Source organism: Aeromicrobium sp. Leaf289 (genome assembly GCF_001423335.1).
Taxonomy (GTDB): domain Bacteria; phylum Actinomycetota; class Actinomycetes; order Propionibacteriales; family Nocardioidaceae; genus Aeromicrobium.
Map to the genome: position 1 here is coordinate 167,425 of NZ_LMNK01000001.1, position 113,945 is coordinate 281,369.

Consider the following 113,945-nt stretch of genomic DNA (forward strand, 5'->3'; position numbering starts at 1 on the left):
CCACACGTCCGTGCCGATCACCGAGGTCCATCGCTCCATCCTAGGGTTCGCAGCCCAGCCCTGCCGGTGGGCGTTCGGTCCGCCCGGCTAGGTTCGGGTCGTGCGGTTCCTGCTCACACCCCGATGGATCGGGTTCTTCCTCGCCGTGCTGGCTCTCGCGGTCGTCTGCGTGCTCATGGGCGACTGGCAGTGGCACAAGCGCGAGGTGCGCCACGCCTCCAACGAGCTCGTCGAGAAGCACCTCGCGATCGACCCCGTCCCGCTCGACGAGGTGGTCCCGGCCGGTGGGAAGGTCGCGAAGGACCAGGAGTGGACCCGGGTCCTCGTGGAGGGCCGGTACGACCCGACGTCCCAGGTCACGGTGAAGTTCCGCACCCGTGACGGCCGGCCCGGTGCCGAGGTCGTCACGCCGCTCCTGCTCGACGACGGGACGGCCGTCCTGGTCGACCGCGGCTGGGTGCCGACCGCGAACACCTCGGCCGCCCCCGAGGACGTCCCTGCGCCCCCCACGGGCCGGGTGGAGGTCGAGGGCTGGCTGCGTCCGGACAACGGCGCCGGCGACGAGGCCGTGGTGCCCGTGGACGGACAGGTCCGGTCGATCTCGAGCGTCGGCGTGGGCAGCACGCTGCCGTACCCGGTCCGCTCGGGCTACCTGAACCTGCGCGGCCAGACCGGTGGGACCGGGGGCCTGGAGCTGGAGCCGGAGCCCGATCTCGGCGGCGGGCCGCACTTCTTCTACGGCCTGCAGTGGTGGTTCTTCGCCGCACTGGCGATCGGCGGCTTCGGCTGGTTCGCCCGCGCCGAGTGGCTCGAACGGCGCCGGCCCGATGCCAGGACCGACGATCAGGCCAGGGACACGAGCTCGGCGTAGCCGTCGTTCCAGAGGTCCTCGTCGCCGTCGGGCAGCAGCAGCACCCGGTCGGGATCGAGCGCGCGGACGGCACCCTCGTCGTGCGACACGAGGACGATCGCGCCCTCGTAGCGGCGGATTGCGTCGAGCACCTCCTCGCGGGACGCGGGGTCGAGGTTGTTCGTCGGCTCGTCCAGCAGCAGCACGTTGGCGCTCGAGACGATGAGGCCGGCGAGGGCCAGTCGCGTCCGCTCGCCACCGGACAGGACCCGGGCGGGCTTCGCGGTGTCGTCGCCGGAGAACAGGAAGGCGCCCAGCACGCTGCGTGCCTGGGTGTCGGTCAGCTCCGGAGCCGTCCGCTGCATGTTCTCGAGGACCGTGCGGTCCATGTCGAGCGTCTCGTGCTCCTGCGCGAAGTACCCGATCTTCAGTCCGTGGCCCGGCAGGATCTTGCCGGTGTCGGACTCCAGGGTCCCGGCGAGCATGCGCAGCAGCGTGGTCTTGCCGGCACCGTTGAGGCCGAGCACGACGACGCGGCTGCCCTTGTCGATCGCCAGGTCGACGCCGGCGAAGATCTCGAGCGCGCCGTAGGACTTGCTGAGCCCCTCGGCCATGAGCGGGGTCTTGCCGCACGCGGCCGGCTTCGGGAAGTCGATCTTGGCGACCTTGTCGGCCTGGCGCACGTCGTCGAGGCCCGACATCATCTGCTCGGCGCGGCGCAGCATCTGCTGGGCCGCGGTGGCCTTGCTGGCCTTGGCCCGCATCCGGTTGCCCTGGGCGACGAGTCGCTCGGCGGTCTTGGTGGTGATCTCGCGCTCCCGCTTGCGACGGGCCTCGTCGGCCTCGCGCTGGCGCAGGTAGTGCTTCCACCCGGTGTTGTAGATGTCGATCGTGGCGCGGTTCGCGTCGAGGTAGAACACCTTGTTCACGGTCTCCTCGACCAGCTCGACGTCGTGGCTGATGATGACCAGCCCGCCGGAGAACGTCTTGAGGAAGCCGCGCAGCCACGTGACGGAGTCCGCGTCGAGGTGGTTGGTCGGCTCGTCCAGCAGCAGGGTGTCGGCGTCGCTGAACAGGATCCGCGCGAGCTCGATGCGTCGACGCTGACCGCCCGACAAGGTCTGGAGCTGCTGGTCCAGGACGCGGTCGGGAAGGCCGAGCGCGTTCGAGATGGTCGCAGCCTCCGCCTCGGCCGCGTAGCCGCCTCCGGCGGAGAACACGTCCTGCGCACGGCCGTAGAGCTTCATGGCGCGCTCGGCGACGTCGGGATCGGCCGAACCCATGTCCAGCTCGGCCTTGCGCATCGTCGAGAGCGCCTCGTCGAGACCACGGGCACCCAGGATGCGGTCACGTGCGGTGATCGACAGGTCGCCGGACTTCGGGTCCTGCGGCAGGTAGCCGATCTTCCCGGAGCTGGTGATGGAGCCCTCGGCGGGCTGGCCGTCACCCGAGAGCATCCGCGTGAGGGTGGTCTTGCCGGCGCCGTTGCGCCCGACCAGACCGACCTTGTCGCCCTTGTCGACACGGAAGGAGACGTTCTGCATAAGGACGCGGGCGCCGAAGCGCAGCGTCACGTCGTGGACGGTGATCATGGGGAGCCTTACAGGTCAGAGGGAGTGCGAGAACGCCGGACGTGGTCCGGTCGTCACTCCCGCTGGTAGTAGCTCACCCGAGGAGTCTACGGGACCGGGTCCGCCGTCCCTGCACTCCACCGACGAGATCTACGTCATCAGGATGTCGAACGGCTCGCAGCCATCGGGGAGCTCGTCGGCGTAGTGCACGTGGTCCCCCTCCCGTCGCTCCAGCACGGCAGCCCGGATCGTCAGGCGGTCCCCCAGCCCGTAGGTGCGACCTTCCCAGGAGACGACGAACGGCTCGGTCCGTACTTCGGTCGACTCGGGCCAGAACACGAGTCGATGTCGCTCGGTACCACCGTCGCGCGACGCCAGTCCCAGGCATCCGCCCACGTCGACGAGCACGCCGGTCACCGGATCGATGATCTCAGGGGCTCTGGTGCCCGGTTCCAGCACCACCGTGGGATGGCCCGAGCCCTCGACGAGGTCGACGAGTGGCGGTTCAGGGGCCGTCAGCACCGGGATGCCGTACGCGAGTGCGCCCAGCGTGATGGAAGCGAGCAGGAGTGCTGCTCCGCGACGGACCGCGGGCAGGTGCCGCCCGGAGGACGCGAGCGCCGTCCCCAGAGCGACCCCGAGCAGGTGCATGACCGCCGGGTACGCGAGCAGCAGCGTGCAGGACGCCAGAGCAGTCGTCGCGGCGACCGTCACGAGGGTGAGGCGCGCCCCGAAGGCCGCCGTCTGCAGCGCTCCGACGAGCAGACCAGCGACGATCGGCGCCACGATCGCCGCGCGGGTGAAGAGGTCGTCCAGGAAGAAGATGGAGCCCCAGGGCGAGGTCAGCACGGCGAGTGCCGTCGCGGTGCTGGACGCGACGATCAGGGCGACCGACGCGGGCCTGCTCAGCGGCAGGTCGGACGGCGCGTCCTCGGCGTGCCCCGGCTCCTGCATCCGACGAGGATACGGAGTGTTCTGGGGCAAGGGACGTGCATCCGGAACCTGCTGGTGCCGGGCGCACACCGGTCCGGGCCGCCGCGACGGGGCACGGCGCCCCTCGTCCGCGCTTCACACGGACCAGGGGGCGACCGGGAGGGTGCTGGTGCTCAGCCGACGTTGAAGCCGAGCGCGCGGAGCATCTCGCGGCCGTCGTCGGTGATCTTGTCCGGACCCCACGGCGGCATCCAGACCCACTCGATGCGGAAGTCGTTGACGATCCCGTCGAGGGCGGCGCGCGTCTGGTCCTCGATCACGTCGGTCAGCGGGCAGGCGGCCGAGGTGAGCGTCATGGAGAGCACGGTGTTGCTGTGCTCGTCGACGTCGGCGCCGTAGACGAGGCCGAGGTCGACCACGTTGATGCCGAGCTCGGGGTCGACGACGTCCTTCATGGCCTCCAGCACGTCCTCGGCCGTGGTGGCACCGGCCGGCGCGGACACGTCGGGCAGGTCGGAGTGGTCAGGGGTGGTGACGGGGTCGCTCATGCGTCCTCCTGCGTGATGAGAGCTTGGCTGGTGGCGTCCTTGAACGCCATCCACGAGAGCAGCGCGCACTTGACGCGTGCCGGGAACTGGGCGACACCGGCGAAGGCGATGCCGTCCTCGAGCACGTCCTCGTCGGGCTCGACGGCACCCTTGCCCTGCATGAGGGCCTGGAACGCGTCGAGCACGGCGAGGGCGTCGTCGACGGGCTTGCCGACCACGAGGTCGTTCATCACCGAGGCCGAGGCCTGGCTGATGGAGCAGCCGACGGCGTCGTACGACACGTCGGTGACGGTGCTGCCGTCGAGGTGGACCCGCAGCGTGACCTCGTCACCGCAGGTGGGGTTGACGTGGTGCACCTGGGACTCGAACGGGTCACGAAGTCCTGCGCCGTGCTTCTGCTTGTAGTGGTCGAGGATGATCTCCTGGTACAGCGAGTCGACCTGTGTGGCGTCGCTCATGGGTCACCGCCCTCCGAAGTAGCGCTGGGTGTGCCGGACCGCGTCGACGAGCGCGTCGACCTCGGCCTCGGTCGTGTACAGGTAGAACGACGCGCGGGTCGTCGACTGGACACCGAACCTCTGGTGCGCCGGCTTGGCGCAGTGGTGCCCGGCGCGCACCGCCACGCCACGGGAGTCGAGCAGCTGGGCGACGTCGTGGGGATGCACGTCGTCGAGGGTGAAGCTGATCGCTCCCCCACGCTGCACGGCCTCGGTGGGACCGACGACGGTGAGGCCGTCGACCTCCTGCAGCCGCTGCAGCGCGTACGCCGTGATCGCCTGCTCGTGCGCAGCCACGTTCTCCATGCCGAGGGACGACAGGTAGTCGACCGCGGCACCGAGGCCGACCGCCTGGGCGATCGGCGGCGTGCCGGCCTCGAAGCGGTGCGGCGGAGCGGCGAACGTCGAGCCGGCCATCGTGACCGTCTCGATCATCTCGCCGCCGCCGAGGAACGGGGGAAGCGAGGCGAGCAGGTCGTAGCGGCCCCACAGCACGCCGATGCCGGTGGGCCCGACCATCTTGTGGCCGGTGAAGACCACGAGGTCGGCCCCGAGCGCGGCGACGTCGACCGGCATCTGCGGCACCGCCTGCGAGGCGTCGACCACGACGAGGGCACCCACCTCGTGGGCGCGGGCGACGACGCGCTCGACGGGGTTGATGGTGCCGAGCATGTTCGAGACCCACGTGAGCGAGACGACCTTGGTGCGCTCGGTGACGAGCGACTCGAGGTCGTCGAGGTCGAGGCGACCCTCGTCGGTGACGCCGAACCAGCGCAGCGTGGCGCCGGTGCGCTGGGTGAGCTGCTGCCACGGAACGATGTTGGAGTGGTGCTCCATCTCGGTGATGACGACCTCGTCGCCCTCCCCGACACCGTGCTCGTGGCCCGGACCGGCGTCGCCGAGCACGCGCGCCACCAGGTTGAGGGCCTCGGACGCGTTCTTGGTGAACACGACCTCCTCGCGGCGGGGCGCACCGATGAAGTCGGCCACCTTCGTGCGGCCGAGCTCGAACGCCTCGCTCGCCTCGGCACCCAGCTGGTGCATGGCGCGGGCGACGTTGGCGTTGTGCTGCAGGTAGTGCTGCTCGATGGCGTCGACGACCTGGCGCGGCTTCTGCGACGTGTTGGCGCTGTCGAGGTACACCAGCGGAAGTCCGCCGGCGAGGGTGCGCTCGAGGATCGGGAAGTCCTTGCGGACCGCCTCGACGTCGTAGCCCGCACCGTTCGCCACCGAGGACACGGCAGTGCTCACCGTCATGCTCAGACCGCCGCGGCCTTCACGTACTTGTCGTAGCCCTCGGCCTCGAGCTGGTCGGCCAGCTCGCGGCCGCCGGACTCGGCCAGGCGGCCGGCGACGAAGACGTGCACGTGGTCGGGCTTGATGTACTGCAGGATGCGCGTGTAGTGCGTGATGAGCAGCAGCCCGCGGTCGCCCTGGCCGGTGTACCGGTTGACGCCGTCGGAGACGACCCGCAGGGCGTCGATGTCGAGTCCGGAGTCGGTCTCGTCGAGCACGGCGAACTTCGGGTTGAGCAGCTCCAGCTGGGCGATCTCGTGGCGCTTCTTCTCACCACCGGAGAAGCCCTCGTTGACGCTGCGCTGCGCGAACGTCGGGTCGAGCGTGACGCGCTCCAGGGCGGCGTTGACGTCCTTGACCCACGTGCGCAGCTTGGGAGCCTCGCCGTCGATGGCGGTCTTGGCGGTACGCAGGAAGTTCGCGACCGACACGCCCGGGACCTCCACGGGGTACTGCATGGCCAGGAAGAGCCCGGCCCGCGCACGCTCGTCGACGCTGAGCTCGAGGATGTTCTCGCCGTCGAGCAGCACCTCGCCCTCGGTGACGGTGTACTTGGGGTGACCGGCGATCGAGTAGGCCAGCGTGGACTTGCCCGAGCCGTTCGGGCCCATGATGGCGTGGACCTCGCCGCTGTTGATCGTGAGGTCGACGCCGCGGAGGATCTCCTTGTCGCCCTCCTCGGTCTTGACGGTGACGTGCAGGTTCTTGATCTCGAGGGTGCTCATGTGGTTCAGCTCCTGGTGGGGGCGGAGACGTCGACGAGGACGCGTCCGTCGGTGATGGTCGTGGGGTAGGTGGGCACGGCCTCGGTGGCCGGCAGGTTCAGGGGCGAGCCGGTGCGCACGTCGAACCGCGACCCGTGCAGCCAGCACTCGATCTCACAGCCCTCCACCTCCCCCTCGGAGAGAGGGATGGCGGCGTGCGAGCACTCGTCGCGGATGGCGTAGACGTCGTCGCCGTCGCGCACGAGGGCGATGTCGACGCCGTCGACGGTCACCGGGGTCGCCGTCCCCTCGACGAGGACGTCGAGGGGTGCGGCGAACCGCGGTCCGCCGACCTGCTGGTCGGTCTGCTGCTCGCTCATCGGCTCAGGCACCTGCCTCGGTCGGGGCCTCCGGGCGGCGGTCCAGCTTCGACAGGTCCGCACCGGACAGCTCGTCCTCGATGGCCGCGACGAGCCGCTCCTGCAGCTCGGGCACACCGATCCGACGGATGATGTCGTTGAAGAACCCGTGGACGACGAGACGACGGGCCTCGGACTCCTCGATCCCCCGGCTCTGCAGGTAGAACAGGTGGTTGTCGTCGAAGCGACCCGTGGTGCTGGCGTGACCGGCACCGGCGATGTCACCGGTCTCGATCTCCAGGTTCGGCACGGAGTCGGCCTTGGCGCCGTCGGTCAGGACGAGGTTGTCGTTCTGCTCGAAGGTGTCGATGCCCTCGGCGACCTTGCGGATCAGCACGTTGCCGACCCACACCGTGTGGGCGTCCTGGCCCTGCAGCGCGCCCTTGTACTCGACGTTGCTGCGCGTGCGGGGCGCCGTGTGGTCGATGAACTGGCGGTGCTCGATGTGCTGGCCGGCGTCGGCGAAGTACACGCCGAGCAGCTCGGCGCTGCCGCCGGGACCGGCGTAGTCGACGTTGACGTTGGTGCGCACGAGGTCTCCGCCGAGGGAGATCTCGAAGGCGCGCACCGAGGCGTCGCGCCCGACCCGCACGTTGTACTGGCCGGCGTGGACGGCGTCGTCGGCCCAGTCGTTGACCGTGACGAGGTCGAGCGACCCGCCGTCGGCGACCACGACCTGCGTGAACGCGTCGTACGTGGCGCTGCCGGCGTGGTCCATGACGACCGTGGCCCTGGCGTGCGCGCCGACCCGGACCACGACGTGGCCCCACACCGTGGACTCGACCGAGTCACCGGTGAGCCGCAGACGCACCGGCTCGCTGAGCTCGGTGTCGGCGGGGACGTCGAGCAGCACCGCTCCCCCGGCGTTGGCCACGGCCAGCGCACCCAGACGGTCGAACGGGGCGTTCACGGCGAGCGCCTGCGCCTCCTGCGTGCTGATGCGGGTGAGCGTGACGCCCTCGGGCAGCTGCTCGTCCCACGTGAGCGACGCGTCGGACGGCGAGCCCTCGAGCAGACCGCGCAGCCGCTTGAGCGGCGTGAAGCGCCAGATCTCCTCGAGACCCGTCGGCACCGGGTGCGTGGCGACGTCGTAGGACGGGACAGGGTGCAGGTGAGACTGGACGTGGTCGAGCTCCAGCGCCTGCTCGATGTTCTCGACCGTGCGGTCGGTGTCGGTGAGGGTCATCCGACGGCTCCCTCCATCTGCAGCTCGATGAGACGGTTCAGCTCGAGCGCGTACTCCATGGGGAGCTCGCGCGCGATGGGCTCGACGAAGCCGCGGACGATCATCGCCATGGCCTCGTCCTCCTCCATGCCACGCTGCATGAAGTAGAAGAGCTGGTCGTCGCTGACCTTCGAGACGGTGGCCTCGTGCCCGAGCGTCACGTCGTCCTCGCGGACGTCGACGTACGGGTAGGTGTCGGAACGGCTGATCTGGTCGACCAGCAGCGCGTCGCACTTGACGGTGCTGGCCGAGCCGTGCGCGCCCTCCATGACCTGCAGCAGGCCGCGGTAGGAGGTGCGACCGCCACCGCGTGCCACCGACTTGCTCAGGATCGAGCTCGACGTGTGCGGCGCGGCGTGCACCATCTTGGCGCCGGCGTCCTGGTGCTGACCCTCGCCGGCGAAGGCGATGGACAGCGTCTCGCCGCGGGCGTGCTCGCCCATCAGGTAGACGGCCGGGTACTTCATGGTGACCTTGGAGCCGATGTTGCCGTCGACCCACTCCATCGTGGCGCCGGCCTCGCAGACCGCGCGCTTGGTGACCAGGTTGTACACGTTGTTCGACCAGTTCTGGATCGTCGTGTACCGGACGCGGGCGCCCTTCTTGACGACGATCTCCACGACGGCCGAGTGCAGCGAGTCGCTGGAGTAGATCGGCGCGGTGCAGCCCTCGACGTAGTGGACGTAGGAGTCCTCGTCGGCGATGATCAGCGTCCGCTCGAACTGGCCCATGTTCTCGGTGTTGATCCGGAAGTAGGCCTGCAGCGGGATGTCGACGTGGACGCCCTTGGGCACGTAGATGAACGAGCCGCCGGACCACACGGCCGTGTTGAGCGCCGAGAACTTGTTGTCACCGACGGGGATGACGGTGCCGAAGTACTCCTCGAAGAGCTCGGGGTGCTCCTTCAGCGCGGTGTCGGTGTCGAGGAAGAGGACGCCCTTCTCCTCGAGGTCCTCGCGGATCGAGTGGTAGACGACCTCGGACTCGTACTGCGCGGCGACGCCGGAGACGAGACGCTGCTTCTCGGCCTCGGGGATGCCGAGCCGGTCGTACGTGTTCTTGATGTCCTCGGGCAGGTCGTCCCAGGTGGCGGCCTGCTTCTCCGTGGACCGCACGAAGTACTTGATGTTGTCGAAGTCGATGCCGTCGAGCTCGGCGCCCCAGACGGGCATGGGCTTGCGGCCGAACAGGCGCAGGCCCTTGAGTCGCTGCGCGAGCATCCACTCGGGCTCGTCCTTGAGGCCGGAGATGTTGCGCACGACCTCCTCGGACAGACCGCGCTGGACGTTCGCGCCCTTGTCGTCGGCGTCGGACCAGCCGAACTCGTAACGTCCGACGTCCTTGAGCCCGGGGTTGAGCTCTTCGATCGAGTTGGTCGTCATGACGACACCCTCTCTGTGGTGGGACCAGTGGCTTGGGAAGGGGGATGGGGCAGGTGGGTCGTGCACACGCCGTCGCCGTGGGCGATGGTGGCGAGCCGCTGCACGTGCGAGCCGAGCAGCTCGGCGAACATCGCCGTCTCGGCCTCGCACAGCTGGGGGAACTCCGCGGCCACGTGCGCGACCGGGCAGTGGTGCTGGCAGATCTGGGCGCCGGCCGGCGTGGTGCCGGCCGACGCGGCGAAGCCGTGGGCGCTGAGCGCCTCGGCCAGCACGCGGGGGCGCTCGTCGACCGGTGCGGCGTCGACGAGGGGGCGGTACTTCTCGGTGAGACCACGCAGACGTCGTGCGGCGAACTCGACGACCGCGCCATCTCCGGCGGTCTCGGCGAGGAAGCCGAGGGCGTCGACCGCGAGGTCGTCGTAGGCGTGCGCGAACGTGTCGCGGCCGGCATCGGTGATCATGAAGACCTTGGCCGGACGACCTCGCCCACGGCCCGTGGTGGCACGGGGCTGGCGCTGGGCGACGACCCCGTCGGCCAGGAGGAGGTCGAGGTGGCGACGCACGGCTGCGGGCGTGAGCCCGAGGCGCCGTGCGAGGTCCGCAGCGGTCGACGGACCGTGCTCCAGGATCGACGTCGCCACGCGTTCGCGCGTGGGGGCGTCATCGACGACTGCCGACATCTCCTCCGCACGCATGTATTTCACAACACCAGTGTGCCGTTAATGATTCCCCTACTTCTAGCAAGGTCTACCTCACTTCCGCGCATCCGTGACGTTCCAGCCCTAGGCTGGCCGGCATGGCAGCGAAGGCCACGGCCGTGATGGTCGACGCGGACGGACGAGAGGTACGCGTCTCGAGCGCGGAGCGCGTGATCTTCCCCGCCTCCGACCACGGACCGGAGATCACCAAGCGCGAGGTCGTCGAGTACTACGTCGCGGTCGCCGACGGCATCGTACGAGCACTGCGGGACCGTCCGACGGCGCTCGAGCGCTGGCCCAAGGGCGTGCTGCCCGGCATGACGCTCACCGCGCGCGACGCCACCCACGGTCGTGGGCCGCAGGGTGATGCGTTCTACCAGAAGCGCCTCATGCGCGGCATGCCCGAGTGGGCCCGCTCGGTCCGGGTGCACTTCCCGTCCGGCCGGGTCGCCGACGAGCTGTGCCCGGACCATGTCGCGGTGGTCGCCTGGGCCGCACAGATGGGCACGGTCACGTTCCACCCCTGGCCCGTGCGTCGTGCCGACGTCGACCGGCCCGACGAGCTGCGCATCGACCTCGACCCGCACGGCGCCACCGGTTTCGCCGACGCCGTCCGCGAGGCCGAGCAGGTGCGGGCCCTGCTGGAGGAGCTGGGCCTGCGCGGATACCCCAAGACCAGCGGGAAGAACGGCGTGCACGTGTACCTGCGCATCGAGCCGCGCTGGACCTTCACCGACGTGCGCCACGCGGCGATCGCGCTGGGCCGCGAGCTCGAGCGCCGCAGCGATCGGCTCACCACCGCCTGGTGGAAGGAGGAGCGCGGCGACCGCATCTTCGTCGACGTCAACCAGAACGCCCGCGACCGCACGATCGCCTCGGCGTACAGCCTGCGCCCGAAGCAGGGCGCACCCGTCTCCTTCCCCCTCTCGTGGGACGGACTCGCCGCGGTGGACGACCCGATGGCCTTCACGCTCCGGACCGTCCCCGACCTGCTGGCGTCCCAGGGCGGCGACGCCTGGGCCGACCTCGACGCCCAGCCGCACTCCCTCGAGCCCCTGCTCGACCTCTGGCGCGCCGACCTCGAGCGCGGGCTCGGCGACATGCCCTACCCGCCGGAGTACCCCAAGATGCCGGGCGAGCCCAAGCGCGTGCAGCCGAGCAAGGACAGGCGGAACAAGCAGGGCTGACGACTCCCCTGCAGCCACCGCTGCGCTGCTCCGGCTGGTGCTGGAGGCGGCCCGGGTGGGGCCTCGACGGGTCGGACGCGCCGTGGCCGAGCCGCGCTGCCGACATCGGTGGATCCTCAACGTCAGGAGCGGGCCTGCGGTTGAGATTCCACCGATGCGTCGAGCCCGGCGGGGCATCGGTGGATCCTCAACCTCAGAGGCAGGCCTGCGGTTGAGATTCCACCGATGGGCCGAGCCGGCCGGGGCATCGGTGGATCCTCAACCTCAGGAGCCGACGTGCGGTTGAGATTCCACCGATGGGGGGCCCGGGCGGTGCGTTCTCCACCGAATCCAGCGCCACACGGTGGAGAACGCACCGCACCGTGGCCCATCCTGTGGAGGATCCACCGCCCGGACCGGAGTCGGCGTGCTCGGCCGCCGGCGATGCCCGCTGCTCCGTCGAGGCCCTCTCGGAGACCACGCCCGGACCCAGCCGAGGCAGCGCAGCAGCGAGGGAGCATGGAAGCAAGGAAAGCGAGCGGAGCACGACGCCCACCCGACCCGCAGGACCTCAGCGGTCCGGCCGCTCCCCCGCGACGCACTGCGCCACCAGCTTCTCGATGCGCGAGAGCCGTGTCTCCTCGCGCTTGGCGGTGGCCACCTGCGTGAGGGCGTAGAGCCTCGCGCTGCGGGGCAAGGCGTCCCAGAAGGTCCGGGCCGCGGGGTCGGCGTCCAGACCCCGACGCAGGGCGTCGGGCTCCACACCGTTCTCCGGACCGACGAGGACCGTCCACGAGCCGTCGCCCCGTGCTCCGTCGACCAGCGCCCGCCCCGGGGGTCTCATCCGGCCCTCCGCCTCGAGCCGCTCCACGCGCGCCCGGTTCGACGCCGCCCACGGACTGCCCGGCCGACGCGGCGAGAACCAGATGACCGAGCCGCCGACGCCACCGCCGGAACGGGCCTGACCGTCGATCCAGCCCCAGCACAGCGCCTCGCAGACCGCGTTCTCGTAGGACAGGGCGTCGTCACCGTCGGCGAGCCGGTCCGGCACCGCGAGCCAGACCCCGCGCGTGTCGGCGTGGTGGTCGGCCAGCCAGGCACCCCAGCGTGACCTCGACCCCGGTGCGAGACGCTCGGCGTCGTCCATGACTCCCACGACTCACAGGTTAGCCACGGAGCCCGACGAGGTCGTGGACGTACGCTGACCGGGTGGAGCTGAGCAGCCGAGCCACCCTGCCCCTGGACGACGACGTCCTGCACGTCGGCGACCCGAAGCTCCTCCGCCAGGACTTCAGCCGCTTCATGCTCCGCCACCGCTTCGGCATGGAGGAGGTCGTCACCAAGCTGACGATCCTGCGCGACGAGTTCGACCTGATGCACGACACGAACCCGATCGAGCACATCGCCTCGCGGCTGAAGTCGCCCGACAGCCTGGCCGAGAAGATGCGGCGGAAGGGCACCCGCCCCACCTACGCCTCGATCCGCGAGACCATCACCGACATCGCCGGCGTCCGCGTCACCTGCAGCTTCGTCTCCGACGTGTACCGCGTCCACGACCTGCTCACCTCCCAGGACGACCTCACGGTGCTCGACGTCCGCGACTACATCGCCGCCCCGAAGAAGAACGGCTACCGAAGCCTGCACACGCTCCTGGAGGTCCCGGTCTACCTGTCCGACGGCCCGGTGCCGGTGACGGTGGAGGTGCAGCTGCGCACCATCGCGATGGACTTCTGGGCCAGCCTCGAGCACAAGATCCACTACAAGTACCGCGGCGCCGTGCCCGACGACCTGGCCGAGCGACTGTGCGACGCCGCCGACTCCGCGCACGCGCTCGACGCACGCATGGAGGCACTCCACGACGAGGTGCGCCACCTGGGCGAGGACGGGGTGGAGACGCTCCCCCGTCAGGTGCGCGAGGACCTGCTGACCGGCGACGAGCTCGTCCCGTCGGAGGCGCTGCTCGAGCAGCTGCGCCGTCTGGCCGCGGACTGATCCGGTCGGGCCCGGCACCGGGACCACGGCAGCCGACCTCGGCTACGTCAGGACGTCACCGAGGTCGTAGGCCACGACCTCCTCGAGCTGCTCGTAGGTGCACGAGCCGGGCTCGCGGTCGGGGCGCCACCGCTTGAACTGCGCGGTGTGCCGGAAGCGACCCTGCTCGCCCCGACCCTCCATGTGCTCGTACCCGACCTCGACGACCCGCTCGGGCCGCAACGGCACGAACGACAGGTCCTTGGTGCCCGTCCAGCGGCTCTGGCCACCGGGCAGCCGTCCGTCGGCGTGCGCCTCCTCGCTCTGCCAGGCACCCCAGGGGTGCTGGTCGAGGTCCGCACGCAACGGGTCCAGCTCGTCGACGAGCTCGGCCCTGCGGGCGGCCGAGAAGGAGGCGCAGACACCCACGTGCTGGAGGCGGCCTTCCTCGGTGAACAGGCCCAGCAGCATCGAGCCGAGCAGCGGCTGCTCGGGCGTGGAGGTCTTGTGCAACCGGTATCCCGCGACCACCACGTCCGCCGTCCGGGCGTGCTTGATCTTCAGCATCGATCGACCGTTGGGCACGTACGGGCCGTCGAGGCGCTTGGCCATGACCCCGTCGAGGCCCGCCCCCTCGAACTGGTGGAACCAGCGGGTGGCCTCGGCCGTCTCCCCCGTGGTGCGGGTGAGGTGGACGGGAGCGGAGACGTCGGAGAGTGCGCGTTCCAGGGCCGCCCGACGCTCGCCGAGCGGCGTGTCGACGAACGACGTGTCGTCCAGGGCCAGCAGGTCGAAGACCACCAGGCTGGCCGGCGTCTCGCGGGCGAGCATGTCGACCCGCGACGCCGCGGGGTGGATGCGCTGCGACAGCGTGTCGAAGTCGAGCCGGTCACCGACGGCCGTGACGATCTCGCCGTCGACGACGCACCGGTCGGGAAGCTGCTCCAGGACGGCCGCCACGACGTCGGGGAAGTAGCGCGTCAGCGACTTGGTCGAACGGCTCGCGATCTCGACCTCGTCGCCGTCGCGGAAGACGATGGCCCGGAAGCCGTCCCACTTGGGCTCGAAGAGGTAGTCCCCGACCGCCGACGGCACGGCCGCCACGGACTTGGCGAGCATCGGTCGCAGCGGCGGCATGACGGGCAGGTCCACGGGCCCACCCTAGGCCGGGTCGGGGCCGCCTGCGTGGCACGCGATCACTAGACTGTCCTGGTGAACCAGCCCGCCGTCGCCGTCACCGACCTGGTGGTCCGCTACGGCGACGTCACCGCGGTCGACGGCCTCTCGCTCGAGGTCGAGGCCGGGACGGTCACGTCGATCCTCGGTCCCAACGGCGCCGGCAAGACCAGCACCGTCGAGACCTGCGAGGGCTTCCGACGACCCACCTCGGGGCGCGTCAGCGTGCTCGGCCTGGACCCGGTGCGCGACGCGGTGCGCCTGCGCCCGCGCGTCGGCGTCATGCTCCAGGCCGGTGGCGCCTGGTCGGGCGTGCGGGCCGACGAGATGCTGCGTCACATGGCGTCGCTGCACGCCCACCCCCTCGACGTCGACGCCCTCAGCGAGCGGCTCGGCCTGGGCTCGTGCGGTCGCACCGCCTACCGCCGGTTGTCGGGTGGGCAGCAGCAGCGGCTCGGGCTGGCCATGGCCGTGGTCGGACGCCCTGAGCTGGTGTTCCTCGACGAGCCCACCGCCGGCCTGGACCCGCAGGCCCGGCGCGCGACGTGGGACCTGATCGACGAGCTGCGTTCCGGCGGTGTCACGACGGTGCTCACCACCCACTTCATGGACGAGGCCGAGGCCTTGAGCGACGTCGTCCACATCGTCGACGCCGGCCGGGTCATCGCGAGCGGCACCCCCGCCGACCTGTCACGGTCCGGGGCGGAGAACACGGTGCGGTTCACCGCACGGCCGGCGCTCGACGTCGACGCCCTCATGTCGGCCCTACCGCCGGAGAGCAAGGTGCACGAGCAGGCTCCGGGCCAGTACGTCGTCGTCGGCGCCGTCGACCCGGCGCTGCTCGCCACGCTCACCGCCTGGTTCGCCGGGCAGGGCGTCCTCGCGGAGTCCGTGCTCGTCGAGCGCCAGACGCTCGAGGACCGGTTCCTCGACCTGACGGGACGGGCCCTGCGATGAGCCTCGACCTCTCCCCGCGTCCCGGCGCGGCCTCGACCTCGGCCATGGTGGCCGCGCAGACCCGGATGGAGCTGCGCCTGCTGGCCCGCAACGGCGAGCAGCTGCTGATCACGCTGGTCATCCCGCTGCTCCTGCTCGTCGCCGGCACCCGGTCGGGGCGCGTGGTCGACCTCGGCGCAGGACGCCCCATCGACATGGTCACCCCCGGCGTCCTCGGCCTCGCGGTGCTCTCGACGTCGTTCACCTCCGTCGCGATCGCCACGGGCTTCGAACGCCGCTACGGCGTGCTCAAGCGGCTCGGCGCCTCTCCGCTGCCCCGGTGGGGACTGCTCGCCGGCAAGTCGGCGGCCGTCGTGGTCGTCGAGCTCGTCCAGCTGCTCGTGCTCGCGTGCGTCGCCCTGCTGCTCGGGTGGGACCCGGCCGGTGGCGTCGCCCCGTGGGCGTGGCTCGTCCTGCTGGCGGTGCTGGGCACCGCCGCCTTCGGCTCGCTCGGTCTCCTCATCGCGGGAACGCTGCGCGCCGAGGCCACGCTCGCCGTGGCCAACCTGGTGTACGTGCTCCTCCTCGTCGGCGGGGGCCTGCTGGTCCCCCTGTCCCGCTACCCCGACGGCGCGCAGGGCCTGCTCGCCCTGCTTCCCTCGGGCGCCCTCGGCGAGGGCATGCGCTCGGCCTTCGAGGGCGGCACGGTCGACCTGCTCCCCCTCGCGGTGCTCGCGGCGTGGGCCGCCGTGGGCACCGCCCTCACTGCTAGGACCTTCAGATGGGAATGACCTCCACGCCGTCCGGCTACCCGACCCTGGGCCTGCGCCATCCCGACCGTGCCGTCGTGCAGCGGTGGGCCTGGGCGAGCCTCGTCGCGAACACGGTCATCATCCTGACGGGGGGCCTCGTCCGGCTCACCGCGTCGGGGCTCGGCTGCCCGACCTGGCCGCGGTGCACCGAGGAGTCCTTCGTGCCGCACAGCGAGCTGGGCCTGCACGGTCTCATCGAGTTCGGCAACCGGCTGCTGACGTACGTGCTCATCGCGATCGCGATCGGGACCCTCGTGGCCGTCTGGCGCTGGAGCGAGGGTCGCCGCCTCCGCAGGCACGCGGTCGTGCTGGCCGCCGGTGTCCCGTTCCAGGGCGTCATCGGTGGCATCACCGTGCTCACCGACCTCAACCCGTGGGTCGTCGCGCTGCACCTCGTGCTCTCGCTGTTCCTCGTCGCGGGGTCCACCTGGCTGCTCCTGCGCGTGCGTGCCGAGGCCGCCTCCACCTCCTCGGTGCTGGTCCGGCGGCTGGTGCTGGCGGTCTACGCGACGCTCTGGGTGGTGGTCTACCTCGGCACCGTCGTCACCGGCAGCGGCCCGCACGCCGGTGACCTCGACGTGCCGCGCAACGGCCTCGACCCCCAGCTGTGGAGCCACGTGCACGCCTGGGCCGTCTACCTGCTCGTCGGGCTGACGGTGGCGACGATCGTCCTCGTGCGTCGAGACCGAGACACGACGTCCCGGACGCCGGCGCTGCAGGCCGCCGTCTGGCTGCTCGTCGCCGAGCTCGGGCAGGGTGTGATCGGGTTCGTGCAGTACTTCACCGACCTGCCGGTCGCCCTGGTGGCGGTGCACCTCGTCGGTGCGGCGGTGCTGGTGGCCGTGGCCACCAGGCTCGTCGTGACCGTCCACCCGTCCCCCTCCGCGCCGCGGCCGCTCGAGCACGAGGCGGTCGTCGGCCGCTCGGCCTGAGGGACGCAGGCCCGGACGGAACCGTTGACGGTGCGGTGCGTCGACCCTAGGTTGTCCGCGTGTCCCCGACCCCCGCTCCGACCGACGACGTCATGGCCCCGGACGCCGCGGCCCTGCGTGGCCTCCTGCTCGTCCACGCAGCTCTGCTCGTCGGGGGCGGCGTGGCCCTCTCGCTCCCCGTCCCCGCGCAGGGGTGGGGCATCCTGGTCGTCGTCGTGGCGTACGCGGTGGCTCTCCCGCTGGTCTGCCGGGCGGTCGGCCGGGGCGACTGGGCGGCGCTGGCGATCTTCCTGGTGCCGGTCTCCGTCTTCCAGGTCCTGCCCGACTGGGTGCTCGCGGACCTCGTGGGGACGCTCGCGTTCCCCGATCGCGGTGGCCCGCGGGTCGACGACGTCATCCCGCTCGCGATGGCGGCGATGTGGATCGCCCCGTTGTTCCTCGCCGTGGTCCTGGCACGCCTGAGGCCCGGACGATCGGCACTGGCGGCGCTCGCGGTGTTCGCCGGCGCCGAGCTCCTCGCTCCGGTGGTCGGCCTGTGGGAACCGACGGGTGCGACCACGCGCGTCCTCGGCGTCGCGCTCTACGTCCTGCCCGCCGAGGCGGCGCTCGGCTGGGCCACCGCCACGGCCTTCCTGCTCACCCGCGGACGCCCTCTCGCGCACCGGGTCGCGGGCGCCCTGGCGGTCTCGACCTTCTACCTCGGGGCGCTCGTTCTCGCCCACTTCCTGATCGACGTCGCGGGCTGGCGACTGACCGCCTGACCGCCTGACCGCGGTCCCGCCGGGCTCCGCAGCTCAGGCGCGGCCGGGCGACGGCGCGTAGGTCATCGCCAGGCAGCCCTCGGCGTCGGCGTCGGCGGTCACCAGGTGGAAGCCGCAGCGCTCGTAGAACCGCACGCCGGGGCCGTTGTCGGCCATCACCCGCAGGTGCACCGGCACGTCCGGCGGCGCGAGCGCCAGCACGGCTTCCACCAGCGACCACCCGACCCCCGTGCCCCGCACCGCGGGGTCCACCCACATGCCGATCAGCTGCCCGGACCGGTCGAACCCTGCGGTGCCGACGTCCACCCCGGACCGCGTGGCCACGAGCGTCACGACGTCGGCGAGGCGCGCCCGCCAGTGCTGCTCGACGTCGAGCTCGTCGAGCCAGCGGTGCGCGGAGGCCGCGAACGCGGAGGGGTCGCCGCGCAGCGAGGCCTGCCGCACGGTCCGGAACCGTGCCCAGTCGTCGGGACCGAGCCGCTCGACGGTCGTGGTCACCGGAGTCGCAGCCGGTCGGTCGGGAGCGCGACCTCCCGGCGGCCACGCTCGTCGGCAGGCGCACCGACCACGAGCGCCGAGCCGGCATCGGCCACCACGGCCCGGGCCGCGTCGACCTCCACGAGCACCACCCGTCGCTGCGTGCCGTCGTCGTCGAGCAGCAACCAGGTCTCGGCGAGGTAGGACAGCCCGACGTCCTGGAGGACCCTCTCCGCGTCGTCGCGCTCGAGCGGTCCCGCCAGGTCGGTCCCGAGCAGGGTGCAGGGCACCACCAGGTCGCCGGCGGGGCGCAGGTAGCCGACGTGCTCGCCGTCGTCCGGGCGATGGTACGGCTCCCAGGCCGCCGGGATCATCGCAGGAACGGGTCGGCCGCGGCGGCGACGAACAGCAGGGCGAGGTACGCGTTGGAGAAGTGGAAGAGCCGCATGGGCTTGATCACCGAGAGCTCCTCGGACTCCTTGGCACGCGAGCGGAGGTCGTAGGCCTCGACGAGGAAGACGATGCCGAGCACGATCGCCGCACCCGGGTAGAACCAGCCCATGCCGGCGACCGGCCACAGGGCCAGCGAGGTCGCGACCATCACCCACGAGTAGGCGACGATCTGCCGGGAGACCACGGCGGCGCTGGCGACCGACGGCAGCATCGGCACGCCTGCGGCGGCGTAGTCGTCGCGGTAGCGCAGCCCGAGCGACCAGAAGTGCGGCGGCGTCCAGAAGAAGACCACCAGGAACAGCACGACCGGGGGCCACGCGAGCTCGTTCGTGACGGCGGTCCAGCCGATCAGGGCCGGGAAGCACCCGGCCGCCCCGCCCCACACGATGTTCTGCGGCGTGCGGCGCTTGAGGATCATGGTGTAGCCCACGACGTAGAACACGTTCGCGGCCAGTGCCAGCCAGGCCGACAGCCAGTTCACCAGCAGGCCGAGGCCCAGCGTGGAGACCACGGCGAGCGCGAGACCGAACCACAGCGCCCCGGCGGTCGACACGCCGTGCCGCGGGAGCGGACGTCGCGCGGTGCGGCGCATCTTCTGGTCGATGTCGGCGTCGAAGACGTTGTTGAGCGCGTTGGCGCTCCCGGCCGAGAGCGTGCCACCCACCACGGTGGCCACGATCAGCCAGAAGGAGGGGACGTCGCGTGCGGCGAGGAACATCACCGGGACGGTCGTGAGCAGCAGCAGCTCGATGATCCGCGGCTTCATGAGCGCGACGTACGCGTTGACCACGTCGACCGGACCGGACCGGGTCACCTGGGCCGACGTCACCATCCGGGGGCCCTGGCCGAGAGCGGGTCCGGCGTCGGCCGGACCGTCGTCGGAGGGGGCTCCGGAGGGAGGGGTGGCCGAGGACATGTCGCGTCGTCTCAACCTCGGGGCACTCACGTAGCAGAGTCTAGTCGCACGCGAGTAGGGTCGAACCGAGGGCTCCACAGGGCCCCGACAGCCTGATCCGAACCCGATCGCAGGAGCGCCAGACACCGTGACCAGCACCTCCACCACCCTGGACTGGACCGAGCTCGACGCCAAGGCGGTGGACACCGCCCGACTCCTCGCGGCGGACGCCGTCGAGAAGGTCGGCAACGGCCACCCCGGCACCGCCATGAGCCTGGCCCCGGCGGCCTACCTGCTGTACCAGAAGCTGATGCGCCACGACCCCACGGACCCGCAGTGGGTCGGTCGCGACCGGTTCGTGCTCTCGTGCGGCCACTCGAGCCTGACGCAGTACATCCAGCTCTACCTCGCCGGCTACCCGATGACGCTCGACGACCTCAAGAGCCTGCGCACGTGGGGAAGCCAGACACCGGGCCACCCGGAGTACCGCCACACCCCGGGCATCGAGGTCACGACCGGCCCGCTGGGCCAGGGCATCGCCAACGCCGTGGGCATGGCCATGGCCGCCCGCCGCGAGCGTGGGCTGCTCGACCCCGACACCGCCGCCGGCGAGAGCCCCTTCGACCACCAGGTCTACGTGATCGCGTCCGACGGCGACGTGCAGGAGGGTGTCTCCGCCGAGGCCTCCTCCCTCGCCGGGCACCAGAAGCTCGGCAACCTGACCGTGCTCTACGACGCGAACAAGATCTCGATCGAGGACGACACGGACGTGGCGTTCACCGAGGACGTCGCCGCGCGCTACGCCGCCTACGGCTGGCACGTGCAGACGGTCGACTGGACCAACGGCGGCACGGGCTACGAGGAGGACCTGCAGGCGCTCTGGGACGCCTACCAGGCCGCCGAGGCGGTCACCGACAAGCCGTCCTTCATCCAGCTGCACACGATCATCGCGTGGCCGGCCCCGTCGGCGCAGAACACCGGTGCCTCGCACGGGTCCGCCCTCGGCGCCGACGAGATCAAGGCCACGAAGGAGCTGCTGGGCTTCGATCCCGAGCAGTCCTTCGCGGTCGCCGACGACGTCATCGCCCACACGCACGCCGTGCGCGACCGCGGCGCCACGGCGCGCGAGGAGTGGCAGAAGTCGTTCGACGCCTGGGCCACGTCCAACCCCGACGGCGCCGCCCTGCTGCAGCGCCTCGCCGACCGGGTCCTGCCCGACGGCTGGGAGTCGGCCCTGCCGACGTTCGAGGCCAGCGAGAAGGGCGTGGCCACCCGCGCGGCGTCCGGCGACGTGCTCACGGCCATCGCGCCCGAGCTCCCCGAGCTGTGGGGCGGGTCCGCCGACCTCGCCGGCTCGAACAACACCACCCCCAAGGGCGAGCCGTCGTTCCTGCCCCCTGAGTGGTCCACCGAGAAGTTCCAGGGCGGCTGGTACGGCCGCGTGCTGCACTTCGGCATCCGTGAGCACGCGATGGGCGCCATCATGAACGGGATGGTCCAGCACGGGCTCACCCGCCCGTACGGCGGCACGTTCCTCGTGTTCAGCGACTACATGCGTCCCGCGGTCCGCCTGGCGGCCCTGCAGGAGCTCCCGGTCACCTACGTCTGGACGCACGACTCCATCGGCCTCGGCGAGGACGGTCCCACCCACCAGCCGATCGAGCACCTGGCAGCCCTGCGCGCCATCCCCGGCCTCGACGTCGTGCGACCCGCCGACGCCAACGAGGTCGCGGTGGCGTGGCGCACGCTCATGGGCATCACCAACCGGCCGGTCGCCCTCGCGCTGAGCCGCCAGAACGTGCCGACCTTCCCCCGCGGCACCGAGGGGTACGCAGCCGCCGACGGGGCCGCCCGTGGCGCCTACGTGCTGCTCGACACCGACGGTGAGCCCGACGTCGTCCTCGTCGGTACCGGCTCTGAGGTCCAGCTCGCCGTTCGGGCCCGCGACCTCCTGGCCGCCGAGGGCATCCAGGCGCGCGTGGTCTCGATGCCGTCGCGCGAGTGGTTCGAGCAGCAGGACTCGGGGTACCGCGACAGCGTGCTCCCCCCGCACCTGCGTGCCCGTGTCGCCGTCGAGGCCGGCGTGTCCTTCGGCTGGCGCGACGTCCTCGGCGACGCCGGCCGGTTCGTCGGCATCGAGCACTTCGGTGCCTCGGCCGACGCCGGGACCCTGTACGAGAAGTTCGGCATCACCGCCGAGGCCGTCGTGGCCTCGGCCAAGGAGTCCATCGAGGCGTCGCAGCAGACCGGCGGCGTCCCGTTCTTCGCCCGCCCCTCCGGACCGGTGGGACCGGGCGACAACCAGGACGCACCCGGTGGCGGCAGCCACCGCGAGTCCTGAGCACGTCACGAGACCTCAACCCCGATCGGGAGACGACCATGAACGAGCGACTGCAGAACCTCAGCGACGCCGGAGTGTCCATCTGGCTGGACGACCTGTCCCGCGAGCGGATCGAGAGCGGCAACCTCGCCGAGCTGATCCGTGACCAGAACGTCGTCGGTGTCACCACGAACCCGACCATCTTCGCCTCGGCGTTGTCGAAGGGCGAGAAGTATGCCGAGCAGGTCAAGGAGCTGAAGGCCGCCGGTGCCGACGTCGACGAGGCGGTCTTCGAGATCACCACCGCCGACGTGCAGCAGGCGTGCGACATCTTCACGGGCGTCTACGACGCGACGGGCGGCGTCGACGGACGGGTCTCGATCGAGGTCGAGCCGGGTCTGGCCCGTGACAGCGACGCGACGGCCGCCATGGCGCGCAAGCTCTGGGACCGCGTCGACCGCCCCAACACGCTGATCAAGATCCCCGCCACGCTCGAGGGCCTGCCCGCGATCGCCAAGACCATCGGCCAGGGCATCAGCGTCAACGTCACACTGATCTTCTCGCTCGAGCGGTACCGCGGGGTCATGGACGCCTACCTCGAGGGTCTCGAGACGGCAGCGGCCGAGGGCCGCGACCTGTCGGCCATCCACTCCGTCGCGTCGTTCTTCATCAGCCGCGTCGACTCCGAGGTCGACAAGCAGCTCGGCGAGGGACACGAGCTGCGCGGCAAGGCCGCCCTGGCCAACGCGCGTCTGGCGTTCGAGGCGTACGAGGAGGTCTTCGGCGGCGAGCGCTTCGCGGCACTGCGCGCCAAGGGCGCCAACCCGCAGCGGCCGCTGTGGGCCTCCACCGGAGTCAAGGACCCCGCCCTGCCCGACACGCTCTACGTGAGCGAGCTGGTCGTCGACGGCACGGTGAACACCATGCCGGAGAAGACGCTCCAGGCGTTCGGCGACCACGGCGAGGTCTCCGGCGACACGGTGCACGGAACCTACGACGACTCGCGGGCGGTCATTGCCGCGCTCGAGGAGGCGGGCGTCTCCTACGACCAGGTGGTCAAGGTCCTCGAGGACGAGGGTCTGGAGAAGTTCGACGCGTCCTGGGCCGAGCTGCTCGAGACCGTCACCGCCGAGCTCGAGAAGGCCTGAGCCGTGTCCCGACCCGACGTCACCCTGACGGTCGGCGACGAGGGGGACCTCGAGGCTGCGCTCGGCGACCTGGTCACCGATCGCTTCGCCTCCCGCCTGCTCGCCGGCGATGCCACCCTGTGGGGCCCGGACGCCGAGTCCGAGGCCTCGAAGCGACTGTCGTGGACGTCGCTGGCCCAGACGTCGCGGCCCCTTGTCGGGCAGATCGAGGCCCTGCGCTCCGAGCTGCACGCGCGCGGGCTCGACCACGTCGTGCTCTGTGGCATGGGTGGGTCGTCGCTGGCGCCCGAGGTCATCTGCGCCGCCGCAGGCGTGGAGCTGACCGTGCTCGACTCCTCCCAGCCCGACATGGTGCGGTCCGCGCTCGCGGACCGTCTGGAGCGCACGGTCGTGGTCGTCTCCAGCAAGTCCGGCGGGACCGTGGAGACCGACAGCCAGCGTCGTGCCTACGAGCAGGCCTTCGACGACGCGGGTCTCTCCCCCGCCGACCATCTCGTGGTGGTCACCGACCCGGGCTCGCCGCTCGACGAGCAGGCCACCGCCGCGGGGTACCGCGTCTTCCACGCCGACCCCGAGGTCGGCGGCCGCTACTCGGCGCTCACTGCGTTCGGGCTGGTGCCCAGCGGCCTCGCCGGCGCCGACGTCGGCGCCCTGCTCGACGAGGCCGAGTCGGCCGGACCGGAGCTGTTCGCCGACGACGCCGCCAACCCCGCGCTGCGCCTCGGTGCGGCACTGGGCGTCGCCAACCGGGCCGCGGTCGACAAGCTCGTCCTGCTCGACCACGACGCCGGCACCTCCGGGGCGTGGGGCGTGGGCGACTGGATCGAGCAGCTGGTGGCCGAGTCGACGGGCAAGCAGGGTCGCGGGATCCTGCCCGTCGTCGTGCCCAGCACGCACGCCGTCAACGTCGACCCCAGCACGCCCGACTCGTTCCTGGTCGTCACGGGCTCCGCCCAGCCCCCCACGAGCACCTCGGGCTGGTCCGCCGGCGTGACCGGTGGCCTCGGCGGCCAGATGCTGCTCTGGGAGGTCGCGGTCAGCGTGGCCGGTGCCCTCATCGGCATCAACCCCTTCGACCAGCCCGACGTCGAGAGCGCCAAGCAGGCCGCGCGCGACAAGCTCAGCGGCGGCTCGGACGACGAGGTCGCGGCCGACGTCACGGACGGACCGGTCAGCGCCTTCGGCACGAGTGCCGACTCTCTGACCGACGCGGTCCAGGGACTCCTCGACGAGCTGGACCCCGAGCACGGCTACGTCGCCGTGCACGCCTACCTCGACCGCTGGGAGCTCAGCGCGTACGCAGGTCTGCGCGAGCTGCTGGCCCGCCGCACGGGACGCCCCGTCACGTTCGGCTGGGGGCCGCGGTTCCTGCACTCCACCGGGCAGTACCACAAGGGTGGCCCGGCCACCGGGGTCTACCTGCAGCTCACGAGCGACGCCGCGCAGGACCTCGCCGTGCCCGGTCGCGACTTCACCTTCGGTGAGTTCATCGCGTCCCAGGCCGCCGGCGACGCGCAGGTGCTCCAGGACCACGGCAGACCTGTGCTCCGGCTCCACCTCGCCGACCCCGAGGCTGCCGCCGCCACCGTGCGCGACCTGCTCGCATGACCGACACGAGCACCGGTTCCAACCCCCTGCGGGACCCGCGCGACCGTCGGCTCCCGAGGATCGCCGGGCCCTGCAGCGTCGTCATGTTCGGCGTCACGGGCGACCTCGCCCGCAAGAAGCTGATCCCGGCGATCTACGACCTCGCGAACCGCGGTCTCCTGCCGCCGGGGTTCGCGCTCGTCGGCTTCGCCCGCCACGACTTCGGCACCCAGCAGTTCGCCGACATGCTCAAGGACTCGGCGAAGGCGGGCGCCCGCACACCCTGGCGCGACACGGTCTGGGCGCAGCTGGAGGCGGGCATCCGCTTCGTGCCCGGTGAGTTCGACGACGACGCCGCCTGGCTCCAGCTGGCCGCCACCATGGCCGAGCTCGACGAGCAGCAGGGCACCGGCGGGAACCACGCCTTCTACCTCTCGATCCCCCCGGGCCTCTTCCCGGTGGTCGTCGGCAAGATCAAGCAGCACGGTCTGGCCGACCAGTCGGGTGGGTGGCGTCGGGTCGTCATCGAGAAGCCGTTCGGCCACGACCTCGAGTCGGCGCGGACGCTCAACTCGCTCGTCTCCGAGGTGTTCCCCCGCGAGAGCGTGTTCCGCATCGACCACTACCTCGGCAAGGAGACGGTGCAGAACATCCTGGCGCTGCGCTTCGCGAACGGGATGTTCGAGCCGCTGTGGAACAGCCACTACGTCGACCACGTGCAGATCACGATGGCCGAGGACATCGGCATCGGCACGCGCGCGGGCTACTACGACGGCATCGGCGCCGCGCGTGACGTGATCCAGAACCACCTGCTCCAGCTCATGGCCCTCATCGCGATGGAGGAGCCCGTCTCCTTCAACGCCGAGAGCCTGCGGATCGAGAAGCAGAAGATCCTGGCCAACGCCCGCCCGGCCACGCCGATGGCCGACCACACGGCCCAGGCCCAGTACACCGCCGGCTGGGCCGGCGGCGAGCACGTCGTCGGCTACCTCGAGGAGCAGGGCATCCCGCAGGAGTCCCGCACGGAGACCTACGCGGCCGTGCGCGTCGACGTGGCCACCCGCCGCTGGGCAGGGGTCCCGTTCTACCTGCGCACGGGCAAGCGGCTCGGTCGTCGGGTCACCGAGGTGGCCGTGGTGTTCAAGGCGGCACCGCACCAGCCGTTCAGCAAGAACGACATCGAGGAGCTCGGCAAGAACGCCCTCGTCATGCGCATCCAGCCCGACGAGGGCGTCACGCTGCGCTTCGGTGCGAAGGTGCCCGGCACCACGATGGAGATCCGTGACGTGCTCATGGACTTCGCCTACGGCGGCGCGTTCGTCGAGAGCAGCCCGGAGGCCTACGAGCGCCTCATCCTCGACGTGCTGCTCGGTGATCCGCCGCTGTTCCCGCAGCAGGAGGAGGTCGAGCTGTCCTGGAAGATCCTCGACCCCGTCATCGAGCACTGGACGCGGCAGCGCTCCATCGACACCTACACGTCGGGGACGTGGGGACCACCGACCGCCGACGCCATGATGGAACGTGACGGCCGCGTCTGGAGGCGACCCTGATGCAGATCAACCTCGACGACACGACCTCACCGGAGATCGCGCGTGCCATGGTGCGCGCGCGAGTCGACTCCGGCAGCCCGGCCATGGACATGGTGCTCACGGCCCTGGTCGTGACCGACGACGAGACCGTGGGCGACGCGCTGCGCACGGCCGCGGTGCTCTCGCGCGAGCACCCGTCACGCGTCATCGGCATCGTCCTGGGCGACGGGCGCGGACACCCGCGGGTCGACGCCACCGTCCGGGTGGGCGAGAACGCCGCCGGCGAGTCGATCCTGCTGCGCCTGTCGGGGCCGCTCACCCGGCACGCCGAGTCCGTGGTGCTGCCGCTGCTGCTCCCCGACTCCCCCGTCGTGGTGTGGTGGCCGGGAAAGCCGCCGGCCTGCCCGTCGCAGGACCCGATCGGTCAGCTGGCCCAGCGCCGACTGACCGATGCCGAGGCGACCGACTCCCCGGTGCGCACGCTCAAGAGCACCGCCCGGAACTACGCCCCGGGCGACACCGACCTGAGCTGGACGCGACTCACGCCCTGGCGCGCCCTGCTGGCCGCCGCCCTCGACCAGGCCACCGGCACCGTGGAGCGTGGTGTCGTCGAGGCCGGGTCCGGCAATCCTGCCGCCACGCTGCTCACCGCCTGGCTGCAGAGCAGGCTCGGCGTCCCGATCACGCAGCGACGCAGCGACACCGAGCAGATCGCGCGGGTCGTGCTCGAGACGGCCACGGGCGACGTGACCATCGAGCGGATCGACGCAGAGTCCTGCCTGTTCTCCATCCCGGGATCGGCACCCCGTCACGTGCCTCTCGGTGCCCGCTCGCTCGCCGAGCTCCTCGCCGAGGACCTGCGGCGGCTCGACGCCGACGACGTGTACCACGAGACGATCACCCACCTGCTGGAGTCCTGATGAGCCCCACGGCACCCGAGCCCGTCACCCACGTCCACCCCGACGCCGCGACCCTCGCCGAGGCGGTGGCGACCCGGCTGGCCGAGCGGGTGGCCGCGGCCCAGGCGGAGGGACGGGTCCCGCACGTGGTGCTCACCGGGGGCACCATCGCCATCGAGATCTACGAGCGGCTCGACGTCGACGCCGCACGCTGGGCCGACGTCGTCTACTGGTTCGGTGACGAGCGGTTCGTCCCGCAGGGGCACGAGGACCGCAACGACCGGCAGGCGCGCGACAGCTTCCTCGACCGGTGCGGCGTCCCGGCCGAGAACGTGCGGTCGATGCCGGCGCACGGCTGCTCCACGTCCATGGCCGAGGCGGCCGACGCCTACGGCGCCACGCTGCCCGACGAGCCGTTCGACGTCGTGCTCCTCGGTCTCGGACCGGACGGGCACGTGGCCTCGCTGTTCCCGGGGTTCACGCAGCTGCACGAGCGGGAGCGCCGGTGCGTCGAGGTGTTCGGGTCACCGAAGCCGCCCCCGGAGCGCATCAGCCTCACCTTCGGCGCCCTCAACCACACCCGGGCCACGTGGTTCCTCGTCTCCGGCGAGGGCAAGGCCGATGCCGTGGCCCGCGCCCGGGCCGGCGAGGGATCGATCGACGAGACTCCCGCACGCGGGGCCCACGGACAGGACGAGACGCTCTGGTTCCTCGACGAGGCTGCGGCGAGCGCTCTGCGATAGCTCGAGCCCGGAACGCGACGACGCCCCCGTCCGGTGGGACGAGGGCGTCGAGGCCGGACCGTGCCGGAGGCAGGTCAGAAGATGACGTCGCCGGACTTGCGGCGTGCGCGCAGGGAGTCGAGGGCCTCGGTGAGGATCACCTGGGCCTCGTCCTCGCTGCGACGTTCCTTCACGTAGGCCAGGTGCGTCTTGTAGGGCTCCGTCTTGGGCGCCGTCGGACGGTTGTCGGAGTCGGCGCTCGCCGGCATGCCGCACCGCGGGCAGTCCCAGGACTCCGGCGGCTCGGCCTCGAGGGCGAAGTGCAGCAGCGTCTGGTGGTCGTTGATGCAGAAGTACGTGACGGCCTTGCGAGGCGCGGCCTCACCACGCTCCGCCTCCCCCATGGGCCCCGAACCGATGCGGCTGCCGCGGATGGCTCCTGCCGCCATGTCAGTTGCTCACCTTCAGCAGCAGCCCGAGGGCGATGATCGAGATCGCCCAGATGACGGCGATGCCGACGGTGATGCGGTCGAGGTTGCGCTCGGCGACCGAGGAGCCTCCGAGCGAGCTCGAGATGCCGCCGCCGAACATGTCGGACAAGCCGCCGCCGCGCCCCTTGTGCATGAGGATCAGCACGATCATGAGCAGGCTCGCGATCGTCAGCACGGACGAGAACAGGATGATCACAGTGTGGGTCTTCCGTCAGGAGGGCAGGGCCGGCATGTCGTAGAACCGGGCGACGGCGGCGAACTCCTCCGCCTGGAGGCTTGCACCGCCGACCAGGGCGCCGTCCACGTCGGACTTCGCCATGATCGCGGCGATGTTGGCCGCCTTGACCGATCCGCCGTACAGGATACGCACTGCGTCAGCAGCCTCCGACGAGCAGGTCTCCGCCACGCGGGCACGGATGGCCGCGCACACCTCCTGGGCGTCCTCGGGCGTGGCGACCTCGCCGGTGCCGATGGCCCACACGGGCTCGTACGCGACGACCAGCCCGGCGACCTGCTCCGGGGTGAGGCCCGCCAGCGAGCCGTCGACCTGCGCGAGCGTGTGGGCGACGTGCTCACCGGCCTGCCGGACCTCGAGTCCCTCGCCGACGCAGACGATCGGGGTGATGTCGGCGGCGAGCGCGCGCTTGGCCTTGGCGTTCACGACGGCGTCGGTCTCGTGGTGGTACTCGCGACGCTCGGAGTGTCCGACGACCACGTAGGAGCAGCCGAGCTTCGCCAGCATGGCCGCCGTGATCTCACCGGTGTACGCACCGCCGTCGTGCTCGGAGACGTCCTGCGCCCCGTAGCGCAGGGACAGTCGGTCCCCGTCGACGAGTGTCTGGACGCTGCGGATGTCGGTGAACGGCGGGATCACCACGACCTCGGAGCGCGTGCCGTCGTGCTTCTTGTCCTGCAGGGTCCACGCCAGCTTCTGCACCAGGACGACGGCCTCCTGGTGGTTGAGGTTGGACTTCCAGTTGCCCGCCATGAGCGGTGTGCGTGCCATCAGCTGTCGCCTTCCAGGATCTGCAGGCCGGGGAGCGTCTTGCCCTCCAGGTACTCCAGGCTCGCTCCACCCCCGGTGGAGATGTGACCGAACTGGTCGTCGGAGAAGCCGAGGCGGCGCACGGCGGCGGCGGAGTCGCCACCGCCGACGACCGACAGGCCGTCCACCTCGGTGAGGGCCTGCGCGACGGCCTTCGTGCCGGCGGCGAACGCGTCGAACTCGAACACTCCCATCGGGCCGTTCCAGAACACCGTGTGCGCACCCCGCACGACCTCGGCGAAGCGGGCCGCGCTGTCGGGACCGATGTCGAGACCCATCTGGTCGGAGGGGATCGCGTCGGCGGCGACGACGGTGGCCGGCGCGTCGGCGGAGAACTCCGGCGCCACGACCACGTCGGTCGGCAGCACGAGCTCGACACCCTTCGCCTCGGCGCGCTCCACGTACTCACGGGCGACGTCGAGCTGGTCGGCCTCGAGCAGCGAGGAGCCGACGTCGTGGCCGGCGGCCTTGAGGAACGTGAAGACCATGCCACCACCGATGAGCAGGCTGTCGGCCTTGTCGATGAGGTTGTCGATCACACCCAGCTTGTCGGACACCTTGGACCCGCCGAGCACGACCACGTAGGGCCGCTCGGGGGTCTCGGTCAGCCGCTGCAGGACCTCGACCTCGGCCTGCACCAGCCCGCCCACCACGGCGGGGAGCCGCGTGGCGACGTCGTAGACGCTGGCCTGCTTGCGGTGCACGACACCGAAGCCGTCGGAGACGAACACGTCGGCCAGCGCCGCGAGCTGGTCCGCGAAGGCGCCACGAACCGCGTCGTCCTTGCTCGTCTCGCCCTCGTTGAACCGGACGTTCTCGAGCACGGCGACCTGACCGTCCTGCAGCGCCGCGGAGATCCGCTGCGCCTCGACGTCGACGGTGTCGTTGGCGAACAGCACCGGGCTGCCGAGCAGCTCGGCCAGCCGCTCGGCCACCGGGGCCAGGGAGTACGCCGGGTCCGGCGCACCCTTGGGACGACCCAGGTGGGCCATCACGAGCACGCGCGCGCCGGCCTCGGCCAGACGGCGGATGGTGGGCATGCTGGCGCGCACCCGGCCGTCGTCGGTGATGGTGCTGCCGTCGAGCGGGACGTTCAGGTCGCTGCGCACCAGCACCCGCGTGCCGGAGAGGTCCCCGCCGCGCTCGTCGAGCAGGCCGTCGATCGTCTGGGCCGCCACGTCAGAGAGAGGCGCCGACGTGCTTGACGAGGTCGACGAGACGGTTGGAGTAGCCCCACTCGTTGTCGTACCAGCCGACGACCTTGACCTGGTCGCCGATGACCTTCGTCAGGCCCGAGTCGAAGATGCACGACGAGGGGTCGGTGACGATGTCGGTGGAGACGATCGGGTCCTCGGTGTACGTCAGGAAGCCCTTGAGGGGCCCCTCGGCGGCGTCCTTGAGGATCTGGTTGACCTCCTCGACCGACGTCTCGCGCGAGGCGGTGAACGTGAGGTCGGTGGCCGAGCCGGTCGGCACGGGGACGCGCAGCGCGTAGCCGTCGAGCTTGCCCTTGAGCTCGGGGAGCACGAGGCTCACGGCCTTGGCGGCACCCGTCGACGTGGGGACGATGTTCAGCGCGGCGGCGCGCGCGCGGCGCAGGTCGCTGTGCGGTGCGTCCTGGAGGTTCTGGTCCTGCGTGTACGCGTGGATCGTGGTCATCAGGCCACGCTCGATGCCGAGCGCGTCGTTGAGGGCCTTGGCCATGGGCGCGAGGCAGTTGGTGGTGCAGGAGGCGTTGGAGATGACCGTGTGCGCGTCGGCGTCGTAGGTCTCGTGGTTGACGCCCATGACGATCGTGGCGTCCTCGTTCTTCGCGGGCGCCGAGATGATGACCTTCTTCGCACCGCCGTCGACGTGGGCCTTGGCCTTGGTGGCGTCGGTGAAGAAGCCGGTGGACTCCACGACGACGTCGACGCCCACGGAGGCCCAGTCCAGCTTCGCGGGGTCGCGCTCGGCGAAGGCGGCGATCTTCTGGTCGCCGACGGTGATCGAGGTGTCGTCGAAGGACACGTCGGCGTCGAGGCGGCCCAGGATCGAGTCGTACTTGAGGAGCGTCGCGAGCGTCCTGTTGTCGGTCAGGTCGTTGACGGCGACGATCTCGATGTCGGCGCCGGCGGCACGGGCCGCCCGGAAGAAGTTGCGGCCGATGCGGCCGAAGCCGTTGATGCCCACGCGAACGGTCACGATGAAACCTGCTCCTACTGGGGTCGAGGTGATGATCGTCTGCAGCCTATCGAGTCGCCGTGGCTACCGGCGAGTCGCCCGCACGGCGGTGGCCCCGATCTCGTCGTCGGTCACGACCTCGACGGTCCACCGGTCCGGGTCGAAGGCCCCGGCGGTGCTCGGGGCCTGGCGCTCGGAGGTCTCGACGAGGACCGTCCCACCGCGTGCCACCCACTCCCCTGCCCGGTCGGCCACGCGGCGGTGCAGGTCGACGCCGTCGGCTCCTCCGTCGAGCGCGACGCGCGGCTCGTGGTCGCGCGCCTCACGCGGCAGGTGCGCCACCTCGGCGCTCGGCACGTAGGGAGCGTTCACGAGCAGGAGGTCCACCCGCCCGCGCAGGTCGACCGGCAGGGCGTCGAACAGGTCGCCGCGATGCACCTCGCCGATGCCGCGCAGGTTCTCGGACGCACACCCGCACGCCACCTCGTCCAGGTCGGCCGCGTGGAGCTCGACGTCGGGTCGGGCGCGCGCCAGGGCCAGTCCCAGGGCTCCGGACCCGCAGCAGAGGTCGACCACCACGGCGGCGTCGAGGCTCAGCGCGCCCAGCCCCTGCGCGACGAGCAGCGACGACCGCCGACGTGGCACGAACACGCCCGGCCGGAGGCTCACGCGCACCCCGGCGAGCTCGGCCCAGCCCAGCAGCACCTCGAGCGGGGCGCCCTCAGCGCGTCGATTCACCATCTCGTCGCGCAGGGCCTCGTCGTCGGTGGCCTGCAGGATCAGGTGTGCCTCGTCCTCGGCGAAGACACAGCCCGCGGCTCGCAGCCGTGCGGCGAGAGCCTCGACCGTGGGTCCGGTCCCGGACTCAGGCCTCAGGGAGGGAGTCCTCGTTGACGCTGGCCTCGGTGTCGGGGATGCCGAGGTCGGACGCACGCTTGTCGGCCATGGCGAGGAGGCGGCGGATCCGACCGGCGATCGCGTCCTTCGTGAGCGGCGGCACGTGCAGCTGGCCGAGCTCCTCGAGGCTGGCCTGACGGTGCTCCACGCGCAGGTCGCCGGCCATCTTGAGGTGGTCGGGCACGTCCTCGGCCAGGATCTCGAGCGCGCGCTGGGCGCGTGCGCCGGCGGCGACCGCGGCACGTGCGGAGCGGCGCAGGTTGGCGTCGTCGAAGTTGGCGAGCCGGTTGGCCGTGGCGCGCACCTCGCGCCGCATGCGGCGCTCCTCCCACGCGAGCAGCGTCTCGTGGGCACCGAGGCGGGTGAGCAGGGCGCCGATCGCCTCACCGTCGCGGATGACGACCCGGTCGCCGCCACGCACCTCACGCGCCTTGGCGCTGATGCCGAGACGTCGGGCTGCACCCACCAGGGCGAGGGCGGCCTCGGGTCCGGGGCAGCTCACCTCGAGGGCGGACGACCGACCAGGCTCGGTGAGGGACCCGTGGGCGAGGAACGTGCCGCGCCAGGCCGCCACGGAGTCGCACGACGCACCGGAGACGACCTGCGGCGGCAGACCCCGGACGGGGCGCCCGCTGGCGTCGACCAGACCGGTCTGACGCGCCAGCGCCTCGCCGTCCTTGGCCACCCGCACCACGTAGTGGGTGCCCTTGCGCAGGTTGGTCCCCTGGACGACCAGCACCTCGCTGTCGTGTCCGTAGACCTCCTGGATGTCACGACGCAGCCGACGTGCCACCGCCCCGGTGTCGAGCTCGGCCTCGACGACGATCCGTCCTGCGACGATGTGAAGGCCGCCGGCGAACCGCAGCATCGAGGCCACCTCGGCCTTGCGGCAGCACGCCTTCGAGATCGTCGTGCTCGCGAGCTCCGACTTCACCTGGGCCGTCATCGCCATCCGGGCGTCCTCCAACGTCGTCGCGGGCAGTCAGCCCTCACTGTATGCCCGGGTGCAAGAACCCTTCGAAGGCCTCCGCCAGCCGGCCCGGGTCGTGCTGGTCGGCGCCGGGTCGGGCGGCCACCTCCGCGGCCACCACGCGGGCCCCGAGGGCGCGCGCCGCACGCTCCAGCACACCGTCGTCGTCGACCAGCGAGTGGTCGGCGAGCACCACGTCGATGCGCAGGTCGGGCGCGTGGGCGGCGAGGACGTCGAGGTGGTCGGTGGGCGACAGCCCCTCGGTCTCGCCCTCCTGCTCCTGCAGGTTGAGCACCAGCGCACGGCGTGCCGAGGTGCGTTCGAGGGCGTCGCGGAGCTGCGGGACGAGCAGGTTCGGCATCACGCTGGTGAACCAGGAGCCAGGGCCCACCACGACCCAGTCGGCGTCCTCGACGGCGCGCACCGCCTCCGGGCACGCCGGCGGGTCCTGCGGATCGAGCCGCACTGCCAGGACCTGCCCGTCGACCGAGGCGACCTGCGTCTGGCCCCGCACGACCGTGACGTGGTCCGGGGAGGCGTGCAGGCGCACGTCGGCCTCGATGTCGAGGGGGACGGCCGCCATGGGCAGCACCCGACCCCGTGCCCCGAGCAGGTCTCCGACCAGGTCGAGGCCGGCCACGTGGTCGTCGAGGATGTCCCAGATGGCGGCGATCAGCAGGTTGCCGACGGCGTGCTCGTTCAGGGCGCCGCCGCTCTGGAACCGGTGCTGCAGCACCGTGGCCCACTGACGCCCCCACTGGTCGTCGGCGCAGAGGGCCGCCAGGGCCATGCGCAGGTCACCGGGAGGAAGCACGCCGAGCTCCTCGCGGAGCCGACCGGACGAACCGCCGTTGTCGGCCACGGTGACGATGCCGGTCAGCCGGGTGTGCAGCAGCCGGAGGGCCGACAGGCTGGCCGCCAGCCCGTGACCGCCCCCGAGGGCGACGACCCTCACGCCGCCGTTCGGGGCGGTCGGTGACGTGGGTGCGGCCGACCCGCTCACTCGCGCCCCAGGTCGCGGTGCACCACGAGGGTCCGGACCCCGTGGGACCTCAAGCGCTCCGCGAACGCCTCCGACATGGCCACGCTGCGGTGCCGCCCGCCGGTGCAGCCGATCGCGATCGTGAGGAACCGCTTGTCCTCGTGGAGGAAGCCGTCCGTCAGCATGTCCACGAGGTTCTCGTAGGCGGCGAGGAACTCCGGGGCCTTCGGCTGGCTGAGCACGTAGTCGCTCACCGGCGCGTCGAGCCCGCTCAGCGGTCGCAGCTCGTCGACCCAGTAGGGGTTCGGCAGGAAGCGCATGTCGGCGACCATGTCGGCGTCGATGGGGATGCCGTACTTGAAGCCGAACGACATGACGGACGCACGCAGACCCGTGGCCCCCGGCTCCTCGAAGGCGGCCTGCACCCGGCGGGCGAGCTGGTGGACGTTGAGGTTCGAGGTGTCGACGACGATGTCGGCCCGGCCACGGACGGCACGCAGCAGCTCGCGCTCGCGGTCGAAGCCGTCGAGCAGGCGGCCCTCCATGCTGAGCGGGTGCGGCCGGCGCGCAGCCTCCTGGCGTCGGACGAGGACCTCGTCGGCCGCCTCGAGGTAGAGCACCCGGGCGCGGATGCCACGCTCGCGCAGCGACTCGAGCGCGTCGACCAGCCCGGAGTAGAACGCCCCGGAGCGGGAGTCCACGACCACGGCCAGCCGGGCGACGTCGGCGCCCTCCGCAGCGTCGACGGCGCCCTCGATCATCCTGGCCGGGAGGTTGTCGATGACGTAGTAGCCGAGCTTCTCGAGCGCCTTGGCGGCCGTGCCGCGCCCGGCGCCGGTCATGCCGGTCACGAGCACGAACGTGGTCAACGGCGTCATCGGTCCTCCACGATCTCGCCCGTCGCCATGTCGACGGCGGGCCCTGGGGCGTCGGCGGCGAGCGCCGCCACGACGGATTCTGCCGTAGCCCGGCCGAACCCGGGCACCGCGGCCACCTCGTCGACCGTGGCGGCCCGGATCTTCCGGACGGAGCCGAACGCGGCCATCAGCGCCTTGCGCCGCGTGGGGCCGAGGCCCGGCACGTCGTCGAGGGCGCTGCCCGTCATGGCCTTGGCCCGACGCTGTCGGTGGTGGGCGATGGCGAAGCGGTGGGCCTCGTCGCGCACGCGCTGCAGCAGGTACAGCGCCTCGCTCGTGCGCGGGAAGATGACCGGATCGACGTCGTGCGGCACCCAGATCTCCTCGAGCCGCTTGGCGAGTCCGCAGAGTGCCACGTCGGTGATGCCGAGCTCGTCGAGCGCGGCCTGGGCGGCCGCCACCTGCGGCGGACCGCCGTCGACGACCACCAGGCCCGGTGCGTACGCGAACTTGCGCGGCAGACCGGTCTCGGGATCGATGCCCGGGATCTCGTCACCCTCCTTGCGGGCCTTGAGCAGCCGCTGGAAGCGTCGGGTGATGACCTCGTGCATGGCGGCGACGTCGCTCTGGCCCTCGTGGCGGATGGTGAAGCGGCGGTACTCGGCCTTGCGGGGAAGGCCGTCCTCGAACACGACCATCGAGGCGACGATCTCGGTGCCCTGGAGGTTGGAGATGTCGTAGCACTCGATGCGCAGCGGAGCCGTGGGCAGCTCGAGGTACTCCTGGATCTCCTCGAGCGCCTTGCTCCGGGCCGTGAGGTCGCCGGCACGCTTGAGCTTGTGGCGCGCCATGACCTGCTGGGCGTTCTGCTCCACCGTCTCGAGCAGCCGCTTCTTGTCGCCCCGCTGCGGCACGCGGATGCGGACCGGTCCCCCACGCAGCTCGGTGAGCAGCTCGGTGACCGCCTCGACGTCGGCCGGCAGCCGCGGCACGAGCACCTGGCGCGGGATCGCCTCGGCGGCGGTGTTCTCGTACAGGGTCATGACGGCACGCTGGACGAGCTCGGGGAAGCCCGCCTCGTCGGCCTTGTCGGCCACCCAGCCACGCTGGCCGCGGATGCGCCCGCCGCGGACCGAGAAGATCTGCACGGCGACCTCGAGCGGGTCGTCGACGAAGCCGAGGACGTCGGCGTCTGTGCCGTCGCCGAGCACGACCGTCTGCTTCTCGAGGGCGCGGCTCAGGGCACCGAGGTCGTCGCGGAACTTCGCGGCGAGCTCGTACTCCTGGTTGGCCGCAGCCTCCTTCATGCGCTGCTCGATGGAGCGGGTGAACCCAGCGGTCTGCCCGCCCATGAACGCCATGAAGTCGTCGACGATGCCGCGGTGCTCCTCGGGCGTGACCCGCCCGACGCACGGTGCCGCGCACTTGCCGATGTCGCCGAGCAGGCACGGCCGACCGATGCCCTGGGCGCGACGGTAGACGCCGGCCGAGCACGAGCGCATGGGGAAGACCCGCAGCAGCGTGTCGACCGTGTCGCGGATGGCCCACGCGTGGCCGTAGGGACCGAAGTAGCGCACGCCCTTGCGCTGTGCACCGCGCATCACCTGGACTCGCGGCACCTCCTCGCCGACCGTGACCGCGAGCCAGGGGTAGCTCTTGTCGTCCCGGTACTTGACGTTGAAGCGTGGGTCGAACTCCTTGATCCACGTGTACTCGAGCTGGAGCGCCTCGACCTCGGTGGTGACCACCGTCCAGTCGACCGACGCGGCCGTGGTGACCATGCGCGCCGTGCGCTCGTGCAGCCCCGCGACGTCCTGGAAGTAGCTGGTGAGCCGCGCCCGCAACGACTTGGCCTTCCCGACGTAGATGACCCGACCCTGCGCGTCGCGGAAGCGGTAGACCCCCGGCTCGACCGGTATCTCCCCCGGCGCCGGCCGGTAGGTCGCTGGATCCGCCACGCCCCCACCCTACGAGCCCCCACCGACACACCCGTCCCGGAGATTCCCAGGTCGACCTGGGAATCTGCCGGACTGCACGGTTTCCCTGCGTCTGCACGGGTTGCAACCCGTGCAGACGTAGGGAAGCCGTGCATCCGCCGGCGTCGTCCACATGCCCCCGGAGGCCGCGTCGCGTCGTCCACAGAATGTGTCGCACCCCTCCCGCCCCTGTCTCGAGCGCATCACCGTGGAGGGATGGACGATCTGGAGCTGGCAATCGCGGCCCGCGGCGGCTTCGTGTTCAGAAGCGACCTGCTGGGCCTGGGGTGGACGGATCGCGCCATCGGTCAGGCTCGTCGGGCGAAGATGCTCGTCCGACTCCGCGTGGGCACCTACACGACCCCGGCCGTCCTGGCCTCGTCGAGTCCCGAGGACAGGCACCTCCTGCTCGCAAGGTCGGTCCTGGCCAAGTTCCCCGAAGGAAGCGTCGCTCTGTCGCACCACAGCGCAGCGATCGCCCACGGACTTGCGACCTGGGCGGTCGATCTGACGACGGTGCACGTCGTTCGTCTCGATCCAGGGTCGGGGCGCGCAGAGTCGGCTGTTCACCACCACCGGAACATCGCCGGGCTCGGTTTCGTCGAGACGCCCTCAGGCCTGTTGGCGGTCGAACCGGCTCACGCGACGTTCCAGGTGGCGTGTGCCGGTGATGTCCGAGGCGCCCTCGTGGTGCTGGACTCGGCGCTGAACCGGGAGCTCGCCGTGCGCGAGGAGCTGGCGGACATCTCAGGCAGGTTCAGAGGTTGGACCGGGTCGCGGCAGGCGCGGTTCGTGCTGCGTCGTGCCGACCCCGGCGCACAGACTGCGGCAGAGTCGTTGCTGCGCCAGACGTGCTTCGAGGCATCCATGCCGGTCCCGGTCACGCAGTTCCCGATCGTCGAGGACGGCGAGGTGTTCGCGTGGACCGACGTGGCCTGGCCCGAGCATCGGCACATCGGAGAAGTGGACGGTCAGAGGAAGTACTGGCGCGACCTGCGACCGGGTGAGGACGCCAGCGACGTCGTGGTGCGTGAGAAGCACCGCGAGGACCGGATCCGCGGACTGAGCTTCGGAGTGTCCAGGGCGACAGCCCACGAGGTGCGACCAGGCCAGTCGCACGACACCGGTCTCCGGTGGTCGTACGAGCTCGCTCGGTCGCGTCAGCTCCATGAGCGGGCACGGCGGCACCTGGTGTGAGCAATGCCCGATTTCTCTGCAGGAGCACGGGAAGCAACCCGTGCTCCTGCGCGGTTCTCGTGCAAACCGGAAGAATCCCAGGTCGACCTGGGAATCTGCGTTACTGCAGGAGGGGGGCGAGGAACTGGCCGGTGTGGCTGGCCTTCACCGTGGCGACGTGCTCGGGGGTGCCCTCGGCGATGAGGGTGCCGCCGCCGGAGCCGCCCTCGGGACCCATGTCGACGAGCCAGTCGGCCGTCTTGATGACGTCGAGGTTGTGCTCGATGACGACGACGGAGTTGCCGGCGTCGACGAGGCGGCCGAGGACCAGGAGCAGCTTGCGGATGTCCTCGAAGTGCAGGCCGGTGGTGGGCTCGTCGAGGACGTACATGGTGCGGCCGGTGGACCGCTTCTGCAGCTCCGAGGCCAGCTTGACGCGCTGGGCCTCGCCGCCCGACAGGGTCGGGGCGCTCTGACCGAGTCGCACGTAGCCCAGTCCGACGTCGACGAGCGTCCGCAGGTGGCGGGCGATCGCAGGGATGGCCTCGAAGAACTCGACGGCCACCTCGATCGGCATGTCGAGGACCTCGGCGATGGTGCTGCCCTTGTAGCGGACCTCGAGCGTCTCGCGGTTGTACCGCGCTCCGTGGCAGACCTCGCACGGGACGTAGACGTCGGGCAGGAAGTTCATCTCGATCTTGATCGTGCCGTCGCCGGAGCACGCCTCGCAGCGACCACCCTTGATGTTGAACGAGAAGCGACCCTGCTGGTAGCCGCGCATCTTGGCCTCGGGCGTCTGCGCGAACAGCTTGCGCACGTGGTCGAACACGCCGGTGTACGTGGCGGGGTTCGATCGCGGTGTGCGACCGATGGGCGACTGGTCGACGTGGATGATCTTGTCGATCTGCTCGGCGCCGCTGATGGAGCGGTGACGGCCCGGGATGGTGCGCGCGCCGTAGATCTGGCGAGCCAGCGAGGTGTAGAGGATGTCGTTGACGAGCGTCGACTTGCCCGAGCCCGAGACGCCCGTGACCGCGACGAGCTGGCCGAGCGGGAACGTGACGTCGATGTCCTTGAGGTTGTGCTCGCGAGCACCGTGGATCGTGATCTCGCGATCCTTCTGACGCGGCCGACGGACCTCGGGGAGCGGGATCTTCTCCCGTCCGGAGAGGTACTTGCCGGTGATCGAGTCCTTGCTCTTGTAGAGGTCCTTGACGGGCCCGGACACGATGACCTGACCGCCGTGCTCGCCCGCGCCCGGTCCGATGTCGACGGCCCAGTCGGCGGCCCGGATGGTGTCCTCGTCGTGCTCGACGACGATGAGCGTGTTGCCCATGTCGCGCAGGCGCACGAGCGTCTCGATGAGCCGGTGGTTGTCGCGCTGGTGCAGGCCGATGGACGGCTCGTCGAGGACGTACAGGACGCCGACCAGGCCCGCACCGATCTGCGTGGCGAGGCGGATGCGCTGGGCCTCGCCGCCGGACAGCGACCCGGCGGCGCGGTCGAGGCTGAGGTAGTCGAGGCCGACGTCGAGCAGGAAGCGAAGGCGCTCGTGGATCTCCTTGAGCACCCGTTCGCCGATCTGGCGCTCGCGGTCGGTCATCTCGAGGCCGGAGAGGTACTCGGCGGCCTCGGCGATGGACAGGTTGCTGACCTCGGCGATGTTCTTGGGCCCGAGCTCGGGGTGGTTGATAAGCACGGCCCGGATGACGGGCTTGAGCCGGCTACCGCCGCACTCGCCGCACGCCACCTCGCGCATGAAGCCCTCGAGCCGCTCGCGGTTGGTCTCGGACTCGGTCTCGGCGTAGCGACGCTCGATGAACGCGATCGCGCCCTCGAAGGCCGTGTAGTAGGACCGCTGACGTCCGTAGCGGTTCTTGTAGGTGACGTGCACCTTGTCGGGGTGGCCGTGCATCAGCACGTCCTGGACCTTCTGCGGCAGGTCACCGTAGGGGGTGGAGGTGGAGAACCCCATCTCCTCGGCCAGCGCCTGGGTGATCCGCAGGAAGTACTCGGAGACCTGGTTGTAGCTCCACGGTGCGATGGCGCCGTCGGCCACGGACGCCGACGGGTCGGGGACGACGAGCTCGGGGTCGACCTCCATGCGGGTGCCCAGGCCGTGGCACTCGGGGCACGCGCCGAACGGGGCGTTGAACGAGAACGACCGCGGCTCGAGCTCGTCGACCGCGAGAGGGTGGTCGTTGGGGCACGCCAGCTTCTCGGAGAACCGGCGGATGCGGTGCGGATCATCCTCGGGCAGGTCCACGAAGTCGGCCAGGACCAGCCCGTCGGCGATGCCGAGGGCGGTCTCGACGGACTCGGTGAGCCGCTGCTTCATCGAGTCCTTGACCTGCAGGCGGTCGACGACGACGTCGATCGTGTGCTTCTTCTGCTTGGCCAGCTTGGGCGGCTCGTCGGCGAGGTTGTGCACCTCGCCGTCGACGAGCGCGCGGCTGAAGCCCTGCTGCTGCAGCTGCTTGAACAGCTCGAGGTACTCCCCCTTCCGGCCCCGGATGACGGGGGCCAGCACCTGGAACCGGCTGCCTTCCTCGAGGGCGAGGATGCGGTCGACGATCTGCTGCGGCGTCTGGCGCGAGATGGGCTCGCCGCAGTCGGGGCAGTGCGCGCGCCCGGCGCGGGCGTAGAGCAGGCGCAGGTAGTCGTAGACCTCGGTGATGGTGCCGACCGTGGACCGCGGGTTCTTCGACGTGGACTTCTGGTCGATCGAGACGGCCGGGCTCAGGCCCTCGATGAAGTCGACGTCGGGCTTGTCCATCTGGCCGAGGAACTGGCGCGCGTAGGCCGACAGCGACTCCACGTACCGTCGCTGGCCCTCGGCGAAGATCGTGTCGAAGGCGAGCGACGACTTGCCCGACCCCGACAGGCCGGTGAAGACGATGAGCGAGTCACGTGGAAGGTCGAGCGAGACGTCCTTGAGGTTGTTCTCGCGCGCGCCGCGCACGACGATGCGGTCCGACGTCACGGACATCCCTCCGAGGTTCCGGCAGCAGGTGTAGGCATACGTGTCGAGCCTAGTGGCGACCGCCGACAGAAACACCTCGAGCGACGGTGACCTCACCCACGGGGGTCAGACCTGGTTCACCTGACCGGCCTGCGCGAGCACTCCCAGCACCACGAGCACCAGCAGGACGACGCCCGCGACGAGCAGCTTGCCGCCCTTCTGCCCGGCCGAGGCCGTCTTGCGACGTCGCGCGACGACGATCATCGCGATCGGGATGGTCAGGACGAGCACGAGCCCGATCAGTCGCCCTGCCAGCTCTGCGCCGTCCACGTGTCCCCCTCGTGCCGCGGGCGGGCGAGCCCCGTCCGCCTAGGATCACAGCATGACGTACACGGGTGAGGTCGAGGTCGGCGGTCCGGCCGACGTCCAGCACGCAGGTGACCTGCGGATCACGAAGCTCGCGGTGGGCGAGATGAGCAACAACGCCTACCTCCTGCGGTGCGAGCTGACCGGCGAGCAGGTGCTCGTCGACGCCGCCGCCGAGCCGGATCGGCTCCTCGAGCTGGTCGGTGAGGACGGCCTGGCCCGCATCGTGACGACCCACCGCCACGGCGACCACTGGCAGGCGCTCGCCGCCGTCGTCGAGGCCACCGGAGCCGAGACCGTGGCGGGCGAGAACGACGCCGAGGGCATCGACGTGCCCACCGACCGGCTGGTCTCGACCGGCGCGCGCGTCCGCGTCGGCTCCTGCGAGCTGGAGGTCACCGAGGTCGTGGGCCACACGCCCGGCTCGATCGTGCTCGCCTACGACGACCCCGACGGGGTCGTGCACCTCTTCGTCGGCGACGACCTCTTCCCCGGTGGTGTGGGCAAGACCTGGTCGCCCGAGGACTTCACCACGCTGATCGACGAGGTGGAGACCAAGATCTTCGGCCGCCACCCCGACGACACGCACGTCTACCCCGGCCACGGGAACGACACGACCCTCGGCGCGGAGCGCCCCCACCTGCCGGAGTGGCGCGAGCGCGGCTGGTAGCCGTCCGACGACACGACGCGGGCCACCGACTCGCTCGACGCGACGGGGCGCACGACCGACCCGGTCGCCCCGGCTCCCCTGCGGGAACGCGCCCGGCTGCCTACGCTCGTCCGATGAGGTCGATCGCCGCCGCGTCCATGGTCCTGGTGCTCGCGAGCGCGTGCTCGATCGGTGGTGGGTCCGACGAGCCCGACGCCTCCCAGCAGGCCTTCGACCGGACGTGCTCGCTCGTGCGCTCGGGCGTGGCGGCGTTCAACGAGAACGACTACGCCGAGACGGTCGAACGGTTCGAGGCGGCGCTGGAGCCCGCCCGGGACCTCGCAGAGGTCAGTGACGACGAACGTGCCGACGAGCTGCTCGAGGCCGTCGAGTACTACGCGACACTGCCGGCGAAGGACTACCGCAAGGCGTTCGAGAGCTCCCCGGAGTTCAAGCGCCACCAGGCGACGACGCTCGGCCAGTGCGGCGACGCGCAGCCGGAGGACTCCCCCGGCCAGGAGTCCGAGGCCTGACGTCGGACCGGAGGTCGCTCAGAAGGTGACCGGCAGCTCGTCGACGCCGTAGACGAACGACAGCTGCCGGAACGACAGGTCCGACTCCGGCACCGCGAGGGCGAGGTCGGGGAAGCGACGCAGCAGACGAGGGAACACCGTCCGCAGCTCGATGCGCGCCAGCTCGGCGCCGATGCAGCGGTGGATGCCGTGCCCGAAGGCGAGATGAGCGCTGCGCGGCACGCGGAAGGGGTCGAACTCCTCCGGTTCGTCACCGGCGCCGGCCGGGTCGCGGTTCGCCGCACTGAGCGACGCGAGCAGCACGTCGCCCTTGCGAATCCGCCGACCGAAGAGCGTCATGTCCTCCTTGGCGAAGCGCGGGAACGCGACCTGCACGACGGCGAGGTAGCGCAGCAGCTCCTCCACCACCTTCTCGACGTCCTGCGACGTGCCGTTGCGCACCAGAGCCGCGTGCTTCTCGTCGCGCATCAGCACGATGGTGCCGAGCGCGATCATGCCGGCGGTGGTCTCGAAGCCACCGGTGAACACGCCGTCGGCGAGCCCGGCGAGATCGACGTCGCTGATCGCGTCGCCCTCGGAGCGGATGATCTGGCCGATCAGGCCGGGGCCGGGCTCCAGCCGCTGTCGGGCGACGGCCTCGAAGAGGAACTCCCGCTGCGCCGACACCGCGCCGAAGGCGGCAGCCGCTCCGTTCGTCGCGTCGAAGCGCGCGCTGCCCAGCGCGGCGAAGGCCTCGCGGTCCTCGTAGTCGAGACCGAGCAGGGCACAGATCGTCTGGAAGGGCACCGGGAAGGCGAGGTGCTTCGCCAGGTCGCCGGGTGAGCCGGAGGCCTCGAAGGAGTCGAGCGCGTCGTCGACGATGTTCTCGATGACCGGACCCAGCCGGGAGAGCCGACGCATCGTGAACTCGGGCGTGACGATCTTGCGCAACCGGGTGTGCAGCGGCGGATCGGTGAAGCCCAGCCCGCCGATGTCGTCGGACGTGGCCGGGCCGTCGCCGTGGAACAGGTGCCGGATGTCGTTGGAGTAGGCCCCGCGGTCGGTGAGCACGGTGCGCGTCTCGTCGTACCCCGACACGAGGTAGGCGTTGAAGGAGAACGGCAGGGCCAGCTTGTGCAGGCGCTCCTGGCCGCGGATCTCGGCCAGCCGCGGCAGCGGGTCGGTGCCGTCGCGCTGGAGGGGGACCTTGGTCTCCTCGGGGATGAAGGACATGCGTGAGAGGTCGATGCCCTTGCGCCGGATGCGGCGGACGACGACGCTCCCCAACCAGGAGCTGAGCCGTGCGCGTACGTCCATCACCCCACAGAACCTACTACTGGTGTTGCGCTGGAGGCGGAGCCGGAGGAAGGTGTCCTCCAAACTCTGCTTCGGGGCGCAGTGCTCCGGGGGTGACGACGCGAGGAGCCACATGAGCACCGACACCGCTGGGGTCCAGGAACCGACCGAGCTCCGCCGGGTCATGGGACCCAAGCTGCTGCTGCTCTTCATCGTCGGCGACATCCTGGGTGCGGGCATCTACGCGGTGACCGGACAGATGGCCGGCAAGGTCGGCGGCCTCGTCTGGCTGCCGTTCCTCCTGGCCTTCGTCGTGGCCTCCATGACGGCCCTCTCCTACCTCGAGCTGGTCACGAAGTACCCACAGGCCGCGGGCGCCGCGCTGTACGCGCACAAGGCCTTCGGGATCCACTTCGTGACGTTCCTCATCGCCTTCGCGGTCGTCTGCTCGGGCATCACCAGCGCCTCGACGTCGGCGAAGACACTGGCCGACAACTTCACCGGCGGCCTCGAGGTCAACGGCTGGATCGACGGCACGCCCAGCAGCGGGGTCATCGTCGCGATCGCCATGGGCTTCATGATCCTCCTGGCGATCATCAACCTGCGTGGCGTGGGCGAGAGCGTGAAGTTCAACGTCGTCCTCACCATCGTCGAGCTCGCCGCGCTCTCGATCGTCATCGGCGTGGGCTTCTACGCCATGACCCGCAACGGCGCCGACCTGAGCGAGATCGTGACCTTCCGCGACTACGAGGATCGTGGACTCTTCCTCGCGGTGACCGCCGCCACCTCCATCGCGTTCTTCGCCATGGTCGGCTTCGAGGACGCGGTCAACATGGTCGAGGAGGTCAAGGAGCCGAACAAGATCTTCCCCCGCACCATGCTCACCGGTCTGGGCATCGCCGTCATCCTCTACATGCTGGTCGCCGTCTCGGTCGTGGCGGTGCTCACCGCCCCCGAGCTGAAGAACATCGCCGACTCCGAGGGGCGCGCACTGCTCGAGGTGGTGTCGAAGGGTGCACCCGACTTCCCGATCGACCGGGTGTTCCCGTTCCTGGCCGTGTTCGCCGTGGCCAACACCGCGCTCATCAACATGCTCATGGCGAGCCGGCTCCTCTACGGCATGGCCAAGCAAGGGGTGCTCCCCCGCCAGCTCGGAGCGGTGCTGCCCGGACGACGCACCCCGTGGGTCGCCGTCGGGTTCTCCACGGTCCTGGCGCTGGGCCTGATCTTCTACGTCACCCGCGACGCCGACAGCAACGTGGTCGCCAACCTCTCGAACGTGACCGCGTTCCTGCTCCTGTGCGTGTTCGCGATCGTCAACGTCGCGTGCCTCATCCTGCGGCGCGACACCACCGGCGCCGAGCGGAACCACTTCATGTCGCCAGGGGTCCTGCCCGCCGTGGCCGCCTTCCTGTGCCTCTTCCTCGCCGGACCGTGGGTCGATCGCGACCCCGAGGTCTACAAGATCGCCGGGGCGCTCATGCTCATCGGCGTCGCCCTGTGGGTCGTCACGTACTTCATCAACAAGGCCACCGGCACGGCCGACAGCTCGTTCGAGGACGTCGAGGGCCTGGGTGGCTGACGGCTCCACCACCCTCGTCGTCGCCGGCTGGCTCCGTGTCGACGCCGCCCACCGCGACGCGTACGTGGACGCGTGCCGTCACGCCGTCGAGCTCGCCCGGCGTGCACCCGGGTGCGTGGCCTTCGCCGTCGCGGCCGACAGCGTCGACCCCGGTCTCGTCGTGGTGCACGAGCAGTGGACCGACGAGTCCTCGCTGATGGCGTTCCGCGCGCTCCCCGACGACGGCGGGACCGCCCTCCCCGACGTGCAGGACGCCCACGTGCGGCGCTACCACGTGAGCGGGGAGGGCCCGGCCTAGCCGGACCCTCCCCGCGACGTGCTGCGTGCCGCTACTGGTCGCCGCGCCGGGCGTCCTTCTCCGGCGTCTCGTCGACGTCGGGCGTGGCCTGCTCGTGCGCCTCGTGGCCGTCGGCCTTGGGAGCCGCGTGGTCCTTGACGCGCTCCGGGTACTTGTTGGCGTACCAGAGGCTGGCCACCGCGGTGGTGCCGAGGATGACGATGATCGCACCGAGGCTCGCGAGCGTCGGGATCTCCGGGACGGGGACGTGCTCGCCGCCGTTGATGAAGGGCAGCTCGTTCTCGTGCAGGGCGTGCAGCAGCAGCTTCACGCCGATGAAGGCCAGCAGCACCGACAGGCCCTGCGACAGGAACACGAGACGCTTGAGCAGGTCGCCCAGCAGGAAGTAGAGCTGGCGCAGGCCCATCAGGGCGAAGACGTTGGCCGTGAACACGAGGTACGGCTCACGGGTCAGGCCGTAGATCGCCGGGATCGAGTCCAGCGCGAACAGCAGGTCCGTGGTGCCGAGGGCGATGATCACGAGGGCCATCGGCGTGAGGGCGCGCCGGCCGTTCTCCTTCACGACCAGCTTGAGGCCGTCCCAGCGGTCCGTCAGGTTGAAGCGGCGGCGGGCCAGCCGGACGACGGCGTTCTCGGCGTCGTCGTCGTGGTCGGTGTCGCGGATCAGCTGGATGGCCGTGTAGATGAGGAACGCGCCGAACAGGTAGAAGACCCACGAGAAGTTGTTGATCGCCACGGCACCGACGGCGATGAAGATCGCCCGGAAGACCAGGGCGATGATGATGCCCACCATCAGCGCTTCCTGCTGGTACTTCCGCGGCACGTTGAAGCTCGCCATGATGATGATGAAGATGAACAGGTTGTCGATCGACAGGCTGTACTCGGTCAACCAGCCCGCGAAGAACTCCACGCCGTACTGGGACCCGTGGTACGTGAACGTCCAGATGCCGAAGGCGACCGCCAGGCCGACGTAGATGCTCAGGTAGGTGGCGCACTCCTTCATCGACGGCTCGTGCGGCTTGCGCGCCACGACGAACACGTCGAAGAGGATGATGGCGATGGTCACACCGACGGTGATGGACCACTCCATGGTCGAGACGTTCACTCAGGTTCCTCCGGTCGACAGACGTGTACCGGAGGTCTCTTCCACCCCGGGAACGGTCCCCCGGAGCCCACAGCACCGGACGGTCGGAAGACCACCGTGATGACGACACTGCAGCGAAGGAATACTCCCCTCCGCCGGACATTCTTGCAGGAGCGCGCGACGGGGCGCACGTCGAGGCGGTGTGACGTGGTGCGGTCCTGTCAGCTCACGCTCGTGCAGGTCGCGTCGCCGAACCCGGAGTAGTCCGACCGGCTCCCCCGTTGCACGGCGGCCCCCCACTGGCTCAGCGCGGTCGGGACACCGGCTGTGGCGTCATCGATGGCCCCGGTGAACGCCACGTAGGTCGCCCACGGGTCCTCACCGTCCGCGGACGTCGCTCGCAGCACCTCGCCGGCTGCGTGGTCGGGCGTGCCACCACCGCCGGCGGCCATGGTGCCCGCGATGCGGTCGACCAGGGCGGGCTGGGCCTGATCCATCCATGCCTTCACGTCGTCGGCCTCCGCGAGACCCTTCAGCCGCAGGACGTCACGCGCGAAGCGTCGGCCGTCGCCGTCGGTGTTGAACCAGTCGGCAGCGACGACGAGGGCGTCGGACCGGATGGTCGCGAGGTCCTCGGCGTCGAGGCCGAGCACGAGGTTGACCGAGCCCGAGACCTCGGCCGGGCGGCCGGCGAAGGACTGGTTGTACGTCGAGGCGACGGCCGAGCTCACGTCGCGCACGCGAATGGCGGCCTCAATGCCGCGGGCCCGCCCGTCGGCTCCGAACACCTCGCCGAAGCGGAGCCGTCCCTGGCGGGAGTCGGTCGAGCGGGTGAGGGTGACTGCGCCGTCACCGTCCTCGCGAACCGTCCGCTCGACCCCCGCGGCGAAGAACGAGGGTGGGACGTCGAGGCGGCCGGAGTCGAGCGTCCGTGCGCGCGCGGTGGCGGGCGCACCACCGGTGACCAGCGACGTCGCGCGCACGGCCTTCGACGCCTCGGCCGGCAGCTCGCCGTCGAGCAGCGCCGCGTACGCCTCCCGCCCGGGGTCGCCGGAGAGGTCGAGGACGACCTGGCGCAGGGCGAACGTGGGCAGGTCCTCGTCGGGCGCGACCTCGGCGTGCGCATCGGTGACAGCAGGCCACAGCACGGTGGTCCGCTCGACGGCGGCCGCGGTCCCGATCGTCACGACGACGTCGTCGGAGCCGATCGGCGTGATCGCTGCGGCCACCTCGTCGCCCCCGCCGCCCGGCAGGTCCTCGGCGAGCCCGCGCAGGGCCGCCTCGTCGCCGGCCGCCTCGAACGCGTCGGCCTCGAGGACCAGCGAGCCGCCCGGCGGGATCTGCGCCGGGTCCTCGGCCCCCGGCAGGCCGGAGGACGGCGGGTCGTCGTCCACGTAGCCGGCCGGCACGACCAGTCGAAGGTTCTTCGTGAGTCCCGCCGTGCCGTCGACCAGGTCGTAGCTCAGGGAGGTCCAGGCCACGCCGCGGGAGTCCTTGGCGGCGGCACCGACGTCCACCGACGTGGCCTCGCCCGAGTCGTCGGGCGTGCTCCGGTCCCATCGCCAGCGACCGTCCACCCGCTGCGGCCAGCCGGAGAAGAGGTCGTCCCCGGCGGTCGGGAACGCCTGGACGACCGCCGCCTCGAGCGGTGTGCTCAGGCCGATCTCCTGCGGGTCGACCCGCAGGCAGACGGGCGAGCGTTCCTTCGTCTCGACGACCGGCTCGGCTGCGGCGGACACCGACGACCGCTCCCCGACCGTGCCCGTCCCCACCAGGGTCGCGCCGACCAGACCCCCCAGGACGATGCCGCCGGCGATCATGCGGCTCACGGACTCGAACGTCAGCGCGTCGAGCTCGTCACGCCACCTCATGGGCACATCCTGCCCCCTGCCACCGCGGCGCGCGCGGGGACCCGAGAAAGACGTTCAGGACCGGTCGCCCAGCTCGACCGCGACACGGCGTCGGAACTCGTCGGCGTCGACCGTGTTCCCGGGGTCCCACTTGCCGGCGGTGCTGGTCTCGGAGTGGTAGCGCACGTGGTCGGCGCCGGTGCCGAACCGGGCCACGATCACCGCCGCGGCGCGCACCGCCACCTCACCCTGCCGCGCCGTGGGTCGCTGGCCGTACGGCTCCTGGGGCGCGTAGTCGATCTCGATGCCGACGTAGGACGCGTTGCCGTCCCCGGCGGGCATGGGGCCGCTGGAGCGCGCCTCGCCCGCGTGGTTGGCCCGCCCTGCTGCGATCACGTGGCACACGGCGTCGCGGTCGATGAGCAGGTGGCACAGGGGGCCGCGCAGTCCGGTCCTGCCGTCGACCACGGTGTCCAGCGCGGGGTGCGGGTCGGCGGTGGTGGCACGGAACGCCGTGTGGTGCACGAGCACGCCCGACGGGTCGAACGCCCACGGGCGGCCGCGGTCCGCCCAGCCCTCGGTGGCCTCGACCTGCAGCCCGGCGTCACGCAGTGCGGTGGGCAGCCACGTGAGCTGGACCTTGCGGCGGCCGGGGATCGGCAGGTCGCGGACGTAGGGCATGCGGTCCAGGAGGGCGAGACCCCCGATGGTGGCGGTCGCCGCCAGCGCGCCACCGAGCAGCACCCGCCGACTGGTGCCCCCCGAGCCGGGCTCGAGCCGGGGCCGGGGCGTGTCGTCCGTCTGCTGCATGGCGGCTCCCTGGGCTCGTGTCCCTCGCCCGGGACCATCCGACGCCTCGACGCTACGGGGCTGCGGCAACACCTGCAGAACGACCCGCCGCGCCGTGCTGCTCGACGTCGAGGGTGAAGGTGATCGACGTCGCGTCCAGCCACCGGTGCCACGACGGGTGGGCGAAGGCGTCGGGCGGGGCGGTCTGCGGCTCGATGCAGACGGCGTGCTCGGGTCGGGTGTAGACGACCCACCACGGTGCGTCGCTGCTGAGCCGCAGGGTGAGCGTGTCGCCCCAGCGGATCGACGGCGGCCGCTGCAGCGCGAAGCAGTCGTCCCACGGCTCGGCCACCGGCTCGACGAACCGGCCCGTGGGGAGCATCGCGTCGCCGCGTTCGACCATGCGCTCGGGAGCGACGTCGTGGACCGCCTCGGAGCCGTCGGCGAGCCTGCGGCGGAACCAGGGGTGGAACCCGAGCGAGGCCCCGGGGCCTGCGCCGTCCCACCCGAGGGTGCAGGTGAGTCGCGAGGCGGTGAGGGCGTAGCGGAGGGTCGCCGTGCCCGCGGCCGGCCACGGATCACCGAGCTCGGCCTCGAAGGCGAGGTCGTCGACCTGCGTCCAGACGGCGTCGCGTCCGAGACCGTGCAGCGCGTTGCCGTCGTCGGCCGTCGGCAACCGGTGCCGGACGCCCCCGTGCTCCACGACGCCGTGGCCGATCCGGCCCGCCCACGGGACCATGGGATAGCTGCCCCGGGTGATGGTGTCGGGCACTCCGGGCACCGGCTGCGTCGCGATGAGCTCCAGCCCGGCCACCGTGAACGAGACGAGCCGCGCCCCGTGGTCGGGATCGATCTCGACCGCGAGCGGCCCCTCGACGGCCCGCACCGTCACGCGTGCGCCTCGAGCATGCCGCGCAGCTCCTTCTTGAGCTCGCCGATCTCGTCGCGCAGACGGGCCGCGACCTCGAACTGCAGGTCGGCCGCGGCGGCGTGCATCTGCTCGCTGAGCTGCTCGATGAGGGCGGCGAGGTCGGCCGACGGCAGGTCCGCCAGCCCGGCGGTGTGCTGTCCGAGCGGCACGGGCGCACCGCGTCGCTTGTGGTCACCCGTGGCCGCGAGCAGGGTGGCGGTGTCCGCGTCCTCGCGCGCGAGCATGTCGGTGATGTCGCCGATCTTCTTGCGCAGCGGCTGCGGATCGACCCCGCGCTCGAGGTTGTAGGCGACCTGCTTCTCACGACGTCGGTTGGTCTCGTCGATCGCCAGCGCCATGGAGTCCGTGATCCGGTCGGCGTACATGATGACCTGGCCGGAGACGTTGCGCGCGGCTCGACCGATCGTCTGGATCAGGGACCGCCCCGACCGCAGGAAGCCCTCCTTGTCCGCGTCGAGGATGGCCACCAGGCTCACCTCGGGCAGGTCGAGTCCCTCGCGCAGGAGGTTGATCCCCACCAGCACGTCGTACTCCCCCATGCGCAGCTCGCGGAGCAGCTCGACGCGACGCAGCGTGTCGACCTCGCTGTGCAGGTAGCGGGTGCGGATGCCGGCCTCGAGGAGGTAGTCGGTGAGGTCCTCGGACATCTTCTTGGTGAGCGTGGTGACGAGGACGCGCTCGTTCTTCTCGACCCGGTCGCGGATCTGCGCGATGAGGTCGTCGATCTGGCCCCGGGTCGGCTTGACGATCACCTCGGGATCCACCAGGCCCGTGGGACGGATGATCTGCTCGACGACCTCGCCGCCGGTCTTCTCCATCTCGTAGGTGCCGGGCGTGGCCGAGAGGTAGACGGTCTGCCCGATGCGCTCCAGGAACTCGCCCCACGTGAGGGGCCGGTTGTCCATGGCACTGGGCAGGCGGAACCCGTGCTCGACGAGCGTGCGCTTGCGCGACATGTCGCCCTCGTACATCGCGCCGATCTGCGGCACGGTCACGTGGGACTCGTCCAGGACCAGGAGGAAGTCCTCGGGGAAGTAGTCGAGCAGGCAGTTCGGCGCCGTACCCGGAGCACGCCCGTCCATGTGGCGCGAGTAGTTCTCGATGCCGGCACACGTACCGACCTGCTGCATCATCTCGATGTCGTAGGTGGTGCGCATGCGCAGCCGCTGCGCCTCCAGCAGGCTGCCCTGGCCCTCGAGCTCGGCCAGCCGCTCGGCCAGCTCGACCTCGATGCTCTCGATCGCCCGCGTCATGACGTCGGGGCCCACGGTGTAGTGCGTCGCGGCCCCGACGTAGAGCTCGGTGTCCTCGCTGAGGACCTCGCCCGTGAGCGGGTGCAGCGTCATGAGCCGCTCGATCTCGTCGCCGAAGAACTCGATGCGGACCGCCATCTCCTGGTAGACGGGGAAGATCTCGAGGGTGTCGCCCTTGACCCGGAACGTGCCGCGCGTGGGTGCGACGTCGTTGCGCACGTACTGCGCCTGGACCAAGGATCGGAGCAGCTCCTCGCGCGGCTTCTCCTCGCCGACCTTGAAGCCGATCATGCGCTCGGTGTACTCCTGCGCCGAGCCGAGGCCGTAGATGCAGGACACCGTGGCGACCACGATGACGTCGCGTCGGGTGAGCAGCGACCAGGTCGCGGAGTGGCGCAGGCGCTCGACCTCCTCGTTGATCGAGGAGTCCTTCTCGATGTAGGTGTCGGTCTGCGGGACGTAGGCCTCGGGCTGGTAGTAGTCGTAGTAGGAGACGAAGTACTCGACGGCGTTGTGGGGCAGCAGCTCGCGCAGCTCGGTGGCGAACTGGGCGGCGAGCGTCTTGTTGGGGAGCATCACGAGCACCGGACGCTGCAGACGCTCGGTGAGCCATGCGGTGGTGGCGGTCTTGCCGGTGCCGGTGGCGCCCATGAGCACGACGTCCTGCGTGCCCGACTCGATGCGCTCCTGCAGGGCCTGGATCGCGGCCGGCTGGTCGCCGGCGGGCTCGTACTCGGACACGACGGAGAACGGCGCGACCTGACGGCGCAGCGCGGACTTGGGCCTCATGACCTCCACCGTACGACCCGCCACCGACACCGGCGTCGCTCCTGCCGCGGGGCCGTGATCGGCCACACCTAGGATGCATGCATGTCTGCAGCGGAGACGAGCACGGGCGAGACCCACGACGAGGGTGGGACGACCGCCGCCCCCACGGTGGGTGCCCCGCGCGGGCCCCGGTCCCGCACCGAGCAGCGACGTGCCGCGCGCTCGGCGGAGATCGTCGCCGCCACCCGGGCACTCTTCGACGAGCGCGGCGTGCGCGAGGCGCAGATCGAGGACATCGCCAAGGCCGTCGGCATCAACCGGGCGATCATCTACCGGCACTTCTCCAGCAAGGAGGAGCTGTTCGCGGTGACCCTCCTGGGCTACCTGACCGAGCTCGACGAGGCCCTGACGCCGGGTGACGACCCCGACCGCACGGGCCCCCAGCGCCTCGACGCACTCGTGCGGGCGTTCTTCGGCTACGGACTCGAGCACCCGGCCTTCGTCGACTGTGCGCAGACGCTGCTGCGTCGGCGCGGCGTCGAGCTGATGGAAGAGGTCAGCGAGGACGTGATGATCCGGCTCGGCACCGCCATGAGCGCCTGCCTCGGCCACGTGGTGCGGGTCCTCGAGACCGGGGACGCCGAGGGCGAGTTCGCCGTGGCCGACCCGAACCTCCTCGCCAACATCCTCTACACGCAGGGCCTCGGTGCCCTGAACCTGGCGCACCTGCAGATCTCCGTCCGCGAGCACATCTCCGGGCTCCCCGTCGTGGACCCGGTCGTGACCGACGACCTCCTCGACCACCTGCTGCGCGGAGCCCTCGCGATGGCGCGAGGCCGCTGACCTGCCTCGTCCCCGCAGGACGCCCGCCCGACGCGAAGGACCCCCACGACAGGACCCCCACGGCTGGGCCGTGGGGGTCCTGTCGTCGGTGCCGCAGGGGTCAGGCGCCCTCGAGGATGGCGACGACGCCCTGGCCACCGGCCGCACAGATCGAGATGAGGCCGCGGCTACCCGGGCCCTTCTCGTGCAGGAGCTTGGCCAGGTTGGCGACGATCCGCGCACCGGTGGCCGCGAAGGGGTGCGCTGCGGCGAGCGAGGATCCCTTCACGTTCAGCCTGCTGCGGTCGATCGAGCCGAGCGGGACGTCCAGGCCCAGACGCTCCTTGCAGAAGTCGGGGTCCTCCCACGCGGCGAGGGTCGAGAGCACCTGGCCGGCGAAGGCCTCGTGGATCTCGTAGTAGTCGAAGTCCTGCAGGGTGAGCCCGTTGCGTGCGAGCATGCGCGGCACGGCGTACGCCGGGGCCATGAGCAGGCCCTCGGCACCGCTCACGTAGTCGACGGCCGCCGTCTCGTAGTCCACGAAGTACGCACGGGGCGTCCAGCCGCGGCGCTGCGCCTCCTCCTCCGAGGCGAGCAGTGCCACGGAGGCACCGTCGGACAGCGGGGTGGAGTTGCCGGCGGTCATGGTCGCCTCGTCGCCGAGCTGCTTGCCGAAGACCGGCTTGAGCTTGGCGAGCTTCTCGACCGTCGAGTCCGGGCGCAGGTGGTTGTCCTTGGTGACGCCGTTGAACGGCGTGACCAGGTCGTCCTGCCAGCCGGCGTCCCACGAGGCGGCGAGGTTCTGGTGCGAGGCCGCCGCGAGCTCGTCCTGCGCCTCGCGGGTGATGCCCCAGGCGTGGGTCGTGATGGCCTGGTGGTCACCCATCGACAGCCCGGTGCGGGGCTCGGCGTTGCGGGGCTGGTCGGGGGCGAGGTAGCCGGGACGGATCTTCGCGATGGCGGCGAGACGGCCCTTGTTGTCCTTGGCGTTGTTGGCCTCGATAAGGATCTTGCGCAGCTTGTCCCCCACGGCCAGCGGGGCGTCGGACGTGGTGTCCGTGCCGCCGGCGATGCCGGACTCGATCTTGCCGAGCGAGATCTTCGCGGCGACCTGGAACGCGGCCTGCAGACCGGTGCCGCACGCCTGCTGGATGTCCTCGGCGGGCGTCTCGGGCGAGAGCTTGGACCCGAGGACCGTCTCGCGCGCCAGGTTGAAGTCGCGGCTGTGCTTGAGCACGGCGCCGGCGACGACCTCGCCGACCTTCTCGCCCTCGAGGTCGTAGCGCTCGACGAGACCGTCGAGGGCGGCCGTGAGCATGTCCTGGTTGGAGACGTTCTGGTAGACCGTGTTCGACCGGGCGAACGGGATCCGGTTGCCGCCGACGACGACGACCTTGCGGACGGTCTGCTCGCTGCCGGAGGCGCCGGCCGCAGCCGTGCTCGTCGCGGCCTTCGTGCCGGCGGCCTTGGTCGCAGCGTTCTTGGCAGCGGGGGCCTTCTTGGCCGGTGACTTCTTCGCGGCCGTCTTCTTCGCGGGGGTGTTCTCCGCCATGGCGCGTGCTCCTTGCGCTTCGGGGTGGGCGAGGTGGTGGTGCGGGTCGTGCGACACCGGGCAGGTGCGTGCGGGACGATGGTGCCACGCGGCAGGGTGAGCCGGCAGCCCGCGAGGGTCCCGGCCAGGGCCGAGACCGTGCGGTGTGCGCCTCACCACGCCCGGTGGACGCGGTTGTCACTCCAAGTTACAGTTCACGTGCGATTCCAGATACCGATGGTATGCGAGAGATAGGACACACACCCTGATGAGCGATCGTTACCAGGACCTGGCCCACAACCCGATCGGCAAGTTCCTCGTGAAGAACCTGGGACTGCCGAACCCTCCGTACCTGGAGCGCTACGAGGGTGGCCCGTTGGTCGACGGCACCGTCCTCACCGGCACCGCGAAGGCCGGGACGGTCTCCAAGGCGATCACCGCGGCGCTCAAGGCCGACAAGATCGAGGCCACGGGCGTGCCCGCCCAGGGCAAGCGCTACAAGGGCCTCGTGTTCGACGCGACGGGCATCTCCGACGCCGCCGGGCTGGTGGCGCTCCAGGAGTTCTTCACCCCGGTGCTCCGTCAGCTGCAGGGCTGTGGCCGGGTCGTCGTCGTCGGCTCCGTCCCCGAGGACGCCGCCACCGAGGGTGCGCGGGTCGCCCAGCGCGCCCTCGAGGGCTTCACCCGCTCGCTCGCCAAGGAGGTCGGGGCCGGCAGCACCGCGAACCTCGTCTACCTCGCGAAGGGCGCCGAGAAGTCCGTCGCCTCGACGCTCGGCTTCCTCCTCTCCGCCAAGTCCGCCTACGTGTCGGGCCAGGTCGTCCGCATCGGCTCCACCGGCATCACGAAGGTGACCGAGCCGACGGACCTCCAGAAGCCGCTCGCCGGCAAGGTCGCGCTCGTCACGGGCGCCTCGCGCGGCCTCGGCGAGGCCGACATGCGCACCCTCGCCCGCGACGGGGCCACCGTCATCGGCCTCGACGTCCCGCCGCTCGAGGGCGACCTCAAGGCCCTCGCCGAGGAGCTGGGCGGCGGCTACATCGTGGGTGACATCACCTCGCCCGACGCCCCGGCGACGATCGCCGCCTACGTCAAGGAGAACTACGGCGCGGTCGACGTCGTGGTGCACAACGCCGGCATCACGCGCGACAAGCGCCTGCGGAACATGAAGGCCGAGAACTGGCAGCTGGTGGTCGACATCTCGGTGGGCGCGCCCCAGCGGATCACCGACGAGCTGCTGGCCCAGGGCCTCGTCAACACCGGCGGCACGATCATCGGCATCGCATCGATCGCGGGCATCGCGGGCAACAACGGCCAGACGAACTACGCGTCGGCCAAGGCCGGCGTGATCGGCTGGATCCAGTCGCTCGCCGAGCGGGTCGCCGCCGACGGCATCACGGCCAACGTCGTCGCCCCGGGCTTCATGGAGACCGAGATGGTCAAGACCATCCCGCTCGGCATCCGCGAGGCCGGGCGCCGCATGAACTCGATGTCCCAGGGCGGGCTGCCGGTCGACGTGGCCGAGGCGATCGCCTGGTTCGCCAACCCGGGTTCGGGTGCCGTGAGCGGGAACGTCCTCGGCGTGAACGGCCAGATGCTGCTGGGGGCCTCGTGACCACCAGGCGCTTCGAGGACGCACCGTCCACGCTGCCTCTCATGCTGAAGGCCGCCCTGCCGGCCCTGCCCGTCGTGGGCTCGCTGCCCGGGGTCAAGCACGCGTCGGGCGCGGTGCCCGACCTCGTGCTGGAGCGCTCCGGCGTCGGCACGGACCCGGCGCACCTCGAGCGCTACCTCGACGTGTGCGGCTTCCCGCACGTCGAGCACCTGCCCGCCACGTACCCGCACATGGCGGCGTTCGGCCTGCACATGGCACTCATGACGGACACCGCGTTCCCCTTCGCCCCCATGGGCCTGGTGCACCTGCGGAACCGCATCACGCAGCACCGTCCCATCGGCGCCGACGAGGTGTTCGACGTGTCCGTGCGGGCCGCCGACCTGCGACCGCACCCGAAGGGACGACTCGTCGACCTCCTCACGGCCGTCACGATCGACGGCGAGCTCGTGTGGGACGAGGTCACGACGCTCTTCTCGCGTGGTCGTGGCGGAGCACCGGAGACGTCGCCCGCGCCCCTGGAGGCCGTGGAGGCACCCCGGGGCGTCGTGCACTGGCGGCTCGCGGGTGACCTGGGCCGGCGCTACGGCGCGGTGTCCGGCGACCGCAACCCCATCCACCTGTACCCCGTCACCGCGAAGGCGTTCGGCTTCCCGAGCAACATCGCGCACGGCATGTGGACGAAGGCCCGCAGCCTGGCGGCCCTGCAGAACCGGCTCCCCGACGCGTTCAGCGTCGACGTGGAGTTCAAGAAGCCGGTGCTCCTGCCCACGACCGTGGTGTTCGGGTCGACGACCGGCGACGACGGCACCGACTTCGGGGTCCGTGCGCAGAAGAAGGACTCGACGCACCTGGTCGGACGCATCACCCCGTCCTGAGCGACGGACCGGCAGTGACGTGACGGGCGTCTCCTCGTTGGACCTCCTGGACCCCAGGAGGAGCCCGTCATGACCCGTCGCACCACACGTCGTCCCCTCGCCGTCGTCGCGGCCGCCCTGGCCGCGACGACGGCGCTCGCGCTCTCGAGCGTCCCTGCCTCCGCGGCGGCACCCTCGCCCGCCTCCGGTGCACCTGCCTGGTCGGTGGCCGCGGCAGCGGGACCCGCGCAGGCCACGGGTGCGTGGTCGCCACGTCCCGAGCAGTACCCGACGACGACCACCGAGCGTGACCTGGCGATCCCGATGTCCGACGGGACCGTCCTGAGGGGCAACCTCATGCGGCCGGTCGACGCAGCCGGACGCGTCGAGACCCGTCGGCTGCCGGTGGTCGTCACCATCACCGCGTACAACAAGAACGTGCAGGACCAGGCCGGCGGGCTGGGGGGCGGCGACGGCTCCTACCTGGTCAAGCGCGGGTACCTGCAGCTGACCGTCGACGCCCGCGGGACGGGCAGCTCGGCCGGGACCTGGTGCGCCTTCTGCTCGCGGGAGGGCAAGGACTTCGGCGAGGTCATGACCTGGGCCGCGAAGCAGTCCTGGTCGAACGGCAGCACCGCCATGCGAGGGCCCTCCTACATGGGCATCGCGCAGATGTTCGCGGCCGCCGACCGACCGGCCGGCCTCAAGGCGATCTTCCCGCAGGTCCCGGGCGCCGACGTGTACCGCGACGTGGTCGCCTCAGGCGGCGCGCTCGACGTCGGGTTCATCCCGCTGTGGATCGGTCTCGTCAACGGCACCGCGATCATCCCGCCCTACCTCTCCGCCACCGACCCGGCCGGAGGCCTCGGGACCCTCGTCACCCACCTGCTCGGCAACGGCGCCTTCAGCCTCGACCTCCTCGTCAGTGCCCTCGGCGGCGGTGAGCCCGCCTACGACGGCGCGTTCTACACGCAGCGCTCCCCCATCGAGGTGGTCTCGAGGATCACCACGCCCACGTTCCTGGTGGCCGGTGAGTACGACCTCTTCCAGCGTGGGACTCCCCTGCTCTACGAGAACCTCCAGCGTCGAGGCGTGCCCACCAAGATGATCGTCGGCCCGTGGGACCACCTCCAGGCCTCCGGCGGCCAGGGCCTCGAGTCGGCCGGCTACGGCAGCCTCGGCGAGCTCCAGCTCCGGTGGTTCGACCACTACGTCAAGAAGTTGCCGAACCAGCGACTCTCCGACATCGCCGGGCTCAGCTACTTCGAGCAGGGCAGCGGACGCTGGGTCCGCGGCACGGAGTGGATGCCGTCGAGCCTCACGCCGCGCACGTTCCGCCTCAGCGGGACCGCCCGGACCGCCGGGTCGGCCGGAGGCCTGACCACGGGGACGCCGACCGCCGGCCGGACGACCGTGCCCGCCATCCCCGTCCAGGGGCTGTGCAGCCGGTCCACCAACCAGTGGACGGCCGGCGTCGTCGGACTGGTGATGCCCGACCTGCCCTGCTTCACGAACAACCAGTTCAACGACACCCTCGGGCCGGTCTTCGAGACCGCACCGCTGACCTCCGACGTCGTCGTGCACGGCCCGCTCAACGCCCGGCTGTACACGTCGACGCCGACGGGCGACGGGATGCTCTCGGTCACGATCTCCGACGTGGCGCCCGACGGGACCGTCTCACGGCTGACCGGCGGCTGGCAGGTCGTGTCCCACCGGGCCCTCGACACGACGCGTTCCCGCTACGTCCGCGGCACCCTGGTCCAGCCTCACCACCCGTTCACGAAGCAGGCCCAGGCGCCCCTGGCCGCCGGCACCGTCGCCCCGGTCGACGTGGAGGTGTTCCCCACGCGCGCCCGACTGGCCAAGGGGCACCGCCTGCGGGTCTCGGTGCAGGGGTTCGACGTGCCGCACCTGCTGCCGACATTGGGCTCCCTGCTGCCCTCGCTGGCCCCGATGACCGTCCACACGGGCCCGCAGCACCCGTCGGCGCTGACCTTCGGGACCCCCTGAGCGGCGGTCCGCTCAAGAGCGACGGCGACGGATCAGGCCCTCCTGGGCCACGGTGGCCACCAGCGTGCCGTCCTCGGTGAACACGCGGGCCGTGCTGAGCCCGCGCGCGCCGGAGGCGGACGGCGACGTCTGGTCGTACAGCAGCCACTGGTCGGCACGGATGGGCCGGTGGAACCAGATGGTGTGGTCGAGCGAGGCCGGGACGACCTCCGGGGATCCGATGAACTGTCCATGCGGGATCAGCGCGACGCCGAGGAGGCTGAAGTCGCTGATGTAGACGAAGGCCGCCGTGTTGACGATGCGCGAGTCCGGGAGCGTGCCGTCGGCGCGGAACCAGAGTCGTTGGACCGCGGGGACGCTCTGCCGGGTCGGGTCGTCCTCCGGTCGGTTGTCGCCGATGTAGCGCAGGTCGAAGGACGACCACTCCCGCTTCCAGGTGTCGACCTCGTCCGGACGGACGGCACGGATCACCTCGAGCAGCGGTGTGGAGTCCGCCGGCGCGGGGACCGTGGGCATGACGTCCTGGTGGTCCCAGCCCTCCTCGGCCTTCTGGAACGAGGCGGTCATGTAGAAGATGGTCTCGCCGTGCTGGCGTGCGGCCACCCGGCGCGTGGTGAAGGAGCCTCCGTCGCGGACGTTCTCGACGTCGTACACGATCGGGATCGACGGGTCGCCGCCGAGCAGGAAGTAGGCGTGCAGGGAGTGGATGTAGCGGTCCTCGGGGACCGTCAGCTGCGCGGCCGTGACCGCCTGCGCGGCCACCTGACCACCGAAGACGCGGGTGAGGCTCGATCCTTCCGGCTGCCCGCCCCGATAGAGGCCGACCTCCAGGGGTTCGAGGTCCAGGAGGGTCACGAGCTGGTCCAGTGAGGCGGGCACGCCGAGATCGTATCGACTCGAGGCCTCACCGACGCCACGACCCGACGCGACGGCCTCGCCGCAGCGGCGACCCGGCGTCCAGGCACATCACCTAGAGTTCACACAGATGTCCGTCGCTCCCGCTCCCGCGCGCCACCCCGTCCCGCAGCTCGTCCGCACCCTGGACCTCGTCGCGAAGGCTGCCCTCGTGCTGCTCCTGGCGCTGGCCATGTCCGCGCCGGACCTCGGCAACATGGCCGACAAGGCGGCCGGACTTCGAGCCGTCGCCTACCCGCTGCTCTCGTTCACCGTCCCGGTGGTCTGGTGGATCTTCTGGCGCGAGCGTCGTCCGTTCCCCTGGGCGGCCGACCTCATGGTCACCATCACCTGCTTCACCGACGTCCTCGGCAACCGGCTCGACCTCTACGACCGCATCGTCTGGTTCGACGACTGGATGCACTTCATGAACACCGGCCTCCTCGCGGCTGCGTTCATCCTGCTCACGCTGCCCCGCACGGCCACCTTCGGCGCCACCTTCGAGCGGTCGCTCGCCTTCGGGGTGCCGGCTGCGGTGTTCTGGGAGATCGCGGAGTACTTCGCCTTCATCAGTCGGTCCAGCGAGCGCCGGAGCGCCTACGGGGACACGCTCGCGGACCTCGCGCTGGGCTCCTTCGGCTGCGTCGTCGCCGCGATCGTCGTCCACGGACTCCGGGGGCGCGGTCGGCGCTCGGGGCCCACCGGCCTCCTGAGCACGCATCCCGTGCCGGCCGCCGACGCAGGCGGCACCTGAGCCGGAGCCGGAGCCGGGCCGACCCTCGTGGTCGGGCTATCCCTCGTCGTTCTTGCGCTGCCGCGCCAGGAACTGCTCGAACTGGTCGGCCAGCTCCTCGCCGCTCGGGATCGAGTCGTCGTCGGCGAGCAGCGACTGGGCCGCTCCACGGGTGAAGGCGTCGTACTGCTCCTCCAGCCCCGAGAGCACCTCGGCGCCGCCCTGCTCGGCGATCTGCCGCTCGATGTCGGCCACCGTGGCGCCCTGCACCGCGCGGATCGGGTCGAGGTCGAGGTCGAGCCCGGTGCGGTCGACGACCGCCTCGAGCAGCGCCAGCGCGGCCGGCGGGTAGTCGACCTGGGTGAGGTAGTGCGGGACGTGGACCACGTAGCCGGCGCTGTCGATGTCGCGCTGCGTCAGCCGGTACTCCAGGAGCGACTGGGCGGACGACGGCACGCGCACCTCGGCCTGCCACAGGTTCTTGCGGTCGACGAGCTCCGGTCGCGAGCCGTGGGCCGTGATCATGGGCGGCCGCGTGTGCGGGACGCCCATCGGCACGGCACCCAGGCCCAGGGTCAGGCTGACGTCGAGGTCCTCGACGACCTCCTGCACGCCGTCGACGAAGGACTCCCAGCGGAAGTCCGGCTCGGGACCGGCGAGCACCAGGTACGGCGTGCCGGAGCGGTCGTGCTCGCGCACGATGTCGAGGCGCGGCTCGTCGTAGTCGACGTAGTGGTCCTGCCGGAACGTGATCATGGGCCGACGGGCACGGTAGTCGTAGAGCTCGTCGACGTCGAAGCTGCGCACCACCTCGCCCCGCCCGCTCACGAGGTGCTCGGCCGCGATCCGCGAGGCCCCACCCGCCGTCAGGAAGCCGTCGAGGGCATGGATGAGGACCGGTCCGTCGCCACGCGGCGTCGGGTCCTGGGATTCGGGGTCACGTCGAGAGGGCCACTTCATGGTCAAGGCCTCACGGCTCGAGATTGTTCCCGACGACCCGCTGCCAGGCGGCACGGGTGTCGGCGGCCACGGCATCGGGCGTGAGGCCGAGGCGCTCGAGGATCACCGGGCGCTTGGCGTGGTCGAGGAACTCCTGCGCGACACCGTGCACACGGACCGGCACGTCGCTCTCGACGTCGCGCAGCGCCTGCGTGAACGCGGCACCCACACCGCCGATGCGACCGTTGTCCTCGATGGTGACCACGAGGCGGTGGGACGCCGCGAGCGCGACGACGGCCGGGTCGAACGGCTTGACCCAGCGGGGGTCGACGACCGTGACGCCGAGTCCTTCGGCGGACAGCCTCTCGGCGGCTCCGAGGCCCACGGGCACCATGGATCCCGCAGCGAGGACGAGCACGTCGTCGGACTCCCCGCGCGCGAGGACGTCGGCGGTGCCGACCGTGTCGATCGCGTCGACGTCGGCGGGCACGGCGCCCTTGGCGAAGCGGACCACCGTGGGGGCGTCGTCGACGGCCACGGCCTCGCGCAGCAGCTCGCGCAGCCGCGTGCCGTCGCGGGGCGCGGCGAGCCGCAGGCCCGGGACGATCTGCAGCATCGACATGTCCCACATGCCGTTGTGGCTGGCGCCGTCGTCACCGGTGACCCCGGCCCGGTCGAGCACGAAGGTCACGCCGCAGCGGTGCAGGGCGACGTCGAGGAGCACCTGGTCGAACGCGCGGTTGAGGAACGTGGCGTAGACGGCCACCACCGGGTGGAGGCCCGCCATGGCCATGCCGGCCGCGCTGGTGGCGGCGTGCTGCTCGGCGATGCCGACGTCGAACACCCGGTCGGGGAACTTGTCGGCGAAGGCGTCGAGGCCGACGGGGTAGAGCATGGCCGCCGTGATGCCGACGACGTCGGGGCGTTCGTCGGCGATCCGCACGACCTCGTCCCGGAACACCGAGGTCCAGCCCGCGGGGGCGACGGAGACCGCGTCGCCGGTCTCACGGTCGAAGGGCGGGGCCTGGTGCATCTGGTCGTTCTCGTTGGCCACCGCGATGTCGTAGCCCTGCCCCTTGGTCGTGAGCACGTGCACGAGGACCGGCCCGCCGAACCGCTTGGCCAGCGTGAGGGCCTGCTCGAGCGCCGCGCGGTCGTGACCGTCGACCGGACCGACGTACTTGAGGCCGAGGTCCTCGAACATGCCCTGGGGCGCGAGGGCGTCCTTGACGCCCTTCTTGATGGCGTGCAGGGCGCCGTACGCCGCAGGTCCGACCGGTCCGCCGCGGTTGAGCCGGTCGCGGATGGCGCTGAGGGCAGGCTCGTAGCGCGGGTTGGTCCGGATGTCGGTGAGCCGGTTGGCGAGGCCGCCGACCGTGGGCTGGTACGACCGGCCGTTGTCGTTGACCACGATGACGAGGCGCCGGTCCTGAGAGGCGGCGATGTTGTTGATCGCCTCCCAGGCCATGCCGCCGGTCATGGCGCCGTCGCCGATGACGGCCACCACGTGGTCGTCGCGGCCGAGGACCTGGTTGGCCCGCGCCATGCCCTCGGCGTAGGAGAGGCTCGTGGACGCGTGCGAGTTCTCGACCCAGTCGTGCTCGGACTCGCCGCGGCAGGGGTAGCCCGACAGGCCACCCTCCTGGCGCAGCGTGTCGAAGTCGCCGGCGCGCCCCGTGACCATCTTGTGCACGTAGGCCTGGTGCCCGGTGTCCCAGACGACACGGTCGCGCGGGGACTCGAAGACGCGATGGATGGCGAGGGTCAGCTCGACCACGCCGAGGTTGGGTCCGAGGTGACCGGCGTGCGCGGCGACCGCGTCGATCGTCCGCTCGCGGATCTCGTGCGCGAGGGTCTCCAGCTCGGCGTCGGACAGGGCCCGCAGGTCCGCGGGGCCGGTGATCTGGTCGAGCAACGCCATTAGGTCAGTCTAGCGATCCCGTCCCACCCCCGCCGTCTGCCTCCGCTCAGGTCCGGTAGCGACCCCGCACGTGCGTCAGGGCCTCCCCGTCCCGCAGGTCGACGTGCTCGACGGTGCCGGCGAGCAGCAGCCCCCAGCCCTCGCGACGCGGCTCGGCCGCGTCCAGGCGCACCCCCACCCAGCCGACGGCGTCGGCGAGCCGCGGGCCCCAGGGGCCGTCGTCCCAGGCCCCGAGGGTGAACGGTCCTCCCGGGGCCGGTGCGGTCCCTGCGAACGCGTCGGCGAGGAAGGCGTGGTCGGGCCCGAGCACGTTCACGACCACCGTGGTCGGCCGCGCGTCCCAGAGCGTCGACTCCTCGTCCACGAGGGCCAGGATCCTGGGCGGATCGCCGGCGGCGAGCAGCAGCGAGGAGACGGTGAGGCCGACGCGCGCCCGCCCCTCCCCTGCCGCCCACACCGTCACGGCGGCGGGCAGGCGTCCGCGCAGACGACGGAATCCGTCCCGGTCACCCTCGGGGGACGCGAAGGGGTGCTCGTCGTGGATCGTCACCTCGCCAGCCTAGGCCCACCACCTCGTCCCCCACCGCGTGAGCCGTCGCCTCAGTCCGGCCGGTCCGTCTCCCGCTCGATCGTCTCGCGCGTGTCCTGCTCGGCCGACCTCCCGGCGAACGTCCGGGCTCCGGGCACACCGCGGTCCTGCACGAGGTTCAGCCCGGGGACCCGGTCCTCGACCACGAAGGTCGCCCTGGTGAAGGCCTCGGCCCCCGGCGCCCGGACCTGGGCGAGGCAGCGGAACTCCGCCGTCATGTCCTCGGGCGTGATCCTGGTCCTGACGTACCCGCGGAGGTTGTTCTGGAGACGCAGGTGCGGGTTCCACCGCAGCCAGGCGTGCCCGTCCACGGGGCCGTCCGCCCCGTTGCCGCCCGAGGTGACCGACGAGCACACCAGCTCGGTCCCGACGCTGCGCGTGGTGGGGTCGTCGTAGTCGAGCTTGAGCTCGCCGGCCCAGTGCGCGTGCACGTCCCCGGTGAGCACGACCGGGTTGCGCACGCCGGCGTCGACCCAGCCGCGGGTGATCCGGTCGCGTGAGGCCCGGTAGCCGTCCCACGCGTCCATCGAGACGGTCTTGACCGGCCCGTCGGTGCTGTCGCGCTGGGCGAAGAAGACCTGCTGGCCGATCACGTCCCACCGGGCCCGCGACCTGCGGAAGCCGCCGAGGAGCCACCGTTCCTGGGCCGGGCCCACGATCGTGCGGTTCGGGTCGACCGTGGCCGGGCAGTCGGCCCGGTAGCCGTCGCCGCACCCCTGGTCGTCGCGGAACTGCCGGGTGTCGAGCATGTGGAACGACGCGAGCCTGCCCCAGTGCAGACGCCGGAAGAGCTGCAGATGGTCCCCGCGCGGGATCGAGGAGCGTCGCAGCGGCATGTTCTCGTAGTAGGCACGGAACGCGGCTGCACGCCGGGCGGCGAACCCGGCCGTCTCGAGCGGGTCCTCCGGGGTCCCACCCGCCCAGTTGTTGTCGACCTCGTGGTCGTCCCACACGACGAGCCAGGGTGCGGCGGCGTGCGCGGCCTGAAGGTCGGCGTCGGCCTTGTACTGCGCGTGGCGCTGGCGGTAGGAGGCGAGGTCGACCGTCTCGGGCCCCTCGTGGTTGCGCACGTTCCCACCCGGGGCCACGTAGTCGTTCGCGGTGTACTCGTAGAGGTAGTCGCCGAGGTGCAGGACCAGGTCGGGCCGGTCCTCGGCCAGACGTCGGTACGCGGTGAAGAACCCGTGCTCGTACTGGGCGCACGACGCGAACGCCATGCTGAGCGACGTCGGCATGCTGCCGGCTGCGGGCGACGTCGTGGTCCGTCCGACGGTCGAGACGTGGCGCCCCGCACGGAACCGGTACCAGTGCTCACGGCCGGGGTCGAGGCCGTCGACCTCGACGTGCACGCTGTGCGCGTCACGCGGCAGGGCCGTCACGCTGCCCCTGCGCAGCACGCGGCGGAACCCCTCGTCGGCGGCGACCTGCCATGTCACCTCGACCGGACGCGGGGGCATCCCGCCGAGCCCGTCGGCTGCCGTCGGGTCGAGCGCGAGGCGGGTCCAGAGCACGAACCCGTCGGGAACCGGGTCGCCCGACGCGACGCCGAGCGTGAACGGGGTGCGACGCAGCGCGACGGCGTGGGCTCGGCGGTCGACGGCGGCCCCCGAGGCCGTCGTCGGTCGCACGGCGACGGCGGCGGCGCCGAGCGCCAGGCCACTGCCCAGGAGCCGACGCCGGGAGGCGGCGGCGGTGGGACCGGTCGGGTCGGTCGGAGGGCCGGCCTCCGAGACAGGAACGGATGGACGAGAGGTGGAGAGGGTCACGCCGCTCATCGCAACGGCACCGGGTGAACGCCGTTCGACACGGAGGGAAGCGTCGGTGGTCGGAACGGCGTCGTGACCTGGGACACGTCCGCGCTTGACTTTGTTCGGACACTGAACGAATAATCGGGACATGCCCCTCGTGCTTGGCGTCGACTCCTCGACGCAGTCCACCAAGGCGCTGCTCGTCGACGCCGACGACGGCACCGTCGTCGAGTCGCGCACCGCCCGGCACCCCGAGGGCTCGAGCGTCGATCCCCGCGCCTGGCTGGCGGCCTTCGACGAGGCCGCCGGGCCCCTGCTGCCGCGGGCGGCAGCGCTGGCCGTCGGTGGACAGCAGCACGGCATGGTGGCGCTCGACGCCGACGACCTCCCGGTGCACGACGCCCTGCTCTGGAACGACACCCGCTCCGCCGGCGCCGCGGCGGACCTCGTCGAGGAGATGGGCGGCCCCGCCGCGTGCGCGGAGGCCGTGGGCAGCGTGCTCGTGGCCTCCTTCACCATCACCAAGCTGCGCTGGCTCCGCGACCACCGGCCCGACGCCGCCCGGCGGACCGTCCGCGTGATGCTGCCGCACGACTACGTGACCTGGCACGCCTCGGGTCAGCGGGCCGAGCCCGTGACCGATCGCGGCGACGCCTCCGGCACGGGCTACTACTCCGCCGTCGACGACGCCTATCGGGCCGACCTGCTGGAGCTGGCGCTCGGCCGCGTCCCGCACGTGCCGCGGGTCGCCCAGCCGGCGGAGCAGGTGACGACGACCGCCGACGGGTGCGTCGTCGCCGCCGGCACCGGGGACAACATGGCCGCGGCCCTCGGCCTCGGACTGGTGGCCGGCGACGTGTCGCTGTCGATCGGCACCTCCGGTGTCGCCTCGGCGGTCAGCGAGAAGCCCGTCGCCGACGCGACCGGCGTCGTCACCGGCTTCGCCGACGCGACCGGCCGGTACCTCCCCATGGCCACCACCATGAACGCCGCGCGCATCCTCGACCTGCACGCGAGGCTTCTCGGGGTCGACCACGACGGCCTCGCGGACCTGGCCCTCGCGGCACCGGCCGGCGCCCACGGGCTCACGGTCAGCCCCTACTACGCCGGCGAGCGCAGCCCGAACCGTCCGGACGCCACCGGCACCTGGGCCGGACTGACCCCCTCGACGAGCCGCGAGGACGTCGCACGGGCAGCGGTCGAGGCCCTGCTCTGCTCGCTCGCCGACGCCCTCGAGGCGGTCGCCCAGGGCTTCGACAGCCCCGGCACCGTCGAGCGGGTGCTGATGATCGGTGGTGGCGCGCGGAACCGCGCCGTCCAGGCCCTGGCGCCGGCCGTGCTCGGCCGAGCGGTCACGCTCCCGGGCGACGCGGAGTACGTCGCCCTCGGCGCGGCCCGACAGGCCGCCTGGTCGCTCTCCGGCTCCGCCGAGCCGCCGGTGTGGGCGCTGCCCGAGAGCCGCGTGCTCGAGGCCGCCCCCCTCCCCCACGTCCGTGACGCCTACGCCTCGTTGCGCGAGCTCACGGCGCCCTGGACCACCTGACCTCCCCGTTCACGACCGACCACCCGAACCCCTCGAAAGGCCTGACATGACCGTCCCCACCCCCGTCCCCACCGACAAGTTCTCCTTCGGCATCTGGACGGTGCAGTACGCCGGCCGCGACCCCTTCGGCGAGCCCACCCGCGCGGCGATGGACCCGGTCCACGCGCTGGAGAAGCTGGCCGAGCTCGGCGCCTACGGCGTCAACTTCCACGACGACGACGTGGTGCCCTTCGGCTCCTCGGAGTCCGAGCGCGACGCGATCCTCGACCGGTTCCGCAAGGGCCTGGCCGAGACCGGGCTCGCCGTCACGACCGCGACCACCAACCTCTTCGGCCACCCGGTCTTCAAGGACGGCGGCTTCACGTCCAACGACCGCGCCGTTCGCCGGTTCGCCCTGCGCAAGGTCATGCGCAACATCGACCTGGCCGCCGAGCTGGGCGCCCAGGTCTACGTCTGCTGGGGCGGGCGCGAGGGCGCCGAGAGCGGTGCCGCCAAGGACGTGCAGGCGGCACTCTCGCGCTACAAGGAGGGCTTCGACCTGCTGGGCCAGTACGTCGTGGACCAGGGCTACGACCTGAAGTTCGCCATCGAGCCCAAGCCCAACGAGCCCCGCGGCGACATCCTGCTCCCCACCATCGGGCACGCGCTCGCCTTCATCGACAGCCTCGAGCGCCCCGAGATGGTCGGCGTCAACCCCGAGATCGGGCACGAGGAGATGGCCGGGCTCAACGCGGCCCACGGCTACGCCCAGGCGCTGTGGCACGGGAAGCTGTTCCACATCGACCTCAACGGCCAGTCGGGGCCGCGCTACGACCAGGACTTCCGCTTCGGCGCCGGCAACGCGCGTGGCGCGTTCTGGATCGTCGACACCCTCCTGCAGGGCGGGTACGACGGGCCGGTGCACTTCGACTTCAAGACCCCGCGCACGGAGGACGAGGACGGCGTGTGGACGGCGGCCGCCGCCTGCATGACCAACTACCTCGTGCTGCGCGAGAAGGCCCTGGCCTTCCGTGCCGACCCCGAGGTCCAGGAGGCGCTCGGCGCAGCGCGTGTGCCCGAGCTCTCCGAGCCGACGCTGGCCGCCGGCGAGACCTGGGCCGACCTGCAGGCCGAGATCGGCGAGGACCCCGAGGTCCTCGGCGCCCGCGGCATGGCCTTCGAGCACCTCGACCAGCTCGCGCTCGAGCACCTGTACGGGGTGCGCTGAGCATGCCCCCGGCCGCCCCCGACCAGCTGCGCCGGGCCAACACGGCGCTCGTCGTCCGCACGCTGCGCGACGCCGGCCCGAGCAGCCGCACGTCGCTGGCCCGACGCACCGGTCTGGCCAAGGCCACGGTCGGGGCGATCGTCGGGGAGCTGTCGGAGCGGGCTGTCGTCGTCGAGGGAGACGCGTCGTCGCAGGGCCGGGGCCGACCGTCCCGGCCGGTGGAGCTCGCGGCGGGCTCCGTGCTCGGCCTGGGCCTTGAGGTCAACGTCGACTACGTGGCCGCCGCACTCGTCGACCTCGCCGCCACGCAGGTCCTCACCACGACGCGCCAGGTGCCCGACGGTGCCGACGCGCTCGAGACACTGGTCGAGCTCGCCCTCGAGGTCGCCGACCAGGCCCCCGGGCGCATCGTCGGGGCACACCTCGCCGTGCCGGGGCTGGTGGAGCGTGACCACGCCACGGTCGCGCTCGCGCCGAACCTCGGCTGGACGGGCACCCGGCCCGGTGACGTGCTCGCCGAGGCGCTGGGCGTCACCGTCCTGGTGGACAACGACGCCAACCTCGCCGCGGTGGCCGAGTCGACGCACGGAGCCGCCCAGCAGTCCGTCTCGACGCTGTACATCACCGGGACCGTCGGCATCGGCGCCGGCATCGTGCAGGACGGCCGCCTGGTGAGGGGATCGGGATTCGCCGGCGAGGTGGGCCACATGCCGATCGGCGACCTGGGTCGCCGCTGCGCCTGCGGTCGGCAGGGGTGCTGGGAGACCACCGTGGGACTGCGTGCCGCGCTCGCCGCCGTCGGGATGCGAGCCTCGGGCACTCCGATGGAACGTGCGGCGAAGGTGGCGGCGAGGGCTGAGACCGACGCCGACGTGGCGACCGCGCTGGACGTGCTCGGCGCGCAGCTCGGTCACGGACTGGCCACCCTGTGCACGGTCCTGGACCCCGAGGTGATCGTCCTCGGTGGCTACTTCCAGCCGCTGGCCCCATGGATCCTGCACAGCGCGCAGGACGTGGTGCACCGACGGCTGCCCGCAGCACACCATCAGCGCCCGGACGTCCGGGTCGGCACGCTCGGGATCGAGGCCGCCGCCCTGGGCGCGGCCGAGCAGGCCCTCACCGACGTGCTCGAGGGCTCCGTCGCGCTCTGAGGACCCGCCGGTCGTGTCGTGCTCAGGCGACGCTGAGCGCTGACTCGACGTCGACCTGCGCCGCCGCCAGGCAGGTGACGGGGTCCGCGAGCAGCCGCTCGAAGGCCGTCTCGGCCGCACCGACGAGCACGGCGTCGGCGCCGAGTCCCGGCAGCTCGATCCGCACCAGCTCGCGCGGCGCCACGAGGGCGGTGTCGTGCAGCGTGCGGTCGACCTCGTCCTGCACGTGCGGGTACAACGAACGCAGGAAGCCGCCGAGGACGACGACCCGCGGGTTGAGCAGGTTGACGGCGTTCGCGAGCCCACGGCCGAGGAGCCGACCGACCTCCCGCAGGTCGTCGTCGACCTCCTGCAGCCCGTCGAGCATCTCCCCCAGGGACCCGACCCGGTCGGGCGGGCAGCCGATCGCCTCGGCGATCGCGTGCGCGCCGACCTGGGTCTCCCAGCACCCTCGGTTGCCGCAGTGGCACTCCCGGCCGGCGGGGTCGAGGGACATGTGCCCGATCTCCCCGGCGTACCCACCCGCACCCACCAGTCGATGGCCGTCGACGATGACGCCCGCACCGACGCCGACCTCGCCGGACAGGTAGACGAGGTCGGCGACGTCGACCCCGGCACCCCGCAGGTGCTCGGAGAACGCCCCGAGGTCGGCGTCGTTGCCGAGCTCCACCGGAGCGATGCCGCCCAGCCGGTCCGACATGATCGCGCTGAAGGGCACGTCACGCCAGCCGAGGTTCGGGGCCAGCCGGACGAGACCGTCCGAGCGTCGCACGACGCCCGGCACGGCCATCCCGACGCCGACCAGCGCACTGCCCGGTGAGGCGTCGCGCACGACCAGCCGCAGCATGGCCATGACCGCGTCGGCCACCGCGTGCGGGTCGCGCGACGCGGGGATCGGACCCGTGGCCCTGGCCAGGATCGCGCCGCCCAGGCCGACCCGCGCGACGGTGAGTCCGTCGACGCGGACGTCGACCGCGAGCACGTGCGCGCCGTCCTGGGTCGGCACGACGTCCGGCGACGGGCGCCCGGCGCTGCTGCGCACCGCCTCCGACCTGACCTGCTCGGCCAGTCCGAGCCCCTGGAGCTCGGTGACCAGCCCGGCGATGGTGCTCCGGTTGAGCCCCATCGCGGACGTCAGGTCGGACCGGGAGACCCGGCCCAGCAGGTGCACGTGGCCCAGGAGCGTGCCCAGGTTGTGGCGCCGGACGGCCTCCTGGTTGGTGCCCGCCCCGGACCGCGCGCTCGTCTGCACGACCGGCTCAGCTCACGCCGGACGCCGAGCGGCGCCGGCGGGACACCGCGTCGACCGCTGCGGCGAGCAGGAGCACCGCGCCGGTGACGACGTAGTTGATCCAGCTGGCCTGGTTGAGCAGGCCCAGTCCGTTGATGATCGTCGCGATGACCACGCCGCCGATGACCCCGTCGCGGGCCTTGCCCTTGCCGCCGAACAGGCTGGTGCCACCGATGACGGCCGCACCCACGGCGTAGAGCAGCGTGTTGCCCGCACCGGAGGAGGGCGACACCTTGCCGGCGTAGGACGCGGCGAGGATGCCGCTGATCACGGCGGTCGACGTGCAGAGGACGAAGACGGAGATGCGGATCTTGTCGACGTCGATGCCGGCCCGTCGGGCCGCCTCGCGGTTGCCGCCCACCGCGTAGACGTGGCGCCCGTAGCGCGTGCGGCTCAGCACGAAGGTGAAGATCACCAGCAGCACGCCGACGAGCAGCAGCACGTAGGGCACGCCCTGGATCGGGAAGTTGGGGTTGCGGCTGCGGTTCAGGCTCAGCAGCGCCGTGAGACCGAGCACCACGACGCCCATGCCGGCGATCTTGACGAGCAGCAGGCTCAGCGGCTGGTGCGCGAGACCGCGGCTCACCTGGGTGCGGTAGCGCAGCAGCGTGAGCGCGGCGAAGGCGAGGACCGCGATGACCGCGATCGTCCACCCGGCGACCACCGGCATGTTCTTGATGGTCAGGCCGCGCAGGACGGGGTCGGCGACGCGCACCGACCCGCCCTGGCCGATGAGCTTGAGGGTCAGGCCCTGCAGCGCCAGGAAGAACGCCAGGGTCACGACGAAGCTGGGGATGCCCAGCTTGGCCACGAGGGCGCCGATCAGGGTGCCGAGCACGGCACCGAAGACCAGTCCGCCGACGACCGCCAGGTACCACGGGAGCCCGTGGTCGACGATGGCGAGCGCCGCGATCGCGGCACCGGCGCCGCCGGCGACACCGGCGGACAGGTCGATGTCGCCGAGCAGCAGCACGGGCACCAGCCCCATCGCGAGCACGCAGATGGCACCCGACTGGGTGATGAGGTTGGCGATGTTCAGGGCCGTCAGGAAGGTGTCGCTGGCGGCGCTGAAGACGATGAACAGGATGATGAGCCCGAGGGCCGCCGGCAGGGCGCCCATCTCGCCGCCGCGCAGGCGGTTGAGGTAGGCCTGCCAGGCGTCGCCGAGCGTGGCCGCCTGGCGGGCGTCGATCGCGAAGTCGGTCTCGGCCAGACCGCTGCCGCCCTTCGAGGACGGATCGGTGGGGGTGGTGGTCATGATGCCTCTCCGACGGACGTGAGACCGAGGTCGCCCGAGCGACCTGCGGTGATGAGCTCGACGACCTGGGTGTTGGTGACGTCCTTCGTGGCCACGTCGGCGGCCACGCGGCCCAGGTACAGGGCGGTGATGCGGTCGGCGACCTCGAAGACGTCGACCATGTTGTGCGAGATGAGGACGACGCCGAGGCCCTGGTCGGCCAGGCGGCGCACGAGGTCGAGGACCTGGCGGGTCTGCGCGACGCCGAGGGCGGCCGTCGGCTCGTCGAGCAGCACGACCTTGGAGTTCCAGAGCACCGACTTCGCGATGGCGACGGTCTGGCGCTGGCCGCCCGAGAGGCTGGCGACGCTCTGGCGCACCGACTTGACGGTGCGCACCGAGAGCGACGCGAGGGTCTCGCGGGCCCGGGCCTCCATGGTCGCCTCGTCGAGGGCCGGACCCTTCATGAGCTCGCGGCCGAGGAAGAGGTTCTCGACGATGTCGAGGTTGTCGCAGAGGGCGAGGTCCTGGTAGACGACCTCGATGCCGAGGGCCGAGGCGTCGCGGGGACCGTGGATGTCGACGGGCTCGCCCTCGAAGTAGCGCTGGCCCGAGTCGGCGGAGTAGATGCCGGCGATGGTCTTGACGAGCGTGGACTTGCCGGCGCCGTTGTCGCCGACGAGGGCGGTGACCTGCCCGGGGTGGACGGCGAGGTCGACGTCGTGGAGGACGTGGACGGCGCCGAAGCTCTTGTTGATGCCGCGCAGCTCCAGCAGCGGGGTGGTGCTCATGTGGTCTCCAGGTGCGTGCGAGGAGGTGGTCGGTCGGTCTCGGGACAGCGAGGGTGTGCCCCGTGGGGGCGGTCCGGCAGGACCGCCCCCATGGGGCGACGGGGGGACGTCAGCTGATGCCGGCGTCCGTGCAGAGCTCCGCGAAGTCGTTCGCGCAGAGGTCGTCCTTCGTGACGCCGCCGTCGTCGACGACGTCCTTCACGTTGTCCTTCGTGATGGACTGAGGCGTGAGGAGGATCGACGGGACCTCGCGGCCACCCTCGCTGTCCTCCGTCGTGCCGTTCGTCTCGGCCTTCTCGCCCTTGGCCAGCGCGATGGCGGCCTTGGCGAGCTCGCCCGCCTCCTGCTTGGCCGACTTGTAGACCGACATGCACTGCTCACCCTTGAGGATGTTCTGCAGGCCCTCGACCGTGGCGTCCTGGCCGGTGACCGGGACGTCGCCCGCCTTGCCGTTCTTCTGCAGGATCGAGATGACCGAACCGGCCAGACCGTCGTTGGCCGCGTAGACGCCCTGGACGTCGCCGTCGACCTTCGTGTAGAGCTGCTCGAAGATCGTCACGGCCTGCTCGTTGTCCCAGTCCGGGACGGCCTGCTCGCCGACGTTCTTGTACGACGTGGTCTTGTCGAGCACGCTGTGCGCGCCCTTCGAGAACAGCGTCGCGTTGTTGTCGGTGGGCGAGCCGTTGAGGTAGATGACGTTGGCGTCCTCGTCGCCGAGGCACGTGGCGAGGCCCTCGCCCTGCAGCTCGCCGACCTTGGTGTTGTCGAACGAGACGTAGTAGTCGGCCGAGCCACCGAGGGTCAGACGGTCGTAGTCGATCGTCTTGACGCCCTGCTGCGCGGCCTTCTCCTGGATCGAGGCTCCGGAGTCGGAGTCGAGGTTGACGATCGCGAGGACGGTCACGCCGTCGGCGATCATGCCGTCGGCGATGGTGGCCATCTTGTCGGCGTCACCCTCGGCGTTCTGGATCTCGTACTCCACGCCGGCGTCCTTGAACGCCGCCTCCAGCGCAGGACGGTCGGCGCTCTCCCAGCGGACCGACGACTTCGTGTCGGGCAGGATCACCCCGATCTTCCCCGCGTCGTCGGAGCTGTCTCCGCCGTCGTTCCCCGAGTCGCTGCCACAGGCGCTGAGCATGAGCGTGGCACCCATGAGGCCGGCAAGCACCAGATTGCGCGTTCGCTTCATACGAACCGCCTCCTTGTTGGTCTCTGGCGACACGGGAACGACATAAAGCCGTCACCGGGACGCAATTGTTGTTTGCGTGAACCTATCGCGTGATGGGGGTCACGTCCAGCACCTGGCGACAATTTCGTGTCGCGAACAACGAATCGGGACGAAGGTCCCCTGCCACCGCCCCCGCACAGCGAGACGCCGCCCCCGAGGGGACGGCGTCTCGTGGGTCGGGCGGTCGGGCTCAGTCGAGCAGGCTGCGCAGCACGTACGGCATGATGCCGCCGTTGCGGTAGTAGTTCGCCTCGCCGGGGGTGTCGATGCGGACGACCGCGTCGAACTCCACGTCCCCCGCCTTGACGTGCACCGTGCGCGGCGTCTCGCCGTCGTTGAGCTTCGTGATGCCGGTGAAGTCGAACGTCTCCTCCCCCGTCAGCCCGAGCGACTCGGCGTTCTCGCCCTCCGGGTACTGCAGCGGGAGCACGCCCATGCCGATCAGGTTCGAGCGGTGGATGCGCTCGTAGGACTCGGCGATGACGACCTTGACGCCCAGCAGCGCCGTGCCCTTGGCGGCCCAGTCGCGCGACGAGCCCGAGCCGTACTCCTTGCCCGCCAGGACGACCAGCGGGACGCCGGCCTCCTGGTAGGCCTCGGACGCCTCGAACACGCTGGTGACCTCGCCGTCGGCGATCAGGTTGCGCGTGTAGCCGCCCTCGGTGCCCGGCGCCATCTGGTTGCGCAGGCGGATGTTCGCGAACGTGCCGCGGATCATGACCTCGTGGTTGCCGCGACGCGAGCCGTAGGAGTTGAAGTCGCGCGGCTCGATGCCGTGCTCCGACAGGTACGCACCGGCCGGGCTGTCCTTCTTGATCGCACCGGCAGGGCTGATGTGGTCCGTGGTCACGGAGTCGCCCAGCTTGAGCAGCACGCGTGCACCGCTGACCTCCTCCACCGGCGAGGGCTCACGGTCCATGCCGTCGAAGTACGGCGCCTTGCGGACGTAGGTCGACTCGGGGTCCCACTCGAACACGTCGCCGTCGGGCGTCGGCAAGTTCTGCCAGCGCTCGTCGCCGGCGAACACGTCGGCGTACTCCTTGCTGAACGTGTCGGACGAGATCGACGACGCGATGACGTCCTCGACCTCGCTCGCCGACGGCCAGATGTCCTTCATGAACACGTCGTTGCCGTCGGCGTCGGTGCCCAGCGGCTCGTTGAACAGGTCGACGTCCATCGAGCCGGCCAGCGCGTAGGCGATGACCAGCGGCGGCGACGCCAGGTAGTTCATCTTGATGTCGGGGTTGATCCGCCCCTCGAAGTTGCGGTTGCCCGACAGCACGGCGGTGACCGCGAGGTCGCCCTCGTTCACCGCGGCGCTGACCTCGGGGATCAGCGGTCCGGAGTTGCCGATGCACGTCGTGCAGCCGTAGCCGACCAGGTTGAAGCCCAGCTTGTCGAGGTACACGTCGAGACCGGACTTGGCGTAGTAGTCGGTGACGACCTTCGAGCCGGGCGCCAGCGTCGTCTTGACCCACGGCTTGCGCTGCAGACCCTTCTCGACCGCCTTCTTGGCCAGCAGGCCGGCGCCGATCATGACCGACGGGTTCGACGTGTTGGTGCACGACGTGATCGCGGCGATCGTCACCGCGCCGTGGTCGAGCTCGAACTCGGTGCCGTCCTCGAGCCGCACGTGCTGCGGGTTGCTCGGACGACCCGCGCCCGAGGGCGCCGGTGCGTTCGGCTTGTCGCCGTTGGTGCCGTCGTCGCTGCTGCTCGGCGCGTCGGACGCCGGGAAGGACTCGGCGACGGCCTCGTCGTACCCGTTGACGTCCTGCTCGGTGTAGTCGGCGAGCGCGGTACGGAACGAACCCTTGCTCTCGGTGAGCGAGACACGGTCCTGCGGACGCTTGGGACCGGCGATCGAGGGGACGACGTCGCCGAGGTCCAGCTCCAGGTACTCGGAGAAGCGCGGCTCGTGGTCCGGGTCGTGCCACAGGCCCTGGGCCTTGGCGTAGGCCTCGACGAGCGCGATCTGCTCCTCGTCGCGACCCGTCAGGCGCAGGTACTTGGTGGTCTCGTCGTCGATCGGGAAGACCGCGATGGTCGAGCCGTACTCGGGGCTCATGTTGCCGATCGTGGCGCGGTTGGCCAGCGGCACCGCGCCGACGCCCGAGCCGTAGAACTCGACGAACTTGCCGACGACGCCGTGCTTGCGCAGCATCTCGGTGATGACGAGCACCAGGTCGGTCGCGGTGGCGCCCTGCGGCAGCTCGCCCGAGAGCTTGAAGCCGACGACCCGCGGGATCAGCATGCTGATCGGCTGGCCCAGCATCGCGGCCTCGGCCTCGATGCCGCCGACGCCCCAGCCCACGACACCGAGGCCGTTGACCATGGTGGTGTGCGAGTCGGTGCCGACGCAGGAGTCGGGGTAGACGACGCCGTTCTTGTCGAACACGACGCGCGCGAGCTTCTCGATGTTGACCTGGTGCACGATGCCGGTGCCCGGGGGGACGACCTTGAAGTCGTCGAAGGCGCCCTGTCCCCAGCGGAGGAACTGGTAGCGCTCACGGTTGCGCTCGTACTCGATCTCGACGTTGCGCTCGAAGGCCTCGGGGGTGCCGAAGACGTCGGCGATGACGGAGTGGTCGATGACCATCTCGGCCGGCGCGAGCGGGTTGATCTTCGTGGCGTCGCCGCCCAGGTCGGCCATGGCCTCGCGCATCGTGGCGAGGTCGACGACGCAGGGGACGCCGGTGAAGTCCTGCATGATCACGCGGGCGGGCGTGAACTGGATCTCCTTGCTGGGATCGGCGTTCGCGTCCCAGCCGGCGAGGGCCTCGATGTCGGCCTTCGTGATGTCGGCGCCGTCCTCGGTGCGCAGCAGCGCCTCGAGCAGCACCTTCAGGCTGAACGGCAACGACGCGACGTCGAGGCCGTCGCCCTTGACCGCGTCGAGCTTGAAGTACGTGTAGCTGGCGTCGCCCACCTCGAGCGTCTGCTCGGCATTGAAGCTGTCGACCATGAGTGTCTCCTTCGCGTCGTGTTCCATCCTGCCGACCACACGGCGTGCTCGCCATGTCAGGTGGGCCTAAGTCGATCCGGAGTGGGAGTGCGACGGGCGGCCCGGCGGTCGGATAAGTCTCTTGATGTCAAGATACATGATGTCAAGAGGAAATCGAGCGAACCCCGCTCGGGCGGTTCAGAGCAGGCCCGGCCAGCGCCAGATCAGCGGCCACACGAAGGACAGGTGAGCGGCGCAGACGGCCAGCACGCCGGCGAGTCCGACCAGGTCGAGCACCACGAGCGCACGTCGACGAGGGTCGGAGGTGACGGCGTCGGCGCCCACGGCCCTGACGACCTCGGTGCCGGCCACCCGGTCGAGGACGCCTCGACGCAGTCCCACCAGGAGCGGCACGAGCAGCAGCAGGACCGCGACGTAGGCGGCGGCACCGACGTGCCACGCCTCGGGCGTGAACCGGCGCAGCACGGTCGGCAGCCCGATCGGGATCGCGGCGACCGCCAGGTCCAGCAGGAGTGCTGCGGTCAGGCCGCGCAGGAGGCCGCGGGGCGCACCGGTGGGCCGTGCGGTCCCGGGGCGGACCACGAGCAGTCCTTCGCGGTGCTTGCCGATGCTGTGCCCCCGCACGCCCTGGCGCCAGCCGTTGTTCCAGACGAGGAAGAGCTCCCCCGCCACCAGCCCGCCGAGGAGCAGGTCGTCGGACCGCCCGACGGTCCAGAGGTCGGGATCGGCCGCACCGCCGAGCAGCCTGGCGAGCAGCACGACCGACGCGCCCGCCGTGAACGCCACGCAGAACAGCAGGGCGTCCTGCGCGAGGGCCGAGCGCCGCAGGTCCGCGACCGACCGGTGCTCGGACCCGTCCTGACGGTCGTCCCCGAGGGCGTCGCCGTCGGGCGCGTGGGGCTCGTGGGTGTCCGGCCCGCTCATCGTGGGGCTCGCCCCGGTCGCTCGAACCCACGTCCGGGTCCGAGACGTGGGCCCGCCGGGGACGCCGCGCACCGCAGACCGAGTGTCATGCGCCCCACCCTGCCCGTGCAGGACCCCGCACACAAGCAAGCGCGCCGCGGGCCACCCCGACCGGTCGGTCGAGATGGCCCGCGGAGCTCACCGGACGTCGTGGACCGACCTCACGGCACCTGGATGGCGATGTCGCCCACGGAGCGGGGGAAGTTGCCCACGCGGGTGGCGGCGCCGCTCTGCAGCTCGATCTCGTAGAGGACCGAGGAGGTGTTCGAGCGCGCAGGACGCAGGACGGCGAAGCCGACGTTGTCGACCGCCACGCCGTCGTCCAGCACGGTCACGATGTCGAAGCCGGCCACGCCGACGGCGTTGGTGCCCAGCGGGCCGGCCAGTGCGAGGGTGCCCGCGTTCGCCGGGACCTGGACCGCCAGCTGGTCGAGCGACGTGTCGATGTCGTAGAGGAACGTGCCGGTCTTCGCGCTCGTGTCGTTGTTCGTGTACGCGACGGCGGTGACGCCCTGGGCGGCACCGTCGCCGTAGGAGAGCGGCGTGTCGACGGCGGTGGTCGGCGTCGGCTGGTTCACGTCGTGGCGCAGGTTCTGGCCCGTGTCGCTCACGATGCGCAGGCGATCGGCCGCCGGGTTGAAGTCGACGCCGAAGTCGCGGCCCTCGAGGGCCACGCTGAGCTGTGAGACCTTGACCGCCTGGCCGTTGCCCGAGTTCACGGTGTAGATGCCGCCGGCGTTGCCCACGCCGTAGTAGCGGCCGTTCTGGACCCGGAAGTCGATGCCGACCAGTCGCTCGTCCTCGCCGGTCAGGCCCTTCACGGGACCGAGGGTGGTGAGGCGGGAGGGCTGGTCGAGGTTCAGCCGGTGCAGCACCTTGCCGTCGCCGGCGAGGCCGAGGGCCTTGCCCGACGGCTCCACCACGGCGGCGTCGGCGGAGACGACGAGGCCGGCGGTGGCGACGAGCGCGACGGCGGCAGCAGCAGCGGCAGCGGCGCGGCGGCGGGAGCGGGGCTGGACGTGGGACGTTCTCATGGCGATCCTCCTGGTCACGTGACCACCGATCGGTGGTCACCAGGGGTTACGCCGGTCGGGTGCGCCGCGTTCTCAGTCGACGTCGGGAATCCGGTCGAGCACCGCGACGCACTCCACGTGGTGGGTCATGGGGAACAGGGCGAACGCCCGCAGGTCCCCCAGCCGGTAGCCGTGCTCGGCGAACGTCGCGACGTCACGGGCCAGGGCCGCGGGGTCGCACGCCACGTAGACGACGCGACGGGCACCGAGCCGCGCCACGTCGGGAACGGCGCGTCGGGCCCCGGTCCGTGGCGGGTCGAGGACCACCAGGTCGACGCCCCGACGGAGGTCGGCGTCGTGACGGAGCGCCTGCTCGGTGGTGGCGGAGACCAGGCGGACCTGGGCGTGCCGGTGCAGCGACCGGCGGGCGTCGCGCGCGGCCTGGGTGTCGGCCTCCACGCTGACCACCGTGCCCTGGGGCCCCACGCGGTCGGCGAGGAACGCGGTGAACAGCCCGACCCCGGCGTAGAGGTCGGCGACCCGATCCCCGGGTCGGGCCTCGGCGGCCTCGAGGACGGCGTCGACCAGGGTGCGCGCTGCTTCCGGGTGCACCTGCCAGAAGCCGGAGCCGGTCACGGTGAAGTCGTGGCCCTCGACGCGCTCGGTGAGCCGCGTGCGACCTGCGCGCCGCGTGCCGTCGGTGCCTGCGACTCCGTCGACGTGGAGGTCCTTGGGCACCGTCGCGTCGGTGACGAGGAGCTGCTGGTCCGTGGAGGAGACGATCGCCTCGACCTGGGGGGCGTCCCAGCGGTGCGACAGGACGTCGGGCAGGCCGGGGTGGGCGATCGGACAGTGCCCGACCGGGACGACCTCGTGGGAGCGGTGGCGGCGCAGTCCTGCGCGTCCGTCGGGGGTGGTCGACCACGTCACGCGGGTGCGCCAGCCGAGGGAGGGACCGACGGCCTCGACCCGCACCTCCCGCTCGATGCCGGCGAGGCGCTGCAGCTGCTCGGACACGACCGACCCGAGCAGCCGCAGCTGGGCCTCGGGGGCGACGTGCTGGAAGTCGCAGCCTCCGCAGACCCCCGCGAGGTCGCACGGCGGGGCCACCCGGTCGGGGGACGCCTCGAGCACCTCCACGGCGTCGGCGCGCAGGTATCGCTTGGTGCGGTCGGTGACGCGGATGCTGACCCGCTCCCCCGGCAGCGCGTGCCTCACGAACACGACCTGCCCGTCCAGCCGCGCCACGCAGGAGCCCCCGTGGGCGACGGGCCCCACCTCGACCACGGGAAGAGCCTCGGACGTCATGCGAACCCACCTCCCCGGGGCTCCGAGCACACCGAACCAGCACCGTGGGCGACGGGCCCCACCTGGACGATCGGGAGGACCGCGCTCATGCGGGTCCGTCCGGGCCGGGCCGGTCCCCGATGCCGCGGCGCACGTCGCCGGGTGCGCTGCCGATGGTGCTGCGGGGGTCGACGCGGGAGGCGGAGCTCAGCTGGTACGGGACGCTGGTCACCATGACGCCGGGCATGAAGAGCAGGCGTCCCTTGAGGCGCAGCGCGGTCTGGTTGTGCAGCAGCTGCTCCCACCAGTGCCCGACGACGTACTCGGGGATGTAGACGCTGACGATGTCGCGGGGGCTCGCCCGGCGCACCTCCTTGACGTACTTGACCACGGGGCGCACGAGCTCGCGGTAGGGCGACGACACGACGGTGAGCGGGACGGGGATCTGCAGGTCGTCCCACCGCTGGCGCAGCACCTGGGTGTCGTGCGGGTCGAGCTCCACGTAGAGACCCTCGAGGCTGCTCGGCCGCGCCACTCGGGCGTAGGCGATGGCCCGCAGGGTCGGCTTGTGGAGCCGGCCCACGAGGACGACGGCGTGGACGCGCGAGGGAAGGGCGACGTCGGTCTCGTCGATCTCGAGCTCCGCGTTGACCCGCTGGTAGTGCCGGTTGATGCCCACCATGAGGAAGAAGACGATGGTCATGGCGAGGATCGCGATCCAGGCTCCGGCGAGGAACTTGGTGATGAGGACGATCACGAGCACGGTGGCCGTCATGGCCAGGCCGAACCCGTTGACGAGCCGCGAGCGCTTCATCCGGCGCCGCTCGGCGGGGTCCGTCTCGGCGGCGAGGTGCCGGGTCCAGTGCCGGATCATGCCCAGCTGGCTGAGGTTGAACGAGACGAAGACGCCCACGATGTAGAGCTGGATGAGCTTCGTGACCTCGGCGTCGAAGGCGACGATCAGCGCGATCGCGGCGACGGCGAGCAGGACGATGCCGTTGCTGAAGGCCAGCCGGTCGCCGCGGGTGTCGAGCTGGCGCGGCAGGTGTCCGTCGCGCGCGAGGATGGAACCGAGGACGGGGAAGCCGTTGAAGGCGGTGTTCGCCGCCAGCACGAGGATGATGCCGGTGCAGGCGATCGTGAAGTAGAACAGCGGCGCCGCGTCGCTGTAGAGCGCCTTGGCGAGCTGCGCGATGACGGTGTCCTGCTCGAAGCCGTCACCCACCGGTCGGCCGTCGAGCAGCAGCTGGCGGGCCGGGTCCTCGACGTAGCGGATGTGCATGGCGTCGGCCAGCACGATGATGCTCATGAGCATCGTGATCGAGATGGTGCCGAGCAGCAGCAACGTGGTGGCGGCGTTGGCGCTCTTGGGCTTGCGGAAGGCGGGCACGCCGTTGCTGATCGCCTCCACGCCGGTGAGGGCGGCGCATCCGGACGAGAACGCCCGGGCGAGCAGGAACGCCATGGCCAGGCCGGTGAGCGCGGAGTCGTAGGGCGCCTCGGCGGCGATCTCGTACCGGGCGCTCTCGGCCTGGGGCAGGTCACCCAGGAGGTAGCGGACCAGTCCCCAGCAGGCCATCAGGGCGATCGCCAGCATGAACAGGTACGTCGGCACGGCGAACGCGCGGCCGGACTCCTTGGCGCCGCGCAGGTTGAGCGTCATGAGCAGGAGGACGAGCGCCGATGCGGCCAGGGCCTCGTGGCCGACGAGCCACGGCACCGCGGACGTCGCGTTCTGCACCCCCGAGGAGATCGAGACCGCGACGGTGAGCACGTAGTCGACGAGCAGCGCGCTGGCCACCGTGACGCCCGACTTGGGCCCCAGGTTCGTGGTGGCGACCTCGTAGTCACCTCCACCGCTGGGGTAGGCGCGCACGTTCTGGCGGTAGGACGCGACGACGGTGAGCATCACGACGACGACGGCGAGGCCGATCTTCCAGTTGAACGCGTAGGCCGTGATGCCGCCCATCGACAGGGTCAGGAAGATCTCGTCGGGCGCGTACGCCACCGACGACAGGGCGTCGCTGGCGAAGACGGGCAGCGCGATGCGCTTCGGCAGCAGCGTCTCCCCGAGCTGGGTGCTGCGAAGCTTGCGTCCGACGAGCGTCCGCTTGACGGACTCGACCATGCCCACGAGCGACGATCGTAGACCTGTCGGGATCGCTGCGCCGGGCGCCCTGGATGCGGGCTCCGGGCCGGTCCCGACGGGTGTAGCGTCGCCTCGTGCACATCGTCATCATGGGCTGCGGACGCGTCGGCTCGACGCTGACGCGCAGCCTCGAGGAGCGCGGCCACTCCACGGCCGTCATCGACTCCAACCCCGACGCCTTCCGCCGCCTGGGGCCGGACTTCACCGGCACCACCGTGACCGGCATGGGCTTCGACCGCGAGGTCCTGCGTGCGGCCGGCATCGAGCACGCCGACGGCTTCGCCGCGGTCTCGAGCGGCGACAACTCCAACATCATCTCGGCACGGGTCGCGCGTGAGCAGTTCGGCGTCGACAACGTCGTGGCCCGCATCTACGACCCGGGCCGTGCCGAGGTGTACGAGCGCCTCGGCGTCCCCACGGTCGCCACGGTGCCGTGGGCGGCCGACCAGGTCCTGCGTCGTCTCGTCCCGGCGGGGTCGGAGCCCGCGTGGCGCGACCCGTCCGGCCAGCTGCGACTCGACACCCTCTACGCCCCGTTCCCGTGGATCGGTCACGAGGTCTCGAGCCTCGAGGACGCCGCGGGGGTCCGCGTGGCCTACCTGACGCGCCTCGGGTCCGGCCTGGTCGCGAGCGGACGCACGGTGCTGCAGGAGGGCGACCTGCTCGCCGTCTTCATGCGCGAGGGCGACGCCGACCAGGCCCACCGCGTGCTCGAGTCCGGACCTGAGGAGGCCTGATGCGCGTCGCCATCGCGGGAGCCGGTGCCGTCGGCCGTTCCGTCGCGCTCGAGCTCACCGAGAACGGGCACCAGGTGCTCCTGATCGACAAGTCCCCCGGGTCCATCCGGTCCGACCTCGTGCCGAAGGCGCAGTGGCTTCTGGCCGATGCGTGCGAGATGTCCTCCCTCGAGGAGGCCGGGCTGCAGACGTGCGACGTGGTCATCGCCGCGACGGGCGACGACAAGGTCAACCTGGTCGTCTCGCTGCTGGCCAAGACGGAGTTCTCGGTCCCCCGGACCGTCGGTCGCGTCAACCACCCGAGCAACGAGTGGCTGTTCGGCGAGACCTGGGGCGTCGACGTGGCGGTCTCGACCCCGCGGCTCATGTCGGCCCTGGTGGAGGAGGCGGTGTCGGTCGGCGACCTCGTTCGCCTGTTCACCTTCCGCCAGAGCAACACCAGCCTGGTCGAGCTGACGATGCCCGAGGACTCCCCCTTCGCCGGGCGCCTGGTGCGCGACGTCCCGTGGCCACGCGACGTGGTCCTCGTGGCCATCCTGCGCGACAACGCGATCGAGACGCCCGACCCGGAGCGCTCGCTCGAGGCGGGCGACGAGCTCTTGTTCGTCACCGCACCGGACGCGGAGGACGAGATCGGCGCGCTGCTCTCCCCCAAGTCGTGAGTTCCTCCTCGTCCTGAGGCGTCGTGGCTGCGTCGGCGGCTGGGCGTTCGCTCGCGCCTACGCTGCCCGGCCGGGCGTTCACGCACTGCTGCGTCGCAGCCGCTGTGCTTTCACCTGCTGCTGCGTCGCTGTGGCTGCGCGTCGGTGTGGTCTCCGAAAGGGCCTCGACCGCAGCCGGGGGTCTGGGCTCGGGTGGGTCTGCGGGGCGCGGCCACGATTCTCCATCTGCGCGGGATCCACGCACGATTCTTCCTTCTCGTGGACCGTGCCACGCGAAGGAAGAATCGTGGCGACGAAAAGGGCCCCGTACGGGCAGTGATTCTCCCTTCTCGTGGACCCTTCCACGCAAAGGAAGAATCCCTGCCCACCCGACGCGCGAACCGGCCCCGCGGACGCAAGATTCTGCCTTCGCGTGCAGAACCCCGAACGATGCTGCGTTCACGACGGGATCCGACCACGAACGCAGCATCCTTCGCCCCCTCACGCACGAACGCAGAACCTTGCGTCCCCCGACCCGCGCTCCGAGAACCCGACCGACCCCGGACCCGCCCGCCGGTCGAGGCCCTTTCGGAGACCGACCCGCCTCGTAGCCACAGCGACGCAGCCGCAGGTCGAGACCCAGCCACAGCGACGCAGCCGCAGGTCGAGACCCACCCGCCGCCATGCAGCCGCAGGTCGACACCCACCCGGAGCAGCGCAGCCGCAGGTCGAGGCCCCGCCCCCGCGAACTGCGCGTCACCGAGAAGCAGGCGGCTCCGGCTCGGCCTCGGCCTCGATCGGGGTGGAGTTGCGCGAGAGCACCCACGCCATCGCCGCGAACGCCGCGACCTGCAGGGGCCAGCCGAGCACGACCTTGGAGGTGCCGAGCAGCGCCACGTGGTCGCCGGCCCACAGCGGGTACTGCACCACGACCCGCAGGATGCAGGGTGCGGCGAAGAGCCAGGTCAGCAGCGAGCACAGACGGACGAGCTGTCGGTCCTCGTGCCACTCGGTGGGCTCGCCGGTGAGGCTGCCGATGAGGAACCCGATGAGGGGCCACCCCACGAGGATCGAGACGATGAAGACCGCCGCGTAGGCACCGTTGTAGAGGATCCCGGGCAGGAACACGTCACGAGCCTCGCCGCTGCGCGACGCGAACACGGCGGCGATGGCGATGCCGATGAGGGCGTTCAGCACGAACTGGACGGTGGAGCGCTGGGCGAGCCGCACCACGAGCAGCAGGACCGCCGCGCCGACGCTCGCGACGAGCGAGGTCCGCAGGTCCTGCGTGCTGATCCAGCAGATCGTGAACACGATCGTGGGCACGGCGCTCTCGACGATGCCGCGCCCGCCGCCGAGCGCCTCGGAGAGCTTGGACCGCACCAGTTCCTCGACGGTGGCGACGCTCGCGCCGGCCTCGCTCATGCGTCCAGCTCGTAGCGCGGGTTGTAGAGCACGAAGGCGTCGCCGCGGCGACCGATGCGGCCGTGCACGGTCAGACGTCGCCCGGGCTCGATGCCCTCGATCCGGCGTCGGCCCAGCCACACGAGGGTGACCTGCCCGGACCCGTCGTAGAGCTGCGCCTCGAGGGCGCTCGCACCGTCGGCGACCGGGCGGGTGGTGACGGACCGCAGCTCACCGTGCAGCGAGCAGACCGACCTCTCGGCCTGGGCGGTGAGCAACCGGCAGCCCGCGGCGTCGGCGCTGCGCTGCAGCTCCTGGTCCTCGAGCTGCTCGAGGGTCGCGCGGCGCATCGGGCGGCGCAGTCGGGATGCCATGTCTCGATCCTAGGCCGCGAACCTCAGGCCTGGGTGCCGTGGCCGGGTGGCTCCTCGGCCACCGCACCCTCGGGCACCTCGATGAGCAGGGCCTCACGCACCAGGCGCGGCTCGTCACCTCGGACGACGACGACCTCACGGAACGCACGCTCGAGCAGCCCGTCCTCGTCGGGCTCGAGCGCAGCCGATCCGAGGAAGGTCGCACGAAGCATCCAGCGCGGCCCCTCGACCGCGAGGATCCGTGACGGCTGGAAGCCGTCCTGGCCGTCGGGGAGCTTCACGGGGACCTGGACGCGAAGCTCGGGACCGAACGGTCCGTCGACCTGCTCGGCCGTGCCCTCGAGCCGCTCGACCTCCGCGAGCAGCTCGCCACGGACCTCGTCCCACAGCCCACCGCTGCGCGGCGCGGCGAAGACCCGCAGCTCGAGCCCCGACTCCTCCGTGACCAGCACGACGGACCCGGTGCTTCCGCCGTCGTCCTGGGGCACCTGGAGCTGGAAGCCGATGCGTCCGCGGATGCGCAGCGGTCCGAGGTCGATGTAGCCCGTGCCGTCCCCGGTGAAGTCTCGCGAGTCCCAGGGGCCGGACGGCTCCTCGGTGGGCGTCGTGGACACGACGTCGGGCTCCGTGCCCGTCTCGTCGGTCTGCACTGCCTGGTCGTCACGCTCTCGGCGTCGACGGATCATGCGTCCTCCCCCATGGATCGGTGGCCCCCGGTGGAGCCGTAGCCCCCGGCGCCTCGGCTGGTGTCCTCGAGTGACTCGACCTCGCGGAAGGTCACGTGCTCGACCCGCTGCACCACGAGCTGCGCGATGCGGTCGCCGCGGGCGATCCGGACGGTCTCGTGCAGGTCGTGGTTGACCAGCAGGACCTTGATCTCGCCCCGGTAGCCGGCATCGATGGTGCCGGGCGTGTTCACCACCGAGAGTCCGTGGCGCAGGGCCAGCCCGGACCGTGGGTGGACGAAGGCCGCGAAGCCGTCGGGCAGGGCCAGGGCGATGCCCGTGGGCACGAGCACGCGCTCGCCCGGCGCGAGGGTCGCATCCTCGGCGGCGTGCAGGTCGGCACCTGCGTCACCCGGGTGCGCATAGGTCGGGGCCGGGAGCCGCGGGTCGAGGCGACGCACCGCGATCTCGAGCATGCTCGCGACCCTACTCGGGCCGACCACGCCCGGATGCGGCAGGCTGGGAGCGTGCAGACCCGTCGTGAGCGACTCCTCGCTCCCCCCGCGTGGTGGATCGCCGTCGCGGCCTTCGCGATCGCGTGGGGCTGGGTGGCGTTCGTCGTCGCAGGACCGCCGACCGCGGTCGCCGTGGCCGTGGCGGTGGCCGTCGTGACGGGTGCCCTGCTGTGGTCTTACGGGTCGACGGTGCTCGAGGCCGGACCCGACGGCCTCCGTGTGGGGCGCGCCCACCTGACGCACGAGCACGTGGGCGCGGTCACGGCGCTCGACGCGGCCGGTGCACGGACGCTGCTCGGTCCCGGCGCCGACGCCCGCGCCTGGCTGCACGTCCGGCCGTACATCGCCACCGCCGTGCAGGTGGAGGTCCGCGATCCGGCAGACCCCGCGCCCTACTGGGTGGTCTCGACCCGCGATCCGTCCGCGATCGCCCAGGCCCTCGGCCGTCCTGCCGGGCCGATCCGACCCGAGGCCGGCACCCAGGGCACCCACCAGCCCAGCACCGACCAAGCCAGCACCGACCAAGCCAGCACCGACCAACCCCGCACCGACCCGAGGTGACGACCATGCCCCGCAAGCGCCGACGCCGCACGTCCGCTCCCACGCTCGAGTCGGCCACGCCCGCGAGGCGACCGTCGCGCTCGAGCCGCAGCACGTGGAAGCTGCTCGACCGCGGCTCCACCGTCGCGGCGGGTCTGCTGGCACGTCAGGTCTCGACGCTGGCCTGGCGGGCCGCGACCGGCAAGAAGCCCCCGACCGCGGGGCGACACCCCGAGGTCGAGACCCGCGAGGCCGTCGCCTGGGCCGTCATCGGAGGTGCGCTCGTCGAGGTCGTGAGGCTGCTCGTGCGCCGCGGGGCGGCCGGGTACTGGGTCCGCTCGACGGGCGACCTGCCTCCGGGCATGAAGCCCCTGAAGGGCGCCACCAAGGGTGGCGTCGCCGGAGCAGCGCGGGCGGCGGCACGGACGGCTGGAGGAACGGCGAAGCCGGCCTCCTCACGGAAGCCGGCTCCTGGTCGTCGGCGCTCGCGCTGAGCGAGCTCGGACGGTGCGTCAGTAGGCGCAGTCCCGGCAGATGAGCCGGTCGCCCTTCTCCTCGGCGAGCTGGGAACGGTGGTGCACCAGGAAGCACGACGAGCACGTGAACTCGTCGGACTTGCGCGGGACCACCTGGACGGCCAGCTCCTCGTGGGAGAGGTCGGCACCCGGCAGCTCGAACGACTCGGCCGCTTCGACCTCGTCCTCGTCCACCTTGCCCGAGTTCTTCTCGTGGCGACGCGCCTTGAGCTCCTCGATGCTGTCCTCGGACTGCTCTTCGTCAGTCTTGCGAGGCGCGTCGTAGTCGGTAGCCATGTACCCCTCCGTCGTGTGCGTTCAACCGACGGGATTGTTCCACACCGCTGCAAGCGGCCGTCGGTCAGAACCCACAAGTCCGGACGAGGTCGAAGTATTCCCCTGCAAGCGCAGGATGCGCCGCCATCACGAGGCGCAGATCCGGCGGGCCGTCGAGGCCCTCGACGAGCACACCGGCCTCGCGAGCCACCAGTCCTCCCGCAGCGAGGTCCCACGGGTGCAGCCCCTGCTCGACGTAGGCGTCCAGACGGCCTTCGGCGAGCGCGCACAGGTCGAGTGCGGCCGAACCGATCCGACGGATGTCCCTGACGTGCGGCAGCAGGCGGGCCGCGGCCGCAGCCTGGTGCTCGCGGACCTCGCGCACGTAGTTGAAGCCCGTCCCGACGAGGGCCTGGGAGAGCGGCGGCGGTTCCGGAGCACGCAGCGGCACCCGACGGTCGCCGTCCCAGCGCCAGGCGCCGCCGTCGAGCACGGCTCCCCACCGCTCCCCCGACGCGATGTTCACCACGAAGCCCGCGACGACCCGCTCGCCGGTCGCGTCGGTGACCCGCGCGGCGATGGACACGGCGTACGCGGGGATCCCGTAGACGAAGTTCACCGTTCCGTCGATGGGGTCGACCACCCAGTCGACCCCGCTCGTGCCGGCCACGTCGGCACCTTCCTCACCGACGAACCCGTCGTCGGGCCGTGCAGCGAGGATGCGGTCGCGGATCAGGTCCTCGCTGGCCCGGTCGACCTCGGTGACCACGTCGATGGGGCTCGACTTGGTCGCCGCGACCGCCACGCGGCCCTCCGGCCGCTCGCGCCGCACCAGGGCGGCCGCCTCGAGCCCGACGTCGTGCGCCAGGGTCAGGAGCTGCTCACGGTCCGGCAGCACGGACGAGCTCACGGGTGGGCGGGACGGTCGCCGCGCAGGTTCGCGCAGCAGCCCGGCACGCACACGACCGGGTTGGCAGCACACCGGCCGAGCGTGGCCGGCGTCGGCGACTCGCCGCGGTCGACGGCGGCCCTCTCCTGCAGCAGGTCGGTGATCATCGCGACGAAGCCGGGGTGCGTCCCCGGCGTGGGCACGCGGACGAACCTCATGCCGAGCTTCTCGGCGGTCTCCGCCGCCTCGGTGTCGAGGTCGTACACGACCTCCATGTGGTCGGACACGAAGCCGATCGGGACGACCACGACGGACGTGACACCGTCGGCGGCCAGCTGCTCGAGGTGGTCGTTGACGTCGGGCTCCAGCCACGGGGTCCGCGGCGAGCCGGACCGGGAGCAGTACACGAGGTCCCACGGCACGTCGCGGTGCTGCGGCGCGAGACCCTCCATGACGAGCCGACCCGCCTCGAGGTGCTGGGACCGGTACGCGCCCACGCCCGGCCCGCCGCTCGCGTCGTTCATGGCGTCAGGGATCGAGTGGGTCACGAACACCACCCGCGTGCCGTCGGGAGCCTCGTCCAGGGCGGCGTCCGTGTGCTCCACGAAGGGGCCGATGAATCCCGGGTGGTTGAACGGCAGCCGGAGCCGGCTGAGCTCGATGTCGAGGCCCTCGGTCGCGTCGGCGAGGTTCTCGCGGTACTGGCGGCAGCCCGAGTACGACGAGTACGCGCTCGTCAGGAAGTAGGCGGCGTGGCGGACCCCGTCGGCGACCATCGCCTCGAGCGCCTCGCGCAGGTAGGGGGTCCAGTTGCGGTTGCCCCAGTAGACCGGCAGGTCGACGTCGCGATCGGCCAGCTCGCCCTCGAGCGCCGCGATCACGTCGCGGTTCAGGTCGTTGATCGGGCTGCGCCCACCGAACAGGAAGTAGTGCTCGCCCACCTCCTCCAGCCGCTCGCGCGGGATGCCCTTGCCGGCGGTCACGTTCTCCAGGAACGGGACGACGTCGTCGGGCTTCTCCGGCCCGCCGAAGGAGACGTAGAGCAGGGCGTCGAAGGGGCGTACATCCATGACGTCATCGTCCCATGCAGGCCCCCGGCCCGCCGGGGGTAGCCTGCCTGCGCCGAGAATGACGGGACGTCGGCACTTGCCGGCGGCGACGAGGAGGTGGCACGGTGCGGTCGACCTACGGGCACGTCCTCGCTCTGCCCGGCGCGGCTCTGTTCAGCCTGACCGGACTGGTGTCGCGCCTCCCGCTCTCGATGGCCTCGCTCGGACTCGTCCTGCTCGTCCGCGAGCACGGGGGCAGCTACGGCGCCGCCGGGCTGGTCGCCGCCGCCTACGTGGCGGCCGCCGCCGTCGTCGCCCCGATGCACGGACGGCTCAGCGACCGGTGGGGCCAGCGGCGCGTCCTGGTGCTCGCGGGCGCCGGCTACGCCGCCGGCATGATCGCCGTGATCCTCGCCGTGACCCGCGAGGTGGACGCACCCTGGCCGCACCTGGCCGCCGCGGTGGGCGGGGTCTTCACGCCGCAGACCGGGTCGCTCGTCCGTGCACGGTGGACCCACCTGCTGCGCGACGACCGTCCGCGGCTCACGACCGCGTTCGCGATCGAGGCCGTCATCGACGAGGTCGTCTTCATCGTCGGCCCCGTGCTCGTGACCTTCCTGACCCTGCAGGTCGCCGACGTCGCAGGCCTGGCGACGGCCACGGCGGCCGCGGTCGTGGGCAGCTGGTTCCTCGCCGCGCAGACGTCCACCGAGCCTCCGACGGGTCGGCACGGGGACGGACCCCGCCCGCCCCTCGGCTGGGCCGTCCTGGGCCCCGTGCTGGTGGCCGCGGTGGGGATCGGCGTGCTCTTCGGCTCGACCGAGGTGCTGGTCGTCGCGTTCACCGAGGCCGAGGGGTCGGCGGGCGCGGCCGGGGTGGTGCTGGCCATCTGGGCGGCCGGGAGCCTCCTGGCCGGCGTGGCGGTCGGACTGCTGCCCTCACCCTCCGACTCGGTGGCGCGGTTGCGCTGGACCGTCCTGGTCCTCGGCCTGCTGTTCGCGCCGCTGCTCCTGGCGCCGAGCATCGCCTGGCTCGCCGTCGGCATGTTCGTGACCGGCTTCATGATCTCCCCGACGATGATCGCCGCCACCAGCGTGGTCGAGGAGTACGTGCCGCCGACGCGGCTCACGGAGGCCCTCACGTGGACGAGCACCGGCCTGGCCATCGGTGTCGCCCCGGGCGCCGCGGTCGCCGGCGCCGTCGTGGACCGGTTCGGCGCCTCGGCGGGCTTCGCCGTCCCCCTCGTGGCCGGCGTCCTCGCCGCGGCCGTGGCCTGGTCCTTCCGGCCCCCGCCGCGACCGGACCGCTCCACCGACCCGCAGGCATCCGGCGCCCCGAGCCCGGCACCCCCGCCAGGCTCCTCCGCCGCCCCGAGCCCGGCACCCCCGCCAGGGCCCTCGGCGCACTAGGCTGTCGACCGAGATGAGCCCTACCGCCGAGACGCCGCCCGACGCCCCCCTCGAGGAGCGCGCGGTCGCGCTCGTCCGGCACTGGGTGACCGCCCAGCAGGGACGTGGCCGACGGACCGACCCGGCCGCCCGCCGCCTCGCGACGCTGCTCAAGGACCCGGCCGGACTCGACTTCACGATCGGCTTCGTCGACCGCGTCGTCCGCCCCGAGGACTCCGACGTCGCGGCCCGCAACCTGCGGGACCTGACCCGCTCTCTTCCGGCCTTCCTGCCCTGGACCCAGCGGGTCCTGCTGCGCACCGGCGCCTTCTTCTCGCTGCTCTTCCCGGCACTGGTCGTCGCCACCGCCCGACGCACGCTGCGCCGCATGGTGGGGCACCTCATCGCCGATGCACGGCCCGAGAAGCTCGGCGGCACGATCGCGACCCTGCGCAAGAACGGCGACCGGCTCAACCTCAACCTGCTCGGCGAGGCCGTGCTCGGCGAGGGCGAGGCCGTGCGCCGACGCGACCGCACCCTCGAGCTCCTGCGGCGCGACGACGTCGACTACGTCTCCGTGAAGGTCTCCGCCGTCGCCAGCCAGCTGTCCATGTGGGCGTTCGACGAGACCGTGGAGCGCGTGGTCGAGCGCCTCGCCCCGCTGTACGAGGTCGCCGCGGAACGCGGCTCGTTCATCAATCTCGACATGGAGGAGTACCGCGACCTCGACCTCACGATCGCGGTCTTCACACGCGTCCTGGAGGAGCACCCCGACCTCGAGGCCGGCATCGTCCTGCAGGCCTACCTCCCCGACGCCCTCGCGGCGATGCAGCGCATCCAGGCGTGGGCCCGCGCCCGCCGGGAGGCCGGCGGCGCGTCCGTGAAGGTGCGCCTCGTCAAGGGCGCCAACCTCGCCATGGAGCGGGTCGACGCCACCGTCCACGGCTGGCCCCTCGCGACGTGGTCCTCCAAGCAGGAGACCGACACGCACTACAAGCGCGTCCTGCGGTGGGCCCTCACCCCCGAGCGGATCGACGCCGTGCGGATCGGCGTGGCCGGGCAGAACCTCTTCGACGTCGCCTACGCCTGGCTGCTCGCCGGCGAGCGGTCCGTTCGCGACGGCGTCGACTTCGAGATGCTGCTGGGCATGGACTCCGGTCCCGTCGCGTCGGTGCGCGCCGACGTCGGCGCACTCCTGCTCTACACGCCCGTGGTGCACCCCGACGAGTTCGACGTCGCCATCTCCTACCTGGTCCGCCGGCTCGAGGAGAACGCCAGCTCGGAGAACTTCATGTCGGCCGCGTTCGACCTGGCCGACGACCCCTCGGCCTTCGATCGCGAGGCAGGGCGCTTCCTCGCCTCCGTGAAGGCGCTCGACGAGACCGTGCCCCCTCCGCACCGGGTCCAGGACCGTCGCACCGACGCCACCGACCACCACGTGCACGCGCACACCGACGGCTTCTCCAACACCCCCGACACGGACCCGTCCACGGCCGGGAACCGGGTGTGGGGCCGTCAGGCGCTGTCCCGGTCGACGTACACCCAGCTCGGGATCTCCACGATCGAGTCGAGCCGCGTCCACGGCCCGGCGTCCCTCGAGACCCTCGTGCGGGGCGCCCGGACCGCCGCGACCGCCTGGTCCGCCCGTGGGGCCGAGGTCCGGGCCTGGATCCTCCACCAGGCCGCCGGGGCGCTCGAGACCCGACGGGGCGACCTGGTCGCCGTCATGGCCGCCGAGACCGGCAAGACGATCGCCGAGGCCGACGTCGAGGTCAGCGAGGCCATCGACTTCGCGCACTACTACGCCGAGGCGGCGCGTCGCCTCGAGGTCGTCGACGGCGCCTCGTTCCACCCGGTCGGCCTGACGGTCGTCACCCCGCCGTGGAACTTCCCCGTCGCGATCCCGTGCGGCTCGGTGCTGTCGGCCCTCGCCGCCGGCAGCGCGGTGGTGATCAAGCCCGCTCCGCAGAGCCCCCGGTGCGCAGCCGTCATGGTGGAGGCGCTGTGGCAGGGCGGCGTGCCGCGCGAGGTGCTGCGCTACGTGAGCATGGACGAGGGCGAGCTGAGCAAGTCCCTCGTGTCCCACCCCGCGGTCGACCGGTTGATCCTCACCGGCTCCTGGGAGACGGCGGCCCTGTTCCGCTCGTGGCGGCCCGACCTGCCGCTCCTCGCCGAGACGAGTGGCAAGAACGCCCTCCTCGTCACCCCCAGCGCCGACCTCGACCTGGCCGTCGGCGACCTCGTGAAGAGCGCCTTCGGGCACGCCGGGCAGAAGTGCTCGGCGGCGAGCCTCGGCATCCTGGTCGGCTCCGTCGCCACCTCCGAGCGCTTCCGTCGCCAGCTCGTCGACGCCGTGACCTCGCTCAAGGTCGGGTGGCCCGACGATCCCGACGTCTCGGTCGGCCCGGTCGTCGAGGCGCCCTCGGGCAAGCTGCTCGACGCGCTGACGGTCCTCGACGACGGTGAGGAGTGGATCGTCCAGCCGCGTCGTCTCGACCCCACCGGTCGACTCTGGTCCCCCGGGGTGAAGGTGGGCGTGGCCCCCGGCAGCACCTACCACCGCACCGAGTACTTCGGCCCCGTCCTCGGACTCATGCACGCCGCCGACCTCGACGAGGCGATCGCCTGGCAGAACGCCACCGACTTCGGGCTCACGGCCGGCATCCACTCGCTCGACCCCGACGAGGTCAACCGCTGGATCGACACCGTGGAGGCGGGCAACCTCTACGTGAACCGCGGGATCACTGGCGCGATCGTGCAGCGCCAGCCGTTCGGCGGCTGGAAGCGGTCGAGCGTCGGCGCCTCCAGCAAGGCCGGCGGACCCAACTACCTGACCCACCTGGGCACCTGGACGCGCCGACCGCTGCGCCACGTCCCCGACGACGTCGAGCTCTCGGCCCCGGTGGCCTCCGCGCTCGCGTCGGTGACGCCGCACCTGCTCCAGTCCGACGCCGCGCAGCTCGCCGCGGCCGCCCGCTCCGACGAGCTGGCCTGGCAGCGCGAGTTCGGCCGCGAGAAGGACGTCAGCGGGCTCGGCGTCGAGCGGAACGTCTTCCGCTACCGACCGACCTCGGTCCACGTGCGCGGTGACGGCGACCTGCTCACGACCGCTCGGGTCGTCCTCGCCGGGCTCCGCGCCGGCGCCTCGGTCACGGTGTCCACGCCGGTGGCCCTGCCCGACGACCTCGCACCCGGGCACGTCGTCGAGGACGACGCCGACTGGCTGGACCGCATGTCGCGGGACCGTCCCGGACGGGTGCGCCTGCTGGGCCCGCTCGCGCGTGAGCTCGCCGCCGCCGTCGAGGGCGATCCGGACGTCGCCGTCCACGCTGGCGAGGTCACCTGGTCCGGACGGGTCGAGCTCCTGCCGTTCCTGCGCGAGCAGTCGGTCACCATCACCACGCACCGCTTCGGCAACCACGACCCGGCGTTCGACCGCGTGCTGCCCCGCCACTGATCCGGGCGAGCTCCGCCGTCAGCCGCGAGCGAGGCCCGGTGGCAGCGGCGCTCGCCACCCACGCCAGAGGGCGAGCAGCCGCCACACGACGCACAGGGCCCCGGCCGACACGTACGCCCACCACCCGAGGTCGGCGCGATGGGCCAGCACGGCCACCAGCGCGCCGGTGAACGCCGGGGTGGCGTAGAGCTCCTCGCGGAAGATCACGGGCACCCGTCCGGCGAGCACGTCGCGCAGGATGCCCCCTCCGATGGCCGTAACCATCCCCAGGAGCGCGGCGGGCAGCACCCCGAGACCGGCCTCGGCCGCCTTGACGCCGCCCGCGACGCAGAACAGCGCCGCACCCACGGCGTCGAGGACGGCGATCTGCGACTCGCGGCGCCCGAACACCGGGTGGAAGGCGAACACCACGACGGAGGCCACGGCGGGCACGACGAGGTAGCGCCAGTCCAGGAGGGCCGCCGGCGGGACGTCGCCGATGAGGACGTCGCGGAGCACGCCGCCGCCGAGCCCGGTGACCAGTCCGAGGACCGACGCGCCGAACACGTCGAGCTCCTTGCGCACCGCCACGATGGCGCCGGTGCAGGCGAACACGGCGATGCCCACCAGGTCGAGCGTCACGATCCACACGTCAGGCACGGATCGACCCTAGGACACGTCGTGGCAGGTCGTCGGCCGAGTCGTCAGCCCAGTCGTCAGCCCAGTCGTCGGCCCAGTCCTCTGGGCACGCGTGTCGCCACGGTTTGGCCGGGGACGGAGCCTAGGATGACGAAGCAACCAGTGGGAGGACGCTCGATGCGCGAACTCGGCCCCGATCGGCTCAGCGACGACGGACGTTTCCTCGTCCTGCGCGAAGCCGGCCGTCCCGAGCTGTTCCGCGTCCCGATCGATCGACGGCTCGCCGCACTCGTCGACGCCTCCCCCCGTGCCCGCGGCCGCGCACACGGCCAGATGGAGATCACGATGGAAAGCACGCTCAGCCCCCGCGACATCCAGGCCAGGATCCGGCGCGGGGAGAGTCCCGACCAGGTCGCCGAGTCGGCCGGCGTGCCGACCGAGCAAATCGAGGGGTTCGCCACCCCGGTGCTCGCCGAGCGTGCCTACGTGGCCGAGCAGGCGCGCTCGACCACCATCCGCCGTCGGCACGCCACCGGACCGGGCGTCCTGCTCGGGTCCGCGGTCGACGAGAGCGTGGCCGCAGACGGCGGCGTTCCCGAGGACGTCAGCTGGGACGCCTGGCGCCGCGAGGACGGTCGCTGGACCGTCCAGGTGCTCGCGCCCAGCGCGCTCGAGCCGGCCACCTTCTGCTACGACGCCAAGAGCCGGTACGTCGTCCCCGACGACGAGACCGCTCGCCGGCTCGTGGGCGACGTCGCTCCGCCGGAGGCCTCCGACATGGCCATCGCCGACGCCCTGCGCCCCGACGAGGACCGTCCTGCAACGCCGGCCGCGGACGAGGCCCGCTCCGCCGAGCCCGTCGCGCCGAGCGACGACGCACCTCGTCACGAGGTCGACGCCGGGCTCCACGCACCCGTGCACTCCCTCAAGGAGGCCCGCGACCGGCGCGCGATGGAGCAGCTGTCCCTCACCGAGGACATCGCCCCCCAGGAGCAGGACACGTCCGACGACGCCGACCAGGAGCCCGCCGAGGCGCACCACCAGGTCGACGAGGACCTGGACGAGGAGGAGGGCCACGTGGCCGTCCCCGACACCGTCGCCCCGCGCAAGAAGCGCCCCGAGCGTCGGCGGGTGCCCAGCTGGGACGAGATCATGTTCGGCGGGCGGAACGACTGAGCACCACCGACCACCCAGGACGAACGGACGAGGGCCCCGACCGCCGAGCGGTCGGGGCCCTCCTCCGTGCAGGGCTCAGCTGGTGGAGCACTCCGAGGGCGTGTCGATCGAGGCGCTCGCGCTCGAGCGCCACGGCATGAGCACCTCGGACACGATCTGGCCCACCGAGCTGCCCGAGCGGTACGTGTTCTTGTAGACGGTCAACCGGCGCCACGGCTCCTTGGCGAGGATCCGCTCCGCGGTAGCGGCGTCCTTGCCGGCCGAGAAGAGCGCGACACGGTCGGCCGGGCCCTGCGCCTGGTTGCTGCACCAGTGCGCCTGCAGGGTGCCCTGCGTCGGGTACGTGTTGATGGACCGAAGCTTCTCGGTCACCCCGCGCGAGTTCGTGAACGAGTAGTGGGGCGAGTCGTAGGTCCGCACCAGCATGGGCTCGGGCACGTCGACGAACCGGTTGTTCCTGATCGTCGGGTTCTCCGCGCCCTGGCTGATGACCGCGGTGGCCGGCAGGTTGTTGCTGGCGTTGCGCCGGGTGGTGATGCCGTCGATCAGGTTGCCCTCGAGCACCGGCGAACGCCAGTTCAGCATCTTCACCGCGTCGAACCGGGAGTCGACGATCCGGTTGTTCTTGAGCACGACCGCGGTGTGGTACCGCAGGCTCCAGTCCTCCTGCTTGCGCGGCGTCGTCACCCGGGCCACGGCCGACATGACGTGCGTGCCGACGGCCCGGTTCTGGTACAGGAAGTCGTTGTCCTCGATCGTGAGGCGGTTGTTGCCGTACCGGTCCATGGCGCCCCACGTGTAGTTCACGCCCTTGGTCCGACTGTCCGGCGTGTCCACGTTGATGGCCTCGGCGTTGGGGTTGGCCTTGGTGCCCGCCTTGCCGTCACCACGGACGTCGTTGACGAAGTCGTTGCCCTTCACGACGGTGTCCTGCGAGGCGCTGACCTCGAGGAAGTGGCCGAGGTGGTTGTTGCGGAAGCGGATCCCCTCGACCCGCACGTTGCTGGCGTGGCCGATCACGACGCCGTAGACCTTGTCGAAGGCCGGGTGGACCGTCCCCATCATGTTGATCGTGGCGCTGCCGTCGCCCGGGCCGCGGAAGGTGATGTTGCGCTCGCCGTCGTAGCCCTTCACCGCGTTCGAGCGCAGGGCTCGGGTCGGCGAGATCGTCTGGAACATCGAGCTCGAGGCCCGGACGCCGGAGATGCCCGTGGTCATCAGCTTGTTGATCGTGGTGCCCGACGACAGCACGACCGTGGTGTCCGACGGCACGAAGATCGCGTTCGACAGCTTGAAGGTGCCCGGCGCGAAGGTGATCGTGCGGTTCTTGCGGTTGCCGCTGAAGCTGTTCGCCTTCTCGATGAGGCTCAGGCACGCGTTGAGCCGATAGCTGTCGGAGGTGTAGACGTTGTACTTCGTGAAGCGGGTGACGTCGTAGCCGTCGGCGTTCAGCATCTTGTTGGGCAGCCGGGCTGTGCGCGTCTTGAAGGCGGCCTGCGTCTCGAAGGTCGTGCAGGTCGAGGCGAGCCACTGCTCGACCTTGGCCTTCGTCATCGAGACGCGGGCGGAGGCCGACGAGGGAACGAGGAGTGCGGCGACCACACCGCCGACGAGGATCAGCGTGAGAGCCCGAGAAACAGTACGCATTGGTCGATGGTCCCAGACATTTCTGCCATGTGCGCGCGATAGTGAGGACCAAAGTCCTTTATTTATCTCAGGGGAAAGGCAGGACGTCCGGAGAAAGTGCGGCAGCCTTCGCCGATTCCGCGGTCATGCGGCGCCGATGGTGTCGGCGGCACAGGACCTCGTACCCCACCGAGGGCCGCGGCCGCTGGGGGTCGTCGACGTCCCCGACCACGATCACCTCACCCTCGGTGACCATCTCCCCGTCCTCGGTGCGGGCGTTGTGCGTCGCCCGTTCACCGCACCAGCAGAGTGCCTCGACCTGGAGCGGAAGCATGCGGTCGGCCAGCTCCACGAGTCGGGCCGATCCGTCGAACATGCGCGTGCGGAAGTCCGTCAGGATGCCGAAGCAGAAGACGTCGATGTCGAGCTCGTCGGCGATCTTGGCCAGCTGCTCGACCTGGTCGCGCGTGTAGAACTGCGCCTCGTCGCACACGAGGTAGTCGATGCGCCCGCCCTGGGTCAGCTCGGTCACGACGTGCTCCCAGAAGTGCAGGGAGTCGTCGACCTCCGTCGCCGGGACCGCCAGCCCGAGCCGGCTCGAGAGCGTCGCCTCACCGGCGCGGTCGTGCGACGTGAACACCCGGCCCACGCGCCCGCGGGCCCGGTGGTTGTGGTCGAGCTGCAGGGCGAGCGTGCTCTTCCCGCAGTCCATCGTCCCGGAGTAGAAGGTCAGCTCGGCCACGGGACCATCCTGCCAGCGGCGGTGCCCGTCGTCGTGCTCAGGTGGCGAGGAGCACGGGGACGCGCAGCTCGGCCTCGCTGACCGATCCGTGGAAGCCCTTCATGCGCATCTCGAGCGGGAAGTCGTCGGTGCTGAAGACGGCGAAGTCGCCGAGGGCGGCGACCACCACGTCGCCGATGCGGCCCGCGACGGCCGGGTCGAGGGGACCGAACCAGTCGTCGAGCTCGTCGCGGGTGCGCACGTCGGCACGCTCCCCGCAGAAGTCCCGCCACCGGGCCGCGACGGCCTCGCGGTCGTGGCGGGCGGTGTACAGGTGCCGGAAGCGCGCCTCGCCGGCCAGCAGGTCCACGCCCTCCAGCAGCGCGGGAGTCGTGCTGACGTCGAAGCGCCCTTCGTCGGGGAGGTCGACCATGCCGTGGTCCGCGGTCACGAGGAGCACCGTGTCGGGCGGGAGGAGGTCCCGCAGCTGGGCCGTCTCACGGTCGACGGTCGTGAGGACGTCGCGCCACTCCTGCGACGTGCAGCCGTGCGCGTGACCGGCGTGGTCGAGGCGGGACTCGTAGGCGTAGACCACCGAGCTCGCGGCGTCCTCGACCACCTCGGCCACCACGTCGAGCCGCTCCCAGATGGAGCCGACGCCGTGGAAGGGTGCGCCCCGCTGGCTGCACAGCGTCAGGCCCGTGCCCTCGAAGCGTGCCTCGTTGACGCTCCCGGCGTTGACGCCCGCCTCGTGGAGCCGCTGCAGGACGGTGGGGTGACGCTGCCACTGCAGCGCGTCGACGTCCTGGTCCCACGCGAGGGCGTTGAGGCGTCGCCCGGTCTCCGGCACCCGCGAGGTGTATCCGACGACCCCGTGCACCCCGGCGCGAAGTCCCGTGCCGAGCGACGTGAGGCTCGTGACGGTCGTGGACGGGACGCCGCACACCACGTCGGGGACGGACGGCAGTGACGACAGGAAGGGTGCGAGGTGGGCGTGCTGGCGCAGGAGCTCCTCCCCCATGCCGTCGACCAGCAGCACGACGTAGCGCGCAGCGGCGGGGAGCCCGAGGGTGTCGACCAGACCGGCGCGTCCGCCGCCGGCGACCGCTCCGGCCGACGTGAGGACCTCGTGCAGACCGTGCCGACCCCGCGGGCCGGGCGCGGTCACGCCGTTCCGGTCGTGGCGGCGGACAGCTGACGGGCGAACACCAGGAGGCGCTCGACGGCCACGCCGCCGTCGGCCGCGGCGCTCAGGCGCAACGAGAAGTCGTCGCCGGTCAGGTTGCCGGTGTACCCGTGGTCGGCCTCGCAGTCCGGGTCGCTGCACTGGGCGGGCTCGAGGTCCAGGTGCGACACGGCACCCCACCCGATGGTGACCACGGCCTCCTCGAGGGTGCCGGAGGTGGCCACCATCCGGGTCACGACCACCGACCTGATCCGGTGGATCGACACGGCCTCGCTCGTCGTGGAGGTGTAGGGCCGCGGCAGGAGGTCGTCGGGCGGGTGCTCGTCGGTGTGCACGAGCACGACCCGCGACGGCGTCATCACGAGCACCGTCATGTGGCGACGGATCTCGTCGCGCTCGAACGTCGGTTCGTGGTGGACCACGTGCGCGAGGACGTCCTCGCCCGCCAGGGCGTCACGCAGGCCGGCCGTCACGATCTCGGGGTAGTAGCCGCTGCGCTCGATCTCCTGGAACACGTCGGCGGCGGGCCCGACGGGGCGCTCACGTCTCATCACGCCAGCGTATCCCTGACCGGACTGCTCAGACGCCGCACGTACCGCTCCTCGCGACGGTCCGTGGCCGGCACCACCTTGGCGCGGGCGCTCAACGCCGTCAGTCCGGTCTCGTGCACCAGCACGGGCTCCAGGTCGAGCTCGGCGATCTCGGGCAGGTCGTCCTTCAGCGCCGCCAGCCGCAGGATGGTGTCCTGGATCGCCGGGGTGTCGACCGGGTCGGACCCGCGGTAGCCGTACAGCAGCGGCGCGGACCGCAGGTCGCGGATCATCGACTCCGCATCGGCGTCGGTCAGGGGCGGGATGCCGTAGGCGCGGTCGCCCAGGAGCTCGCTCGAGGCGCCCGCGAGGCCGAAGGAGACCAGCGGTCCGAACAGGGCGTCCTCGGTGACCGTGAACGACAGCGGGATGCCGTCGGGGGCGGAACGCTGGACGAAGAAGCGGGTGTCGGCACGCATGCCCGGCCAGGACGTCAGCTGGTCCCACGCCTCGAACATGTCGGCACGGTCCTGGATCCCGCGCCAGATGTGCGCCAGGTCGGGGCGGGCGCGCAGGTGCTCGCTGCCGGCCTTGAGCACGACGTCCCAGCCCAGCTGCTCCGCGGCGGCGACGGCCTCCTCCGGGTCATGGACGTTGATCCACGTCCACAGGTCGATCCCGTAGCAGGCCAGGAGCGCGTGCACCTGCTCCGTCGAGAGGATCGCGCCTCGCGGCGCGTGCGCCAGCACGTCGCGCACGAGGGCGCGAGCGTCGCCGGTGCGGAAGTCGTCGTGGGCGCGGAACTCGCCGTGGTCTCGAGCCGCCCACTCCGCGTAGGTGACCACACGGGCGAGGGCACGCACGGCCGACTCCGGTGCCGGGTACGACGGCACGGAGCCGCGGCCCGCGGAGCCACCCTGGACGTCGGGCACGCGGAGCAGCTCGGGGATGCCCTCGGTGCCGAGGAAGGTCGAGACGATCGGCTTGTCGGACTGCTCGCCGATCGAGGCCAGCACGTTCGCGACCTCCTCGCCGGAGGTGTTGAGCGGCGGGATGTAGACGACCATCAGGGCGTCGATGTCGTCGGAGGCCAGGGCGTTCTCGATGGCGACCTCGAAGTCGTCGGCGCCGGCGTCGGCGCCCAGCGGCACCGAGTCCGCGACCTGCAGACCGGTGGCGGTCGCGGCGTCGGCCACGAGCAGGCCCATGGCGTCGGAGTTGCCCACGACGCAGATCCGGTTGCCGCGCGGCAGCGGCTGGTGGGCCACGAGCTGCGCGACGTCGAACATCTCCTCGAGCGTGTCGACCTGGACCACGCCGGCCTGCCGGAACATCGCGTCGACCGCAGCCTGCGGCGCCGTGCTGCGCTTGACCGCGTGGCCCACGGGCACGCCCTGGGTGGAGCGGCCCGACTTCACCGCGACGATGGGCTTGGACTCCGAGACCCGGCGAGCGATGCGCGAGAACTTGCGCGGGTTGCCGATGGACTCGAGGTAGAGGAGGACGACCTCGGTGTCGTCGTCCTCCTGCCAGTACTGGAGGAGGTCGTTGCCGGACACGTCGGCACGGTTGCCCGCCGAGACGAACGTCGAGAGGCCGAGGCCACGTCGGGACACCGACTCCAGGATCGCCGTGCCGAGGGCACCGGACTGGCAGAAGAACCCGACGCGCCCCTGGGGCGGCATGGCCGTGGAGAGGGAGGCGTTCAGCTGGACCCCGGGGGCGGTGTTGATGACACCGAGGCAGTTGGGACCGACGAGGCGCAGGCCGTACGTGCGGGAGAGGTCGAGCAGCGTCCGCTGGCGCTGTCGACCCTCGGCACCCTCCTCGGCGAACCCGGCCGAGATGACCACCAGCCCGTGCACGCCCTTAGCCGCGCAGTCGCGGACGACGTCGTTCACCGAGTCGGCCGGCACGGCCACGATGGCCAGGTCGACCTCGTGCGGGATGTCCTTGACGCTCTTGAAGGCGGGCAGCCCCGAGACCGCCTCGGCCTGGCTGTTCACGGCGTAGACGCTGCCCTGGTAGTCGCCGAGGACGAGGTTGCGCACCACCGTCTGGCCGATCGACCGCTGCCGCCGACTGGCTCCCACGACGGCGATGCTGCGCGCCGCGAAGATCCGCTCGATGGACGCCGCCTCGGCGCGCTGCTCGCGCGAGCGCATGACGCCCACGGCCGAGTCGGTGGGATCGATCCGGAACGACAGCTGCTGGACGCCGTCCTCGACCACGCCCTCGACGGAGTAGCCCATCTCGCGGAACACCTGGAGCATGCGGTGGTTGCTCGGCAGCACGTCCGCGGTGAACTTGGTGAGGCCTCGTTCGCGGCCCGCCTGGGCGAGGTGCTCGAGCAGGAGCTGGCCCACGCCCCGACCCTGGTGGGCGTCCTCCACGAGGAAGGCCACCTCGGCCACGTCGTCGCTGACCGCGTCGTAGCGCCCGACGCCGATGATCGTGTCGTGCAGCGTCAGCACGAAGGCGACCCGGCGATCGAGGTCGACGTGCGTGAAGCGTGCGACGTCGCGCTCGGACAGCGTGGGGTACGGGGCGAAGAACCGGTAGTACTTGGACTCGTCGGAGACGCGTGAGTAGAACGCGACGAAGGCCTCGGTGTCCTCGGGGGTGATGGGCCGGACCTGGGCGACGCGGCCGTCCTTCAGCAGGACGTCCGCCTCCCACATCCGGGCACGGTCGGCCGGCGTCGTCGAGGCGTCCTGCGTCACGCGCCCAAACCTACCCCGTACGGGCGCCCGTCCCGGGCGCGGAGGAGCCCGGGCGTCCCTCGGGCGGCGTGGCGGCTGGGGCGCACGGCCCCGGACCGGGAGAATCGAGAGGTCGCCCATCGGGTGGCACGTCGTCAGCCAGGAGAGGATGCATGGCCCGCAGCAGCACCCCGAACCCCCCCGAGGAGTTCGACGAGCACATCATCGACACCGACATCACGGACGAGATGAGTGCGAGCTACATCGAGTACGCGTACTCGGTGATCTACTCCCGCGCCATCCCCGACGCCCGCGACGGGCTCAAGCCCGTCCAGCGGCGCACCCTCTTCACGATGGACGACATGGGGCTGCGCAACGACCGCGGCCACGTCAAGAGCGCCCGTGTCGTCGGCGAGGTCATGGGTCGGCTGCACCCGCACGGCGACAGCGCCATCTACGACGCGCTCGTCCGGCTCGTCCAGCCGTGGTCCATGCGACTCCCGCTGGTGGACGGCCACGGCAACTTCGGCTCGCCCGACGACCCGCCCGCGGCCATGCGCTACACCGAGTGCCGCATGGACGAGGCCGCCGAGGCCATGACGGCCTCCATCGACGAGGACACCGTCGACTTCAAGCCCAACTACGACGGTCGTGAGCTGGAGCCGAGCGTGCTGCCGGCCTCACTGCCGAACCTCCTGGTCAACGGCGCGTCCGGCATCGCCGTCGGCATGGCCACGAACATCGCCCCGCACAACCTCGTGGAGGTCGTGCAGGCGCTGCGCCACCTGATCGAGCACCCGCGGGCCGACCTCGACGACCTCATGCGCTTCATCCCCGGCCCCGACCTGCCGACCGGCGGCAAGATCGTCGGGCTCGACGGCGTCCGCGACGCGTACGCCACGGGCAACGGCTCCTTCCGGATGCGCGCCACCACGCGGGTCGAGAACGTGACCCCTCGCCGCAAGGGCATCGTGGTCACCGAGCTGCCCTACAACGTCGGCACCGAGAAGGTCGTCGAGGCCATCAAGAAGCTGGTCCAGGCCAAGAAGCTCCAGGGCATCTCCGACATCAAGAACCTGACCGACCGGCACAAGGGCCTGCAGCTGGTGATCGAGGTCAAGAACGGCATCGTGCCCGAGGTGCTCCTCGAGCAGCTCTACAAGCACACGCCGATGGAGTCGTCGTTCTCGATCAACGCGGTCGCCCTCGTCGACGGCCAGCCCCGCACGCTGGGCCTCAAGGAGATGCTCGAGGTCTTCCTGGCGCACCGGTTCCAGGTGGTGCGTCGGCGCAGCGAGTTCCGGCGCGCCAAGGCCGCCGCCCGGCTGCACCTCGTCGAGGGGCTGCTGGTCGCGATCCTCGACATCGACGAGGTCATCCAGCTGATCCGCAGCAGCGACAACCGCGGCGAGGCACGCAGCCGCCTCATGGGGGTCTTCGACCTCAGCGAGGCCCAGGCCGACTTCATCCTCGACCGCACGCTGGGCAGCCTCACCCGGTTCTCCAGGATCGAGCTCGAGAAGGAGGCCGACGAGCTGCGCGCCGCGATCGAGCGGCTCGAGGAGATCCTCGGCGACGACGGCGTGCTGCGTGCGGTCGTCTCCGACGAGCTCGACGCAGCGGCCCAGCGCTTCGGGACGCCCCGACGCACGGTGCTGCTGGAGTCCGCCGGTCAGACCGTCACGGCCGCGGCGCAGCTCGAGGTCGCCGACGACCCGTGCTGGGTGCTGCTGTCGGCCACGGGGCTGCTGGCCCGCACGAGCGACGACTCCCCGCTCGGCGACGTCGGTCGACGCTCCAAGCACGACGTGGTCGTCTCGGCCGTGGCGGCCACGGCGCGAGGCCAGGTGGGCCTGGTCACCGCCGACGGCACCGTGCACCGGCTCGACGTCCTCGACATCCCGACCTTGCCGGCCACCGCGCAGGCCCCGCACCTGCAGGGCGGTCTGCCGCTGCGTGAGCTGCTCGCGACGTCGGCACCTGCGCTGTGCCTCATGTCGCTCGAGGCCGAGGGCCCCGGGCTTGCACTGGCCACCCGCGCCGGTGTGGTCAAGCGGGTCAAGCCCGAGGTGCTGTCGCGTGACTCCTGGGAGGTCATCGGGCTCGCCGACGGCGACACCCTGGTGGGCGCCGCGCCGCTGGCCACCGGCGACGAGCAGCTCGTCCTCGTCACCTCCGACGCCCAGCTGCTGCGCTTCGAGGCCGGCCTGGTCCGTCCGCAGGGTCGCGGCGGCGGCGGTGTGGCGGGCGTCAAGCTGGCGGCAGGTCAGCGGGTGGTCGGCTTCGGCGTGGTGCGCGACGTCGAGTCCGCCCACGTGCTCACGATCTCCGGCTCGGGCGACGCGCTGCCGGGCACGCAGACCGGGGCCGCGAAGGTCAGCCCGCTCTCGGCCTACCCGGCCAAGGGCCGGGCCACCGGCGGCGTGCGCTGCCACCGGCTGCTCAAGGGCGAGGACGGCCTGATCCTCGGCTGGGTCGGCGACGGAACCCCCGTGGCGTGCGCCACCAGCGGGTCCCCCGTCGACCTGCCCGAGATCGACCCGAGGCGCGACGGCTCCGGGGTCGCGGTCGCCCAGCCCGTGCTCGCCGCCGCCTCGCCCGCAGGTCTGCTCCCCGGACTCCCGACCGTGCGAGACTGAGCGCGTGCGTCCCACCTCTCGTCCCGCCCGCTCCCGCGTCCTCCTCGTCGTCGCCACCGCCCTCGCCGGCGCGCTGCTCGTCGGCTGCACCGGAGGCGGTGACGACGCCGATCCCGGCACCGACACCTCGGCCCTGCAGAAGCGGCTCGACACGGCCAAGAAGACGATCGACGAGGCCGAGACGGTCGAGGTCTCGCTCGCGACGTCCTCGGTGCCCGACGGCGTCTCGGGCCTGCTCTCGGCCAAGGGCAAGGGCAACCACTCCCCCGCCTTCACCGGCGACGTGAAGGTCTCCACCGGCGGAGCGACCCTGTCGGCCGAGGTGGTCGCCGTGGACGGGACGGTCTACGCCAAGACCGACATCACCCCGGTGTACCTCACGATCGACCCGGCGTCCCTGAAGGCCCCGGACCCCGCAGGGCTCATCGACGCCGACACGGGTCTCACCCAGATCCTGGTGCAGACCGACGACCTCGAGGAGGGCAAGAAGTCGCGCGACGGCCAGGACGTCCTGACCTCCGTCACGGGCACCCTGCCCGGGTCCGTCGTGTCGCAGATCATCCCCTCGGCCACCAAGGGTGCACGCTTCGACGTCACGTACCGGCTCACCGACGACGACGTGCTGCGCGACGCCACGATGTCCGGCCCGTTCTACGGCGGCAGCACGGACGTCACGTACACGGTGCGTCTGGCCACCTCCGACGAGCCGATCGAGATCGAGGCACCGGCCCGCACCGGCGGCAGCTGACCCGTGCGGGACTCCGGCAGCTCGGCCGACGAGGTCGACGACGCCCGATCCGAGTCGTCGTCGGGCCCCGTGCTGGCGTCACGGACGCTGCTCGGGCTCGCCGCGGTGGCGATCGCCTTCGCGGCCGCCGACACGTACGTGGTCGTGCTGGCCCTGCCCGAGATGATGTCGGCCAGCGGGCTCGACGTCGACGAGCTGCAGCGTGCCGCCCCGATCATCTCGGGCTTCCTCCTGGGCTACGTGGGCGTGCTGCCGCTCATCGGGAGGATCTCCGACCTCCGCGGCCGCGTCCCGGTGCTCCTCGGCTCGCTCGTCGTCTTCGCGGTGGGCTCCCTCGTGACCGCCGCCGCCTACGACCTGAGCACGATCGTCGCCGGGCGACTGCTCCAGGGCGTCGGCGGCGGCGGACTCATCCCTCCCACGCTGGCGCTCGTCGCCGACCTGTGGCCGCCCCGCCGACGCGGGCTCCCCCTCGGGGTCGTGGGCGCCGTGCAGGAGCTCGGGAGCGTGCTGGGGCCGCTGTACGGAGCGGTCGTGCTGGCCTTCGGCTCGTGGCGGGACATCTTCTGGCTCAACGCTGCCGTCGGGCTGGTCCTGGCCGCCGTCATGCTGCGGCTGCGTGACGCCGCCCCCGCCGCCCCGCCGCGCGGTCACGCCGCCGCGTCACCCGACCGCCCGCCCGGTCGGCCCGACCTGCCCGGCTTCGGCCTGCTGGCCCTCGCGCTGACGGGCCTCTCGCTGGTCATGCTGCAGCCCGAACGCCTCGTCACCGGCGTCACCGCCGGGCTGGCGTTCCTTCCGGTCACCGGCGACTCCCGCTGGCTGACCCCGCTCGCGCTCGGCACCTACGTCGTCGCCGCCCTGTTCGTGGTGCGCCAGGCCACCGCCCGCCGGCCGCTCGTGCAGTGGCGCAGCTGGGGCGAGATCGCGCGCATCACCGACCTCGTCGGGGCCGCACTCCTCGCGATCGCCCTCGCCGCGCTGATCGTGACCTTCGCCTCGGCCGAGCCGGAGTCCGGCACGCTCTCGCCCCAGGCCCCGTGGCTCCTGCCCGTCGCCGCCCTGGCGACCGTCGGGTTCGTGTACCGGCAGCGCACGGCGACCGAGCCCCTGGTCCCGCGCCGCGCCCTGTCGGCCCGGCCGGCCTGGGGCGCCCTCGTCGTCTCCTTCGTCATCGGGGCAGCCCTGATCGCGGCTCTCGTCGACATCCCCTTCTTCGCCCGGCTCACCGTCCACCGGGACTCCCAGCTCGACGCGGCCCTCGTGCTCGTGCGCTTCCTGGTGGCACTCCCGGTGGGCGCGGTGCTCGGCGGCTGGCTCCTGCGCCGCGTACCGGCGTCGTGGCTGACCGCGGTGGCCATGCTGGTCAGTGCGGCCGCGTTCTGGCACATGGCCACGTGGGACGCGCAGTCGTTGGCCAGCGAGTGGGAGACGCTCTCGCTCGTGGCGGCCGGACTGGGCTTCGGGCTCGCGATCGCACCGGTCAACGCCGTGCTGCTCGAGCACACCGCCGACGCCGTCCACGGCGTCGCGAGCGCCCTGCTCATCGTGGCCCGCATGGTCGGCATGCTCATCGGCGTCTCGGCGCTGACGACCATCGGGCTGCGGGCGTTCTACTCGGCCTCGTCGCGGATCCCGGCGGCGGCGGACCTCTGCACCGGGGAGGTCCAGCTCTGCCAGGCGTACCGTGACGCGGTGCGCGACGCCGGCATCGCGCAGCTGCACGCCGTGTTCCTCGGGGCAGCCGTCTGCGCGGTCGTCGCGGCGGGCCTGTCGCTCTGGCTCCTACGTGAACCTGCTCATACCCGCACGCGCAGCAGCGGTACTACGCTGCCCCTGTGACGGACTTCGACGACCTTCTCGCAGCCAACCGAACCTTCGCCGACTCCTTCGCCCTCACCGGCTTCGACGGCATCGCCCGTGCCGGTGTGGCCATGGTGACGTGCATGGACTCGCGCATCGACCCGCTCGGCATGATCGGCCTCCAGCCCGGTGACGCGAAGATCTTGCGCAACCCCGGCGGCCGGGTGAACGACGACGAGCTCGTGGCCCTCGTGCTGGGCGTGCACCTGCTCCAGGTGAAGCGCGTCCTCGTGGTCGAGCACACCCGGTGCGCGATGGCCTCCTCCACGGAGGAGCAGATCCACGAGCGCGTCTCCAGCAGCACCGGCACCGACTCCACCTGGATGAGCATCGGCCCGATCGACGACCAGCAGCGCCAGCTCCGGGCCGACGTGCACCGCGTGACCTCGCACCCGCTCATCCCGGACTCGATCGACGTCGGCGGCTTCCTGTACGACGTCGACACCGGACTGCTGCAGCAGGTCGTCTGAGCCAGGCTCAGTCCTGGAGCAGCAGGCCGTCGGAGTCGTAGGTCCGGCTCTGCACCGCTGCGCCGTCCCCGACGGTGACCTCGAGCAGGGGGTCCTGCCCGATCTGCGGTCTGACCCTGATCATGATCGTGGGGTCGGCGTCGGTGTCGACCGCGAACCGGGCGTCGTCGACGGCGGTCTGCACGGCCGAGGCGTCGATGCGGGCGAGGTCGGCCACGGGACGCTCGGGGAGGTCCGCGCGGGTCATGCCCTCCACCCACACGCTCGACGAGTAGGTCCAGTCGGTCGAGGCCGTCGGCTCGTCGGTCGTGGCGGTGCCGGTGTCCTCGCCGACGCGGTACGCCGAGACGACGGTGGTCCCGGAGGCGGCGGCGAGGTCGTCCACACGCTCGTCCCACCACTGCTCGACCTGCTCGACCGCGACGACGTCACTGCTGTCGAAGTCACTGCCACCGAAGAAGAGGCTCAGGACGAGCCCGCCGGCACCCAGCAGGCAGGGAGCCAGGAAGAAGAACGCCACCACGGCGACGATGCAGCCGATCGTCCGGCGGTTGGTGCCGGAGGTGCGCTCGCCCACCTGCGGGGTCCCACCGAACCCGGGCGGCGGCCACGCACGGCCCGGCGCCTCGCCGGGGCTCGTGGCAGGTGGCCCCAGGAACGGGCTGCTGCCCGCCGACGGGGCAGGCTGGTCGGCCGCGGGCGACGCCGGGAACGACGGCTGCGCCGCGTCGCTCGACGCGGTGGGCCGAGAGGGCGGCGGATCGGCCGGACGGTCCGTCAGGTCGCGGACCACCATGGCCAGGTCGCCTCGGGTCGAGGCCGCGTCGATCTGCTCCATCCGCAGCGACCGGTCGACGGCCGAGATGCGCCCGGCCGCGTAGGCGGCGTCGACGGCGCGTCGAGCGGTGCGCCGGTCCCCGCGTCCGGCTCCCCCGGGATCGCTGATGTCGCTCACGGCGGCATCGTAGCGACGTGGAGCAGGCTCACGCGTCGATCAGGTCGGAGTCGACCTCGTAGGCGCTCTGCACGATGAACTCCTTGCGCGGAGCGACCTCGTTGCCCATCAGCAGCTCGAACACACCGGCGGCGCGCTCGGCGTCGTCGACCGTGAGCCGGCGCAGCGTGCGGTGGCGGGGGTCCATCGTGGTCTCGGCCAGCTGGTCGGCGTCCATCTCGCCCAGGCCCTTGTAGCGCTGGATGGGGTCCTTCCAGCGCACGTTGCGGCGCTTGAGGTCGGCCAGGGTGCGCTGCAGCTCGGCGTCGGAGTAGGTGTACTGGTACTTCTCCTGCCCCTTCTTGGGGTTGACCAGCTCGATGCGGTGCAGGGGCGGCACGGCCGTGTACACGCGGCCCTCCTCCACCAGCGGACGCATGTACCGGAAGAACAGCGTGGCCAGCAGGCACCGGATGTGGGCGCCGTCGGAGTCGGCGTCGGCCATGAAGATGATCCGGCCGTACCGCGTCTGGTCCAGGTCGAAGGTGCGGCCCGAGCCGGCGCCGACGACCTGGATGATCGACGAGCACTCCAGGTTCTTGAGCATGTCGCCGACGCTGGCCTTCTGGACGTTCAGGATCTTGCCGCGGATGGGCAGCAGCGCCTGGAACTCCGAGTCGCGCGCGGACTTCGCGGTGCCGAGCGCGGAGTCGCCCTCGACGATGAACAGCTCCGTGCGGTCGGCGTCAGCGGCGCGGCAGTCGGCCAGCTTGGCGGGCAGGGCGCTGGACTCCAGGGCGTTCTTGCGGCGCTGGTTGTCGCGCTGCTGGCGGGCCATGAGCCGGGTGCGCGACGCGGCGACGACCTTCTCCATGACGAGGCGCGCCTTGGCCTTCTGCGCCGTCTTGGTGGACGTCAGGAACGCCTTGAGCTCGCGCGAGACGACCTGGTTGACGATCTTGGTGACGGCCGGGGTGCCGAGCACCTCCTTCGTCTGGCCCTCGAACTGGGGCTCGGCGAGGCGCACCGTGACCACGGCGGTCATGCCCTCGAGGACGTCGTCCTTGATGACGTCGACGTCGCCGGACTTGAGCAGCCGGGTGGTGCGCAGCGTGTCGTTGAAGGTCTTGGTGAGACCGCGCTCGAAGCCCTGGACGTGGGTGCCGCCCTTGGGCGTGGCGATGATGTTGACGAAGGACCGGACCTGGGTCTCGTACCCGGTGCCCCAGCGCAGCGCCACGTCGACGCCGAGGTCGCGCTCGACCTCCTGGGGCGTCATGTGGCCCTTGGAGTCGAGCACCGGGACGGTCTCGGTGAAGGCGCCGTGGCCCTGCAGGCGCAGCACCTCGCTCACCGGCTCGTCGGCGGCGAGGAAGTCGCAGTACTCGGTGATGCCGCCGTCGTGCTTGAACGACTCCTCGACCGGCTCGTCGCCGCGCTCGTCGCGGATGACGATCTCGAGTCCTGGCACGAGGAACGACGTCTGCCGTGCGCGGGTGACGAGCTCCTCGTAGGAGAACGTGGCGGTCTTGATGAAGATCTGCGGGTCGGCCCAGTAGCGCACCCGCGTGCCGGTGACCGTCTTCTTGACCCGGCCGCCCTTGTGCAGGGTGTTGTCGGCGGTGAAGTCCGCGGTGGGTCCGTCGCCGGCGAAGACGCCCGGCTCACCCCGCCGGAACGACATCGACCACGTCGCACCGGACTTGTCGACCTGCACGTCGAGGCGGGAGGACAGCGCGTTGACGACCGACGCGCCGACGCCGTGCAGGCCGCCGGTGGCGTTGTAGGAGCCGCCGCCGAACTTCCCGCCGGCGTGGAGCTTCGTGTACACGACCTCGACGCCGGTGAGCCCGGTCTTGGGCTCGATGTCCACCGGGACGCCGCGGCCGTTGTCGCGCACCTCGACCGAGCCGTCGGCGTGGAGCACCACGTCGATGCGGTCGCAGTGGCCGTCCAGCGCCTCGTCGACGGAGTTGTCGATGATCTCCCACAGGCAGTGCATGAGTCCACGGGTGTCCGTGGAGCCGATGTACATGCCGGGGCGCTTGCGGACCGCCTCGAGTCCTTCGAGGACGAGCAGGTTGCGTGCGTCGTAGGTCGACAACTCAGTGGCCTCCACCGGGTGGTTTCGCGTCGGGTCGGACGGCGTCGGACACCGTGCGTGCAGGCGATCGCCGACCCCCTCACCAGCCTAGTCAGAAGGTCCCCGGTGACCGGTCTGACACGCGGCGCGCCGACCCACCTCCGCAGGTTTGGCGACGGTCGGCAGTATCTATGTCGTATGTCACCAACTCCGGCGCGGAACAACAGCCCGTGGTTGGATGTTGAGTCAGACGTACCCGCTGAACGACGACGCTGAGGAAGAGAGAACATGATGGCTGCAGTCGCCGAGCTTCCCGGTCTGAACGCGACCGACCGCTGTGACCGTTGCGGTGCGCAGGCGTACGTCCGCGTCGAGCTGGCCGGCGGTGCCGAGCTGCTCTTCTGCGCGCACCACGCCCGTGAGCACGAGGACAAGCTGCGTGAGGTCGCCGTGTCGATCCACGACGAGACCGGACGCCTCGGCTCCGAGCCCACCGCGGCCTCGAACCCCGAGGTCTGACCGAACACGAACGTACGAGAAGGGCCCCTCACCGCTGAGCGGTGAGGGGCCCTTCTCGTGGTGCCACGAGGGCGCCGGTCAGTACGACCAGTTCCGGGCGCCGGAGCTGCGCCAGATGGCGTACCAGTGCTCGAGGTACTCCTTGTAGACCGACGGGTCGGTCGTCTCGGTCGTGATCTCGTCGCTCACCACCAGGTTGGACCCGGTGAGGGCGGCGGACCCGGCCTGGACGACGCGCACGAAGGTGCCGTCGGGGTACTTGGAGAAGTTCTCGCCGTTGGGGAGCAGCTCCTCCTTGTTCCACGGGTTCGACTTCAGCTTCGCCTCGACGAGCATCGTCTTGTCGTGGGGCTTGGCGTAGGCGGCCGGGATGCGCGTGACCGAGGTGCGGAACA

Annotated in this window: 103 protein-coding genes (2 of these 103 only partly in view); 38 read left to right on the forward strand and 65 right to left on the reverse strand. The window is 71.5% G+C overall.

Annotation, left to right across the window (positions count from 1 at the left end):
• Positions 1–31, reverse strand: partial view of a GTP 3',8-cyclase MoaA gene (gene moaA / locus ASF37_RS00875; RefSeq protein WP_055968082.1) — the 5' end (the start) only. Its footprint begins 956 nt before the window's first position; 31 of the gene's 987 nt are visible here — the first part of the coding sequence; it begins with the start codon at positions 29–31; its stop codon lies off the left edge, out of view.
• A gap of 69 nt (positions 32–100) precedes the next feature.
• Here moaA and ASF37_RS00880 point away from each other — a divergent pair, with 69 nt between their 5' ends.
• Positions 101–871 carry an SURF1 family protein gene (locus ASF37_RS00880; protein WP_056554577.1) on the forward strand — a complete coding sequence of 257 codons (771 nt, stop codon included), beginning with the start codon at positions 101–103 and terminating at the stop codon, positions 869–871.
• Here ASF37_RS00880 and ASF37_RS00885 read toward each other — a convergent pair.
• From ASF37_RS00885 to ASF37_RS00930, 10 genes are all read right to left on the reverse strand, one after another.
• Positions 844–2,442: an ABC-F family ATP-binding cassette domain-containing protein gene (locus tag ASF37_RS00885; RefSeq protein ID WP_055968076.1), complete on the reverse strand. Its 1,599-nt coding sequence runs from the start codon at positions 2,440–2,442 to the stop codon at positions 844–846. The genes ASF37_RS00880 and ASF37_RS00885 overlap by 28 nt on opposite strands.
• A 129-nt stretch (positions 2,443–2,571) precedes the next feature.
• Positions 2,572–3,375, reverse strand: coding sequence for a hypothetical protein (locus tag ASF37_RS00890; protein WP_056578566.1), 804 nt, complete (start codon positions 3,373–3,375; stop codon positions 2,572–2,574).
• Positions 3,376–3,527: 152 nt separating this feature from the next.
• Entirely contained in the window at positions 3,528–3,902 is a 375-nt protein-coding gene (locus tag ASF37_RS00895) for a metal-sulfur cluster assembly factor (protein ID WP_055968071.1), read from the reverse strand.
• Positions 3,899–4,360, reverse strand: a complete 462-nt coding sequence (gene sufU / locus ASF37_RS00900) for a Fe-S cluster assembly sulfur transfer protein SufU (RefSeq protein WP_055968068.1) — start codon at positions 4,358–4,360, stop codon at positions 3,899–3,901. Before sufU ends, ASF37_RS00895 begins: the two co-directional genes overlap by 4 nt.
• A gap of 3 nt (positions 4,361–4,363) precedes the next feature.
• Positions 4,364–5,650 carry a cysteine desulfurase gene (locus ASF37_RS00905; protein ID WP_304438664.1) on the reverse strand — a complete coding sequence of 429 codons (1,287 nt, stop codon included), beginning with the start codon at positions 5,648–5,650 and terminating at the stop codon, positions 4,364–4,366.
• A gap of 8 nt (positions 5,651–5,658) precedes the next feature.
• Positions 5,659–6,420: a Fe-S cluster assembly ATPase SufC gene (gene sufC / locus ASF37_RS00910; RefSeq protein WP_055968063.1), complete on the reverse strand. Its 762-nt coding sequence runs from the start codon at positions 6,418–6,420 to the stop codon at positions 5,659–5,661.
• Positions 6,421–6,425: 5 nt separating this feature from the next.
• Complete coding sequence (locus ASF37_RS00915) at positions 6,426–6,779, reverse strand: non-heme iron oxygenase ferredoxin subunit (RefSeq protein WP_055968598.1); 354 nt, start codon at positions 6,777–6,779, stop codon at positions 6,426–6,428.
• 4 nt (positions 6,780–6,783) lie between these two features.
• Positions 6,784–8,004: a Fe-S cluster assembly protein SufD gene (sufD, locus tag ASF37_RS00920; protein WP_056554568.1), complete on the reverse strand. Its 1,221-nt coding sequence runs from the start codon at positions 8,002–8,004 to the stop codon at positions 6,784–6,786.
• Positions 8,001–9,425 (reverse strand): Fe-S cluster assembly protein SufB, encoded by a 1,425-nt coding sequence (gene sufB / locus ASF37_RS00925; protein WP_055968058.1) that lies wholly within the window; start codon positions 9,423–9,425, stop codon positions 8,001–8,003. Before sufB ends, sufD begins: the two co-directional genes overlap by 4 nt.
• Positions 9,422–10,120, reverse strand: a complete 699-nt coding sequence (locus tag ASF37_RS00930) for a metalloregulator ArsR/SmtB family transcription factor (RefSeq protein WP_056578571.1) — start codon at positions 10,118–10,120, stop codon at positions 9,422–9,424. Before ASF37_RS00930 ends, sufB begins: the two co-directional genes overlap by 4 nt.
• A 101-nt stretch (positions 10,121–10,221) precedes the next feature.
• On the opposite strand from ASF37_RS00930, the gene ASF37_RS00935 reads away from it, so the two are divergent.
• Positions 10,222–11,310: a DNA polymerase domain-containing protein gene (locus tag ASF37_RS00935; RefSeq protein ID WP_056578575.1), complete on the forward strand. Its 1,089-nt coding sequence runs from the start codon at positions 10,222–10,224 to the stop codon at positions 11,308–11,310.
• Positions 11,311–11,860: 550 nt separating this feature from the next.
• Here ASF37_RS00935 and ASF37_RS00940 read toward each other — a convergent pair.
• Positions 11,861–12,436: a YdeI family protein gene (locus tag ASF37_RS00940; protein WP_235492982.1), complete on the reverse strand. Its 576-nt coding sequence runs from the start codon at positions 12,434–12,436 to the stop codon at positions 11,861–11,863.
• A gap of 62 nt (positions 12,437–12,498) precedes the next feature.
• Between ASF37_RS00940 and ASF37_RS00945 the strand changes: the two genes are divergently transcribed.
• Entirely contained in the window at positions 12,499–13,281 is a 783-nt protein-coding gene (locus tag ASF37_RS00945; protein WP_235492961.1) for a GTP pyrophosphokinase family protein, read from the forward strand.
• A gap of 42 nt (positions 13,282–13,323) precedes the next feature.
• Here ASF37_RS00945 and ASF37_RS00950 read toward each other — a convergent pair whose 3' ends face one another.
• The gene (locus tag ASF37_RS00950; protein WP_056578578.1) at positions 13,324–14,412 is read right to left on the reverse strand and encodes an ATP-dependent DNA ligase; all 1,089 of its coding nucleotides are present in this window, start codon (positions 14,410–14,412) and stop codon (positions 13,324–13,326) included.
• 60 nt (positions 14,413–14,472) lie between these two features.
• Here ASF37_RS00950 and ASF37_RS00955 point away from each other — a divergent pair, with 60 nt between their 5' ends.
• The 4 genes from ASF37_RS00955 to ASF37_RS00970 are packed head-to-tail and all read left to right on the forward strand — an operon-like array spanning position 14,473 to position 17,877.
• A complete protein-coding gene (locus ASF37_RS00955; protein WP_200931154.1) occupies positions 14,473–15,393 on the forward strand; it encodes an ABC transporter ATP-binding protein in 921 nt (306 codons plus the stop codon).
• Complete coding sequence (locus ASF37_RS00960; RefSeq protein WP_056578581.1) at positions 15,390–16,163, forward strand: ABC transporter permease; 774 nt, start codon at positions 15,390–15,392, stop codon at positions 16,161–16,163. The genes ASF37_RS00955 and ASF37_RS00960 overlap by 4 nt, the downstream gene beginning before the upstream one ends.
• The gene (locus ASF37_RS00965) at positions 16,154–17,116 is read left to right on the forward strand and encodes a heme A synthase (protein WP_235499931.1); all 963 of its coding nucleotides are present in this window, start codon (positions 16,154–16,156) and stop codon (positions 17,114–17,116) included. The genes ASF37_RS00960 and ASF37_RS00965 overlap by 10 nt, the downstream gene beginning before the upstream one ends.
• Positions 17,117–17,175: 59 nt before the next feature.
• Positions 17,176–17,877 (forward strand): hypothetical protein, encoded by a 702-nt coding sequence (locus ASF37_RS00970; RefSeq protein ID WP_055968035.1) that lies wholly within the window; start codon positions 17,176–17,178, stop codon positions 17,875–17,877.
• 33 nt (positions 17,878–17,910) lie between these two features.
• On the opposite strand, the gene ASF37_RS17305 is transcribed toward ASF37_RS00970, so the two are convergent.
• Genes ASF37_RS17305 through ASF37_RS00985 form a run of 3 tightly spaced genes read right to left on the reverse strand, consistent with a single transcriptional unit; the run spans position 17,911 to position 19,639 of the window.
• A complete protein-coding gene (locus ASF37_RS17305) occupies positions 17,911–18,375 on the reverse strand; it encodes a GNAT family N-acetyltransferase (protein WP_055968032.1) in 465 nt (154 codons plus the stop codon).
• Positions 18,372–18,728, reverse strand: a complete 357-nt coding sequence (locus ASF37_RS17310; RefSeq protein WP_055968029.1) for a hypothetical protein — start codon at positions 18,726–18,728, stop codon at positions 18,372–18,374. Before ASF37_RS17310 ends, ASF37_RS17305 begins: the two co-directional genes overlap by 4 nt.
• Complete coding sequence (locus ASF37_RS00985) at positions 18,725–19,639, reverse strand: heme o synthase (RefSeq protein WP_055968594.1); 915 nt, start codon at positions 19,637–19,639, stop codon at positions 18,725–18,727. Before ASF37_RS00985 ends, ASF37_RS17310 begins: the two co-directional genes overlap by 4 nt.
• Positions 19,640–19,850: 211 nt before the next feature.
• On the opposite strand from ASF37_RS00985, the gene tkt reads away from it, so the two are divergent.
• The 6 genes from tkt to pgl are packed head-to-tail and all read left to right on the forward strand — an operon-like array spanning position 19,851 to position 27,928.
• Positions 19,851–22,043: a transketolase gene (gene tkt / locus ASF37_RS00990; protein WP_056578588.1), complete on the forward strand. Its 2,193-nt coding sequence runs from the start codon at positions 19,851–19,853 to the stop codon at positions 22,041–22,043.
• A gap of 38 nt (positions 22,044–22,081) precedes the next feature.
• A complete protein-coding gene (gene tal, locus ASF37_RS00995) occupies positions 22,082–23,170 on the forward strand; it encodes a transaldolase (protein ID WP_056577291.1) in 1,089 nt (362 codons plus the stop codon).
• A 3-nt stretch (positions 23,171–23,173) separates the two neighbouring features.
• Complete coding sequence (locus ASF37_RS01000) at positions 23,174–24,778, forward strand: glucose-6-phosphate isomerase (protein ID WP_056578591.1); 1,605 nt, start codon at positions 23,174–23,176, stop codon at positions 24,776–24,778.
• Positions 24,775–26,307, forward strand: coding sequence for a glucose-6-phosphate dehydrogenase (zwf, locus tag ASF37_RS01005; protein WP_055968015.1), 1,533 nt, complete (start codon positions 24,775–24,777; stop codon positions 26,305–26,307). Before ASF37_RS01000 ends, zwf begins: the two co-directional genes overlap by 4 nt.
• Positions 26,307–27,206, forward strand: a complete 900-nt coding sequence (locus ASF37_RS01010) for a glucose-6-phosphate dehydrogenase assembly protein OpcA (protein ID WP_055968012.1) — start codon at positions 26,307–26,309, stop codon at positions 27,204–27,206. The genes zwf and ASF37_RS01010 overlap by 1 nt, the downstream gene beginning before the upstream one ends.
• Positions 27,206–27,928, forward strand: a complete 723-nt coding sequence (gene pgl, locus ASF37_RS01015) for a 6-phosphogluconolactonase (RefSeq protein WP_056554536.1) — start codon at positions 27,206–27,208, stop codon at positions 27,926–27,928. The genes ASF37_RS01010 and pgl overlap by 1 nt, the downstream gene beginning before the upstream one ends.
• Positions 27,929–28,002: 74 nt before the next feature.
• Here pgl and ASF37_RS01020 read toward each other — a convergent pair whose 3' ends face one another.
• The 10 genes from ASF37_RS01020 to uvrC form a co-directional block, all read right to left on the reverse strand.
• A complete protein-coding gene (locus ASF37_RS01020) occupies positions 28,003–28,356 on the reverse strand; it encodes an RNA polymerase-binding protein RbpA (protein WP_056578594.1) in 354 nt (117 codons plus the stop codon).
• A 1-nt stretch (position 28,357) separates the two neighbouring features.
• On the reverse strand, positions 28,358–28,594 hold the full coding sequence (gene secG / locus ASF37_RS01025) for a preprotein translocase subunit SecG (RefSeq protein ID WP_055968002.1): 237 nt from the start codon (positions 28,592–28,594) through the stop codon (positions 28,358–28,360).
• 15 nt (positions 28,595–28,609) lie between these two features.
• Entirely contained in the window at positions 28,610–29,404 is a 795-nt protein-coding gene (gene tpiA, locus ASF37_RS01030; RefSeq protein ID WP_055967999.1) for a triose-phosphate isomerase, read from the reverse strand.
• Positions 29,404–30,597: a phosphoglycerate kinase gene (pgk, locus tag ASF37_RS01035; RefSeq protein ID WP_156368117.1), complete on the reverse strand. Its 1,194-nt coding sequence runs from the start codon at positions 30,595–30,597 to the stop codon at positions 29,404–29,406. The genes tpiA and pgk overlap by 1 nt, the downstream gene beginning before the upstream one ends.
• Positions 30,598–30,622: 25 nt before the next feature.
• Complete coding sequence (gene gap, locus ASF37_RS01040) at positions 30,623–31,627, reverse strand: type I glyceraldehyde-3-phosphate dehydrogenase (protein WP_056554530.1); 1,005 nt, start codon at positions 31,625–31,627, stop codon at positions 30,623–30,625.
• 63 nt (positions 31,628–31,690) lie between these two features.
• Complete coding sequence (locus tag ASF37_RS01045; protein WP_056579145.1) at positions 31,691–32,482, reverse strand: putative protein N(5)-glutamine methyltransferase; 792 nt, start codon at positions 32,480–32,482, stop codon at positions 31,691–31,693.
• Positions 32,472–33,455 (reverse strand): DNA-binding protein WhiA, encoded by a 984-nt coding sequence (gene whiA, locus ASF37_RS01050; RefSeq protein WP_055967991.1) that lies wholly within the window; start codon positions 33,453–33,455, stop codon positions 32,472–32,474. Before whiA ends, ASF37_RS01045 begins: the two co-directional genes overlap by 11 nt.
• 37 nt (positions 33,456–33,492) lie before the next feature.
• Positions 33,493–34,428, reverse strand: coding sequence for a uridine diphosphate-N-acetylglucosamine-binding protein YvcK (gene yvcK, locus ASF37_RS01055; RefSeq protein ID WP_055968590.1), 936 nt, complete (start codon positions 34,426–34,428; stop codon positions 33,493–33,495).
• Positions 34,429–34,472: 44 nt separating this feature from the next.
• Positions 34,473–35,333: an RNase adapter RapZ gene (gene rapZ, locus ASF37_RS01060; protein ID WP_055967989.1), complete on the reverse strand. Its 861-nt coding sequence runs from the start codon at positions 35,331–35,333 to the stop codon at positions 34,473–34,475.
• Positions 35,330–37,270 (reverse strand): excinuclease ABC subunit UvrC, encoded by a 1,941-nt coding sequence (gene uvrC, locus ASF37_RS01065; RefSeq protein ID WP_056578601.1) that lies wholly within the window; start codon positions 37,268–37,270, stop codon positions 35,330–35,332. The genes rapZ and uvrC overlap by 4 nt, the downstream gene beginning before the upstream one ends.
• Before the next feature lie 705 nt (positions 37,271–37,975).
• Here uvrC and ASF37_RS17015 point away from each other — a divergent pair.
• Positions 37,976–38,485 carry a hypothetical protein gene (locus ASF37_RS17015; protein WP_156366957.1) on the forward strand — a complete coding sequence of 170 codons (510 nt, stop codon included), beginning with the start codon at positions 37,976–37,978 and terminating at the stop codon, positions 38,483–38,485.
• Between the two features lie 100 nt (positions 38,486–38,585).
• On the opposite strand, the gene uvrA is transcribed toward ASF37_RS17015, so the two are convergent.
• Both uvrA and ASF37_RS01080 read right to left on the reverse strand, forming a co-directional pair.
• A complete protein-coding gene (gene uvrA, locus ASF37_RS01075) occupies positions 38,586–41,453 on the reverse strand; it encodes an excinuclease ABC subunit UvrA (RefSeq protein WP_056578603.1) in 2,868 nt (955 codons plus the stop codon).
• Positions 41,454–41,552: 99 nt separating this feature from the next.
• Positions 41,553–41,756: a hypothetical protein gene (locus ASF37_RS01080; RefSeq protein ID WP_055967976.1), complete on the reverse strand. Its 204-nt coding sequence runs from the start codon at positions 41,754–41,756 to the stop codon at positions 41,553–41,555.
• Between the two features lie 52 nt (positions 41,757–41,808).
• On the opposite strand from ASF37_RS01080, the gene ASF37_RS01085 reads away from it, so the two are divergent.
• A complete protein-coding gene (locus ASF37_RS01085; RefSeq protein WP_056577285.1) occupies positions 41,809–42,462 on the forward strand; it encodes an MBL fold metallo-hydrolase in 654 nt (217 codons plus the stop codon).
• A gap of 113 nt (positions 42,463–42,575) precedes the next feature.
• Positions 42,576–42,974: a hypothetical protein gene (locus ASF37_RS01090; protein WP_055967970.1), complete on the forward strand. Its 399-nt coding sequence runs from the start codon at positions 42,576–42,578 to the stop codon at positions 42,972–42,974.
• A gap of 18 nt (positions 42,975–42,992) precedes the next feature.
• Here ASF37_RS01090 and ASF37_RS01095 read toward each other — a convergent pair whose 3' ends face one another.
• Positions 42,993–44,270, reverse strand: a complete 1,278-nt coding sequence (locus ASF37_RS01095) for a cytochrome P450 (RefSeq protein WP_055967966.1) — start codon at positions 44,268–44,270, stop codon at positions 42,993–42,995.
• A 112-nt stretch (positions 44,271–44,382) separates the two neighbouring features.
• On the opposite strand from ASF37_RS01095, the gene ASF37_RS01100 reads away from it, so the two are divergent.
• On the forward strand, positions 44,383–45,831 hold the full coding sequence (locus ASF37_RS01100; protein ID WP_055967963.1) for an APC family permease: 1,449 nt from the start codon (positions 44,383–44,385) through the stop codon (positions 45,829–45,831).
• Positions 45,824–46,129: a putative quinol monooxygenase gene (locus ASF37_RS01105; RefSeq protein ID WP_056578606.1), complete on the forward strand. Its 306-nt coding sequence runs from the start codon at positions 45,824–45,826 to the stop codon at positions 46,127–46,129. The genes ASF37_RS01100 and ASF37_RS01105 overlap by 8 nt, the downstream gene beginning before the upstream one ends.
• Positions 46,130–46,160: 31 nt before the next feature.
• Here ASF37_RS01105 and ASF37_RS01110 read toward each other — a convergent pair whose 3' ends face one another.
• The 5 genes from ASF37_RS01110 to uvrB all read right to left on the reverse strand — a co-directional run bounded on the left by ASF37_RS01110 (position 46,161) and on the right by uvrB (position 52,825).
• Positions 46,161–47,234 carry a TerC family protein gene (locus ASF37_RS01110; RefSeq protein WP_082480823.1) on the reverse strand — a complete coding sequence of 358 codons (1,074 nt, stop codon included), beginning with the start codon at positions 47,232–47,234 and terminating at the stop codon, positions 46,161–46,163.
• Between the two features lie 200 nt (positions 47,235–47,434).
• Positions 47,435–49,084, reverse strand: coding sequence for a hypothetical protein (locus ASF37_RS01115; protein ID WP_056578608.1), 1,650 nt, complete (start codon positions 49,082–49,084; stop codon positions 47,435–47,437).
• A 54-nt stretch (positions 49,085–49,138) separates the two neighbouring features.
• Positions 49,139–49,873 (reverse strand): N-acetylmuramoyl-L-alanine amidase, encoded by a 735-nt coding sequence (locus tag ASF37_RS01120; RefSeq protein ID WP_056578611.1) that lies wholly within the window; start codon positions 49,871–49,873, stop codon positions 49,139–49,141.
• 52 nt (positions 49,874–49,925) lie between these two features.
• Positions 49,926–50,744, reverse strand: coding sequence for an aldose 1-epimerase (locus ASF37_RS01125; protein WP_056577272.1), 819 nt, complete (start codon positions 50,742–50,744; stop codon positions 49,926–49,928).
• A complete protein-coding gene (gene uvrB, locus ASF37_RS01130) occupies positions 50,741–52,825 on the reverse strand; it encodes an excinuclease ABC subunit UvrB (RefSeq protein ID WP_055968588.1) in 2,085 nt (694 codons plus the stop codon). The genes ASF37_RS01125 and uvrB overlap by 4 nt, the downstream gene beginning before the upstream one ends.
• 81 nt (positions 52,826–52,906) lie before the next feature.
• Here uvrB and ASF37_RS01135 point away from each other — a divergent pair, with 81 nt between their 5' ends.
• Positions 52,907–53,647 (forward strand): TetR/AcrR family transcriptional regulator, encoded by a 741-nt coding sequence (locus tag ASF37_RS01135; RefSeq protein WP_082480822.1) that lies wholly within the window; start codon positions 52,907–52,909, stop codon positions 53,645–53,647.
• A 100-nt stretch (positions 53,648–53,747) separates the two neighbouring features.
• Here ASF37_RS01135 and ASF37_RS01140 read toward each other — a convergent pair whose 3' ends face one another.
• On the reverse strand, positions 53,748–55,178 hold the full coding sequence (locus ASF37_RS01140; RefSeq protein WP_082480821.1) for an acetyl-CoA C-acetyltransferase: 1,431 nt from the start codon (positions 55,176–55,178) through the stop codon (positions 53,748–53,750).
• 247 nt (positions 55,179–55,425) lie between these two features.
• On the opposite strand from ASF37_RS01140, the gene ASF37_RS01145 reads away from it, so the two are divergent.
• From ASF37_RS01145 to ASF37_RS01155, 3 genes are all read left to right on the forward strand, one after another.
• Complete coding sequence (locus tag ASF37_RS01145; RefSeq protein ID WP_056578614.1) at positions 55,426–56,772, forward strand: 3-oxoacyl-ACP reductase; 1,347 nt, start codon at positions 55,426–55,428, stop codon at positions 56,770–56,772.
• Positions 56,773–56,813: 41 nt separating this feature from the next.
• The gene (locus ASF37_RS01150; RefSeq protein ID WP_056578617.1) at positions 56,814–57,647 is read left to right on the forward strand and encodes a MaoC family dehydratase; all 834 of its coding nucleotides are present in this window, start codon (positions 56,814–56,816) and stop codon (positions 57,645–57,647) included.
• A 69-nt stretch (positions 57,648–57,716) separates the two neighbouring features.
• The gene (locus ASF37_RS01155; protein WP_056578620.1) at positions 57,717–59,636 is read left to right on the forward strand and encodes a CocE/NonD family hydrolase; all 1,920 of its coding nucleotides are present in this window, start codon (positions 57,717–57,719) and stop codon (positions 59,634–59,636) included.
• A gap of 12 nt (positions 59,637–59,648) precedes the next feature.
• Here the strand turns inward: ASF37_RS01155 and ASF37_RS01160 are convergent, their stop codons facing one another.
• Positions 59,649–60,515 (reverse strand): acyl-CoA thioesterase II, encoded by an 867-nt coding sequence (locus tag ASF37_RS01160; RefSeq protein ID WP_055967940.1) that lies wholly within the window; start codon positions 60,513–60,515, stop codon positions 59,649–59,651.
• 106 nt (positions 60,516–60,621) lie between these two features.
• Here ASF37_RS01160 and ASF37_RS01165 point away from each other — a divergent pair, with 106 nt between their 5' ends.
• Positions 60,622–61,284 (forward strand): hypothetical protein, encoded by a 663-nt coding sequence (locus ASF37_RS01165; RefSeq protein ID WP_056554497.1) that lies wholly within the window; start codon positions 60,622–60,624, stop codon positions 61,282–61,284.
• 36 nt (positions 61,285–61,320) lie between these two features.
• Here the strand turns inward: ASF37_RS01165 and ASF37_RS01170 are convergent, their stop codons facing one another.
• The 4 genes from ASF37_RS01170 to ASF37_RS01185 are packed head-to-tail and all read right to left on the reverse strand — an operon-like array spanning position 61,321 to position 66,478.
• Positions 61,321–62,223, reverse strand: coding sequence for a PAC2 family protein (locus ASF37_RS01170; RefSeq protein ID WP_055967934.1), 903 nt, complete (start codon positions 62,221–62,223; stop codon positions 61,321–61,323).
• Between the two features lie 10 nt (positions 62,224–62,233).
• A complete protein-coding gene (gene dxs, locus ASF37_RS01175; RefSeq protein ID WP_055967931.1) occupies positions 62,234–64,123 on the reverse strand; it encodes a 1-deoxy-D-xylulose-5-phosphate synthase in 1,890 nt (629 codons plus the stop codon).
• A gap of 46 nt (positions 64,124–64,169) precedes the next feature.
• Entirely contained in the window at positions 64,170–64,673 is a 504-nt protein-coding gene (locus ASF37_RS01180) for a flavin reductase family protein (protein ID WP_056577264.1), read from the reverse strand.
• Positions 64,674–64,723: 50 nt separating this feature from the next.
• Positions 64,724–66,478, reverse strand: a complete 1,755-nt coding sequence (locus tag ASF37_RS01185; RefSeq protein ID WP_235497763.1) for an alkaline phosphatase — start codon at positions 66,476–66,478, stop codon at positions 64,724–64,726.
• Positions 66,479–66,608: 130 nt separating this feature from the next.
• On the opposite strand from ASF37_RS01185, the gene xylB reads away from it, so the two are divergent.
• Genes xylB through ASF37_RS01200 form a run of 3 tightly spaced genes read left to right on the forward strand, consistent with a single transcriptional unit; the run spans position 66,609 to position 70,361 of the window.
• Positions 66,609–68,003 (forward strand): xylulokinase, encoded by a 1,395-nt coding sequence (gene xylB, locus ASF37_RS01190; RefSeq protein ID WP_055967924.1) that lies wholly within the window; start codon positions 66,609–66,611, stop codon positions 68,001–68,003.
• A 46-nt stretch (positions 68,004–68,049) separates the two neighbouring features.
• A complete protein-coding gene (gene xylA, locus ASF37_RS01195; protein WP_056577261.1) occupies positions 68,050–69,210 on the forward strand; it encodes a xylose isomerase in 1,161 nt (386 codons plus the stop codon).
• Positions 69,211–69,212: 2 nt separating this feature from the next.
• Positions 69,213–70,361 carry an ROK family protein gene (locus tag ASF37_RS01200; RefSeq protein ID WP_056554491.1) on the forward strand — a complete coding sequence of 383 codons (1,149 nt, stop codon included), beginning with the start codon at positions 69,213–69,215 and terminating at the stop codon, positions 70,359–70,361.
• Positions 70,362–70,383: 22 nt separating this feature from the next.
• Here the strand turns inward: ASF37_RS01200 and ASF37_RS01205 are convergent, their stop codons facing one another.
• The 9 genes from ASF37_RS01205 to ASF37_RS01245 all read right to left on the reverse strand — a co-directional run bounded on the left by ASF37_RS01205 (position 70,384) and on the right by ASF37_RS01245 (position 83,264).
• Positions 70,384–71,613 carry an ROK family protein gene (locus tag ASF37_RS01205; RefSeq protein ID WP_056554490.1) on the reverse strand — a complete coding sequence of 410 codons (1,230 nt, stop codon included), beginning with the start codon at positions 71,611–71,613 and terminating at the stop codon, positions 70,384–70,386.
• A 7-nt stretch (positions 71,614–71,620) separates the two neighbouring features.
• Complete coding sequence (locus ASF37_RS01210) at positions 71,621–72,910, reverse strand: sugar ABC transporter permease (RefSeq protein WP_055967913.1); 1,290 nt, start codon at positions 72,908–72,910, stop codon at positions 71,621–71,623.
• On the reverse strand, positions 72,907–73,680 hold the full coding sequence (locus ASF37_RS01215) for an ATP-binding cassette domain-containing protein (protein ID WP_055967910.1): 774 nt from the start codon (positions 73,678–73,680) through the stop codon (positions 72,907–72,909). The genes ASF37_RS01210 and ASF37_RS01215 overlap by 4 nt, the downstream gene beginning before the upstream one ends.
• A 109-nt stretch (positions 73,681–73,789) precedes the next feature.
• Positions 73,790–74,869, reverse strand: coding sequence for a sugar ABC transporter substrate-binding protein (locus ASF37_RS01220; protein WP_055967907.1), 1,080 nt, complete (start codon positions 74,867–74,869; stop codon positions 73,790–73,792).
• 229 nt (positions 74,870–75,098) lie between these two features.
• Positions 75,099–77,873, reverse strand: a complete 2,775-nt coding sequence (locus ASF37_RS01225) for an aconitate hydratase (RefSeq protein WP_156364784.1) — start codon at positions 77,871–77,873, stop codon at positions 75,099–75,101.
• A gap of 177 nt (positions 77,874–78,050) precedes the next feature.
• Positions 78,051–78,797 carry a hypothetical protein gene (locus ASF37_RS01230; RefSeq protein WP_055967901.1) on the reverse strand — a complete coding sequence of 249 codons (747 nt, stop codon included), beginning with the start codon at positions 78,795–78,797 and terminating at the stop codon, positions 78,051–78,053.
• 200 nt (positions 78,798–78,997) lie between these two features.
• Positions 78,998–79,870: a DUF4394 domain-containing protein gene (locus ASF37_RS01235; RefSeq protein ID WP_055967898.1), complete on the reverse strand. Its 873-nt coding sequence runs from the start codon at positions 79,868–79,870 to the stop codon at positions 78,998–79,000.
• A 72-nt stretch (positions 79,871–79,942) separates the two neighbouring features.
• Entirely contained in the window at positions 79,943–81,157 is a 1,215-nt protein-coding gene (locus ASF37_RS01240) for a class I SAM-dependent RNA methyltransferase (RefSeq protein ID WP_056554488.1), read from the reverse strand.
• A gap of 85 nt (positions 81,158–81,242) precedes the next feature.
• Positions 81,243–83,264 carry an APC family permease gene (locus ASF37_RS01245; protein ID WP_055967892.1) on the reverse strand — a complete coding sequence of 674 codons (2,022 nt, stop codon included), beginning with the start codon at positions 83,262–83,264 and terminating at the stop codon, positions 81,243–81,245.
• Between the two features lie 110 nt (positions 83,265–83,374).
• Between ASF37_RS01245 and ASF37_RS01250 the strand changes: the two genes are divergently transcribed.
• The gene (locus ASF37_RS01250; protein ID WP_369797016.1) at positions 83,375–84,022 is read left to right on the forward strand and encodes a TrkA family potassium uptake protein; all 648 of its coding nucleotides are present in this window, start codon (positions 83,375–83,377) and stop codon (positions 84,020–84,022) included.
• On the forward strand, positions 84,022–84,684 hold the full coding sequence (locus ASF37_RS01255; protein WP_055967886.1) for a TrkA family potassium uptake protein: 663 nt from the start codon (positions 84,022–84,024) through the stop codon (positions 84,682–84,684). The genes ASF37_RS01250 and ASF37_RS01255 overlap by 1 nt, the downstream gene beginning before the upstream one ends.
• Positions 84,685–85,419: 735 nt before the next feature.
• Here the strand turns inward: ASF37_RS01255 and ASF37_RS01260 are convergent.
• Genes ASF37_RS01260 through dut form a run of 4 tightly spaced genes read right to left on the reverse strand, consistent with a single transcriptional unit; the run spans position 85,420 to position 87,582 of the window.
• A complete protein-coding gene (locus tag ASF37_RS01260) occupies positions 85,420–86,088 on the reverse strand; it encodes a DUF3159 domain-containing protein (protein ID WP_056577258.1) in 669 nt (222 codons plus the stop codon).
• A complete protein-coding gene (locus tag ASF37_RS01265) occupies positions 86,085–86,441 on the reverse strand; it encodes an OB-fold nucleic acid binding domain-containing protein (RefSeq protein ID WP_055967880.1) in 357 nt (118 codons plus the stop codon). Before ASF37_RS01265 ends, ASF37_RS01260 begins: the two co-directional genes overlap by 4 nt.
• 23 nt (positions 86,442–86,464) lie before the next feature.
• A complete protein-coding gene (locus ASF37_RS01270; protein ID WP_056554482.1) occupies positions 86,465–87,127 on the reverse strand; it encodes a DUF3710 domain-containing protein in 663 nt (220 codons plus the stop codon).
• The gene (gene dut / locus ASF37_RS01275; protein WP_055967875.1) at positions 87,124–87,582 is read right to left on the reverse strand and encodes a dUTP diphosphatase; all 459 of its coding nucleotides are present in this window, start codon (positions 87,580–87,582) and stop codon (positions 87,124–87,126) included. The genes ASF37_RS01270 and dut overlap by 4 nt, the downstream gene beginning before the upstream one ends.
• 51 nt (positions 87,583–87,633) lie before the next feature.
• On the opposite strand from dut, the gene ASF37_RS01280 reads away from it, so the two are divergent.
• Together ASF37_RS01280 and ASF37_RS01285 are read left to right on the forward strand one after the other, a co-directional pair.
• Positions 87,634–88,182 carry a DUF3093 domain-containing protein gene (locus tag ASF37_RS01280; protein ID WP_200931155.1) on the forward strand — a complete coding sequence of 183 codons (549 nt, stop codon included), beginning with the start codon at positions 87,634–87,636 and terminating at the stop codon, positions 88,180–88,182.
• Positions 88,183–88,187: 5 nt separating this feature from the next.
• Positions 88,188–88,655 carry a DUF4235 domain-containing protein gene (locus ASF37_RS01285; RefSeq protein WP_156368094.1) on the forward strand — a complete coding sequence of 156 codons (468 nt, stop codon included), beginning with the start codon at positions 88,188–88,190 and terminating at the stop codon, positions 88,653–88,655.
• 18 nt (positions 88,656–88,673) lie between these two features.
• Here ASF37_RS01285 and ASF37_RS01290 read toward each other — a convergent pair whose 3' ends face one another.
• From ASF37_RS01290 to ASF37_RS01300, 3 genes are all read right to left on the reverse strand, one after another.
• Complete coding sequence (locus ASF37_RS01290; RefSeq protein WP_055967866.1) at positions 88,674–88,973, reverse strand: DUF4193 domain-containing protein; 300 nt, start codon at positions 88,971–88,973, stop codon at positions 88,674–88,676.
• Between the two features lie 64 nt (positions 88,974–89,037).
• Positions 89,038–89,862 (reverse strand): inositol monophosphatase family protein, encoded by an 825-nt coding sequence (locus ASF37_RS01295; protein WP_082506370.1) that lies wholly within the window; start codon positions 89,860–89,862, stop codon positions 89,038–89,040.
• The gene (locus ASF37_RS01300) at positions 89,859–90,911 is read right to left on the reverse strand and encodes a ferrochelatase (protein WP_056578629.1); all 1,053 of its coding nucleotides are present in this window, start codon (positions 90,909–90,911) and stop codon (positions 89,859–89,861) included. Before ASF37_RS01300 ends, ASF37_RS01295 begins: the two co-directional genes overlap by 4 nt.
• Before the next feature lie 104 nt (positions 90,912–91,015).
• On the opposite strand from ASF37_RS01300, the gene ASF37_RS01305 reads away from it, so the two are divergent.
• Together ASF37_RS01305 and ASF37_RS01310 are read left to right on the forward strand one after the other, a co-directional pair.
• Positions 91,016–92,299: an MFS transporter gene (locus ASF37_RS01305; protein WP_056577251.1), complete on the forward strand. Its 1,284-nt coding sequence runs from the start codon at positions 91,016–91,018 to the stop codon at positions 92,297–92,299.
• Between the two features lie 13 nt (positions 92,300–92,312).
• Positions 92,313–95,735: a bifunctional proline dehydrogenase/L-glutamate gamma-semialdehyde dehydrogenase gene (locus ASF37_RS01310; RefSeq protein ID WP_056577248.1), complete on the forward strand. Its 3,423-nt coding sequence runs from the start codon at positions 92,313–92,315 to the stop codon at positions 95,733–95,735.
• Between the two features lie 18 nt (positions 95,736–95,753).
• On the opposite strand, the gene ASF37_RS01315 is transcribed toward ASF37_RS01310, so the two are convergent.
• Entirely contained in the window at positions 95,754–96,374 is a 621-nt protein-coding gene (locus ASF37_RS01315; RefSeq protein WP_156364782.1) for a trimeric intracellular cation channel family protein, read from the reverse strand.
• Between the two features lie 156 nt (positions 96,375–96,530).
• Here ASF37_RS01315 and sepH point away from each other — a divergent pair, with 156 nt between their 5' ends.
• The gene (gene sepH, locus ASF37_RS01320) at positions 96,531–97,529 is read left to right on the forward strand and encodes a septation protein SepH (protein WP_056577245.1); all 999 of its coding nucleotides are present in this window, start codon (positions 96,531–96,533) and stop codon (positions 97,527–97,529) included.
• Between the two features lie 75 nt (positions 97,530–97,604).
• Here sepH and ASF37_RS01325 read toward each other — a convergent pair whose 3' ends face one another.
• The 5 genes from ASF37_RS01325 to ASF37_RS01345 form a co-directional block, all read right to left on the reverse strand.
• Complete coding sequence (locus ASF37_RS01325) at positions 97,605–99,176, reverse strand: hypothetical protein (RefSeq protein WP_156366955.1); 1,572 nt, start codon at positions 99,174–99,176, stop codon at positions 97,605–97,607.
• 67 nt (positions 99,177–99,243) lie between these two features.
• On the reverse strand, positions 99,244–99,897 hold the full coding sequence (locus tag ASF37_RS01330) for a thymidine kinase (protein ID WP_055967848.1): 654 nt from the start codon (positions 99,895–99,897) through the stop codon (positions 99,244–99,246).
• Positions 99,898–99,934: 37 nt separating this feature from the next.
• Entirely contained in the window at positions 99,935–101,044 is a 1,110-nt protein-coding gene (locus tag ASF37_RS01335; RefSeq protein ID WP_056578632.1) for an alkaline phosphatase family protein, read from the reverse strand.
• A complete protein-coding gene (locus ASF37_RS01340; RefSeq protein WP_055967845.1) occupies positions 101,041–101,613 on the reverse strand; it encodes a DUF5998 family protein in 573 nt (190 codons plus the stop codon). The genes ASF37_RS01335 and ASF37_RS01340 overlap by 4 nt, the downstream gene beginning before the upstream one ends.
• On the reverse strand, positions 101,613–104,315 hold the full coding sequence (locus tag ASF37_RS01345) for a bifunctional GNAT family N-acetyltransferase/acetate--CoA ligase family protein (protein ID WP_235492957.1): 2,703 nt from the start codon (positions 104,313–104,315) through the stop codon (positions 101,613–101,615). Before ASF37_RS01345 ends, ASF37_RS01340 begins: the two co-directional genes overlap by 1 nt.
• Positions 104,316–104,467: 152 nt before the next feature.
• Here ASF37_RS01345 and ASF37_RS01350 point away from each other — a divergent pair, with 152 nt between their 5' ends.
• Genes ASF37_RS01350 through ASF37_RS01365 form a run of 4 tightly spaced genes read left to right on the forward strand, consistent with a single transcriptional unit; the run spans position 104,468 to position 110,014 of the window.
• A complete protein-coding gene (locus tag ASF37_RS01350; protein ID WP_055967843.1) occupies positions 104,468–106,933 on the forward strand; it encodes a DNA topoisomerase (ATP-hydrolyzing) subunit A in 2,466 nt (821 codons plus the stop codon).
• A gap of 4 nt (positions 106,934–106,937) precedes the next feature.
• Complete coding sequence (locus ASF37_RS01355) at positions 106,938–107,681, forward strand: LppX_LprAFG lipoprotein (protein WP_055967840.1); 744 nt, start codon at positions 106,938–106,940, stop codon at positions 107,679–107,681.
• A 3-nt stretch (positions 107,682–107,684) separates the two neighbouring features.
• Positions 107,685–109,523, forward strand: coding sequence for an MFS transporter (locus tag ASF37_RS01360; protein WP_369815215.1), 1,839 nt, complete (start codon positions 107,685–107,687; stop codon positions 109,521–109,523).
• The gene (locus ASF37_RS01365; RefSeq protein ID WP_055967828.1) at positions 109,520–110,014 is read left to right on the forward strand and encodes a carbonic anhydrase; all 495 of its coding nucleotides are present in this window, start codon (positions 109,520–109,522) and stop codon (positions 110,012–110,014) included. Before ASF37_RS01360 ends, ASF37_RS01365 begins: the two co-directional genes overlap by 4 nt.
• Positions 110,015–110,021: 7 nt before the next feature.
• Here the strand turns inward: ASF37_RS01365 and ASF37_RS01370 are convergent, their stop codons facing one another.
• Together ASF37_RS01370 and ASF37_RS01375 are read right to left on the reverse strand one after the other, a co-directional pair.
• Positions 110,022–110,969, reverse strand: a complete 948-nt coding sequence (locus tag ASF37_RS01370) for a DUF1707 domain-containing protein (RefSeq protein ID WP_056578635.1) — start codon at positions 110,967–110,969, stop codon at positions 110,022–110,024.
• A 28-nt stretch (positions 110,970–110,997) separates the two neighbouring features.
• Complete coding sequence (locus tag ASF37_RS01375) at positions 110,998–113,052, reverse strand: DNA topoisomerase IV subunit B (protein ID WP_311210558.1); 2,055 nt, start codon at positions 113,050–113,052, stop codon at positions 110,998–111,000.
• 267 nt (positions 113,053–113,319) lie between these two features.
• Between ASF37_RS01375 and ASF37_RS01380 the strand changes: the two genes are divergently transcribed.
• Complete coding sequence (locus ASF37_RS01380) at positions 113,320–113,550, forward strand: hypothetical protein (protein ID WP_055967819.1); 231 nt, start codon at positions 113,320–113,322, stop codon at positions 113,548–113,550.
• 78 nt (positions 113,551–113,628) lie between these two features.
• Here the strand turns inward: ASF37_RS01380 and ASF37_RS01385 are convergent, their stop codons facing one another.
• Positions 113,629–113,945, reverse strand: the 3' portion of a protein-coding gene (locus ASF37_RS01385; protein ID WP_156368095.1) for a phospholipase D-like domain-containing protein. The gene runs 1,249 nt beyond the window's last position; the window shows 317 of its 1,566 coding nt (coding positions 1,250–1,566); its start codon lies beyond the right edge, outside the window; the stop codon is at positions 113,629–113,631.

What these genes read in the sequence shown, in the direction of transcription:
- uvrB (WP_055968588.1), bottom strand. Translation starts at nt 52,825, where the DNA reads ATGAGGCCCAAGTCCGCGCTGCGCCGTCAGGTCGCGCCGTTCTCCGTC.
- ASF37_RS01290 (WP_055967866.1), bottom strand. Translation starts at nt 88,973, where the DNA reads ATGGCTACCGACTACGACGCGCCTCGCAAGACTGACGAAGAGCAGTCC.
- ASF37_RS01220 (WP_055967907.1), bottom strand. Translation starts at nt 74,869, where the DNA reads ATGAAGCGAACGCGCAATCTGGTGCTTGCCGGCCTCATGGGTGCCACG.
- ASF37_RS00960 (WP_056578581.1), top strand. Translation starts at nt 15,390, where the DNA reads ATGAGCCTCGACCTCTCCCCGCGTCCCGGCGCGGCCTCGACCTCGGCC.
- ASF37_RS01145 (WP_056578614.1), top strand. Translation starts at nt 55,426, where the DNA reads ATGAGCGATCGTTACCAGGACCTGGCCCACAACCCGATCGGCAAGTTC.
- ASF37_RS01100 (WP_055967963.1), top strand. Translation starts at nt 44,383, where the DNA reads ATGAGCACCGACACCGCTGGGGTCCAGGAACCGACCGAGCTCCGCCGG.
- sufU (WP_055968068.1), bottom strand. Translation starts at nt 4,360, where the DNA reads ATGAGCGACGCCACACAGGTCGACTCGCTGTACCAGGAGATCATCCTC.
- ASF37_RS01240 (WP_056554488.1), bottom strand. Translation starts at nt 81,157, where the DNA reads ATGACGTCCGAGGCTCTTCCCGTGGTCGAGGTGGGGCCCGTCGCCCAC.
- ASF37_RS01270 (WP_056554482.1), bottom strand. Translation starts at nt 87,127, where the DNA reads ATGATCCGTCGACGCCGAGAGCGTGACGACCAGGCAGTGCAGACCGAC.
- ASF37_RS01225 (WP_156364784.1), bottom strand. Translation starts at nt 77,873, where the DNA reads ATGGTCGACAGCTTCAATGCCGAGCAGACGCTCGAGGTGGGCGACGCC.
- ASF37_RS01230 (WP_055967901.1), bottom strand. Translation starts at nt 78,797, where the DNA reads ATGAGCGGGCCGGACACCCACGAGCCCCACGCGCCCGACGGCGACGCC.
- xylA (WP_056577261.1), top strand. Translation starts at nt 68,050, where the DNA reads ATGACCGTCCCCACCCCCGTCCCCACCGACAAGTTCTCCTTCGGCATC.
- tal (WP_056577291.1), top strand. Translation starts at nt 22,082, where the DNA reads ATGAACGAGCGACTGCAGAACCTCAGCGACGCCGGAGTGTCCATCTGG.
- ASF37_RS01255 (WP_055967886.1), top strand. Translation starts at nt 84,022, where the DNA reads ATGCGCGTCGCCATCGCGGGAGCCGGTGCCGTCGGCCGTTCCGTCGCG.
- ASF37_RS01020 (WP_056578594.1), bottom strand. Translation starts at nt 28,356, where the DNA reads ATGGCGGCAGGAGCCATCCGCGGCAGCCGCATCGGTTCGGGGCCCATG.
- ASF37_RS00895 (WP_055968071.1), bottom strand. Translation starts at nt 3,902, where the DNA reads ATGAGCGACCCCGTCACCACCCCTGACCACTCCGACCTGCCCGACGTG.
- sufD (WP_056554568.1), bottom strand. Translation starts at nt 8,004, where the DNA reads ATGACCCTCACCGACACCGACCGCACGGTCGAGAACATCGAGCAGGCG.
- ASF37_RS01155 (WP_056578620.1), top strand. Translation starts at nt 57,717, where the DNA reads ATGACCCGTCGCACCACACGTCGTCCCCTCGCCGTCGTCGCGGCCGCC.
- ASF37_RS01090 (WP_055967970.1), top strand. Translation starts at nt 42,576, where the DNA reads ATGAGGTCGATCGCCGCCGCGTCCATGGTCCTGGTGCTCGCGAGCGCG.
- xylB (WP_055967924.1), top strand. Translation starts at nt 66,609, where the DNA reads ATGCCCCTCGTGCTTGGCGTCGACTCCTCGACGCAGTCCACCAAGGCG.
- ASF37_RS01200 (WP_056554491.1), top strand. Translation starts at nt 69,213, where the DNA reads ATGCCCCCGGCCGCCCCCGACCAGCTGCGCCGGGCCAACACGGCGCTC.
- ASF37_RS01120 (WP_056578611.1), bottom strand. Translation starts at nt 49,873, where the DNA reads ATGCAGCAGACGGACGACACGCCCCGGCCCCGGCTCGAGCCCGGCTCG.
- ASF37_RS01340 (WP_055967845.1), bottom strand. Translation starts at nt 101,613, where the DNA reads ATGAGACGTGAGCGCCCCGTCGGGCCCGCCGCCGACGTGTTCCAGGAG.
- ASF37_RS01215 (WP_055967910.1), bottom strand. Translation starts at nt 73,680, where the DNA reads ATGAGCACCACCCCGCTGCTGGAGCTGCGCGGCATCAACAAGAGCTTC.
- ASF37_RS01325 (WP_156366955.1), bottom strand. Translation starts at nt 99,176, where the DNA reads ATGCGTACTGTTTCTCGGGCTCTCACGCTGATCCTCGTCGGCGGTGTG.
- ASF37_RS00915 (WP_055968598.1), bottom strand. Translation starts at nt 6,779, where the DNA reads ATGAGCGAGCAGCAGACCGACCAGCAGGTCGGCGGACCGCGGTTCGCC.
- ASF37_RS00890 (WP_056578566.1), bottom strand. Translation starts at nt 3,375, where the DNA reads ATGCAGGAGCCGGGGCACGCCGAGGACGCGCCGTCCGACCTGCCGCTG.
- ASF37_RS00885 (WP_055968076.1), bottom strand. Translation starts at nt 2,442, where the DNA reads ATGATCACCGTCCACGACGTGACGCTGCGCTTCGGCGCCCGCGTCCTT.
- dxs (WP_055967931.1), bottom strand. Translation starts at nt 64,123, where the DNA reads ATGGCGTTGCTCGACCAGATCACCGGCCCCGCGGACCTGCGGGCCCTG.
- ASF37_RS01250 (WP_369797016.1), top strand. Translation starts at nt 83,375, where the DNA reads ATGGGCTGCGGACGCGTCGGCTCGACGCTGACGCGCAGCCTCGAGGAG.
- ASF37_RS01140 (WP_082480821.1), bottom strand. Translation starts at nt 55,178, where the DNA reads ATGGCGGAGAACACCCCCGCGAAGAAGACGGCCGCGAAGAAGTCACCG.
- ASF37_RS01135 (WP_082480822.1), top strand. Translation starts at nt 52,907, where the DNA reads ATGTCTGCAGCGGAGACGAGCACGGGCGAGACCCACGACGAGGGTGGG.
- ASF37_RS00930 (WP_056578571.1), bottom strand. Translation starts at nt 10,120, where the DNA reads ATGCGTGCGGAGGAGATGTCGGCAGTCGTCGATGACGCCCCCACGCGC.
- ASF37_RS00985 (WP_055968594.1), bottom strand. Translation starts at nt 19,639, where the DNA reads ATGGTGACGTCGGCCCAGGTGACCCGGTCCGGTCCGGTCGACGTGGTC.
- ASF37_RS01165 (WP_056554497.1), top strand. Translation starts at nt 60,622, where the DNA reads ATGTCCGTCGCTCCCGCTCCCGCGCGCCACCCCGTCCCGCAGCTCGTC.
- ASF37_RS01310 (WP_056577248.1), top strand. Translation starts at nt 92,313, where the DNA reads ATGAGCCCTACCGCCGAGACGCCGCCCGACGCCCCCCTCGAGGAGCGC.
- ASF37_RS01210 (WP_055967913.1), bottom strand. Translation starts at nt 72,910, where the DNA reads ATGACCACCACCCCCACCGATCCGTCCTCGAAGGGCGGCAGCGGTCTG.
- uvrA (WP_056578603.1), bottom strand. Translation starts at nt 41,453, where the DNA reads ATGTCCGTGACGTCGGACCGCATCGTCGTGCGCGGCGCGCGCGAGAAC.
- ASF37_RS00935 (WP_056578575.1), top strand. Translation starts at nt 10,222, where the DNA reads ATGGCAGCGAAGGCCACGGCCGTGATGGTCGACGCGGACGGACGAGAG.
- ASF37_RS01300 (WP_056578629.1), bottom strand. Translation starts at nt 90,911, where the DNA reads ATGGATGTACGCCCCTTCGACGCCCTGCTCTACGTCTCCTTCGGCGGG.
- ASF37_RS01150 (WP_056578617.1), top strand. Translation starts at nt 56,814, where the DNA reads ATGCTGAAGGCCGCCCTGCCGGCCCTGCCCGTCGTGGGCTCGCTGCCC.
- ASF37_RS01285 (WP_156368094.1), top strand. Translation starts at nt 88,188, where the DNA reads ATGCCCCGCAAGCGCCGACGCCGCACGTCCGCTCCCACGCTCGAGTCG.
- ASF37_RS17310 (WP_055968029.1), bottom strand. Translation starts at nt 18,728, where the DNA reads ATGATCCCGGCGGCCTGGGAGCCGTACCATCGCCCGGACGACGGCGAG.
- ASF37_RS01350 (WP_055967843.1), top strand. Translation starts at nt 104,468, where the DNA reads ATGGCCCGCAGCAGCACCCCGAACCCCCCCGAGGAGTTCGACGAGCAC.
- ASF37_RS01170 (WP_055967934.1), bottom strand. Translation starts at nt 62,223, where the DNA reads ATGAAGTGGCCCTCTCGACGTGACCCCGAATCCCAGGACCCGACGCCG.
- sufC (WP_055968063.1), bottom strand. Translation starts at nt 6,420, where the DNA reads ATGAGCACCCTCGAGATCAAGAACCTGCACGTCACCGTCAAGACCGAG.
- ASF37_RS01260 (WP_056577258.1), bottom strand. Translation starts at nt 86,088, where the DNA reads ATGAGCGAGGCCGGCGCGAGCGTCGCCACCGTCGAGGAACTGGTGCGG.
- whiA (WP_055967991.1), bottom strand. Translation starts at nt 33,455, where the DNA reads ATGGCGATGACGGCCCAGGTGAAGTCGGAGCTCGCGAGCACGACGATC.
- rapZ (WP_055967989.1), bottom strand. Translation starts at nt 35,333, where the DNA reads ATGACGCCGTTGACCACGTTCGTGCTCGTGACCGGCATGACCGGCGCC.
- sufB (WP_055968058.1), bottom strand. Translation starts at nt 9,425, where the DNA reads ATGACGACCAACTCGATCGAAGAGCTCAACCCCGGGCTCAAGGACGTC.
- ASF37_RS01265 (WP_055967880.1), bottom strand. Translation starts at nt 86,441, where the DNA reads ATGGCATCCCGACTGCGCCGCCCGATGCGCCGCGCGACCCTCGAGCAG.
- ASF37_RS01380 (WP_055967819.1), top strand. Translation starts at nt 113,320, where the DNA reads ATGATGGCTGCAGTCGCCGAGCTTCCCGGTCTGAACGCGACCGACCGC.
- ASF37_RS00940 (WP_235492982.1), bottom strand. Translation starts at nt 12,436, where the DNA reads ATGGACGACGCCGAGCGTCTCGCACCGGGGTCGAGGTCACGCTGGGGT.
- ASF37_RS01235 (WP_055967898.1), bottom strand. Translation starts at nt 79,870, where the DNA reads ATGAGAACGTCCCACGTCCAGCCCCGCTCCCGCCGCCGCGCCGCTGCC.
- sepH (WP_056577245.1), top strand. Translation starts at nt 96,531, where the DNA reads ATGCGCGAACTCGGCCCCGATCGGCTCAGCGACGACGGACGTTTCCTC.
- ASF37_RS01245 (WP_055967892.1), bottom strand. Translation starts at nt 83,264, where the DNA reads ATGGTCGAGTCCGTCAAGCGGACGCTCGTCGGACGCAAGCTTCGCAGC.
- zwf (WP_055968015.1), top strand. Translation starts at nt 24,775, where the DNA reads ATGACCGACACGAGCACCGGTTCCAACCCCCTGCGGGACCCGCGCGAC.
- ASF37_RS00965 (WP_235499931.1), top strand. Translation starts at nt 16,154, where the DNA reads ATGGGAATGACCTCCACGCCGTCCGGCTACCCGACCCTGGGCCTGCGC.
- ASF37_RS01085 (WP_056577285.1), top strand. Translation starts at nt 41,809, where the DNA reads ATGACGTACACGGGTGAGGTCGAGGTCGGCGGTCCGGCCGACGTCCAG.
- ASF37_RS01115 (WP_056578608.1), bottom strand. Translation starts at nt 49,084, where the DNA reads ATGAGGTGGCGTGACGAGCTCGACGCGCTGACGTTCGAGTCCGTGAGC.
- dut (WP_055967875.1), bottom strand. Translation starts at nt 87,582, where the DNA reads ATGCTCGAGATCGCGGTGCGTCGCCTCGACCCGCGGCTCCCGGCCCCG.
- pgl (WP_056554536.1), top strand. Translation starts at nt 27,206, where the DNA reads ATGAGCCCCACGGCACCCGAGCCCGTCACCCACGTCCACCCCGACGCC.
- ASF37_RS01010 (WP_055968012.1), top strand. Translation starts at nt 26,307, where the DNA reads ATGCAGATCAACCTCGACGACACGACCTCACCGGAGATCGCGCGTGCC.
- tpiA (WP_055967999.1), bottom strand. Translation starts at nt 29,404, where the DNA reads ATGGCACGCACACCGCTCATGGCGGGCAACTGGAAGTCCAACCTCAAC.
- ASF37_RS01095 (WP_055967966.1), bottom strand. Translation starts at nt 44,270, where the DNA reads ATGGACGTACGCGCACGGCTCAGCTCCTGGTTGGGGAGCGTCGTCGTC.